At 64.0% G+C, this 115,343-nt stretch carries 86 protein-coding genes, 3 rRNA genes and 1 pseudogene (2 of these 90 running past the window's edge); 21 read left to right on the top strand and 69 right to left on the bottom strand.

Annotated elements, in window-relative coordinates; translation table 11 throughout:
- Window positions 1-1,798, bottom strand: the 5' portion of a protein-coding gene (locus tag E1956_RS29830; protein ID WP_134755994.1) for an ATP-binding protein. Its footprint begins 1,088 nt before the window's first position; the window shows 1,798 of its 2,886 coding nt (coding positions 1-1,798); the start codon lies at window positions 1,796-1,798; its stop codon lies beyond the left edge, outside the window.
- A 213-nt stretch (window positions 1,799-2,011) separates the two neighbouring features.
- On the opposite strand from E1956_RS29830, the gene E1956_RS29835 reads away from it, so the two are divergent.
- Window positions 2,012-2,914, top strand: coding sequence for a LysR family transcriptional regulator (locus tag E1956_RS29835; protein WP_134755996.1), 903 nt, complete (start codon window positions 2,012-2,014; stop codon window positions 2,912-2,914).
- A gap of 11 nt (window positions 2,915-2,925) precedes the next feature.
- Here E1956_RS29835 and E1956_RS29840 read toward each other — a convergent pair whose 3' ends face one another.
- From E1956_RS29840 to antA, 6 genes are all read right to left on the bottom strand, one after another.
- Window positions 2,926-3,342: a nuclear transport factor 2 family protein gene (locus E1956_RS29840; RefSeq protein WP_134755998.1), complete on the bottom strand. Its 417-nt coding sequence runs from the start codon at window positions 3,340-3,342 to the stop codon at window positions 2,926-2,928.
- A 783-nt stretch (window positions 3,343-4,125) separates the two neighbouring features.
- Complete coding sequence (locus E1956_RS29845) at window positions 4,126-4,914, bottom strand: alpha/beta fold hydrolase (protein WP_134756000.1); 789 nt, start codon at window positions 4,912-4,914, stop codon at window positions 4,126-4,128.
- A gap of 172 nt (window positions 4,915-5,086) precedes the next feature.
- A complete protein-coding gene (locus E1956_RS29850) occupies window positions 5,087-6,085 on the bottom strand; it encodes an AraC family transcriptional regulator (protein WP_134756002.1) in 999 nt (332 codons plus the stop codon).
- An 84-nt stretch (window positions 6,086-6,169) separates the two neighbouring features.
- The gene (gene antC / locus E1956_RS29855; protein WP_134756004.1) at window positions 6,170-7,210 is read right to left on the bottom strand and encodes an anthranilate 1,2-dioxygenase electron transfer component AntC; all 1,041 of its coding nucleotides are present in this window, start codon (window positions 7,208-7,210) and stop codon (window positions 6,170-6,172) included.
- Between the two features lie 16 nt (window positions 7,211-7,226).
- Window positions 7,227-7,718 carry an anthranilate 1,2-dioxygenase small subunit gene (gene antB, locus E1956_RS29860; protein ID WP_134756006.1) on the bottom strand — a complete coding sequence of 164 codons (492 nt, stop codon included), beginning with the start codon at window positions 7,716-7,718 and terminating at the stop codon, window positions 7,227-7,229.
- A gap of 3 nt (window positions 7,719-7,721) precedes the next feature.
- Entirely contained in the window at window positions 7,722-9,131 is a 1,410-nt protein-coding gene (antA, locus tag E1956_RS29865) for an anthranilate 1,2-dioxygenase large subunit (protein ID WP_418789323.1), read from the bottom strand.
- 337 nt (window positions 9,132-9,468) lie between these two features.
- Between antA and E1956_RS29870 the strand changes: the two genes are divergently transcribed.
- From E1956_RS29870 to catA, 3 genes are all read left to right on the top strand, one after another.
- Complete coding sequence (locus tag E1956_RS29870; RefSeq protein ID WP_134756010.1) at window positions 9,469-10,605, top strand: muconate/chloromuconate family cycloisomerase; 1,137 nt, start codon at window positions 9,469-9,471, stop codon at window positions 10,603-10,605.
- Between the two features lie 31 nt (window positions 10,606-10,636).
- Window positions 10,637-10,927: a muconolactone Delta-isomerase gene (gene catC, locus E1956_RS29875; protein WP_134756012.1), complete on the top strand. Its 291-nt coding sequence runs from the start codon at window positions 10,637-10,639 to the stop codon at window positions 10,925-10,927.
- Between the two features lie 79 nt (window positions 10,928-11,006).
- The gene (gene catA, locus E1956_RS29880; protein WP_134756014.1) at window positions 11,007-11,942 is read left to right on the top strand and encodes a catechol 1,2-dioxygenase; all 936 of its coding nucleotides are present in this window, start codon (window positions 11,007-11,009) and stop codon (window positions 11,940-11,942) included.
- A gap of 932 nt (window positions 11,943-12,874) precedes the next feature.
- Here catA and E1956_RS29890 read toward each other — a convergent pair.
- A complete protein-coding gene (locus E1956_RS29890; RefSeq protein WP_134756016.1) occupies window positions 12,875-13,966 on the bottom strand; it encodes a porin in 1,092 nt (363 codons plus the stop codon).
- A gap of 208 nt (window positions 13,967-14,174) precedes the next feature.
- Complete coding sequence (locus tag E1956_RS29895) at window positions 14,175-15,587, bottom strand: carboxylesterase/lipase family protein (RefSeq protein WP_134756018.1); 1,413 nt, start codon at window positions 15,585-15,587, stop codon at window positions 14,175-14,177.
- Window positions 15,588-15,875: 288 nt separating this feature from the next.
- Here E1956_RS29895 and E1956_RS29900 point away from each other — a divergent pair, with 288 nt between their 5' ends.
- Window positions 15,876-16,808 (top strand): LysR family transcriptional regulator, encoded by a 933-nt coding sequence (locus E1956_RS29900; protein ID WP_134756020.1) that lies wholly within the window; start codon window positions 15,876-15,878, stop codon window positions 16,806-16,808.
- A 143-nt stretch (window positions 16,809-16,951) separates the two neighbouring features.
- On the opposite strand, the gene rrf is transcribed toward E1956_RS29900, so the two are convergent.
- The 3 genes from rrf to E1956_RS29915 form a co-directional block, all read right to left on the bottom strand.
- Window positions 16,952-17,065: ribosomal RNA gene (gene rrf / locus E1956_RS29905) — 5S ribosomal RNA — on the bottom strand.
- A gap of 143 nt (window positions 17,066-17,208) precedes the next feature.
- Window positions 17,209-20,080: ribosomal RNA gene (locus E1956_RS29910) — 23S ribosomal RNA — on the bottom strand.
- Between the two features lie 289 nt (window positions 20,081-20,369).
- Window positions 20,370-21,896, bottom strand: a 16S ribosomal RNA gene (locus E1956_RS29915).
- The 16S, 23S and 5S rRNA genes sit together here, the layout of an rRNA operon.
- Window positions 21,897-22,378: 482 nt before the next feature.
- Between E1956_RS29915 and E1956_RS29925 the strand changes: the two genes are divergently transcribed.
- Complete coding sequence (locus tag E1956_RS29925; RefSeq protein ID WP_134756022.1) at window positions 22,379-22,705, top strand: DUF4148 domain-containing protein; 327 nt, start codon at window positions 22,379-22,381, stop codon at window positions 22,703-22,705.
- A 71-nt stretch (window positions 22,706-22,776) separates the two neighbouring features.
- Here E1956_RS29925 and E1956_RS29930 read toward each other — a convergent pair whose 3' ends face one another.
- The 15 genes from E1956_RS29930 to E1956_RS30000 form a co-directional block, all read right to left on the bottom strand.
- Window positions 22,777-24,366: an aldehyde dehydrogenase (NADP(+)) gene (locus E1956_RS29930; RefSeq protein WP_134756024.1), complete on the bottom strand. Its 1,590-nt coding sequence runs from the start codon at window positions 24,364-24,366 to the stop codon at window positions 22,777-22,779.
- Between the two features lie 63 nt (window positions 24,367-24,429).
- Window positions 24,430-25,308 (bottom strand): type 2 periplasmic-binding domain-containing protein, encoded by an 879-nt coding sequence (locus E1956_RS29935; RefSeq protein WP_134756026.1) that lies wholly within the window; start codon window positions 25,306-25,308, stop codon window positions 24,430-24,432.
- Between the two features lie 19 nt (window positions 25,309-25,327).
- Entirely contained in the window at window positions 25,328-26,878 is a 1,551-nt protein-coding gene (locus E1956_RS29940) for an acetolactate synthase large subunit (protein ID WP_134756028.1), read from the bottom strand.
- Window positions 26,878-27,735 carry an HpcH/HpaI aldolase family protein gene (locus E1956_RS29945; RefSeq protein ID WP_134756030.1) on the bottom strand — a complete coding sequence of 286 codons (858 nt, stop codon included), beginning with the start codon at window positions 27,733-27,735 and terminating at the stop codon, window positions 26,878-26,880. Before E1956_RS29945 ends, E1956_RS29940 begins: the two co-directional genes overlap by 1 nt.
- Before the next feature lie 69 nt (window positions 27,736-27,804).
- The gene (locus E1956_RS29950) at window positions 27,805-28,650 is read right to left on the bottom strand and encodes an amidohydrolase family protein (RefSeq protein ID WP_134756032.1); all 846 of its coding nucleotides are present in this window, start codon (window positions 28,648-28,650) and stop codon (window positions 27,805-27,807) included.
- A gap of 32 nt (window positions 28,651-28,682) precedes the next feature.
- Window positions 28,683-29,708 (bottom strand): amidohydrolase family protein, encoded by a 1,026-nt coding sequence (locus tag E1956_RS29955; RefSeq protein WP_134756034.1) that lies wholly within the window; start codon window positions 29,706-29,708, stop codon window positions 28,683-28,685.
- 22 nt (window positions 29,709-29,730) lie between these two features.
- Window positions 29,731-30,702, bottom strand: a complete 972-nt coding sequence (locus E1956_RS29960; RefSeq protein ID WP_134756036.1) for a PhnD/SsuA/transferrin family substrate-binding protein — start codon at window positions 30,700-30,702, stop codon at window positions 29,731-29,733.
- Between the two features lie 696 nt (window positions 30,703-31,398).
- Window positions 31,399-32,610, bottom strand: coding sequence for an MFS transporter (locus E1956_RS29965; protein WP_134756038.1), 1,212 nt, complete (start codon window positions 32,608-32,610; stop codon window positions 31,399-31,401).
- Between the two features lie 87 nt (window positions 32,611-32,697).
- Entirely contained in the window at window positions 32,698-33,966 is a 1,269-nt protein-coding gene (locus tag E1956_RS29970) for an MFS transporter (protein ID WP_134756040.1), read from the bottom strand.
- Window positions 33,966-34,496 carry a carboxymuconolactone decarboxylase gene (locus E1956_RS29975; protein WP_134756042.1) on the bottom strand — a complete coding sequence of 177 codons (531 nt, stop codon included), beginning with the start codon at window positions 34,494-34,496 and terminating at the stop codon, window positions 33,966-33,968. Before E1956_RS29975 ends, E1956_RS29970 begins: the two co-directional genes overlap by 1 nt.
- Window positions 34,497-34,567: 71 nt before the next feature.
- The gene (locus E1956_RS29980; protein ID WP_134756044.1) at window positions 34,568-36,607 is read right to left on the bottom strand and encodes a tripartite tricarboxylate transporter permease; all 2,040 of its coding nucleotides are present in this window, start codon (window positions 36,605-36,607) and stop codon (window positions 34,568-34,570) included.
- A gap of 62 nt (window positions 36,608-36,669) precedes the next feature.
- On the bottom strand, window positions 36,670-37,524 hold the full coding sequence (locus E1956_RS29985; RefSeq protein WP_134756046.1) for an amidohydrolase family protein: 855 nt from the start codon (window positions 37,522-37,524) through the stop codon (window positions 36,670-36,672).
- Between the two features lie 27 nt (window positions 37,525-37,551).
- Window positions 37,552-38,592, bottom strand: coding sequence for a Bug family tripartite tricarboxylate transporter substrate binding protein (locus tag E1956_RS29990; protein WP_134756048.1), 1,041 nt, complete (start codon window positions 38,590-38,592; stop codon window positions 37,552-37,554).
- A gap of 321 nt (window positions 38,593-38,913) precedes the next feature.
- Window positions 38,914-39,921 (bottom strand): LysR substrate-binding domain-containing protein, encoded by a 1,008-nt coding sequence (locus E1956_RS29995; RefSeq protein WP_134756050.1) that lies wholly within the window; start codon window positions 39,919-39,921, stop codon window positions 38,914-38,916.
- Window positions 39,922-40,926: 1,005 nt separating this feature from the next.
- Entirely contained in the window at window positions 40,927-41,940 is a 1,014-nt protein-coding gene (locus E1956_RS30000) for a LysR substrate-binding domain-containing protein (protein WP_134756052.1), read from the bottom strand.
- Between the two features lie 228 nt (window positions 41,941-42,168).
- Here E1956_RS30000 and E1956_RS30005 point away from each other — a divergent pair, with 228 nt between their 5' ends.
- Window positions 42,169-43,185 (top strand): ABC transporter substrate-binding protein, encoded by a 1,017-nt coding sequence (locus tag E1956_RS30005; protein ID WP_134756054.1) that lies wholly within the window; start codon window positions 42,169-42,171, stop codon window positions 43,183-43,185.
- A 105-nt stretch (window positions 43,186-43,290) separates the two neighbouring features.
- Here E1956_RS30005 and E1956_RS30010 read toward each other — a convergent pair whose 3' ends face one another.
- The 3 genes and pseudogenes from E1956_RS30010 to E1956_RS30020 form a co-directional block, all read right to left on the bottom strand.
- Window positions 43,291-44,565, bottom strand: a complete 1,275-nt coding sequence (locus E1956_RS30010) for a porin (protein ID WP_232072091.1) — start codon at window positions 44,563-44,565, stop codon at window positions 43,291-43,293.
- Between the two features lie 355 nt (window positions 44,566-44,920).
- A pseudogene (locus E1956_RS30015) lies at window positions 44,921-45,863 on the bottom strand (IS110 family RNA-guided transposase).
- A 778-nt stretch (window positions 45,864-46,641) separates the two neighbouring features.
- Window positions 46,642-47,544 (bottom strand): LysR substrate-binding domain-containing protein, encoded by a 903-nt coding sequence (locus E1956_RS30020; RefSeq protein ID WP_134756056.1) that lies wholly within the window; start codon window positions 47,542-47,544, stop codon window positions 46,642-46,644.
- A gap of 281 nt (window positions 47,545-47,825) precedes the next feature.
- Here E1956_RS30020 and E1956_RS30025 point away from each other — a divergent pair, with 281 nt between their 5' ends.
- The 4 genes from E1956_RS30025 to E1956_RS30040 all read left to right on the top strand — a co-directional run bounded on the left by E1956_RS30025 (window position 47,826) and on the right by E1956_RS30040 (window position 53,769).
- Entirely contained in the window at window positions 47,826-49,154 is a 1,329-nt protein-coding gene (locus E1956_RS30025) for an MFS transporter (protein ID WP_134756058.1), read from the top strand.
- A gap of 77 nt (window positions 49,155-49,231) precedes the next feature.
- Window positions 49,232-50,689: an amidase gene (locus E1956_RS30030; protein ID WP_134756060.1), complete on the top strand. Its 1,458-nt coding sequence runs from the start codon at window positions 49,232-49,234 to the stop codon at window positions 50,687-50,689.
- 149 nt (window positions 50,690-50,838) lie between these two features.
- A complete protein-coding gene (locus E1956_RS30035) occupies window positions 50,839-52,041 on the top strand; it encodes a porin (RefSeq protein WP_134756062.1) in 1,203 nt (400 codons plus the stop codon).
- Window positions 52,042-52,869: 828 nt separating this feature from the next.
- Complete coding sequence (locus E1956_RS30040) at window positions 52,870-53,769, top strand: hypothetical protein (RefSeq protein WP_134756064.1); 900 nt, start codon at window positions 52,870-52,872, stop codon at window positions 53,767-53,769.
- Between the two features lie 4 nt (window positions 53,770-53,773).
- On the opposite strand, the gene E1956_RS30045 is transcribed toward E1956_RS30040, so the two are convergent.
- The 25 genes from E1956_RS30045 to E1956_RS30165 all read right to left on the bottom strand — a co-directional run bounded on the left by E1956_RS30045 (window position 53,774) and on the right by E1956_RS30165 (window position 88,081).
- Window positions 53,774-55,603: a methyltransferase domain-containing protein gene (locus tag E1956_RS30045; RefSeq protein WP_134756066.1), complete on the bottom strand. Its 1,830-nt coding sequence runs from the start codon at window positions 55,601-55,603 to the stop codon at window positions 53,774-53,776.
- Between the two features lie 11 nt (window positions 55,604-55,614).
- Window positions 55,615-56,607, bottom strand: a complete 993-nt coding sequence (locus E1956_RS30050; protein WP_134756068.1) for a glycosyltransferase family 9 protein — start codon at window positions 56,605-56,607, stop codon at window positions 55,615-55,617.
- A 37-nt stretch (window positions 56,608-56,644) separates the two neighbouring features.
- Window positions 56,645-58,576, bottom strand: a complete 1,932-nt coding sequence (locus tag E1956_RS30055) for an eCIS core domain-containing protein (protein ID WP_134756070.1) — start codon at window positions 58,574-58,576, stop codon at window positions 56,645-56,647.
- Entirely contained in the window at window positions 58,546-62,391 is a 3,846-nt protein-coding gene (locus E1956_RS30060; protein ID WP_134756072.1) for a DUF6519 domain-containing protein, read from the bottom strand. Before E1956_RS30060 ends, E1956_RS30055 begins: the two co-directional genes overlap by 31 nt.
- 24 nt (window positions 62,392-62,415) lie before the next feature.
- Window positions 62,416-64,581 carry a hypothetical protein gene (locus E1956_RS30065; RefSeq protein WP_134756074.1) on the bottom strand — a complete coding sequence of 722 codons (2,166 nt, stop codon included), beginning with the start codon at window positions 64,579-64,581 and terminating at the stop codon, window positions 62,416-62,418.
- Window positions 64,578-67,505 (bottom strand): putative baseplate assembly protein, encoded by a 2,928-nt coding sequence (locus tag E1956_RS30070; RefSeq protein ID WP_134756076.1) that lies wholly within the window; start codon window positions 67,503-67,505, stop codon window positions 64,578-64,580. The genes E1956_RS30065 and E1956_RS30070 overlap by 4 nt, the downstream gene beginning before the upstream one ends.
- Entirely contained in the window at window positions 67,502-70,051 is a 2,550-nt protein-coding gene (locus tag E1956_RS30075; RefSeq protein WP_134756078.1) for a baseplate J/gp47 family protein, read from the bottom strand. The genes E1956_RS30070 and E1956_RS30075 overlap by 4 nt, the downstream gene beginning before the upstream one ends.
- Window positions 70,048-70,464 carry a GPW/gp25 family protein gene (locus E1956_RS30080; protein WP_134756080.1) on the bottom strand — a complete coding sequence of 139 codons (417 nt, stop codon included), beginning with the start codon at window positions 70,462-70,464 and terminating at the stop codon, window positions 70,048-70,050. Before E1956_RS30080 ends, E1956_RS30075 begins: the two co-directional genes overlap by 4 nt.
- Window positions 70,461-70,790 carry a hypothetical protein gene (locus E1956_RS30085; RefSeq protein WP_134756082.1) on the bottom strand — a complete coding sequence of 110 codons (330 nt, stop codon included), beginning with the start codon at window positions 70,788-70,790 and terminating at the stop codon, window positions 70,461-70,463. Before E1956_RS30085 ends, E1956_RS30080 begins: the two co-directional genes overlap by 4 nt.
- Before the next feature lie 42 nt (window positions 70,791-70,832).
- A complete protein-coding gene (locus E1956_RS30090) occupies window positions 70,833-71,405 on the bottom strand; it encodes a phage baseplate assembly protein V (RefSeq protein WP_232072096.1) in 573 nt (190 codons plus the stop codon).
- Window positions 71,402-72,529, bottom strand: coding sequence for a hypothetical protein (locus E1956_RS30095; protein ID WP_134756084.1), 1,128 nt, complete (start codon window positions 72,527-72,529; stop codon window positions 71,402-71,404). The genes E1956_RS30090 and E1956_RS30095 overlap by 4 nt, the downstream gene beginning before the upstream one ends.
- Before the next feature lie 76 nt (window positions 72,530-72,605).
- Window positions 72,606-73,013 (bottom strand): LysM peptidoglycan-binding domain-containing protein, encoded by a 408-nt coding sequence (locus tag E1956_RS46715; protein WP_197732963.1) that lies wholly within the window; start codon window positions 73,011-73,013, stop codon window positions 72,606-72,608.
- Complete coding sequence (locus tag E1956_RS30105; RefSeq protein WP_134756086.1) at window positions 73,010-73,645, bottom strand: hypothetical protein; 636 nt, start codon at window positions 73,643-73,645, stop codon at window positions 73,010-73,012. The genes E1956_RS46715 and E1956_RS30105 overlap by 4 nt, the downstream gene beginning before the upstream one ends.
- Window positions 73,642-74,016, bottom strand: a complete 375-nt coding sequence (locus E1956_RS30110; RefSeq protein WP_134756088.1) for a hypothetical protein — start codon at window positions 74,014-74,016, stop codon at window positions 73,642-73,644. Before E1956_RS30110 ends, E1956_RS30105 begins: the two co-directional genes overlap by 4 nt.
- Window positions 74,013-76,256, bottom strand: a complete 2,244-nt coding sequence (locus E1956_RS30115; protein WP_197732964.1) for an ATP-binding protein — start codon at window positions 76,254-76,256, stop codon at window positions 74,013-74,015. The genes E1956_RS30110 and E1956_RS30115 overlap by 4 nt, the downstream gene beginning before the upstream one ends.
- The gene (locus tag E1956_RS30120; RefSeq protein WP_134756090.1) at window positions 76,253-77,548 is read right to left on the bottom strand and encodes a Pvc16 family protein; all 1,296 of its coding nucleotides are present in this window, start codon (window positions 77,546-77,548) and stop codon (window positions 76,253-76,255) included. Before E1956_RS30120 ends, E1956_RS30115 begins: the two co-directional genes overlap by 4 nt.
- Window positions 77,545-78,258 (bottom strand): hypothetical protein, encoded by a 714-nt coding sequence (locus E1956_RS30125; RefSeq protein ID WP_134756092.1) that lies wholly within the window; start codon window positions 78,256-78,258, stop codon window positions 77,545-77,547. Before E1956_RS30125 ends, E1956_RS30120 begins: the two co-directional genes overlap by 4 nt.
- The gene (locus E1956_RS30130) at window positions 78,255-79,076 is read right to left on the bottom strand and encodes a T4 family baseplate hub assembly chaperone (protein ID WP_134756094.1); all 822 of its coding nucleotides are present in this window, start codon (window positions 79,074-79,076) and stop codon (window positions 78,255-78,257) included. Before E1956_RS30130 ends, E1956_RS30125 begins: the two co-directional genes overlap by 4 nt.
- Before the next feature lie 8 nt (window positions 79,077-79,084).
- Window positions 79,085-79,603, bottom strand: a complete 519-nt coding sequence (locus E1956_RS30135; RefSeq protein WP_134756096.1) for a phage tail protein — start codon at window positions 79,601-79,603, stop codon at window positions 79,085-79,087.
- Between the two features lie 11 nt (window positions 79,604-79,614).
- Complete coding sequence (locus tag E1956_RS30140; RefSeq protein WP_134756098.1) at window positions 79,615-81,360, bottom strand: phage tail sheath family protein; 1,746 nt, start codon at window positions 81,358-81,360, stop codon at window positions 79,615-79,617.
- Between the two features lie 77 nt (window positions 81,361-81,437).
- Window positions 81,438-81,680, bottom strand: coding sequence for a hypothetical protein (locus E1956_RS30145; RefSeq protein ID WP_134756100.1), 243 nt, complete (start codon window positions 81,678-81,680; stop codon window positions 81,438-81,440).
- Window positions 81,681-82,871: 1,191 nt separating this feature from the next.
- Window positions 82,872-83,852, bottom strand: a complete 981-nt coding sequence (locus E1956_RS30150; protein WP_134756102.1) for a sigma-54 interaction domain-containing protein — start codon at window positions 83,850-83,852, stop codon at window positions 82,872-82,874.
- 1,456 nt (window positions 83,853-85,308) lie between these two features.
- Window positions 85,309-86,184: a small-conductance mechanosensitive channel MscS gene (mscS, locus tag E1956_RS30155; RefSeq protein ID WP_134756104.1), complete on the bottom strand. Its 876-nt coding sequence runs from the start codon at window positions 86,182-86,184 to the stop codon at window positions 85,309-85,311.
- A gap of 216 nt (window positions 86,185-86,400) precedes the next feature.
- Complete coding sequence (locus tag E1956_RS30160; RefSeq protein ID WP_134756106.1) at window positions 86,401-87,282, bottom strand: hypothetical protein; 882 nt, start codon at window positions 87,280-87,282, stop codon at window positions 86,401-86,403.
- Between the two features lie 25 nt (window positions 87,283-87,307).
- On the bottom strand, window positions 87,308-88,081 hold the full coding sequence (locus tag E1956_RS30165; RefSeq protein WP_134756108.1) for a transporter: 774 nt from the start codon (window positions 88,079-88,081) through the stop codon (window positions 87,308-87,310).
- A 344-nt stretch (window positions 88,082-88,425) separates the two neighbouring features.
- Here E1956_RS30165 and E1956_RS30170 point away from each other — a divergent pair, with 344 nt between their 5' ends.
- Window positions 88,426-90,192, top strand: a complete 1,767-nt coding sequence (locus tag E1956_RS30170; RefSeq protein WP_232072098.1) for a sensor domain-containing diguanylate cyclase — start codon at window positions 88,426-88,428, stop codon at window positions 90,190-90,192.
- A gap of 39 nt (window positions 90,193-90,231) precedes the next feature.
- Here E1956_RS30170 and E1956_RS30175 read toward each other — a convergent pair whose 3' ends face one another.
- Complete coding sequence (locus E1956_RS30175) at window positions 90,232-91,137, bottom strand: hypothetical protein (protein WP_134756112.1); 906 nt, start codon at window positions 91,135-91,137, stop codon at window positions 90,232-90,234.
- 500 nt (window positions 91,138-91,637) lie between these two features.
- On the opposite strand from E1956_RS30175, the gene E1956_RS30180 reads away from it, so the two are divergent.
- The 3 genes from E1956_RS30180 (at window position 91,638) to E1956_RS30190 (ending at window position 94,831) form a co-directional block, all read left to right on the top strand.
- Complete coding sequence (locus E1956_RS30180) at window positions 91,638-92,048, top strand: hypothetical protein (protein ID WP_167760164.1); 411 nt, start codon at window positions 91,638-91,640, stop codon at window positions 92,046-92,048.
- Window positions 92,049-92,245: 197 nt separating this feature from the next.
- A complete protein-coding gene (locus E1956_RS30185; RefSeq protein WP_134756116.1) occupies window positions 92,246-94,300 on the top strand; it encodes an alkyl/aryl-sulfatase in 2,055 nt (684 codons plus the stop codon).
- 9 nt (window positions 94,301-94,309) lie between these two features.
- Window positions 94,310-94,831, top strand: coding sequence for a hypothetical protein (locus E1956_RS30190; protein ID WP_134756118.1), 522 nt, complete (start codon window positions 94,310-94,312; stop codon window positions 94,829-94,831).
- Window positions 94,832-94,916: 85 nt separating this feature from the next.
- Here the strand turns inward: E1956_RS30190 and E1956_RS30195 are convergent, their stop codons facing one another.
- From E1956_RS30195 to E1956_RS30210, 4 genes are all read right to left on the bottom strand, one after another.
- Window positions 94,917-96,059, bottom strand: coding sequence for a porin (locus tag E1956_RS30195; protein WP_134756120.1), 1,143 nt, complete (start codon window positions 96,057-96,059; stop codon window positions 94,917-94,919).
- Window positions 96,060-96,139: 80 nt separating this feature from the next.
- Window positions 96,140-97,426, bottom strand: coding sequence for an MFS transporter (locus E1956_RS30200; RefSeq protein ID WP_134756122.1), 1,287 nt, complete (start codon window positions 97,424-97,426; stop codon window positions 96,140-96,142).
- Between the two features lie 75 nt (window positions 97,427-97,501).
- The gene (locus E1956_RS30205) at window positions 97,502-98,944 is read right to left on the bottom strand and encodes a coniferyl aldehyde dehydrogenase (protein WP_134756124.1); all 1,443 of its coding nucleotides are present in this window, start codon (window positions 98,942-98,944) and stop codon (window positions 97,502-97,504) included.
- 35 nt (window positions 98,945-98,979) lie between these two features.
- Window positions 98,980-99,891 (bottom strand): TauD/TfdA dioxygenase family protein, encoded by a 912-nt coding sequence (locus E1956_RS30210; protein ID WP_134756126.1) that lies wholly within the window; start codon window positions 99,889-99,891, stop codon window positions 98,980-98,982.
- A gap of 106 nt (window positions 99,892-99,997) precedes the next feature.
- On the opposite strand from E1956_RS30210, the gene E1956_RS30215 reads away from it, so the two are divergent.
- Window positions 99,998-100,717: a TetR/AcrR family transcriptional regulator gene (locus E1956_RS30215; protein WP_167760165.1), complete on the top strand. Its 720-nt coding sequence runs from the start codon at window positions 99,998-100,000 to the stop codon at window positions 100,715-100,717.
- Window positions 100,718-100,800: 83 nt separating this feature from the next.
- On the opposite strand, the gene E1956_RS30220 is transcribed toward E1956_RS30215, so the two are convergent.
- Both E1956_RS30220 and E1956_RS30225 read right to left on the bottom strand, forming a co-directional pair.
- Window positions 100,801-102,810, bottom strand: coding sequence for a sensor histidine kinase (locus E1956_RS30220; RefSeq protein ID WP_167760166.1), 2,010 nt, complete (start codon window positions 102,808-102,810; stop codon window positions 100,801-100,803).
- Between the two features lie 525 nt (window positions 102,811-103,335).
- Complete coding sequence (locus E1956_RS30225; RefSeq protein ID WP_335930017.1) at window positions 103,336-104,007, bottom strand: response regulator transcription factor; 672 nt, start codon at window positions 104,005-104,007, stop codon at window positions 103,336-103,338.
- A gap of 431 nt (window positions 104,008-104,438) precedes the next feature.
- On the opposite strand from E1956_RS30225, the gene E1956_RS30230 reads away from it, so the two are divergent.
- Window positions 104,439-105,851: a DUF2252 domain-containing protein gene (locus tag E1956_RS30230; protein ID WP_134756140.1), complete on the top strand. Its 1,413-nt coding sequence runs from the start codon at window positions 104,439-104,441 to the stop codon at window positions 105,849-105,851.
- 92 nt (window positions 105,852-105,943) lie between these two features.
- On the opposite strand, the gene E1956_RS30235 is transcribed toward E1956_RS30230, so the two are convergent.
- The 4 genes from E1956_RS30235 to E1956_RS30250 form a co-directional block, all read right to left on the bottom strand.
- Window positions 105,944-107,230 carry an anaerobic sulfatase maturase gene (locus E1956_RS30235; RefSeq protein WP_134756142.1) on the bottom strand — a complete coding sequence of 429 codons (1,287 nt, stop codon included), beginning with the start codon at window positions 107,228-107,230 and terminating at the stop codon, window positions 105,944-105,946.
- A gap of 96 nt (window positions 107,231-107,326) precedes the next feature.
- The gene (locus E1956_RS30240; RefSeq protein WP_134757895.1) at window positions 107,327-108,412 is read right to left on the bottom strand and encodes an HAD family hydrolase; all 1,086 of its coding nucleotides are present in this window, start codon (window positions 108,410-108,412) and stop codon (window positions 107,327-107,329) included.
- A 114-nt stretch (window positions 108,413-108,526) separates the two neighbouring features.
- A complete protein-coding gene (locus tag E1956_RS30245) occupies window positions 108,527-110,212 on the bottom strand; it encodes an arylsulfatase (protein WP_134756144.1) in 1,686 nt (561 codons plus the stop codon).
- Window positions 110,213-110,284: 72 nt separating this feature from the next.
- Complete coding sequence (locus E1956_RS30250; protein WP_134756146.1) at window positions 110,285-110,656, bottom strand: response regulator; 372 nt, start codon at window positions 110,654-110,656, stop codon at window positions 110,285-110,287.
- A gap of 410 nt (window positions 110,657-111,066) precedes the next feature.
- Between E1956_RS30250 and E1956_RS30255 the strand changes: the two genes are divergently transcribed.
- The 3 genes from E1956_RS30255 (at window position 111,067) to E1956_RS30265 (ending at window position 112,961) form a co-directional block, all read left to right on the top strand.
- Window positions 111,067-111,840, top strand: coding sequence for a DUF2092 domain-containing protein (locus tag E1956_RS30255; RefSeq protein ID WP_134757896.1), 774 nt, complete (start codon window positions 111,067-111,069; stop codon window positions 111,838-111,840).
- Between the two features lie 4 nt (window positions 111,841-111,844).
- Window positions 111,845-112,333: a hypothetical protein gene (locus tag E1956_RS30260; RefSeq protein WP_134756148.1), complete on the top strand. Its 489-nt coding sequence runs from the start codon at window positions 111,845-111,847 to the stop codon at window positions 112,331-112,333.
- A gap of 109 nt (window positions 112,334-112,442) precedes the next feature.
- On the top strand, window positions 112,443-112,961 hold the full coding sequence (locus tag E1956_RS30265; RefSeq protein ID WP_134756150.1) for a hypothetical protein: 519 nt from the start codon (window positions 112,443-112,445) through the stop codon (window positions 112,959-112,961).
- Between the two features lie 382 nt (window positions 112,962-113,343).
- On the opposite strand, the gene E1956_RS30270 is transcribed toward E1956_RS30265, so the two are convergent.
- On the bottom strand, window positions 113,344-113,715 hold the full coding sequence (locus E1956_RS30270) for a hypothetical protein (RefSeq protein ID WP_134756152.1): 372 nt from the start codon (window positions 113,713-113,715) through the stop codon (window positions 113,344-113,346).
- Window positions 113,716-113,728: 13 nt separating this feature from the next.
- Complete coding sequence (locus tag E1956_RS30275) at window positions 113,729-114,067, bottom strand: hypothetical protein (protein ID WP_134756154.1); 339 nt, start codon at window positions 114,065-114,067, stop codon at window positions 113,729-113,731.
- A 181-nt stretch (window positions 114,068-114,248) separates the two neighbouring features.
- On the opposite strand from E1956_RS30275, the gene E1956_RS30280 reads away from it, so the two are divergent.
- Window positions 114,249-114,944 (top strand): response regulator transcription factor, encoded by a 696-nt coding sequence (locus tag E1956_RS30280; RefSeq protein WP_134756156.1) that lies wholly within the window; start codon window positions 114,249-114,251, stop codon window positions 114,942-114,944.
- A 32-nt stretch (window positions 114,945-114,976) separates the two neighbouring features.
- Here E1956_RS30280 and E1956_RS30285 read toward each other — a convergent pair whose 3' ends face one another.
- Window positions 114,977-115,343, bottom strand: partial view of an ATP-binding response regulator gene (locus E1956_RS30285; protein ID WP_167760167.1) — the final stretch only. 1,091 nt of this gene lie beyond the right edge of the window; the window shows 367 of its 1,458 coding nt (coding positions 1,092-1,458); the start codon falls outside the window, past its right edge — the gene reads right to left on this strand; its stop codon occupies window positions 114,977-114,979.

Here is a 115,343-nt window from a genome sequence, read left to right on the forward strand (position 1 = left end):
CGAGCTGTCCGGCCACTTCGATGCCGCGGCGATAAGCGGCCTCCGCATCGCTGCCGCCTCGCGAGAACATCAGCGACTGGCCTAGCGCGCCCTGTATCCGCATTTCATGGCGCGAGCCGACAAGCTCCTCGGGCAACTGTGCCAGCGCGGCTTCTGCCCAGCGAGAGCATTCGGTGACGTTCGACAATTGCAATAGCAAAGGACAGAGCGAAGCCACCAGCCGGAACGCCTCGGCATCCTTCCCGCCGTTGGCGAACAGCCACTCGACGGCCGTGCGCAGGTTGGGCAGTTCGAGCTTCACGGCCTCGAGTGCGTCCTTGTCGAGGACGTCGGCCGCAGAGTGCTGTACCCAGTCCGCGAAATAGCGGCAAAAGCGCTGCATGACAGCGGCCCGCTCCCCGGACTCGGACAGCTTCTTCGCGCAGTAAGCCCGAGTCGTATCCGACATGCCATAGCGCAGCGTCGCTTGCCCGGCATCGACGGTGACGAGCGACTTCGACACGAGGCACGCAATCAGCTCGATGGCGACGGATGGGTCGTGGTCGTTGCAGCAGGCCTCGATGGCCGCGTCAAGGGTAAAGCTCCCCGCGAAAACAGCAAGCCTGCCTATCAGACGTTGCTCGTCGTCGGACAGCAGATTGAAGCTCCAGTCGAGTGTGGCGCGCAGTGTCTGGTGGCGTGGCACGACCGTGCGCCTGCCGTGCCACATCAGCCTCACGCTGGCATCGAAGTGCGAGGTAATGGCCTTGAGGCCCAGCGCCTCGATACGGCCCGCCGCCAGCTCGATGGCCAGCGCGATGCCGTCCAGCTCGCGGCAGAGCTGGGACGCCAGCGGCGCGTCGCCATCGCTCAGTTCAAAGCCCGCGCAGCTCGCCGTTGCGCGATCCACAAACAGCCTGACTGCCGGGTACGCGAGCGCGGCGGCGGCGGTCGTTCCCTCGCCTTTGGGCGGAAACATCAACGGTTGCAGACGATAGACGCACTCCCCTTGCGCGCGCAGCGGCTCGCGGCTGGTGCAGAGAATATGGAGCCTCGGACACTGCTGAACCAGCAGCTCGGCAAGCTCTGCGACCGCCGCGATGACATGCTCGCAGCAGTCGAGCACGATCAGCGCGTGACGCTCACCCAGATGAGCCGCCAGCGCGGCCGGATCATCGAGCCTGTTCTGCAGTCCAACCGCGCTTGCCACCGACGAGCGCACGAGCCCCGCGTCCGCGATTGCCGCAAGGTCGATGAAGTGCACGTCTCCGTTGAATTGCCGGATGGCCGAATGTGTCGAAGCGATGGCAACCGTCGTCTTGCCGATGCCGCCCGGCCCGACGATGGAGACGAGCCGCTGCTGCAACATGTTCGCGAGGACCTGCTGGACGTCCTCGTCGCGCCCGACTACCGAAGAGGCGGGCGCCGGCAGCGCCCTTGCCGCGCGCAGCGGGGGCGCCTGGAGCGGCGCTTCGAGCTCATGGCGCTCGACCACGGCGACGAACGTGTAGCCCTTGTTGGCGGTATTGACGATATAGCGCCCGCCGGCATCGCCTTCCCCAAGCGCCTTGCGCACAGCGACGATGTGAAAGCGCAGGCTGCCTTCTTCGACCACCACATCGGGCCAGACACGCGCAATCAAATCCTTTTTGCTGACGATTTCCCCTGCAGAATCGACCAGCGCGACCAGCAGATCGAGCGCCCGCCCGCCGAGCCGTACGGGCAAGCCGTCGCGTTCGAGCAGGCGTTCCGATGGAGACAGCGTGAACGGCCCAAACGAGGCTCGCCACGTGGTGCTGTGCGTTGTTGTTCGATGCATTGCAGCAATCCCTTTAGCGCGAGGCGCCTTCCTGAAGCCGCCCTCGTTTGGAATCCCACCGTGCCGCGTGTTGCTGGCCTGCCGAGTGGAAATGATAGTGCGCCTTTTTCAAACCAGCTTCCACCCCGTCGGCACGTGCCGACAATTTAGCCAGCTTGCGGCCATATTCCCAGCAAATGTTTATGATGTGGATTATTTGCTTTATGGATAACCATGAAGCTCGATCTGAATTTATTGCGAGTGCTTGTCGCTATCCACGAGTCGGGCAGCGTGACGAAGGCGGCACAGCAGCTTGGGATGAGCCAGCCCGCGGTCAGCGCCGCGCTGGGCAGGCTGCGCGAGTCGCTGGCCGACCCCTTGTTCATTCGACAGGCCGACGGCATGTTGCCGACGCCGCGCGCGGACACGCTCGCCGGCAAGGCCAGGCAAGTCCTTGACGCCATTGATCACGACATCCTGAGGCCACCTGAATTCGATCCGCAAGCGGACGATGTCGAGTTCGTGTTTTGCCTGAGCGCTATTGGCGAGATCGTCTTTCTGCCCACCTTGTTGAGGCACATCCGCGAGCAAGCGCCTCGCGCGCTTGTGAAAAGCGTCAGCCTTGCACCCGAACAGCTCGAGGAGGCGCTAGGGTGCGGAGAAGTGGACCTGGCGCTGGGCTATTTTCCCGATCTCAAGAAGGCCGAATTTTTTCAGCGGCGGCTCTTTTCACATGACTTCGTCTGCATGGTGCGATCGGGCCATCGCATCAAGGGTCCACGCATGACCTTGAATCAGTTCGCCACTACGGAACAGGTTTTCGTCAAGGATGGCAGCCGCACACAGGAGAGGGTCGAGGCCGCACTGGCTCAGAAAGCGGTCAAGCGGAACGTCGTTCTGCAAACGTCACACTACCTCAGCATTCCAATCGTCATTGCGGAATCGGACCTCGTGGTGGTCTTGCCGAGGACTGTCGCCGATGTCTTTTCCGACTTGATGGACGTGCGTGTTGTTGAGCCGCCTGTTGAGATTCCGCGCTATGACCTGAAGGTTTACTGGCACCGCCGGTTTGGGCAGGATCCCAAGGTGAAGTGGCTGCGGGAGCGGGTTATCGGGATCTTTGCGGAACAGGCCTGAATTGTGAGTGCTCACTCAGTGCCGATCCTGATTTCCGGCTCCGCTTCGTCTGGACGGTTCAGCAGGATTAGCAGACGCGCGATCTTGTCGTCGAAGAACGTGAAGATAAAGCTCAGGATCAGCGGTGATGGTAATCCCATCTTTTCAAAATCGCCGCCTACTTCCGCCCTGAGCATGAGATCGCCAAAGTGTTGCCGCGCGTCGGTAACGTTCATGTAGAACCGCTCGGCGACGATCTCGTCGCGGATCCAACGCGCAATCGCTTCCTTGCCCCAAAAGTCGCGCAACTGGTCGTTCAGGTACGCATCTTCGATGAAGAGGTTTGCTAACCGGTTAGCGTCGCTGGCGTTGACGGCGTCAACGAAGGCGCTTGCTATTGGGCCGGCAATCAATCGCCAAGTTCTCGAACTCGGGTTCATGAGGAGCATGATTCACCTCTGCTGCTGCTTGCTTTTCATCCGCTAGGCTAGCAAAACCAGTGCGCTCAGTTGTTAGCTCTTGTTAGTGGGAGTTTTGGAATTGCTATTCCTCAGGTTTTTCTTGGCTCTCAGCCTTGTTGGCCTTAACTTGTTTTCGCGGCGGGCCGCGGGCGTTGCCCCTGTGCGGGGCGGCACCTACTTTTCTTTGCAGCCGCAAAGAAAAGTAGGCAAAAGAAAGCGGCTTAAACCGCCAGTGTGACGCTGTCCACCACTGCCCTGTCCATCGGAGCGGCTCCGGGGCATCCGTCATCTCGCACACTCCGCGTAAGTGACAAGGCGCTCATCCTTCCCGCCACGCGCTACGCGCGGGCGGAAGGGTCTGCAAGGAAAGCCGGGCGGGCTGCAAGCGAATGCGCAGAAGTTCTGCCGCTTAATATATTGGAGTCCTATGTATACAACATCCCACCAATACCGGTGTTTCCCGCGTACATGCATGCATCCCGCTGGTTTGGGATATGCCCCACGGCGCGCGCAGCGCCGCCGGATGGATGAGCCCTTAGTCACTCCGTTATACGCCGCGTGGTGACAGACGCTCCGGAGCCGCTCCGATATACAGGGTAGTGGTGGACTGCGTCACACTAGCGGTTTGAGCGGCTTTCTTTTGCCTACTTTTCTTTGCCGCGGCAAAGAAAAGTAGGTGCCGCCCCGCACAGGGGCAACGCCTGCGGCCCGCCGCGAATCCAAGTTAAGGCCAACGCCAGACAGCCCGCGCCAACAGCGTGCACGCCCTACCTAATTCTTCGCCTTGGCGGCCTCCTCAATAAGCGCCGCGACAGCCGCCGGTTGCGACTCATAAACAGCATGGCTGGCAGCCGTCTCAGCCACAGTCGCTTCGGCACGCTTAGCCATGGCCCGCTGGGCATCCGGCGGAATCATCCGGTCATGCGTGGTAACCAGATACCAGCTCGGCTTCGACCGCCAGGCAGGCACGCTCACCTCGCCACCCAACGCCTCCACCCCCCAGGGCACCTGGGCATTCGCAAGAAACGCAGCCCGCTGAGGATTCACATCACCCGCAAACGCCTCGGCAAACTTGGCCTTGTCGAGCATGAGAAAGCCGTTGACCGGCGGCAAGATAGGCGGAACCGGCGCACCAGCCGGCGGATTAGCAATGAGCTTCTGCACAGACTCGCCCTTGTCAGGCGCAAACGCCGCGATATAAACGAGCCGCGAGACTTTGGGATCGGTGCCGGCCTCGGTAATGACCACGCCCCCATACGAATGCCCGACGAGCACCACCGGGCCGTCCTGCGCATCCACGACGGCTTTCGTCGCGGCTACGTCGGCGGCCAGCGAGGTGGTCGGATTCTGCACGATGCTGACGTTGTAGCCCTGGGCTTTCAGGAGGTTGTACACCGCCTCCCAGCCTCCACCGTCAACGAAGCCGCCATGGACTAACACCACGTTCTTGATGGCCCCGGCGGCCGATGCAGTTGTCGGCTCGACCATTCCGAAAGCCAGCGTACTGAAGGCCAGTGCACTCATCAGGGTGCGCAGCGACGAGAAAGGATAGGCTCGCATTTGAAACCTCTTTGGCAAGGTGTGATGGGTGTGCGCGTCCCTCGGGAAGGACTGCATACCAGCTGAACGGCACACTGCCAGTCTGGTCGCAAAGCGACTCGCCTCCATCACCCAGATTACCTACCTCCTTTGGGAGAGCAATCCTGGGCCAGGCCTTGCTTATGGGCTTGCTTTAACGCCCCGCCGCCCGCTTGAGCGTTTGCGAAGGCGTCTCGCCAAAGAGTTGCTTGTAGTCGTTGGAAAAGCGGCCGAGGTGGGAAAAGCCCCAGTTCATCGCAATGGAAGACACATTGCGCTCCGAGCAATCGGTAAGCATTTCGCGCCGCACTGCTTCGAGCCGGTGCCGCTTCAGATAGGCCATCGGCGCATGGCCAAAGTGCTCGCGAAAGCCATCGAACAGCTTGTAACGCGATACGCCCGCCGCGCGCTCGATGTCCTCGAGCGCAATGTTTTCGCGGGCGTTGTCATGGATGAACTGCTTCGCGCGCAGCAGATAGTGCGGGCACGCGGGACGCATCGCCTCGGCAAGCGCCTGCGAGTAGTTGTGCGGCTGGGAAAGCAGTAGGCCCTTGAGGAGCGCCTGCTCGAGATCCCCCGCCATTTGCTGATGATTGAGCAACGGGCCGGCCGCGCCCATTTCGGCAAGCAGGAATTTGACCATGCGCCACCAGGCGGCCTGGTCGCCGTCCGCGGCATTCATTTGCGGCTCGAACGTCAACGCGGCGTCGAGCGGCTTTTGCAGCAGCCCCTCGAGCACCTGGCGCAGTGCGGGACGCGGAATGGAAACGATGATCTTGCGACAGTTGCCCGTGATCGCCAGATCCTGAGTCTCGTGCGGCGACAGCACGAGGCCCCGGTCCTGATCCGAGAGCCACAGGCGCCCGCGCGCGGCGAGCTCCTGCTGCCCGCTCAGCGGCAGGCTCACGCTATAGCAGTTCAGCGGCGCGTCGTTGTGCACGGAGACGGTGACGTCGGTGCCGTACTCGACATACCCCAACGTGCTCGCCATCGAGCGCATCACCGTGCCCGAATGATGGAATTGCAGCGCCCCCGGGCTGCGTACCTGCAGCCCATGCGGTCCGCAAATCGACTCCATCCAGTCGCGCGCGCCTTCGAGGTCGTGACGCAGTGCGTCAATACCGCGAGTATCGTTGACGGCGGGGGTTGGCATGGTGTGGCATTGAGAGATTGACGAATACTCAATGGTAAACCACGCCGTGCAGGGACAAAATACCGAAACACCCCAAATTCAAGCTTAAGTCGCCGCGTGCGCCGTGTTGCTGTCCCCAAATTTCTCGTAGAAGAGCCGGTGGCCGTCCAGACGCTCGTTCGCGAGCCACGTCTTGATGGCCTCCACCATCGGAGGCGGTCCGCACACGTACATGTCGAACGGATTCGCTTCGAGCATCGCGCGGTCGAAATGCTCGGGGATGAGCCCCGTCTTGCCCTGCCACGCTTCAGAGGGATTCATCACGACGATGTCGCTCGCGAAGTTGGCGATGCGCGCTTCGTAGGACTTCAAACGATCGAGCTCGCACAGATCGCGTGCGTTCGTCACGCCGTAGTAGAGATGCACCTGCTGGCCACAGCCGCCCTTGTGCGCGAGGTCGTCGAGCATGCCGAGAAAGGCGGACAAGCCCGTACCGCCCGCGACCATCACCAGCGGTCGTTCCACCTGGCGCAGATAGAACGTGCCGAGCGGCGCCTCGAACTCGATCGTCTGGCCCGGCTCGCAGCGCTCGCGCACATAGTTGCTCATCGCGCCGTCCGGCAGCAGCCGGATCAGGAACTGCAGCTGGTTGTTCTCGTCGGGGCGGTTGGCGAACGAATACGAACGCCACACGTCCGCGCCCGGCACCTTCAGGCGCGCGTATTGCCCTGGCAGGAAATCGAGCCGTCCCGGATGCGCGCTCGCGTCCAGATGCAGGATCGCCGTCGTTTCGGAAACCTGCGTCACCGCCGTGACTTTCCCCGCGAGCGCCGTCGTGCCGGCCGCGCTGCACAGGCTCGAATCGAAGTCGAAGTAGAACGACGCATCGGACTGCACGCGCGTCTGGCAAGACAGGATCTTGCGTGCGGCGAGATCGTCGGCGGAAAGCGTTTCCTCGTCGACATAGTCCTGCGTATAGCTGCCCGATTCGCAGCGGCCCTGGCAGGTTCCGCACACGCCCTCGCGGCAATCGAGCGGGATGTTCACGCTATTGCGCAGCGCAGCGTCGAGTAACAGCTCGCCCGCGCGGACATCGAAGAACACGGTCTTGCCATCGGCAAAACTGAACGCGACCTTGTGGCTCATGTCGTGGCACTCCCGCTTACAGATGGTAGAAATCGAGCACGGCGTTGATCTTGTCGTTCAGCAGCAGCACGTGCTTGCGCGCGATCTTCCAGCTGTCGCCGGCGGGGCGCAGGCGATACGTTGCATGCCCGAAGAAGTGCTCGCCCAGGCCCTGGCGCGCGTAGAACGTGGCCCAGTTGGCCTTCACGTCCAGCTCGCCGTCTTCGCGCCCGGCGATGCGCACGTTGGTGATCTGGTGCAGCGTGCGCGGCAGCGGTGTCGATGCCGCCGACTTGCCCGTGCGCAGACGGAACACGCGGTCTTCGAGACCCGTGCGGTTCGCGTAGTAGATCAGCGACATGCCGCGTTTCGGGTCGGTCGTGTAGACGTGCTCGGAGTCCCACTGGGGCACGTGAAATTCGCTGTTCTCGTCGAACAGGTCGAGGTACTCGTCCCAGCTCTGCGCGTCGCACAGCTCGGCCTTGCGATAGAGAAACTGTTCGACTGACTGTTGCAGGTTGGCGGTCATGGCTCAAGCCTCCTTCTTGCCGTTCGATTGCTGCGCAAGACCGTTCATGAGGAACGTCTGCCACGCACCGTGCTGGTTCACATACAGGCCCTCGTGGGTCAGCTCCGTGCCGCACAGCACGGGATCGATGCCGAGCAGACGCGTATTGGCCGTCTCGCCCGCCACCCACTTGTGATGCCCGCGCGAGATGTCGCTCCAGCGCTCGAGGCGCGCCTGGAAGCCGCGCTGCTGCTCGCGGAATTCCACGAGATCGTCGGGCGTGCCCATGCCCGAGACGTTGAAGAAGTCCTCGAACTGCCGGATGCGGCTCTCGCGGTCCTGATCCGATTCGCCCTTCACGCCGATGCACTGGCTGATGACCTCGGTCTTGTTCCAGGCGACCGGACGCACGATGCGCAGCTGCGAGCTGATCTGGTCCATGAAAAAGAGGCTCGGATAGATGTTCAGGTTGCGCAGGCGATGCATCATCCACTCCGCCTTCTCCTGACCATGCGACTCGACGAGGCGCGGCATGACGCTGGCATAGCCGGGGCGCACGCTGGGGTTCGGCATGTCGCTGAACAGCACGCTATGGCCGTTCTTGAACGCGAACCAGCCGTCGTCGGTCTCGGCGTCGCCGGCGCCAAGCTTGCTGTAGTCGAGCGTGCCGCTCGCGGCGCCACCGGCCTTCGCATTCGCTTCCTGGCGGCGCTGCACCGTGCTCACGTAGTTGTAGTGCACCGTGCTCACGTGATAGCCGTCGAGGCCGTTCTCGTTCTGCAGCTTCCAGTTGCCTTCGTAGGTGTAGGCGGACTTGCCCGGCAGCACTTCCAGCTCGCCCGTGGGCGACTGCGCCACCATCATGTCGAAGAAGATGCGCGCGTCGCCGAGGTAGTCCTCGAGCGTGTTGGTCCCCTCGACGTCGAGGCTGATGAACACGAAGCCCTTGTAGCTCGCGATGCGCGCTTTCTTCAGGCCGCGCGTGGACTTGTCGAAGTCTTCGCAGTACTCACCAGGCGCCTTGACCTTGACGAGGCGTCCATCGCTCTTGTAGCACCACGCGTGGAACGGGCACGTGAAGGTCGACTGATTGCCCTTGCTCATGCGTGTGAGCGTCGCGCCGCGATGCTGGCACGCGTTGATCATGGCGTTGAGCTGGCCGTTGCCGTCACGCGAGATGATCATCGGCTGACGCCCCGCACGCATCGTCATGAAGTCGTTCGCCTTGGGGATCTCGCTCTCGTGGCACGCGTAGATCCAGTTCTTCTCGAAGATGAACTCCATCTCGAGGTCGAAAAGCTCCGGCTCCGTGAACATCTCACGCGCAATGCGATAGACGCCCTCGGCCGGACGGAAGTCCAGACAACCGCCAATGAATTCTTGCCATTGCGGCGTGATTTTCTCGGTGCTCACGATGGGTTCTCCTCCTGCCATTGATGGGTCTTGCGACCCGGTCCTTGATGAGGTGGATTGAATACCCGATGCGGCCCCGGCGCTATCCGCCTGATCGGCATTTGCTATCCGCTTTTTTCGCCACAGTCCCATCCGGGCCCGGGCGACGCCGCGCCGCCGGCAGTCCGCGGGGGCGCGGCGCGGCCAAACCGAAAAAAACGGATAGCGAGCATCGACCAGGCGGATAGCGACCGCGCGGACGCGGGTATTTAATGCCATCAATACCTCATGAACGCCCACCGGGGCGACGAATACGGCGGTCTAGCGCTTGCGCTGGCGCCCTTCCGCCCGGTTCCACGGACATCACTTAGCTGCCGCCATGACTCAAGCGACGATTGAACGTATCGAAACCCGCCTCGTCGATCTGCCGACGATTCGCCCTCACAAGCTCTCGGTCGCCACGATGCACGGGCAAACCCTGATGCTCGTGAAGATCTATTGCAGCGACGGCGTTGTCGGTTTCGGCGAAGGCACGACGATTGCCGGCATGGCCTATGGCCCGGAAAGCCCGGAGGCGATGAAGCTGGGGATCGACGCCTACTTCGCCCCCGCGATGCTCGGCCGGGACGCCACGCAGGTTCAGGCGCTGATGGCGCACGTGGGCAAGCTCGTGAAGGTCAATCACTTCGCCAAATGCGCGCTGGAAACCGCACTGCTCGACGCCCACGGCAAGCGCCTTGGCGTGCCGCTCAGCGAGCTGCTGGGCGGCCGTCGACGCGAGCGCCTGCCGGTGGCCTGGACGCTGGCATCGGGCGACACCGCGAAGGACATCGCCGAGGCGGAGACGATGCTCGAGGTGCGCCGGCACAAGATCTTCAAGCTGAAGATCGGCGCGAAGGAGCTAAAGACCGATATCCGGCACGTGGCCGAGATCAAAAAGGCGCTCGGCGACCGGGCCGCGGTGCGTGTCGACGTCAACATGGCCTGGAGCGAAACGCAGGCGGCCTGGGCGATTCCGGCGCTGGCCGAAGCGGGCTGCGAGCTCGTCGAGCAGCCGGTCGCCTCCGCCGCCGCGCTCGCGCGCCTCGTGCGCCGTTTCCCGGTGGCCCTGATGGCCGACGAAATCCTGCAGGGTCCGGAAAGCGCATTCGAGATCGCGAAGCACGCGGGCGCCGATGTCTTCGCCATCAAGATCGAGCAAAGCGGCGGTCTGTTCGCCGCGCAGCGCGTGGCCGCGATTGCCGACGCGGCCGGGATCGAGCTCTACGGCGGCACGATGCTCGAGGGAGCGGTGAGCACGATCGCATCGGCGCATCTGTTCGCGAGCTTCGCCAACCTGCAATGGGGCACGGAGCTATTTGGCCCATTGCTGATCACCGAAGAGATCCTGAGCACGCCATTGGATTACAGCGACTTCGAGCTCACGGTGCCGAACGGCCCAGGTCTCGGCATCGAGCTGGACGAAGCGAAGATCAAGCGATTCACCCGCGACGGCTTGATGAAAGTAACGAAGTAATCCGGACAACGAATAGAAGAGGACGTAGACCATGCTTTTCCAGGTACGAATGGATGTGAACCTCCCCGCCGACATGCCCGCCGATGTCGCCAATGAGATCAAGGCGCGCGAGAAGGGGTATTCGCAGGACTTGCAGCGCAGCGGCAAGTGGCGCCATATCTGGCGTGTGGTTGGCGAGTATGCGAACTACAGCATCTTCGATGTGGAGAGCAACGCGGAGCTGCACGACATCCTGACCGCCTTGCCGCTGTTCCCGTACATGAAGATTTCGGTAACGCCGTTGTGCCGCCACCCGTCGTCCGTCCGTGACGGCGACGCGTGAAGCAAAACAGATTGATGTTGTGTAGAGGGCAAGCCCGCCCGAAGACCGTTCCCCCCAAAGCCAAGTGGAGACAGTAATCATGAGCGTGAAGGTATTCGAAACGAAGGACGTGCAGGACCTGTTGACGGCCGCATCCAACCTCGGTGGCCAAACAGGCAATGCCCGTTTCCAGCAGATCACCCATCGCCTGCTGAGCGACCTGTTCAAGGCCATCGACGATCTCGACATCACGCCTGACGAAGTGTGGGCGGGTGTCAACTACCTGAACAAGCTGGGCCAGGACGGGGAAGCGGCACTGCTGGCCGCAGGCATTGGTCTCGAGAAGTACCTGGACGTTCGCATGGACGCCGCCGACAAGGCGGTCGGCCTCGAAGGCGGCACGCCGCGCACGATCGAGGGCCCGCTCTATGTGGCCGGTGCACCGGTGCGCGAAGGCGTATCGCGGATCGACCTCAATCCGGATGCCGATGCCGGCCCGCTGGTGATCCGCGGCACAGTCACCGACCTGGACGGCAAGCCGATCGCCGGTGCCCTCGTCGAATGCTGGCATGCCAATTCGAAGGGCTTTTATTCGCATTTCGACCCGACCGGCGCGCAAACCGATTTCAACCTGCGCGGCGCGGTCAAGAGCGGCGCGGACGGCAAGTACGAATTCCGCACGCTGATGCCGGTGGGCTACGGCTGCCCGCCGCAAGGCGCCACGCAGCAGTTGCTGGACGGGCTCGGCCGACACGGCAATCGCCCGGCGCACGTGCACTTCTTCGTCAGCAGCGACAATCACCGCAAGCTGACCACGCAGTTCAACATTGAAGGCGATCCGCTGATCTGGGACGACTTCGCTTACGCCACGCGCGAGGAGCTGATTCCGCCGGTAGTGGAAAAGACGGGCGGCGGCGCGCTGGGCCTGAAGGCCGACACGTACAAGGACATCGAGTTCAACCTCACGCTGACGCCGCTGCTGCAGGGCAAGGACAACCAGATCGTCCACCGCCCCCGTGCTTCTGCCGAGGCATAAGTGCCCGATATGGCGGTGGCACTGCCGCCTGTCCGGAGTGCCCTGCTCGACACTTGAGAAAACCGCCGTTCGGAAGGACGGCGGTTGCGTATTTAGAACTGGGGTGGCGGCGTCACACGCCTGGCCATTTTGCTGGATCTTCGTGCCCCCGCCGGGTATTGCTTGGAGTGTGTTTGAGAATTGATTTGTCGTGGGTTGTGGGGGCATTGGCATTGGCATTGGCATTGGCATTGGCATTGGCATTGGCATTGGCATTGGCATTGGCCTTTCCTTGTCTTGCATAAGGTATGCAGGCGTTGCCCCTGTGCGGGGCGGCACCTACTTTTCTTTGCCGCGGCAAAGAAAAGTAGGCAAAAGAAAGCCGCCCACACCGCCAGTGTGACGCCGTCCACCACTGCCCTGTCCATCGGAGCGGCTCCGGAGCGTCTGTCACCACGCGGCGTATAGCGGAGTGACCAAGGGCTCATCCATCCGGCGGCGCTTCGCGCGCCGTGGGGCATAACTCAAACCAGTGGGATCCAGGCGTATACGCGGGAGTCACTGCTATTGGTGGGATGTGCGCCATCTGTAGGACTCCAATGTATTCAGCCGCTGCACTCCCGCGCATTCGCTGGCAGAACGCCCGGTTTTCCTTGCAGCCCCTTCCGCCCGCGCGTAGCGCGCGGCGGGAAGAATGAGTCCCTTGTCACTTACGCGGAGTGTGCGAGGCGACGGATGCCCCCGAGCCGCTCCGATATACAGGGCAGTGGGGGACGGCGTCACACTGGCGGTTTAAGCCGCTTTCTTTTGCCTGCTTTTCTTTGCGGCTGCAAAGAAAAGTAGGTGCCGCCCCGCACAGGGGCAACGCCCGCGGCCCGCCGCGAAAACAAGTTAAGGCCAACCCGGCTCAGAGCCAAGAAAAACCTCAGGAATCACAATTCCAAACCGCTCACTCAGAACTTCTGTTGCAATCCGACCATCACACCAAGCTGGTCCATGCCGGTCCCGACCGTGCCGCCGGCCGCGACAGCGTTTGCCGCCTGGGCGCTGTTGAACATGTAGCCGAGCGATGCGTACACCATGGTGCGCTTCGAGAAGAGATAATTCGCTCGGCCGATGAGCAGCGTCGAGCTTGCGTCCTTCTTGCCCTCCGAGCCACGCTGGAGGTAGCGCACTGCCTGGGCGTCGAAGAACAACGCTGGCGTGGCGTAGTAGGTCGCCCCCGCAAACAGAATATCCGTCTGCAAATGGGTCGCCGCCGCGAGGTTGTTTCTGATCCACCCGAAGCCGATCTTTGTGGAGCCGAAGGTCACGTACCCGTCGACGATATTGTGCGTATCGGTGTAGGCGCTGTTATTGAGCGGAGCGGTAGCGCCCGCCCCGCCGCGCAGCACGTCATAGGAAGCCGCCACGCCAAAGCTCGCGGAATCGTAGGCAAGCAGCGCGGTGTATTGGCGGCACGCCAGCATGTTGCCGGGAACTTGCCCTGGACAGTTGGTGGCGCCAGGACCGGCCGGGCCAGCCGCATCGCGGCCAAAGCTGTATGTCCCCCCTACCGTGACACCGTGGAATTTGCCCATATAGCCAATCGCGTTGTCGCTTCTCGCGTTCGGCAGATACGAATCGAATACGCTCAACGAATGAATCGATGGGCCGATCACGTCCGCGTTGATTAGCGCGTACATCGTCATGCCGAGCTGCCGCCCCAGCGTGATGGACCCGTAGTCGCTGCTGACGCCCACGTTTGCCTGATCTCCAAAGAGACGGCCACCGTAATTCAGCGAGCCATTGCCGGGCTGGAATCCGCTCTCCAGCACGAAGAACGTCTTGAAGCCACCGCCGAGGTCCTCTGTGCCTCGCAATCCCCATCGGGAAGGCACTCTGCCGGTCAAAGAGGCCATGCCAAGCATGCTCCCGCCAGTTGCGGTCGCGTGGTTGTAATATGAAATACCGGTGTCGACGATCCCGTAAAGCGAGACGCTACTTTGGCCGTACGCTAGCCCCGTCACAGCGGCTAGCAATGCGGCACTCCACTTCATCATCATGACGATTTTGTCTCCAATATATGGCTCGATGCCTGTTTACAGGAATTGATGCGGGGTTCCGAACGCCTGATTATTTAATTCGTTTTCCTACATATAATTGACGTTCAGCCCGGGAAATCAGGTATATCAAGCGTTCAGACGCGGTCGACCTGGGAGGCTCTACCAGACGAGATTGTTGAATGCGGGAAAATCGAGGATGACTGACGTGCTATTTCAAGTACATCAATTCATCGTCTGCGTCGTTGTATTTCACCCATGCCGGCAAATCTCGTCCGTTGGGATTTCCGGATTCGACGAAATTGAGAAAGTGGCTCTGGAATCGCGTTGACAGTGCGCCGGTCAACTGTTCGTCGAGTTGAGCGAGCATCGGCGCATCAGCCCAATTTTCAAAATTACCGAACAGGAACGGCAATTCGAAGCAATGGCAGGCACCTATATTCTGCTGACGAGACTGAAAATCGAACCGATACGCAAATACATCGCTTCCCGCCTTTGCCATCCGCGAGGCGAACTGGCGCGTGGGTTCATTGATCAACTTCTCCGAGCTCAGTTCGATCAGGGCAGCGTAAGGCTTGTGGTCGAATCGTCCGGAGGCAACGCTTGCATATCGGCTTGCCCCCTCGACACCCCATTCGAGCTTAAATTTCTCGAGCGCCTGTTCCTCGGTGGCTGCAAGAACGGGAGGGTGGCTTGCAAAGAAGCTGGCGGTCTCATCACGCGTCCAACCGATGAGAACCGGCTTGCCACCAAAGGACGCCTGCGCCGTCACGCCGGGATCGGCAGGCACGCTCTCGCTCGCGACGGGCATGAACACGATCGGCACCTCGGCAAATTTCGCCACGGTTCCGAGCATCCTGCCTTGCTCATGGAGTATGCGCTCGACCGGCAACGTGGCCAGTTCGTCGCCCGACGAAAGGCCAGCGCTTTCGCACAAGCGAACGGCACCTGCGTGCGCTTTCTCCGGTGCCATCGGTTGAAGACCCGGATAGCTGAGCATGGCGATCGCCTTCACATGCTCATGCGTGGCCGGCATCGCTGCGAGGAGCTGCGCGTACCATGCGCCAGCCGATTGACCTGCCACGACGATGGAATTCGGGTCTCCGCCGAAACCGGCGATGTTGTCCCTGACCCACTCGAGTGCCCGCTCGAGATCCGAGACGCTGAGGTTGCCCGGTGAAACGCCTTCCATATAGAGGTTGCCGAGCACCCCGAGACGATAGTTCATCGTCACCACCACCGCGCGGCCGAAACGCGCTAGCGCGTCGCCTGAGTAGCAAGGCAACGCGCCGCCGGTCATGAAGCCGCCGCCATGAATCCAGAATACGACCGGCAGGCTGCCATCCAGATCCGGTGTGAAGACGTTCAGCCGGAACGCGTCTTCCGCTTGCGGCACGCCCTTGCAGACCGGTCCCATGACGAAGTCCAGCCGCCCCGGCAACTGAGGGAAGACGGGGCCCGGCCGGGTCGCGTCCCGCTGCCCGCTCCAGCGCGCCGCCTCTCCAGCGGGCTTGAATCGACCGCTATCCGATGCATAGGGAATGTCGAAGAACGTGTGCACACCGGCGTTTGTCACGCCTTCGAGTACACCCTGTTCGCATCGGGTCAGTATGGTGTTTTTCATCCAGCCTCCTTGGTTTCGTGCGGGACGTCCGCTTTTTCCGCTGAAAACGGGTCCACCTCGGCCGAGCGCGCCAGGCACGCGTTCGCCCCGCCTCGCAATCCGGATACACTAGCGTCCCGACGTTTTCGCCAGTAAAGGGCTGACTGCCGCCCCAGCGCCGCGCATGACCGTGCCTTCCCGTTGCCGTCCATTCCGGAATCGACATTCACGAGATTACGGATTGCCAGCAGAAAGAAAACGGAATTGTTCGCCGCCCCCCTATGACGAAAGTTCAACCGGCTCTGGATCATGAATTCACTGCATCAACGCCTGAAGCTGCGTCACATCACGGTCGTTGTCGAGATCGACAGGCAAGGTAGCCTGCAGAAGGCGGCGGAGTCACTGAAAATCAGCCAGTCGGCCGTGTCGAAGGCGCTGGCCGAGATCGAGGCGATCGTCGGCGCTCAACTGTTTGAACGGCTGCCGAGCGGCATGCGTCCCACCGTCTACGGTGAAACCCTGGTACGGCATGGGCATCTGATCGCAAGCGACGTCCAGAGAGCGGAGGCCGAGCTCGAAGCGTTGCTCAGCGGAGACGTGGGCAACTTGTCGATCGGGATCTTTTCACCGCTCGCCTGGTGGCGGGCGCTGGCGGATTGCATTGGAGATTTTCGGGTTCACTGGCCGCGCGTGCGGCTCGCACTGCGCGAAGGGCCCATGGAGGACATGCTCGAGAATCTCGACCAGGATCTCGTGGATGTCGTGATCGGACGAACAGCGAGCGGATTTGGCAGCGAACTGTACAAGCTCGACGTGCTGCAACAGGACGCGCCCGTTTTTCTTGCGCGGCAAGGGCATCCGCTTACCATGGGGCCGAAGGCGCTGCAGGATCTTCTGGAATATCCGTGGGTACTGCCCGCTCAACCGAATATTGTCAGGCAGCAGCTCGAATTCGCGGTTCGCGATATGGGACTGCGCTTCCCTTCCGATGTTTTGTCGTCGCAGGTGTCGCCCGTGATGCTACGCCTGGCGAGTCAGAGCAACAGCCTCGTGTTGTCGTCTCAATGCATTGCTGCCGAACTCTGCGCCCAGTACCAATTGCAGACCGTCCAGTGTGCATTGCCCTTGCACATCGGCCCTTTGGTCGCCATTACGCGCAGCGACAAGCCGCCTACGCGTGCAGCGGCTGCCTTCCTGCGGAGCCTTGGCGCTTTTCTCGGCCATGACGGAACTCAGAATTGAGTCGAATCGGCGACGGGCGCCGTCATTCTGCGCGCTCTTACGAGCTTCGATTCAAGGATGCTTCTGGGGAATTCAGCCGCGTAAACGCCAGAACCCCGGTGCTCTTTCGGAGCCACCGGGGTTCTGGACGTACTGCATAAGGAGCCTGACGATTACCTACTTTCACACGGGCAATCCGCACTATCATCGGCGTAGAGTCGTTTCACGGTCCTGTTCGGGATGGGAAGGGGTGGGACCGACTCGCTATGGTCATCAGGCTTGACGGGTTGCTGCGTCGCGATGCGCGCGCCACAGCCAATCTGGAAGAAGCGTAAAGAGGTTTTGCTGATTGGGGTTGTGTTGTTTAGATCGGCACAACACGTGATCACTCAACCATGCGTGTATAAAACACACCTGTTATAGGATCAAGCCTTACGGGCAATTAGTATCAGTTAGCTTAACGCATTACTGCGCTTCCACACCTGACCTATCAACGTCCTGGTCTCGAACGACCCTTCAAGGGGATCAAAGTCCCCGGGGAAGTCTCATCTTGAGGCGAGTTTCCCGCTTAGATGCTTTCAGCGGTTATCTCTTCCGAACATAGCTACCCGGCGATGCGACTGGCGTCACAACCGGTACACCAGAGGTTCGTCCACTCCGGTCCTCTCGTACTAGGAGCAGGCCCCCTCAAACTTCCAGCGCCCACGGCAGATAGGGACCAAACTGTCTCACGACGTTTTAAACCCAGCTCACGTACCTCTTTAAATGGCGAACAGCCATACCCTTGGGACCGGCTACAGCCCCAGGATGAGATGAGCCGACATCGAGGTGCCAAACACCGCCGTCGATATGAACTCTTGGGCGGTATCAGCCTGTTATCCCCAGAGTACCTTTTATCCGTTGAGCGATGGCCCTTCCATACAGAACCACCGGATCACTATGACCTGCTTTCGCACCTGCTCGACTTGTCAGTCTCGCAGTCAAGCACGCTTATGCCATTGCACTATCAGCACGATTTCCGACCGTACCTAGCGTACCTTCGTACTCCTCCGTTACCCTTTGGGAGGAGACCGCCCCAGTCAAACTGCCTGCCATGCACTGTCCCCGATCCGGATAACGGACCAAGGTTAGAACCTCAAACAGATCAGGGTGGTATTTCAAGGACGGCTCCATGCAGACTAGCGTCCACACTTCATAGCCTCCCACCTATCCTACACAAACCGGTTCAAAGTCCAATGCAAAGCTGCAGTAAAGGTTCATGGGGTCTTTCCGTCTAGCCGCGGGGAGATTGCATCATCACAAACACTTCAACTTCGCTGAGTCTCGAGGAGACAGTGTGGCCATCGTTACGCCATTCGTGCAGGTCGGAACTTACCCGACAAGGAATTTCGCTACCTTAGGACCGTTATAGTTACGGCCGCCGTTTACCGGGACTTCAATCAAGAGCTTGCACCCCATCATTTAATCTTCCGGCACCGGGCAGGCGTCACACCCTATACGTCCACTTTCGTGTTTGCAGAGTGCTGTGTTTTATTAAACAGTCGCAGCCACCAGTTTATTGCAACCCCTTCACCCTTCTGGCGCGAGCCAGTCAAGCTACCGGGCGTACCTTATCCCGAAGTTACGGTACCAATTTGCCGAGTTCCTTCTCCCGAGTTCTCTCAAGCGCCTTAGAATACTCATCTCGCCCACCTGTGTCGGTTTGCGGTACGGTCACTGTTGAACTGAAGCTTAGAGGCTTTTCTTGGAACCACTTCCAGTTGCTTCTCCACCTAGGTGGATGGCCTCGCACCCTTGAATTCCGCGCCCGGATTTGCCAAAGCGCCTTCTCCAATGCAAGGACCGGGACTTCCAACACCCGGACAACCTTCCGCGATCCGTCCCCCCATCGCATTCAACAATGGTGCAGGAATATTGACCTGCTTCCCATCAGCTACGCATTTCTGCCTCGCCTTAGGCCGACTCACCCTACGCCGATGAACGTTGCGTAGGAAACCTTGCTTACGGCGAGGGGCCTTTCACCCCCTTTATCGCTACTCATGTCAGCATTCGCACTTCTGATACCTCCAGCACACCTTCCGATGCACCTTCGCAGGCTTACAGAACGCTCTCCTACCATGCGAGACTAGCTCGCATCCGCAGCTTCGGTATATGACTTAGCCCCGTTACATCTTCCGCGCAGGACGACTCGATCAGTGAGCTATTACGCTTTCTTTAAAGGGTGGCTGCTTCTAAGCCAACCTCCTGACTGTTTTAGCCTTCCCACTTCGTTTCCCACTTAGTCATATTTGGGGACCTTAGCTGGCGGTCTGGGTTGTTTCCTCTTGACACCGGACGTTAGCACCCGATGTCTGTCTCCCGTGATTGCACTCTTCGGTATTCGGAGTTTGCTATGGCGAAGTAATCCGCAATGGACCCTTCAACCATGACAGTGCTCTACCCCCGAAGGTGATACACGAGGCACTACCTAAATAGTTTTCGGAGAGAACCAGCTATTTCCAGGTTTGTTTAGCCTTTCACCCCTATCCACAGCTCATCCCCTAACTTTTCAACGTTAGTGGGTTCGGTCCTCCAGCACGTGTTACCGTGCCTTCAACCTGGCCATGGATAGATCACCTGGTTTCGGGTCTACACCCAGCGACTGAACGCCCTGTTCGGACTCGCTTTCGCTACGCCTGCCCTATTCGGTTAAGCTTGCCACTGAATGTAAGTCGCTGACCCATTATACAAAAGGTACGCCGTCACCCCTTGCGAGGCTCCGACTGTTTGTATGCATGCGGTTTCAGGATCTATTTCACTCCCCTCCCGGGGTTCTTTTCGCCTTTCCCTCACGGTACTGGTTCACTATCGGTCGATCACGAGTATTTAGCCTTGGAGGATGGTCCCCCCATCTTCAGACAGGATTTCACGTGTCCCGCCCTACTTGTCGTACACCCAGTTCTTCCATACTGCCTTCGCCTACGGGGCTATCACCCACTATGGCCGCACTTTCCAGAGCGTTCGGCTGACAATACAGATAAAGAGTACAGGCTGGTCCCATTTCGCTCGCCACTACTCTGGGAATCTCGGTTGATTTCTTTTCCTGCGGCTACTTAGATGTTTCAGTTCGCCGCGTTCGCTTCACATGACCTATGTATTCAGTCATGGATACTCCATACGGAGTGGGTTTCCCCATTCGGATATCGGTGGATCAAAGCTTGTTTGCCAGCTCCCCACCGCTTTTCGCAGGCTACCGCGTCCTTCATCGCCTGTGATCGCCAAGGCATCCACCACATGCACTTGTTCGCTTGACCCTATAACGGGTGTGTCTTGCGGCGATTGCTCGCGTCGGACCACTCATTACAGGTTGAGTTTTCGCGTTGTGCCGTATTCCAAAGCCCTCTTTCGAGGAACTTAAAAATACATCGATACAATCACAACCCTGATTCACTTACTCCACACCCATCTCTAAGTGTGTTTCAGATGAATCTCTTTACTACTTCTTCCTGATTGTTAAAGAACGACAGCCGATACGATTTCGTATCCGTCTTCGTACAGCCGAAAAGTGTGAGCGCTTTAACAAGCTTGAGCGATGAGCTCTGGAAAGGAGGTGATCCAGCCGCACCTTCCGATACGGCTACCTTGTTACGACTTCACCCCAGTCATGAATCCTGCCGTGGTGACCGTCCTCCTTGCGGTTAGACTAGCCACTTCTGGCAAAACCCACTCCCATGGTGTGACGGGCGGTGTGTACAAGACCCGGGAACGTATTCACCGCGGCATGCTGATCCGCGATTACTAGCGATTCCAGCTTCACGCAGTCGAGTTGCAGACTGCGATCCGGACTACGATCGGTTTTCTGGGATTGGCTCCACCTCGCGGCTTGGCAACCCTCTGTTCCGACCATTGTATGACGTGTGAAGCCCTACCCATAAGGGCCATGAGGACTTGACGTCATCCCCACCTTCCTCCGGTTTGTCACCGGCAGTCTCCCTGGAGTGCTCTTGCGTAGCAACTAGGGACAAGGGTTGCGCTCGTTGCGGGACTTAACCCAACATCTCACGACACGAGCTGACGACAGCCATGCAGCACCTGTGTTACGGCTCCCTTTCGGGCACTCCCACCTCTCAGCAGGATTCCGTACATGTCAAGGGTAGGTAAGGTTTTTCGCGTTGCATCGAATTAATCCACATCATCCACCGCTTGTGCGGGTCCCCGTCAATTCCTTTGAGTTTTAATCTTGCGACCGTACTCCCGTGCGGTCAACTTCACGCGTTAGCTACGTTACCAAGCCAATGAAGGCCCGACAACCAGTTGACATCGTTTAGGGCGTGGACTACCGTGGTATCTAATCCTGTTTGCTCCCCACGCTTTCGTGCATGAGCGTCAGTATTGGCCCGGGGCTGCCTTCGCCATCGGTATTCCTCCACATCTCTACGCATTTCACTGCTACACGTGGAATTCTACCCCCCTCTGCCATACTCCAGCGATGCAGTCACCAATGCAGTTCCCAGGTTAAGCCCGGGGATTTCACATCGGTCTTACATCACCGCCTGCGCACGCTTTACGCCCAGTAATTCCGATTAACGCTCGCACCCTACGTATTACCGCGGCTGCTGGCACGTAGTTAGCCGGTGCTTATTCTTCCGGTACCGTCATCCCCCTTCGGTATTATCGAAAGGATTTCTTTCCGGACAAAAGTGCTTTACAACCCGAAGGCCTTCTTCACACACGCGGCATTGCTGGATCAGGGTTGCCCCCATTGTCCAAAATTCCCCACTGCTGCCTCCCGTAGGAGTCTGGGCCGTGTCTCAGTCCCAGTGTGGCTGGTCGTCCTCTCAGACCAGCTACGGATCGTCGCCTTGGTAGGCCTTTACCCCACCAACTAGCTAATCCGCCATCGGCCGCCCCTATAGCGCGAGGTCCGAAGATCCCCCGCTTTCATCCGTAGATCGTATGCGGTATTAATCCGGCTTTCGCCGGGCTATCCCCCACTACAGGACACGTTCCGATGTATTACTCACCCGTTCGCCACTCGCCGCCAGGATTGCTCCCGCGCTGCCGTTCGACTTGCATGTGTAAGGCATGCCGCCAGCGTTCAATCTGAGCCAGGATCAAACTCTTCAGTTCAAACCTGTTACTGTTTTCGGTTCTTTCGAACCGGTCGCTCACTCAAAGCTGACAGGAATTTGAATAAATTCAAAAACCTGACTTACTTTAGTGTGAGACTCTTGATACTTTCGCTACTCCTGTCCGGCTCCGAAGAACCAGTCAGGCCGCTGAAACTCATCAAGCGCCCACACTTATCGGCTGTAAATTTTTAAAGAGCAATTCGTCTTAATCGCTTCGTTTTCGTTCGCAGCGATCAGCGAAGGAGGCGAATTATGAAGACCCGGGAACTCTTCGTCAAGCGATTTTGAAATATTTATTTCTGGGGTCGCTACAGCGGTTCTTCGCGACGAAAAAACCCCGGCCAGGCCGGGCAACTGGCTCGCGACGCAGGAACGCGCCAGGCGTGGAACCCAGATGAAATATCCTTAATCTGCGTGAATCGGTTTTGCTCTTTCGGTCGGCGTAGCCTTTGCAGCATCGATGCACTGGAATAGCCGATCATGAACACCCCCCGACGCACCGCACTCTTTGCCCTCTTGTCCCTCCTCGCTTCTCCCGCATTTGCGTCCGCGAAGCTCACCCCGCAGCAATGCCAGGACTACCCTTTCGTTCGTACCAAGCACCCGGTGACCCATCAGCAGTTGCAAAACGAACTCAAGGAGCTCGAGGCGGTGGGCTATTACCCGGAAGACGACGACGACTACCCCCAGGAACTGCAAGCGGCTGAACAGCGATTGCAGGCAAAATATCGGGCTGACTGCCTGCCGGGCGCGGGCAACACGCTTGCGGCTGCGCCTGATCACTCAAGCACAAGTGCGCAACAGTGAGATCTGCCTGAGAACGCCAGCCCATCCACCCAAAGCATGTTGCCGCCTGCACCGGGGCCAAGTCGTCGCGATCACCGGGTGCAAATGAGTTCCCCGTCAACAATGCGCGAGAGGCCGAGTGGATTGCCCTCCTTCACGACCTCCGGAAGGAGCGTATCCGGAAGGTCCTGATAACAGATCGGTCGCAGAAAGCGCTCGATCGCCGTGGCACCGACCGAAGTAAACATCGCGTTCGAGGTGGACGGGAACGGACCTCCGTGGACCATGGCATGGCACACCTCGACACCCGTCGGGAAACCGTTCGCCAGAATGCGTCCCGCCTTGCGCTCGAGTACGGGCAGCAGACGCCGTGCGTGTGGGTAATCGTCAGGCTCTATCTGGAGCGTGACGGTCAACTGCCCCTCCACATGCTCGGCAACCTCAACAAGCTCCTCGATATTTGTTGCTCGCACAACAATAGAAGCCGGCCCGAACATTTCCGACTCGAGTTCCGGCGCAGCTAGCAGGCGCTTCGCATCGGTGACGTAAAGGGAGGCTTCGGCGGCATTGGCGAGCGCCCCGGCCGCCTGCCCTTGTGCAACCTTCCTGACGCCCTGCACGCCCTCCACCGCCCGGGTGCCGGAACAGAACGCTTCAAAGATCCCCGGCGTCAGCATGGTCTGTGCAGACTTCGTGGAGAGCGCTTGCGCTGCCGAATCCACGAAGCGATCGAGATCCGGTCCATCGACCGCGAACACCAGGCCCGGATTCGTGCAAAACTGGCCCACCCCGAGCGTCAGCGAATCCGCGAAGCCCTTGCCGATGGCTTCAGCACGCCTTGCGAGTGCGCCTGGAAACAGGAACACGGGGTTAATGCTGCTCATCTCCGCGTAGACCGGAATCGGCTCGGGACGCGCATTGGCGATACGCATGAGCGCAAGGCCGCCCTGCCGCGATCCCGTGAAGCCCACCGCCTTGATCGTGGGGTGCGCCACGAGCGCCTCGCCGAGTTCCCGGCCAGCGCCAAAGAGCAGCGAAAACACGCCTTCCGGCAGCCCGCAATCCCGGACCGCTTTCTGGATCGCGCGCCCGACAAGTTCCGACGTGCCCAGATGCGCCCCGTGCGCCTTCACGATGACCGGCGCGCCGGCGGCAAACGCCGACGCGGTGTCGCCCCCGGCGACCGAGAAGGCAAGCGGAAAGTTACTCGCACCAAACACAGCAACGGGACCGAGCGGAACCTTCGCAAGGCGCAGATCGGCGCGCGGCAACGGCTGACGTTCGGGCTGGGCATGGTCCACCGTGGCACCGAGGAAGCGCCCGTCACGCACGACCCTGGCAAACAGGTGCAACTGCCCCACCGTCCGGCTGCGCTCGCCCTGAAGCCGCGCCACTGACAAACCGGTTTCCGCATGCGCACGCTCGATCAGCGCTTCGCCTGTATCGACAATGTTCTCGGCGATGGCCTCAAGGAAGCGCGCCCGCTCCTCGAGCGGCAGATTGCGAAAGGTATCGAATGCCCGCTCGGCGAGTCTCGCCGCGCGCTCGACTTCCGCCGCCCCGCCCATGCCGAACTCGGGCACCGCGATTTCGGCGTTGATCGCGGGATTGAACGCGCGCCGCACACCTTCGGTGCCGCGCACCGATGCGAAGCCAATCAGCATTTCGCCGTATAAATTCATTTCGACATCCTTATAAACAAGCAAGCACGGCAAAATTCGCGAACGACTTCATTCCTGAAGACGTCAACCGAGACTGCCCGTCACATCGTCGAAAAGTTCATCAACCGAAAGACGGCGCGCAATGATCTTCTGATCGAGCGCCCAATCGATGGCCGTCTGCAAGCCCTTGCGGTTTGCCTCCAGACCCAGCGGCGGGAACACCGCGGGCGTGCTGCCTTCGGCCAGTGCGCGGCTCTCGGCGATCATGCGGTAGATCTCGCGAACGGCCTCGGGGCGCTGCTTCGAAACCTGCTCGTGCACGACGAACATATGGTTGATCGGCACGAAGCCGGCGCGCTCGTACCAGGCCCTGGCGGCGTTGTGCGGGTCGGGCACCAGCGTGCGCACGCGCGGGTCCTTGGGCATGTCTTCGCCAAGCAGGGCCGCGTCGAGCTGGCCGTCGAGCATCATCTGCGCGCTGTTGGAGCCGGCCGGCAGACGCACGCAGTTTTCCGGGTCCTCGTACTCGGCCAGGTGGCCGTCGCCGAGCGTCATCCACGTGACCTTGTCGAGGTCCACGCCGTATTCGTGGCGCAGCACGCCGCGAATCCACAGGCCGGTGGTCTGCGCATAGGTCCGCACGCCAACCTTCTTGCCCTCGATATCCTTGGGATCGAGGTGGCCGAAGTCGATGTTGAACCCAGCGCAGTGGTGCTGGAAGCGGCCCGAGATCGGCGCCGGCAGCAGCACGTAAGGCTTGCCGAAGGCCTTGGCCTGCAGGTAGGTGACGATCGCGAGCTCGCCCGCATCGAACTGGTTCTCGCGCACCATCGCCTTGAAGCCGTTGTGCGCGGGCGTGGGGCCGCAGTAGTCGAGCGTGACGAGGTCGGACTGCACGCGGCCATCCTTCATCGCCTGGGTGACCGCATAGTCGGCCAGGTTGGTGCGCAGCGTCAGCGCCATAAAGATCTCCTTGTTAGGTTCAGAGCCTGACTTCGATCAGGCAGGGGCCCGGCTCGCGGGTCGAACGGGCCATGGCCTCGTAGAAGCTTTCCGCCGTCTCGACGGCAACGGCGGGTACGCCCATGCTTTTCGCCATGGCCAGCCAGTCGATACGCGGCTTGTCGATGTCGATCATGGACAGCGCGCGCTCACCGGGCGAGCCCGCGCCCATGTTCGCGTACTCGGCCTTCAGGATCGCGTAGCTGTTATTGGCGAAGATGATGGTCGTGACGTTCAGCCCCTCGCGCGCCTGGGTCCACAGCGACTGGATCGTGTACATCGCGCTGCCGTCGCCGACCATACAGAACACCCGGCGATCGGGGCACGCGAGCGCGGCACCTGTGGCCACGGGCGTGGCGTAGCCGATCGAGCCGCCCATGTTGTTGATGAGATCGTGCGGCCGCGCGCCCATGGTCAGGCCCATGGACTCGCGGCCCGTCGTCAGCGATTCGTCCACGACGATGCAGTGCTCGGGCAGCGCCGCGGCCAGCGCGTGCGCGATACTCGCGGGGTTGAGCGGGCCCGTTGGCACTGGCGTCTCGATGCGCGCCTGCACGAGCGGTGTCGTGGCGGATGCGCCAAGCGCCTGCAGCAGCATGTCGAACGCGAGTTGGCTGTCCTCGTCGGCCTCGACGAGCGTGTGCACCTGCGTGCCCTCGGCCTTGAGCAGGCTGGGCTTGTCCGGGTAGGCGAAGAACGCGACGGGCTCCTTCGTCTCGACCGTGACGATGTGCTTGAACTCCCTGAGGAAGGCCGTGGCCTGCGCGACCGCATAGGGAATGCGCGCGATCGGCACGCGGCCCGCGCCGCGCTCGATGCGTGCGGTGAAAAACTGCGAGGCGAGCCGCGCGCCCGTGGCCGCGGCCACGCGGCCGGCCTTCTCGAGTGCCGCGCCGCGCGTCGCCTTGTTGGCGAGGACGATCAGCGCCGGCTCGCCCGAACGCAACACGCGGGCGACATGCTCGATGCGTTCGGCGCGCGGCGTCTTGCGCGTGGCCGCAGCTGTGGGCGGCAGCACCGGCGCGGCCCCCGCCTGCTGCCAGGAGGTGTCGCCGGGCAGGATCAGCGTGGCGATCTGGCCCGGATGCTCACTGGCTTTCGCCACGGCCTGTGCAGTATCCCAGGCGACCGTGTCCGGCGATTCGGCGCGGCGCACCCAGTGGCTCAGCGGGCGCGCGAGCCCCTCGATGTCGGAGGTCAGCGGCGGGTCGTACTTCAAATGCGACACCGAATGCTCGCCGACCACATTGACCATCCCCGAAGCTGCGCGCTTCGCGTTGTGGATGTTCGCGAGGCCATTGGCCAGCCCCGGCCCGAGATGCAGCAGCGTCGAGGCCGGCTTGTCCTTCATCCGGTACCAGCCGTCGGCGGCGCCGGTGGCCACGCCTTCGAACAGGCACAGCACGCTGCGCATCTTCGGGTTCTCGCCCAGCGCCGCGAGGAAATGCATCTCCGAGGTGCCCGGGTTGGCGAAGCAGATGTCCACGCCCTGGTCGACCAGCGTCGAAACGAGAGTTTGCGCGCCGTTCATCAGTAGCCAGCCATTTCGCGTGCGAGCCCCACCACGCCATACGTGCGCTGTGGCGCCGACATCAGGAAGCGGTAGCCCTCTTCCTGCAAGCGCCGGTGGTTCCTGGCCGTGACGTGCGGATTGCCGACGACGACGTTGTGCTTGCGGCAAGTCTCGGCAATGCGGCGCATCGCGTCCTGCACTTCCGGGTGCTCGTATTGACGCGCGAGACCCAGCTCCTGGCTCAAGTCGCCTTCGCCGATCAAAATGAAGCCGATTCCGGGCACGTTGGCGAGCATGTCGTCGAGGTTCTCGATGGCCTGCGTGCTTTCGCACATCAGCCCGACGAGGAGCTCGCCCTGCGGCGCCAGCGGCCAGACATCCGCCTTTGCATAGTAGTCCTCCATAGAGAGGCCCCAGTAGCGCGCCGCATTGGCCGGGCCGTCGCCGCGCACGCCTTTGGGCTCGTACAGCGGCGCATGCTTCGGCCGCGCATAGCGGCACGACGCGACGGCGTTGCAGGCCTGCTCGACAGTCGCGATATGCGGCCAGATCACGCCGTAGACGCCGCGATCGAGCACCTGCTTGGCGAAGCTCTGGTTCATCTCGGCGCCATTGGCCGGAATGCGTGCGAGCGGCGTCACCTTCGGCGCCACCGACGCGGCCTCCGCGATCTGCTTGCGGCTCAACATGTACTGCAGCGCGTCGCCGAGCGCGCTCACGTCGTAAGGGTTGTGCTCCATCTCGAAGACGAGGCCGTCATAGGGCGAGTCGCTCATTTCGATGGCGGTCTGCTTGTCGAGTTTGGCGAAGGCTGCGTGCGCCGCCTTGCCTGATTCGAAGGCGCGGATGATGCCATTGAGGCGGGTGGTCGACATAAGAATCTCTCTTTCTTGCTGCGCGGCGTCGCTCTGGTTGGCGATGCGCGCGGTGGGTGGCTTCGGGCTTCAACCCAAGGCCGGGTAGAGCTTCTGCGCGGTCTTGCCGAAGATCCAGGCGCGGTCTTCTTCGCGCAGGCAGGCAAGCCCTTGCTCAGCGATCCTCAGGATCTCCGTGAGCGTGCCCGGCGAAGTCGGGAAGTTCGAGCCCCAGGCGAGCCGATCCGCGCCAAAGGCCGCGACCACGCGCGGGAAGAAAGTCTCCGCGCTCGCCTTCTCCTTTTTCACGTCGCCGAAGATGCGCGGCGTGAGCTTGAGGTAGAGGTTGGGCAGGTCTGCCAGTGCAAACAGGCTATCGGCGCTCGCATAGGGCGGCCCGTCGAGCACATCGGGGCGGCCGAGGTGGTCGAGGATGATGTTCACCGAGGGAAACTTCCCTGCCAGCATGCGCACCTGCGGCAGACCAATCGGGCCGGTCTGGATGCACATGGGCAGCTTCAGTTCGGTAAGCATCTCCCACGCCTTGAACGACTTGGGGTTGTCGAGCTCGCTCGGGTCGAAATCCTTGGTCGAGCCGCCGGTGAAGATGCGCAGCCCGGCAAGGCCCTTGTCGGCCCATGCCTTGATGACAGCCGGCACGTCGTCTGCCAGCATGTCCACGGAGCCCACCGCCACGAGCCGGTCCTTGTACTGGTTGCAGCCGTCGACGACGTAGCTGTTGTCGAAGCCATAAGTCGTCGAGGAGTGCACGACCGCGGCCTTCGCGACGCCGGCCTCGTCCATGGCCTTGATCAGCGCCTCGACGGTATTGGGACGCTCCTGCGACCAGTCCGAGCGCTTGCCGAACAGCGGCGCGGGCGGGTAACGCTTCTCGTCGTCCGAGATGATGTGCGGATGAATGTCGATGATGTTCATGGTGTCCGTCCAGCTAACGGCCTGTTTCAGGTTCACAGGCCTCGGGCCTTGAGGTGCTTGTCGAGGCGCGGATACACGCGGCGCGCGTTGCCTTCGAAGATCGCGTGGCGGTCGGCATCGGAGAGCGCCGTGCAGGCGTCGATGTAGCGCTTGGTGTCGTCGAAGTACTCGCCCGTGTTCGGGTCCCGGCCGCGCACGGCGCCGATCATCTCGGAGCCGAACAGCACGTTGCTCGTGGGCACGACCTTGGTCAGCAGCTCCACGCCCGGGTGGTGGTAGACGCAGGTATCGAAGAAGACATTGCTCAGCAGTCCTTCGAGTGGGCGCCTGGCCATCTCCAGCGACATGCCGCGGTAGCGGCCCCAGTGATAAGGCACCGCGCCGCCGCCGTGCGGGATCACGAAGCGCAGCGTCGGGAAGTCCTTGAACACGTCGCCTTGCAGCAGCTGCATGAAGACCGACGTATCGGCGTTCAGGTAATGCGCGCCGGTGCCGTGGTGGCACGGGTTGCACGACGCCGCCACGTGGATCATGGCCGGCACATCGAGGTCGCACAGCGCCTCGTAAAGCGGGTACCACTCGCGGTCCGTCATCGGCTTGCCGGTCCAGTAGCCGCCGCTCGGATCCGGATTCAGATTGCAGCCGACGAAGCCCATCTCCTCCACACAGCGGCGCAATTCGGCAACGGAGTTCTTCGGCGGCGCCAGCGGCGACTGCGGCAGCTGGCAAACCGGCACGAAATTCTCCGGATAGAGATCGCACACGCGGCGCACGAGGTTGTTCGACACTTCGGCCCACTCGAGGCTCGTGCGCTCGTTGCCGAGGTGGTGGCTCATCAGCCCGGCGATCGGCGAGAACAGCGTGAGGTCGCCGCCGCGCTCCTTCTGCAGGCGCAACTGGCCATTGCCCACGCCCTCGCGGATCTCGTCGTCGGAGACATGGGCGCCCGAGAGCGCCGGCGCGTTGGCCGGGTCGTTGGCGGAGTCGATCTGCTTCGCGCGCCAGTCGCGAAACGATGCCGGGACCGTCGTGAAGTGACCGTGGCAATCAATGATCATTTTCTTGGCTTCCGTTCTGAAATCAGGCGCGGGGATCGACGAACAGCTCGTCCATGGACATGCGGCGCGGCGTCAGGCCCTGCTTGAAGGCGGTGGCTTCGAGCGCCTCGATGGTCTTGCGGTTCTCCTCGATGCCGTAGGGCAGCGGGTCGTGGCCGACGATCTTGCGCAGCTTCAGATACTTCTTGTCGCCGGCGCTGGTGGCTTCACCGGCGTCCAGACGCGCCAGCCATTCCTTCTTGGCCTGCTCGAACGCGTCGTAGATCGACTTGGCCACCCAGGGATGCTCGGCCAGCACCGAGTCCTTCACGACGATGGTGCCGTGCATCGGATACACGCCGGTACGCGCATACGACTGCGCCTCCAGCTCGGCCGCATTCGGGAACAGATCGGGATAGTCGGCATCGACCTCCTTCCATCCGCCGGTCGGGTCGCCGGTGCGGCCTATGCCCGCGTTGCCGTGAAAGCCCGCGACGAGCTCGCCCTTGGCCATCATGTCTGCAAGCGACGTGCCCGCTGGAGCGTGAATCACATTCGGCGGCAGCTCCAGTTGCGTGACGTGCTCCTCGTCGTCGACCACCCAGGTCACCTTCGAGCTGTCGAGACCGAACTCGTCGATCAGGACCTGGCGCGTCCACACGCCGGTGGTCACCGAATACGCCCGTACGCCCACTTGCTTGCCTTCCAGATCCTTCGGTGTCTTGATGCCCGCCTTCGGGTTCACCAGCAACCCGCTATGGTGGAAACGGCGCGTGACGAAAATCGGCAGTCCGATGAATGGCGCGCCGTAAGCGCGGGCAATGATGTAGGTGGTGGGCGCGAGCTCGCACACGTCGAACTCCACGTCGCGCACCATGCGGCGGAACGCGCCGATCTGGGGCTTCACCGTGACGAACTCGGCGTCCACGCCTTCGATGGGAATGGTCCCGTCACGGATTGCGGCGGTATGCGGAAACTCGGCGATGGCGATCTTGAGGTGAACCTTTGCTGACATGCGTCTCTCCTGATGGGTTTGCGGTGTCGACCGATTGCTCACGCATCGGTAGAGCCGGCGTACGTTCTGTACGGCATCCTGGCCGCGACACTCATGGCTTGATTAGTGGGCGCATTGGAATCTTGCCAGCGCCGTTTCCCCCAGTCGATTGAGTAAAACAGCTTCAGGGTTAACCAAACGGTAAAACGGCTGAGGTGCGCACCGTGCCTGCGCTCAACGTATATTCAGGCGCGCAAAAGCGCCCGCAATTACGCAGCAAGGCGCAGCGAGTTCATTGAGGGCCGAAGCGCGGGAGGTGGATAGACACACCATGAGCCGTCGCCATGGCGAAAAAAGAGAATGGCCAACGTTCCAGACGAACGCAGCACCTCGACCCTGACCACTCGCCATGGCAGATCGCGTGCGCGCTCCGGCCGGCTTACCCGAAAATTCCAGCCGTCTCCAAACCAGTCGTTGACGAGCGCCCGAAGGGAATTGCACTGACTGCTCATAAGATGCTCCGTGCTGCGTGGATCGCGCTGGCCGTCAGGCGGATACAGCATGGATGACGAAAGGCCGGATTCCACGTCGAATGCGAAACCACCCGCCTTGATGCCCATACGGGAAGGTTAAGGCGGTATGGATATCTTCGAGCCGTTCGCGAATGCGGTCTATTGAAGTAATGGGAGGGGCGATTAACCGGAACGTTAACCTGCTCTACACATCAAGCCGGTGCAGGGTTTCGCGCGTCGCGAGCGGCTTGAACAGGCGGCTCCATGCAACGCTGATCAAGATCGTCGCGCATCCGCCGAACACGACGGAGCCGATGACGCCAAATGCCGTGGCCGTCACGCCGGATTCGAATTCGCCCAGTTGATTGCTCGCGCCAACGAACAGCGTGTTTACCGCGGCGACGCGTCCGCGCATGCGATCGGGCGTTTCCAGTTGAATGAGCGTCTGCCGCACGACGACGCTGATTGTGTCGGCCCCGCCCGAGATCGCCAGCAGCACGAGCGAAACGGGAAACGACCGGGACAGTCCGAAGCCGACAATGCTGATCCCGTAAACGGCAACCGCAAGCAGCAACTTCTTGCCGACACCGCTGCGGATGGTGCGGCGCGACAACATGAGGCCGACACAGAGCGCCCCCAGCGCCGGCGCCGAGCGCAGCAACCCTAGCCCTTGCGGCCCCACGTGGAGGATGTGCTTTGCGTAGACGGGCAGCAACGCCGTCGCACCGCCGAACAGGACAGCGAACAAGTCGAGCGAGATGCCGCCCAGCAGCAAGTGATGGCTCCAGACGAAGCGCAGGCCCGCGAGTATCGTCTCGACCGTGACGGGCTCGCGCGGCGGCGGGACGTAGTCGTAGCGAATGAGCGCATACATGGCGGCGCTCACGCAAAATAGCGTCGCGCAGGTCACGTAGACCGCGTTGACGCCGATCGCGAACAGCAAGCCGCCCACAGCCGGCCCGGCGATGACGGATACCTGCTGCCCCACCGTGCTCAACGCCATCGCTCGCGCGAGCAACGCCCGGGGAATGAGCATTGGCAGCAGCGCCTGCTGCCCCGCCATCTGGAACGGCCGGATGGCGCCGAGAACGAGCGAGAGCCCGAGCAGCACATCGCGCGTCACGAAGTGCATATAGGTCGACACCGCGAGCAGCACTGCCGTGGCGCCTTGCGCAGCGAGACAGACGGCGACGATGCGGCCGCGGTGCATGCGATCGGCGCAATGGCCTGCGAAGAGCGTTGTGGCCAGCCCTGGAATGAACTGGAAGAGCCCAACGAGGCCGAGATCCCAGGCGCTCGATGTCAGGTCATACATATGCCAGCTGATGGCCAGCATCAGCATCTGCTGAGCGGCGATGGATCCCACGCGAGCGCTCAGGAAGCGCGCAAACGGCGCGTGGCTAAACACGTTAGTCATGCGATTTAAAATGCGAATGCGTGAAGCTTACGGTTGGTGCGAAGGCATGTCTGGGGAGGTCGACGCATTGGGCGGCGGCACACCCCGTCAAGCAATCTCGTTGACTTTGGGTGCCCATTTCCATTGCAGCAACACCACCGTGCTCGTTGCACCCAGCACCAGGAACACGAAAATCGCCAGCATGGGTAGCGTGTAGCTGCCTCCCAGATGGAGCAGCCAGCCCGAGAGACTGGCGGACACGCCACCTGCCAGGCTGGTCGCCACTTGCTGCAAGCCGGTATTCAGGCCAACCGCCTGTTTCGGGATCAAGGTGAGCTTGACGAGGGCAAGATTGTTCGCCGTCACGAGACCGAGCAGCGAGAGGGAGACCACGTTCCACATCAGCGCCATCTCCGGCGAGGATGCGTACGCCCCCAGCAAGACCGTCGTGCCGCCGATAAAGCCGGCCACGATGAACGATTTGCGCACCGCCACGGCGTCGAGGCCGCGCGCGATCAGCCGGTCCGCTGCCCAGCCGGCCAGCATCCCCACCATCGCGATGCCTGCGAAGCTGAAGAAGGTATAGAGCCCCGATTGCTGCAGCGAGAGGCCGCGCTGCTCGACAAGATACGCCGGCATCCACGTCATGCAGTAGAACATGAAGTAGCTGTAGCAAAAGTTGGTGATCAAGCCGCCCCACACCACCGGGCTCGACAAAAGGTTGGCGAGCGGCACGGCGGCCGCCCGTTGCTTCGCCTGTGCCAGCCCGGCACTGGACGGGAAATCGTTGTCGAGCATCAGCAGCCACGGCACCAGCCAGAGCAGGCCGGCCAGGCCGGTGACGATGAACATGGCCTGCCACGAACTCGTGGCGATCAGCCAGGCCGCGATCGGTGCGCCGAGCGCCGGCCCCATCTTGCCGCCAACCGAGTAGATCCCGAGCGCCGTCCCTTTGCGCGTTTCATCGAAATTGTTGGCGAGATAGCGATAGGTCGCGGGCACAACCACGGCTTCGGCAGCGCCGATCATCACGCGCACGAGGATCAGCGCCGAAAGCGTGGTGACGATGCCGGTGGCCGCCGCCGCCACGCACCACAATGCAAAGCAGGTCGCGTAAGGCCATTTCACGCCGTAGCGATCGACCAGCCAGCCCATCGGCAGTTGCAGCAGTCCGTAGAACCAGAATACCGCGGAGCCCAGCCAGCCGCGTTCGACGTGTGTCAGCGCAAATCCTCGTACGAAATGGGCGTCCGCGAGCGCGGCGGACATGCTCGTGCGGTCCGTGAACGAGATCATCAGCCCGAGCGCAAGCAGCACGAGAATGCCCCAGCGATTCTCGCGCCGCCTGGTGTCGGGTCGCACGGTCACGTGGTCCATCAGCTCTTGGGCTCGAGCGCGTGCAGGCTCATGGCGAGCGAGATCGAGGTGAAATAGCCAATGGTGATGAGCAGCTCTGCGATCACCGCACGCCCGAGCCCAGCCGCGTAACGGGCAAAGCGCGCGTCTTCGATCATGCCGCCGGCGAGCATATCGCAGACCGCATCGCAGACCAGGCCGAGACGTCCCTCGGCCGCTTCGGGCCGCCGCTTCTCGAGGATGGCGGCGACCACCGCTTCCGGCACGCCGGCCTTCAGCGCATGGCGTCGATGGTTGGCAATGACATAAGGTGCGTTCCAGAAAACCGCCGTGGAAAGTATCGCCACCTCGCTCTCCGCCTCGCTCAGCACCGGCGAGCGGTCGACGTGCGTGCCGATGATCTCCATGCCTTCGGCCAGATGCGGATTGTGCAGCCAGATATTGAACGGCGTGGGAATGCGGCCCCGCCCCTCACCCAGCCGCGCGATGACTTTTTTCTGTTCGTCGGTGGCGGTTTCCGGGTCGATACGTGCGAGTCGATTGTCAGTCATGCTTTGGATTTCCTTCCAGTGAAAAGATTCGCTACGCCGCCGGCTCGCAAGCAAGCGGCGCAACCAGACCGTTACGCGCCCCCCAACGCCAGCGCGGGGAACCACTGACCCAGCAGACTGCTCGGCCAGGGGATATGGATGAGCTGGCCAAAGATGACGTAGAGGAGTGCCGTCACGCAGGCCGCCACGATCAGGCTCAGGCGCCACCGCTCACCGCCTTCGACGCGCATGAAGGCCACGATCATCAGCGGCACCGTCGGGATCATGCCGATCAAGCCCATGCAACCCAGAAAGGCGAGGAACCAGCCAAAGAACTTCGCGGCCCGCAGCAGGACCACCTTGTTCGGCATCTTTTCGCCATGGTCGCCCGAGATATCCATATGAACGCCGCCGACATTGGACTCGCCATGCTGTGCCGGAATGAAGAAAAGCTTGTATGCGAAGCTGCTCGTCCCGGCGATCACGAGAATGCTGGCGATGACCGTCGGCCCGATCCTGGCCATGAGGAGCCAGCTTTGCGCGCTCACCAGCATGTAGATCCCAATGCCGATAAAGAAAACATAGACAAGGTCCTCGGGCTTGAGCGCGATCTTGCCGCTCGGCCGCAGCCGCGCAATCCGGCCCCTGCGCATGAGCTTGAACAGCGGATTGAAGAACACCAGCGCCGCGAGGATCAGCAGCACCATGACACCCGGACGCGCCAGCCAGGACGTGCCATAGCGCATGAAGGAGATCGACATGTAGCGCTCCATCAGCACGCCGAGCACGAGGCCGAGAATCAGGGGCGGGCGCGCCCACTTCAGGCGTTTCATGGTCCAGCCGATCACGCCGGCAATCAGCAGAACAAACAGATCTCCCCAGCTGCGCGAGCCCTGGAACGCGCCGACATAGATGATCGGCATGATGACCGGCAGGATGAGTGTGTAACGCAGCGTCGAGATCTTGGCGAATTGCCCGCTGAGCAGGAAGCACAGGCCCGCGCCAAAGATGTTGGCGAGCGCAATGGACCAGACCATCGAGTAAGTCATCGCGAGGTGCCTGGTGAGCATATCGGGCCCCGGGATGAACCCGTGCACCATCATCGCGCCGAGCAGGATGGCCTGCGCCGCACCGCCTGGCACACCGAACGACAGCATCGGCACGAGGCTGCCGCCTTCGCGTGCATTATTGGCCGCTTCCGGCGCGATCACACCGCGCACATCGCCCGTGGTGAAGGTCTCCTTCGCGCCTTTCGCGGTTTGCAGCGCGTGACCGTACGCGATCCAGTCCGTCACCGCCCCGGTAATGCCTGGGACCGCCCCGAGCACCGCGCCCAGCCCGCCGCAGCGCAAAACGAGGAACCAGTTGCGCAGGCTGTCCGCAACGCCCTGCCGCATGCCCTGGCGCGAGCTGAATTGCACGTTGTCGGCGATCGCCGTGCGCCGGATCGCGAGCTCGCACAGCTCGGGCAGCGCGAATATGCCGAGAATGATCGGCACGAGCGGGATGCCGTCCTGCAGATAGAGCAGATCGCCGGTCCAGCGCATTTGCCCGGTCTCGACATTGGTGCCGATCATGCCCACCAGAATGCCGAAGCAGGCGGCCACGACACCCCTGAGCGGCGCGTTGCCCGACAGGGCCGACACCATCGAGACGCCGAATAGCGTCAACGCGAGCATCTCCGGCGTACCGATGGCGAGTACGAACGGCCGCACCAGCGGCAACGCGAAAGCGAGGATGACCGCCCCGATCAGCCCGCCGAGCAGCGAAGACGTATAGCACGCACTCAGCGCGCGCGACGCCTCACCGCGCTTCGTCATCGGCAAACCGTCCAGCACCGTCGCCTGCGAAGCGGCGTGGCCGGGCACGCCAAAGAGCACCGCCGGGATCACATCCGACGTCGTAATGACCGAGGCCATGCCGAGCAGCATCGCAAAGGCCGCGTAGGGATCCATCGTGTAGGTGAACGGCACCAGCAGCGCAAAGCCGGTCAACCCGCCGATGCCCGGCAACAATCCGATTGCGAGCCCGACCATGACGCCGAACACCAGAAAGATCAGACGGTTGAATTGCAGGATCGTCGATAGCGCGTGGCCAGCTGCCATCAGCGTTGCGTCGTTGAAGTAATGCATGAGTCATCCTGATGTGCGGGCGAGCGCGGCAGGCGCACCCGGTGTGCCTGCGAGGCCATGGTTCAATCGGCAAGCGAGGGATAGAGGACTTTCGCCGTGCGGCCCCAGACCCATGCGCGCTCCTCATCGCTCAGTGCTGCGAAACAGGTGTGCCCCTGATCGATCAGCTTCTTTAGCGGACCCGCCGAGGCCGGATAGTTCGAGCCGAAGGCCAGATGGTCCGCGCCGAATACCTCGACGAGGCGCGGGAAAAACGCATCGGCCCCGCCCGGCGCCGCCTGGGCGAGATCGAAGGTACGCGGCGTAATCTTCAGATAGACGTTCTCGTATTTCGCCAGATCGAACAGCTCCGCACAGGCGGCATACGGCGGGCCATCGTCCAGAACGGGTCGAGCGCAATGATCGAGAGCGATCTTGACGGTCGAGAAACGTTCGGCCAGCTCGGCCACCATCGGCAAACCGGACAGCGTCGTTTGAACCACCATGGTCATGCCGATATCCGCACAACGCTGCCAGATGGGAAAGGTCGCCGGGTCGACCAGCCAGCTCCCGTCACTCTGGTGGGTCGCGCCGCCGGTGAAGAGCCGGATGCCACCCATGCCATGCGCCAGCCAGTAATCGAAGGTCCTCAGCGCATCGGGCGCCAGCAAATCGAAGGAATAGACGCCGGTGAACCGCTTGGGCTGCTGCGCCACGCAGTCGGCCACGTACGCGTTATTGTGGCCGTATGTCGTCGATGAATGCACGATGGCGGCCTTCGCAACCCCTGCCTCGTCCATCTCCGCAATCATCTGTTCGAACGCGACTGCACGCGTGGCGGACCAGTTCGAACGGTGCCCGTGCTGCGGCGCGATCGGGTAGCGCTCGGTGTCCGTCGAAATGATATGGGGGTGAATGTCGATTATTTCGTACTTCATGTTGATTGAACCTCGTGGAGATGGCAGTCAGTCGGGACTGAAGATGAGCTTGCGCGCGCTCTCGATCTGCGGCGCGGGCGTGGCGTACAACTTGTTGACGATTTGCTCAACCGCGCCACCATCGACTGGATCGATCGGATACCCCGCGCTCTTCATTGCCGCGATGAAATCGGGATCGGCGATGGTCTTCGCGAAAGCCGCACGCAGTGCGTCGAGCCGGTCTTGCGGCACATTCTTCGGCACCGCGATGGGACGCCCCGCCTGAAACGGCAGCAGGAACAGGTTGAACAGCGCCTTGACGTTGGGGTCGGTGATATAGGTGCTCAGGTTAGGCACATTCGGAAACTCGGGCGGGCTTTGCCAGCCGAAGTCCAGCAGCACTTTGAGCTTGCCGTTGGCGAGCATCTGCACCGGCGGGCCCTCCTGGAGTCCGTCGACGGTCGAAGCCCAGCCATCGACTTCGCCGCGCTGCATGGCCAGATAGACTTCGCCGCGCCCCGTATAGCCGGGGACGACGCGCATTTTGGTGCCGAGATATTGATTGAGCAGCGCAGGCAGCGTGCGATCCTCGTTGGAGAATCCGGTCGCGCCAACATAGATCTTCTTTTTGGAGAGATCGCCGGCCGTCGTCACGCCAGTGCGCGTCATGGCGACAAGGCAATAGTCGACCTTGTTGAGACTGCCGAGCCAGCGCACCTGGCGCGGATCGAACCGGTTCTGTCTCGGATCGAGCAGCGGAATATAGAGGTTGTTGCGCTGCAGGAACCCAATCGCGGTGCCGTCATCGGGTTGTCTCGACTCAAGCGAGGCGGCGGCAACCATGCCCCCTGCCCCCACGACATTCATCACCACAGCGCGGGGCTGGCCAGGAATGTACTTGACGAAGAAACGCGCGAACTGACGCGCAATGATGTCGGTCGGCGTGCCTGCGTCGGCGCTCACGACAAGGGTCAATGTCTTGTCGTGATAGAAGTCCTCGACCGACTGACCCGACACCGGTCCGGCAACCGCTGTCGCGGCGATGCTGACGAGCGCCGCGACAGCGCACAGTGCGCTCCTGTAGTTCATAGCCGTCCATGTCTCCCTAATTGATCCGCGATCCGCCATCGTGGCGGGCCGAAGACACTCGCCGCCCCGATGCCGGGCCACGTCGTCTCCGTTTGTTTGCGCATTGAATGCAATGGATTGTGCCAGCGCGCTGCAGCACATCAATTGAGAAAAACGGCCGGGGGGTTGAGCAAATGGTTAAGTGGTTAAGCCTCGGACGGCACGGCTGCAATGGGCGCGAGCGAGACCGCGGGAATGGGCGCCAAGGCGCAACGATTGTGCCTGCCCTCGCGAGCGGCGCGCGCGGGCGCCGCGCACCCGCGTGCGCCCTCAATGCGAGGCTTATTGCACGGTCGTGGATGGGTGGCGCCGCTTCGCTTTGGCGGGCACGGACGCACCGCGCGATGGGGCGCCGGGCCCCGGCTGCAGACGCTCGGCGGCCTCTTCCAGGCACGCCACCATGAGTTGCGCACTGGGGCTCAAGCCACGATTGCGATTCCACAGCACGCCGGCCGGGCGCAGCAGCCGGGGCAGGCTCAACGGAAGCGTATGAAGCGGCTGCGCGGAGTCGCCGCCCGGCGTGCCTGCCATCACGGCGATGAAGTCGGAGACTTGCAATTGCGCACGCGCGACGTGAACCGAGAGCGTCTCGATGTAGTTGTTGGTCAGGGGGACCTCGTGCGCCTCGAGCGCTCGCTCGAGCGGATCGCGCAGTATCGAGCCGGGCGGCGGCAGTATCCAGGGATATGGACGCAGGTCCGACCACTCGAGGGTTTTCTTGCGGGCCAAAGGGTGATGATGGCCCGTCATCAACAACACTGGCTCTTCGAGTAGCTCCTTCTCCTCGAAGCTGCCGAGCGTATCCGGAGGCGGGAGGCGCCCCACCACCAGATCCAGGTGGCCCTGCCAGAGTTCGGGCAGCAGCAACGCCGTCGTTCCTTCGGTCACCATCACATTGGTGCCGGGTGAGCGCTGCTTCAGGAGGCTCAGCGCCTGGGGCAGCAGCACGGACGCCGAAGCGGGCAACATGCCGATGTGGACCTTGCCTTCGGTGCCCGATCTCAGGGCTTTCAGCTCGTCGCGGGCCTGGTGCAGGACGGTCAGCATCGTGCGTGCGTGGCGAATCAGGCAATCGCCATATGGTGTGGGCATCAGGCCCTGTGTGGTGCGTGAGAACAGCGTGAGCCCGAGCCCGCGTTCGAGTTCGGCGAGCGACTTCGATACGGCAGGGACCGTGACGTGGGTGACGTCGGCCACCTGGGTCAGATTGCGGTAGGTGTCGATGGTCACGAGCAGCCGCAGGTGCCGCGCCTTCAGGTTGATTTGCAGATACCAGTCGAGCTCTGACACGTTGTTACTCCGCCGGGTTTACCGTCTCGTTAAGCGTGAGGTCGTTTTACTCAATCGACTGCGAGGTTGCGCGCTGGCATGCTTCGGGTGTCGTAGGGGATGCACGATGCGCGATGTGCGTCGCTCGGTGAGCGATCTGAATTTTGCTGATGTGACGACGGCGGTCAATTGAGAAATTGGGTTGGGGGGATTGAGTGAATGGTTAAATCGCTTGGGGCGGCGTAGTTAGGCCCTCATCAGGGCCCGGTTGCGGAGTGTATTGCGCTGAGCGCTTGATTTGAGAGTTTTGTTGCGGTGCTCGCTTTGGCCTTAACTTGTATTCGCGGCGGGCCGCAGGCGTTGCCCCTGTGCGGGGCGGCACCTACTTTTCTTTGCAGCCGCAAAGAAAAGTAGGCAAAAGAAAGCGGCTCAAACCGCTAGTGTGACGCCGTCCACCACTGCCCTGTCATTCGGAGCGGCTCCGGGGCATCCGTCTCCTCGCTCACTCCGCGTTAGTGACAAGGGGCTCATTCTTCCCGCCACGCGCTACGCGCGGGCGGAAGGGTCTGCAGGGAAAACCGGGCGGGCTGCGTGGCGATTGCGCGAAGTTCTGCCGGGCAAATTGGCGATTGCGCAGGAATGGTTCCGGGCGAATATGCCGGAGTCCTACTAATACGCGAGAGTCCTTCCATATGAATACGCTGGAGTCCCACGAATACGCGTATATCCCAATGGTTTTTGCTATGCCCCACGGCGCGCGTAGCGCCGCCGGATGGATGAGCCCTTAGTCACTCCGTTTGACGGCGAGTGGTGACAGACGCCCCGGAGCCGCTCCGATATACAGGGCAGTGGGGGACGGCGTCACACTGGCGGTGTGAGCCGCTTTCTTTTGCCTACTTTTCTTTGCGGCTGCAAAGAAAAGTAGGTGCCGCCCCGCACAGGGGCAACGCCTGCGGCCCGCCGCGAATACAAGTTAAGGCCAACGCCCGAATACCCGCATATACCATGCGCCCGCCCTCGCATATACTATGCGCCCGCCGCTTGCCGCCGCCTGGCTTTGACCGGGGCCGAGGCCGGGGCCACCTCCTCCCGCGCCCCCCCGCGCGCCCCCTTCTTCAACCGCTCAGCGGTCTCCTCCAGACAAGCGAGCATAAGCTGCGCACTAGGCGTAAGCCCACGATTCCGATTCCACAGCACACCAGCCGGGCGCAGCAACCGAGGCAAACTCAACGGCAGCGTATGAAGCGGCTGCGCGGTGTCATTAGCGGCGGCACCAGCCATCACGGCAATAAAATCCGACACCTGCAAGTGTGCACGCGTAACATGAATCGAGAGCGTCTCGATGTAATTGGTAGTCAACGGCACATCATGCGCTTCAAGCGCCCGCTCAAGCGGATCACGCAATATCGAGCCAGGCGGCGGCAATATCCACGGATACGGCCGCAGGTCCGCCCACTCCACGGACTTCCTGCGAGCCAACGGATGCTGGCGTCCCGTCACCAGCGTGACCGGCTCCTCGAGCAGTTCCTTCTCCTCGAAGCTGCCAAGCGTATCCGGCGCCGGCAGGCGCCCCACGACGAGATCGAGGTGCCCTTGCCAAAGTTCGGGCAGCAGCAACGCCGTCGTCCCTTCGGTCACCATCACGTTGGTGCCCGGTGAGCGCTGCTTCAGGAGACTCAGCGCCCGAGGCAGCAGCACCGAGGCCGATGCCGGCAACATGCCAACGTGAACCTTGCCCTCGGTCCCCGAGCTCAACGCTTTCAACTCGTCGCGAGCCTGGTGCAGGATCGCCAGCATCGCGCGCGCGTGGCGTATGAGGCAATCCCCATACTGCGTGGGCATCAAGCCCTGCGCCGTGCGCGAAAACAGCGGCAGACCGAGCCCCTTTTCGAGTTCGGCGAGCGACTTCGACACGGCCGGCACCGTGACATGCGTGACGTCGGCCACCTGAGTCAGGTTGCGATACGTGTCGACCGCCACGAGCAGCCGCAAGTGCCGTGCCTTGAGGTTGATCTGCAGGAACCAATCGAGCTCTGACACGTCGCCTACTCCTGCGCATTTACCATCTGGTTAAGCATAAGGCAATTTTACTCAATCGACTCGCACGCCGCTCGCTGGCAAGATCCGCAACCGGGCGGCTTCTCACGCGCACAAATCATTCCGTTCCGCATTCACGCCTCGCGATGCGCTCCGCGGCTCATGCGATTGCGCGCCCAACTTTTCCACGTATGACAATTCGCCGGACAGGCCGGCGCACGGAGACTGCCGATGACCCAGACATGCACCCGCCGCCGCTTCTTGCGCAGCACCGGGTTGCTCGGGCTAAGCCTCGCTGCGGGCGGATTGGCAGCCCCGTACGTCGCGCGAGCCGCCGCTACCCAACTCACGATCGTCAGCAACCCGGGACTCGAGAACGCCACGCTCAATGCGCTAATGGAACAGCAAGGCTACTTCAGGCAATTCGGCGTCGAGGCGCGTATCGTCGAGGCGCCCGGATCCACGGGCCCCTTCAATGCCATCGTGGCCGGGTCGGCGGATGTCTGCATGGTGTCGGGGTACGACGGGGTGCTATCGCGAATCGAGCAAGGCGCCAGCGTCAAGATCGTCGGTGCAGGCATGAAGAAGTGCGCACTGACGGTCTTTGCACGACCCAACGGCATTCAGGCGCTTCCCGATCTCAAGGGCAAGACAGTCGCGGTCGGCCCGAAGCTGGGCCTGCTGCATATGCTGATGCTGCAACTCCTGAAAGAAAAAGATATCGACGCCAGGCAGATCAATTTCGTCAACAAGGGGAGCAACGAGCAGTGTTATGAGGCCGTCGTCAAGGGCGAGGCCGATGCCTGTTGCGCGAGCATTTCGCATCTGAACGACAAGGATGGGCTGGTGGTCGTCAGCGAGGGCAACGTGTGGCAGGCGCTGCCGAGATGCATTTTCCAGACGGCCTATGCGTCGGACTCCGCACTCCGTGACAAGCACGATGGCATGGTCGCGGTGATGGCCGCTTACGGGGCGCTATACGACTACCTGATGTCGCCGGCCGCCCATGACGCCTTCTTCGAAGCGCGCAAGCATGCGCAAAAGCCGTTCGACCGTGCCTCGGCTCAAGCGATCTGGGATTTCAACCAGGCGCAACGGCCCTACTCCAGAGATCTGTCGCTGAGCGCCGACGACATCGGCTATCTGCAGGACATGGATATCGGACTGGGGAGCCTGAAGCACAAGCAATCGTTCGCCGAGGTGGCCGACATGTCGGCAGCCGAAGCCGCGGCGAAGCTGTCGGGCTAAACCCGCCACGCGAAAAAACACCCCAGAACGCTGGATCGGTATCCGGCATTTTGGGGTGCGAGGAAAGCGGGGCATGCCGTATGCTGCGCAAGCCCCGCGCGGAATTTAGAACAGATGCCTGATGCCCGCAATGACCGAGAGTTGCGCACCGCCGGGCGGTGGGTCGGCGACGGGCGACATCGTGCTCGCCGAAAGCGCGAGCTTGCCGCCGTTCTTGATATGCTCGCCGGTTATGTAAAGCGACGTGCGCTTGGACAAGAAGTATTGGCCACGGAGAACGAACACCAGTGCCTTGTTGGGCGAGCTGTCGTACTTGAGATCGGCCACCATGCCGTCGACGTAGAGGAACGGGGTCACGGGCACGGTGCCCGATACCCAGATCAGGTTGCTCTTCGGCGTGGCAATGCCTTGATCGTCGCGCCGGATCCAGCCGAGGCCAAAGCGGGCACCTTTTACGTTCACGTAGCCGCCGAGGATGAGGCGGCTATCGTGGAGCTTCGGCGAAGTGAGACCTCCGTATGTCGCCGAGGTGCCGCCATAGTTGCGTTCATAGGCGCTGGTCAAGCCCCAGTAATGCGTTTCGTACTTGAGCATTGCCGAATATTCCCTGCATTCCGTAGACGGAGTGGTCTCGCCAGGGCAATTGCTGGCGGCATTGTTCGCCGGGTCCCCGTTCACGGCGTCACGGCCAAAGCTCCAGTTCACGCCGGCGGTGAGCCCGGCAAACTCATATCGATAGCTGATCGAGTTATCCGCGCGCGCATTGGCGATGCCGTTGTCCAGCGTGGTAATGCCTTGTGCGCCGGTACCGAACGGATTGATTGGCGAAGTCGCATAGAACCGCATGGTGTACTGGCGGCCGAGCGTGAGGCGGCCGTATTTTCCGTCGAGCCCCACGTAGGCTTGCCGTCCAAACAAACGCCCACCCTGGCTCGAGGTGCCCGCATTCGGTGAAAAACCGCCTTGCAGGTCGAATATGGTTCGGATCCCCCCGCCCAGATCCTCGGTGCCGCGAATACCGAAGTAGGAAGTCGCCGTGCCGGAGCCCACCTGAAAAACGTTGGAGGTGGTCTTACCCGTCGCTGCGTTGTTGAGAAACTGCACCCCTTGATCGATCAAGCCGTACAGCGTGACCGCGCTGCCGCCGCCCTGAATCTCAGCGGCGGCGGCCTCGTCTTCTGCGTGGGCACAAACCGGTGCAATGCTGATCAGTGCAGCGCAGGCGCATATTGCGCTTCTGTAGTACATAGCCGTACCTGTCTCCTGATTGTGATCGCGATCCACCCTGATCGCGAGCCGCAACAGCTCGCCGCCCCGATGCTGGATCACGTTGTCTCGTTTCATTTGTAATGCACTGAAATTTTGCCAGCGTGCCGCCACAGGTCCATTGAGAAAAACGGCCTCGTAGTTGAGTGAATGGTTAAGCTTTCCTCCGGCCTGCTTGCGGGCCTGCTTGTCGATGTGGTGCGCCTGTTATACCGTCGCTCGGCAGATCTAGCTGCGCTTGATCGAAAACGCCGATTCGTGTCGGTATATTAGTGTTGCCCCTGTGCGGGGCGGCACCTACTTTTCTTTGCCGCGGCAAAGAAAAGCAACCGTATTGGGAGTCAAGCGGTTGCTGGCTGGCAGAGGCTGGATTGCCGACACGTCTATCAGCAATGCATAGGCGAGCGCATACCGCACGATTGATGATCGCGCCCGGACTGCCCGCCAACGGGGCAATGCGTGATGAAACTCAGTTGAGCGGCGGACTCCAGTGCGTGGCGTTACGAACCATTGCATTAAGCGTGACGACGAGCTTGCGGATGCAGGCCGTGATAGCTACCTTGAACGGTTTGCCAGCCTTGCGTAGCCGGTCATAGAACGCCCGGATGGTAGGGTTAAAACGCAGCGCGGGCACGCAGGCCATATAGAGGGCGCGCCGCACGACAGCGCGCCCGCCCTGGATACGGCGCTTGCCGATGTGCTTGCCGCTGTCGCTATTGAAGGGGGCGACGCCGGTGAGCGCAGCGATCTCGCGGCGGTTCAGGGACCCGAGCTGGGGCATGAAGGCGATCAGCGTCGCGGCGGCGCCGGGACCGATGCCGGGCACAGAGCGTAGCAGGTCTTCCTTCTGGCGCCACGCGGGCGAGGAGCGCAGGAATGAATCGATGTCATTGTCGGCGATCTTGATCTGCAGCTTGAGCCATTTGATGTGCTCGTTCAGACTGTCCCGCGCAGCAGCATGGGCGCGTTCAAGACGAGCTTTCGGCCACAAGCATCTCGATGAGCTGGGCGCGGCGCAGCAGCAGGGCCTGTAACTGCTCCGTCTGCAGATCGTTGAGCGGGCGCACGTCGGGCTTGAGGACCGCGGCGAAATGAGCGATGGCGAAGGCATCGATGCGATCGGTTTTAGCGCGCGTGCCGGTTGCGCGGGCGAAGTCGCGAACCTGCCGGGGATTGACCGCGACAGCGGGCAGGCCGGCTTCGCACAGGGCCCTGAGCAGGGCGAGTTCAAGCTTGCCGGTGGCTTCCAGGACGATCAGCGTGGGGTTCAACGCGATCAGGCGTTGCACCAGCTGTTCAATGGCGCGGGGCTCATTGTCGACACGAAAATGTTCGGTGGTGTCATGAATGGCAACATCGAGCGCGGTGCCGCTGACGTCGATGCCGATATAAACGGAATGAGAGTGGTTCATCACGGTACCCATACTTGCAGAAAAATACGAGCTCGGGGCTCAGTCAACTGTTCGGGCTAGGAGGATGAAAAGGACAGTCGCTCAAGCTTTTCTGCGTGCTCGAGGCACGGTAGGCAGACGAGCTGACTGTCCCTGTGACGGCAACTGATCAGGTCGACGTCACAGAAGGGAATATACAAGTAGGCAAAAGAAAGCCGCTCACACCGCCAGTGTGACGCAGTTCACCACTCGACTTATATCGGAGCGGCTCCGGAGCGTCTGTCACCACTCGCCCCAAATCGGAGTGACTAAGGGCTCATCCATCCGGCGGCGCTGCGCGCGCCGTGGGGCATAACCCAAACCGGTTGGACGGCCGCGTTTTAGTAGGACTCCAGTGTATTTGCTCTGCAGCATTCCCGCGCATTCGCCGGGTAGCACGCCCGGTTTTCCTTGCATACCCTTCCGCCCGCGCGTAGCGCGCGGCGGGAAGAATGAGTCCCTTGTCACTAACGCGGAGTGTGCGAGGCGACGGATGCCCCGGAGCCGCTCCGATAATAAGGGCAGTGGGGGACTGCGTCACACTAGCGGTGTGAGCCGCTTTCTTTTGCCTACTTTTCTTTGCGGCTGCAAAGAAAAGTAGGTGCCGCCCCGCACAGGGGCAACGCCTGCGGCCCGCCGCGAATACAAGTTAAGGCCAACACCCCAAAAAAATCCCCCCAACCAATTCCCTCAATCACAAATTGAAAGCACCAAACAAGCGCCTGAAACCCACCGCGCCCAGCGACTCTCCCGCCAGTTTCTAGAAAGGCGGCACCGACGCAACAGCCTCATCAAAACAATCGATCAAATAATCGCACGCCGCGGTATTAAGCGCATCTCGCCGCGAGATAATACCAACCGCAACACGCGGCAAGCGCTCCTCCACTGGCAACGCGATAACCCGATCGTTGAACCATGCAGCTTCGAGAAAGCTCTTCGGACAACACGACAACAGATCGCTATTAAACGACAGCGAAAAGCTCGCACTAAAGGAACTGCATTCGACCGCCACACGCGGCGCCGCCGCCCCCACGCTCACGAAATAGTCCTGCAACACCCGCCCGAGGCTCTCCGGCGTGGTATTGAGCATCCACTCGGCACTGCCCAGATCGAAGATAGACCGCGCCTGCGCGAGCGGATGCCCCTTGCGCGCCGAGATGATCAGCTCCGCCTCGAGGAGCGGCCGGAACTGAAATTCGCCGGTGATCTTTTCTTCGTCGACAATCGCGATGGCGAAGTCCAGCGTCCCATCGCGCACGCCCGCCATGGCCTGGGTCAGGAACCCCTCCTGCACGGAAAGACGCGTCGTCGACATGCGCTGCCTGAAGGTGCGGATCGCGCGCGGGAGGTACTTCAGCGACATCAGCGGCGTGACCGCGCACGACACCACCCCGCCCTCCATGCCCGACAAGCGGTAGACATCCTCGCGCGCATGCTGCATCTCCGCGAGGATCAGCTTCGCACGCGCGTAGATGGCCCGGCCGAATGGCGTGAGTTGCGCGCCCCGCGCATTGCGCGCGACGAGCGGCACACCGAGATCCTGCTCGAACTCCCGTATCGCCTTCGTGAGCGCCGGTTGCGACAGGCACAGCGTCCTGGCGGCAGCCCGCAGGCTGCCGTGTTCGGCAATCGCAACGAGTGCGCGCAGCTGGTTGTGTTTCAAGGGCAGGCCCCCGCGTTGGTCTGGTGAGTGGCAGATGCCAGGCGATGCTACATCGGGTGAACCCGTATGGCCATGAGGCTTAGCCCGTAGCGGCGCGCGCCGGCGATGCCCTGCGATAACCCCGTGTTATCACAATAAGAAAAAGCAACTCGGTGGCTTTATTTTGTCTCCCTAGACTCTTCCTGTCGTGAAGCGCGCCTGCGCCATTCTCGCGACATCAGCGACATCAGCAATGCCGTGCCGTCCGAAAGAACGTTTCACTCAAGACAGGGATGCCGTTCATGAAGTCAACGTCAATCAGCACCGCAGCACCCGGCACGCTTGCCGCGCCACAAGCCATCTCGACGCGCGGCCTGATCGTCGCCACCACGATCGGCAACGCTTTCGAATTCTTCGATCTCACGGTCTATAGCTTCTTTGCCGTGCTGCTAGGCAAGCTGTTCTTCCCGCTCGCCTCGGCGCAGCAGCAATTGCTGCTCTCGGTTGGCACGTTCGGCGTGGGCTTTGTCGCGCGGCCATTGGGCGGCGTGATGTTCGGCCTGCTCGCGGACCGCTTCGGCCGTGTGGTCGCGATGAATCTGACGCTGCTCACGATGGCGCTCGGCACCGCACTGATCGGCCTTACGCCCACCTATGCGAGCATCGGCATCGCCGCGCCCATCCTCGTTCTGGTCGCCCGGCTGCTGCAGGGCTTTTCCGCGGGCGGCGAAGTAGGCGTCGCCACGACGCTGCTCGCGGAGCGCGCGAGCGCGAGCCGGCGCGGCTTCATCACGAGCTGGCAATTCGCGAGCCAGGGCGCCGCGGCACTGGCCGGCTCGTTCGTCGGCTTCCTGCTTTCGCACTTTCTCGACACGGCCTCGCTCGAAAGCTGGGGCTGGCGCCTGCCGTTTCTCGCGGGCGTGCTGATCGCGCCGCTCGGCCTCTATCTGCGCGCGCGCATCGGCCACGAGGAGTCCGGCACCAACGAACACGTGCACGGCGGGCATGCGGCCCGCAAGCAGCACGGCGTGCTGCGCACCGTGCTCACGCGCGACGCGATGCAGTTGCTCTTCGCGCTCATGCTCGTGATCGGCGGGACCTCCGCGCACTTTATCGTGCTCTATTACATGTCCACCTATGCGATCAAGATCCTGCATCTGCCGATGGACACCGCCATGTGGTGCGGCATTCTCTCGGGCGCCGTGATGCTGGTCGTGTCGCCCATCGGCGGCCTCATGTCGGACCGCTTCGGCCGCAAGCGCGTGACCGGCTACTCGCGCGCCGCGTTGACGCTGCTGATCCTGCCGGGTTTCCTCGCGATCAGTCACGCGGGCTCGGTGGCCACGCTCTATCTCGTGGTTTGCGCACTCGCAGCGCTGCACTCGATCAACGCGGGCGCCACGGGCCCACTGCTCCCCGAGCTGTTCCCGCGCAGCACGCGCGCCACGGGGCTCTCGCTTTCGTATGCAGCAGGCGTGTCGATCTTTGGCGGCTTCGCGCAATTCATCGTGACCTGGCTGATTGGCGCAACCGGCAACCCGAACGCACCCGCGTGGTACGTGATCGTGTGCGGGGTGATCTCGCTGGTCCCGCTCGCTTTCATCGTCGATCGCACCCGCGAGGAAATCTAGTTTCCTCAGCGATTCAATTGCGCTCGCTGATTCGTTTGCGTTCGCTCCCGTAAAACCTTCGATTCGAACTTTCCACCATGTACGACCCACTGCCGACTTCCTCCCCGCCGGTTTCATCTGATTCGTTATGCGAAGCTTCTGCGATGACGCTGCTGGACCTGCAGCGCAAGCGCGAAGTCAGTGCCACCGAGATACTCGACGCCCACCTCGCGCGCATCGAGACCGTCAATCCACACGTCAACGCACTCGTGACGATTCCGGACGCCGCGCGCCTGCGCGAGCGTGCACGCACTATCGATGCGCGCTGGGCGCAAGGCGAATGGCAAGGCCCGCTGCACGGGCTGCCCGTATCGCAGAAGGACCTGACGGCCACACGCGGCGTGCGCACGACGTTCGGCTCGAAAGCGTTCGAGCACCACGTGCCCGAGCACGACGCGCTGATCGTCCGGCGCTGCGACGCGGCGGGCGCGCTGATGATCGGCAAATCGAATACGCCCGAATTCGGCGCGGGCTCGCATACGTTCAACGAGGTATTCGGCACGACGCGCAACCCATGGGACCTGAGCAAGTCCGCGGGTGGCAGCAGCGGCGGCGCGGCCGCGTCCGTGGCGAGCGGCATGAGTCCGCTCGCCTGCGGCAGCGACATGGGCGGGTCGCTGCGCAATCCCGCGGCGTGGAATGGTGTCGTAGGCCTGCGCCCGTCGCCGGGACGCGTGCCGCGCGCGCCGGACCTCAACGCCTGGACCACGCTCGGCGTCGATGGCCCGATGGCGCGCAATGTCGAGGACACGGCATTGCTGCTGAGCGCGATTGCCGGGCCGAGCGGCGAAACGGCCACCGAGCTCGGCGAGCCGGGCGCGCTGTTCGCCCGCCCCTTGCAACGCGATTTCCGCGGCGTGCGCGTGGCGTTTTCCGCGGGTCTTGCGGGCGTGCGCGTGGACCCGGAGATCGAGCGCACCGTCCGCGCCCAGGCAAGCGTTTTCGAGTCGCTCGGCTGCGAGGTCGTGTTTGCCGACCCCGATCTCACCGACGCCGAAGACGTATTCCGAATCGAGCGCGCCTGGATGATCGGCACACTCGTGCAGCAGCTCGACGCCCGGAGCCAGGCGATGCTCAAGCCCGAGATCGAGGACGAATGCCGGCTGCACCGCTCGCTGAGCGCCGCCGACCTTGGCCAGATGTTCGTGCGCAAGACCGCGCTATTCCAGCGCATGCGCGAGTTCATGAACCAGCACCCGTTCTACGTGCTGCCCGCCACGCAAATGCTGCCATTCGACGCGAGTCTGCGCTGGCCCGAATCGTTCATGGGGCAAGCCCACACGTCCTATATCGACTGGATGCGCATTTGCTGGTACCTCTCCTCGACCGAATCGCCGGTGCTTGCTGTGCCCTGCGGATTCAGCGCCACGGGGCTGCCCATTGGCATGCAGATCGCCGGGCGCTATCGCGACGACTGGGGCGTGCTGCAACTCGGCCATGCCTATGAGCAGGCGGCGGCGCATCGCCATTCGCGCCCGAGCGTGATAGACGCCTGAGCCTGGCGCCCGGTGTCGCGCTTTCAGACGACATCGGCCTCTACCCGGTTTATCGCCGGCGGCCGTCACACGGCCGCCTGGCCCCTTGAGCGCCCGCGCTGTGCGGTGCGCCCTCGCTTCTCGCAACTCCAACCTGAGCGTCAGACCACATGAAAAAAACGCTACTTGCAGTTTGTGCCGCCATGGCCGCGCCCGCCTGCGTGCATGCACAAAGCTCTGTCACGCTGTACGGCATCATCGACGAGGGCATCAGCTACTTCAGCAACGCGGCCACGGCCAATCCTGGCGGCGGCGTATCCGGGCACAGCGCCGTGCGTCTCTTGAGCGGCGTGATGCAGCAAAGCCGCTGGGGGCTGCGCGGCTCCGAGGACCTGGGCGGCGGCTTCAAGACGATCTTCGTGCTCGAGAACGGCTTTGACGCGAGCACCGGCAAGCTGGGCCAGGGGGGCTTGCTGTTCGGCAAGAAGGCTTATGTGGGCATTGCATCGCCGTACGGGATAATTACGCTCGGCCGGCAGTACGACACCAATGTCGACATTATCGGCACGATGGAAGCCGGTGGCCAATGGGGCGGCTATATGGCCGCGCATCCGGGCGACCTCGATAACATCAACAACACCAACTCGACCAATAACGCCATCAAGTTCACGAGCAACACGTATGCGGGCTTCACCGTTGAGGGCATGTTCAGTCCCGGCGGTGTCGCGGGCGACTTCGCGCGCAACCGGATCTGGTCGGTGACGGGCGGATATGCGAACGGCTCGCTTGCGCTCGGGGCTGGGTATCTGGATGTCGAGAACCCGAATACCTCGTTCTTCGGTAGCGGCGGGAGTCCCGCGGCGGTCGTTAATGGCGTGCCCGGCAGCAATATGGTTTCGCCGGTTTATTCTGGGTATGCTTCCGCGAAGTCGATGGCGGTGATCGATGCGGCGGCGGCTTATACGATTAGTTCGGCGACAGTGGGGGTCGTTTATTCGAATACGCGGTTTCGGGATTTGGGGGACCTTTCGTCAGGGCCGAATCCGCGTGGGTTGAGCGGGACTGCGGTTTTCAATAATGTTGAGGTTAACTTCCGGTATCAGTTTACGCCGGCGTTGCTGTGGGGGGCGGCGTATGACTATACCCGCGGTGGTTCCGTGGGCGGGCAAGGCGGCGCTTCGTATAACCAGTTCGCTATGGGGGTCGATTATCTTCTTTCGAAGCGGACTGATGTGTATCTGATTGGGGTCTATCAGAAGGCTTCAGGGATCGATTCGACTGGGCATGATGCTGTGGCCGCAATTAATGGGCCTTCGGCTTCCGCTGATGATAAGCAGGCTGTTGTTCGTGTTGGGATCAGGCATAAGTTTTGATTTGGTGTTTTTTTAAGGTGTGGGGTGGATTTTTTTTTTGCAGTTCCTTGCAGGTTGGCCTTAACTTGGTTTCGCGGCGGGCCGCAAGCGTTGCCCCTGTGCGGGGCGGCACCTACTTTTCTTTGCAGCCGCAAAGAAAAGTAGGCAAAAGAAAGCGGCTCACACCGCCAGTGTGACGCCGTCCACCACTGCCCTGTACATCGGAGCGGCTCCGGGGCATCCGTCTCCCCGCACACTCCGCCTTAGTGACAAGGGACTCATTCTTCCCGCCACGCGCTACGCGCGAGCGGAAGGGTCTGCAAGGAAAACCGGAGGTATCCCAGGCGAATGCGCGAAGTTCTGCCGGGCAAATTGGCGATTGCGCAGAATTGGTTCTGGACGAATATGCTGGAGTCCTACTGATATGCGAGAGTTCTTTCATATAAATACGCGGAGTTCCACGGATACGTGTATATCTGAATGGTTTTTGTTATGCCCCACGGCGCGCGCAGCGCCGCCGGATGGATGAGCCCTTAGTCACTCCGCTATACGCCCCGTGGTGACAGATGCTCCGGAGCCGCTCCGATAAAAAGGGCAGTGGTGAACTGCGTCACACTGGCGGTTTGAGCGGCTTTCTTTTGCCTACTTTTCTTTGCCGCGGCAAAGAAAAGTAGGTGCCGCCCCGCACAGGGGCAACGCCTGCGGCCCGCCGCGAAAACAAGTTAAGGCCAACGCGCGAAAGCGCAAACGCGCAAACGCGCAAGCGCACCAACGCACCGAAGTGCGAGCCCGCAGGCGACCCTGCTATATTAGCGCCTAAGATCCCACCCCACCGGGGAGCGTACCCTCATGAGCGCACAACGCACCACGAGTCTCACGAAATGGCTCTCACTCATAGCGCTCGCGCTGGCAGCCCTCACGCTCACCGCACCAGCATGGCCCGACGACAATGCGGCCGCGCTCAAGGACAAGTACGACACACTAACCCCCGAACTCAATTCAAACGTATTCCAGCGCCCAATCCACCTTGATTCAGAAGAATCAGACAACACCCTAAAAGGCGACATCTACGCCGTCGTCAACTACCCCTTCGCAACAGTCAACACCGCATTCAACGACCCCAAACAAGGCCCCGCAAACTGGTGCGAAGTGCTGATCCTGCATCTGAACACGAAGTACTGCCGCGCCATAACAGGGAGCAACGGCGCAATCATCAGCATGAACGTCGGCAAGAAAACCGAACAGGAACTGCCCGACACATTCCGCGTGCAATTCAACTACCGCTCCGTAGCCACCACTCCAACCTACTTCCAGGTCGACCTGAGCGCCGCAAAAGGTCCGCTCAGCACAAAGGACTATCGCATCATGCTCGAAGCCGTCGATATCGGTAAAGGGCGCACCTTTCTGCACCTGACGTACTCGTATGGATTCGGCATGGCTGGACGCCTGGCGATGAAAACCTATCTCGCAACCATCGGCAGCGCGAAAGTGGGCTTTACGAAGGCGCCAGACGGCGATTACATCGGCGGTGTGCGCGGCCTCGTCGAGCGCAATACCATGCGCTACTACCTCGCCATCGACGCCTATCTGGGCTCGCTCGCCGTGCCCGCCGACAAACGCGTCGATCAACGCTTTGCGACCTGGTTCGATGCTACGGAGCAGTACCCACGGCAATTGCATGAGCTGGACCGCTCGGAATATCTGCAGATGAAGAAGAACGAGTACCAGCGCCAGCAAACGCCGCAATAGCGGGCTACACCGCCTCCTTGACGATGGCGATCCCTCCAACCGTCATACCATCCGGAATGCCGAGCACGCCGTCGCGGCGGATATCCCTGAGGCTGCGCTCGAGCGCAGCCTCGCCAAAGCCCGCACCGCTCAGTCTCAGCGCGGCCAGCGCATCGTTCAGGCGCTTCGCGTCGAAGATCTCGCGGCGCATGCCGTCCTCGAAGCGGCCCGGTCCGGCCGCGTAGTCGAAGGTGAGGATCAGGAGGCCACCCGGCTTGAGCACGCGCAGCGCCTCCCTCAGCGCGTATTGCTTGTAGACGATGTGCTCGACCACCGAAACGCTCAGCACCACGTCGAAGCTCGCGTCGTCGGCGGGCAGGTTGTAGAGCGACGCGAATTGCGCGCCAATCCGCTCGCGCGCCGCCCAAGCGAGAAACCGCCGCTCGACGCGCTCGTCGCCGCCGGCGTCCCACAGGTAGTCGATATCGTAAAGATGGACGCGATGCCCGCGCGCCGCGAGATACGGCGAGAGCGCGCCGCGCCCGCCGCCGATGTCGGCGATCGCGAGATCACAGCGGTTCGCGCCGAAGCGCTCCTCGATGCGCCGCTCGACGTAGAGATACTCCCACTGCTTGGACGCGTGAATGTAGAGGCCGACGTCCTCGCGCCGCGCGTGCGCGGTGATCGGCACCGGCGCGATGTCGAGCTGCGTGAAGAGCCGGTCGAGCACCGCGGCGCGCTGCATGCGCAGCGCGCTGTCGTAGAGCCGCGCGTCGACGAGCGTGTAGCGCGGCCGCTCGGCCCGGCGCGCCGTGAGCGCGGGCAACGCGCGGCGCTCCACGTACTCCGGCGCCACCGCCGCCATGCAGGCCGGTTGCGCGAGGCCGCGCGGGCATTGCGCGAGCCATTCGGGTGTCGACCACCAGCAGCCGCCGCACGATCCCGCCGACAAGTTGATGTTGCCCGGATAGCCGAAATAGGACCCGAGCGTCGGCCCGAACAGCGCGACGGACTGCGTGTGCAGCGCGCTCGCCATATGCACGAGGCCCGAATCGGTGTCGATGTGCAGTAGCGCATGCTTGATGACCCACGCCACTTCGTGCAGATCGGTGCGCTGCACGAGATCGACGTCGGTCCCCGGTATATGCCGGCTCTTGTTGCCGCCCACCTGAACGAGACGCAGGTCCGGCATGCTCGCCCGCAGGCAGCCGACGAGACGCGTCCAGTGTTCGAGCGGCCAGCATTTGGTGGCCTTGCCGGGCGCCGTGCCTTGCATGTTGTCGAAGCCGTCGTGCAAGGTCACATAGGGGGTGTCCGCAACCGCCAGCAACTTGTCGGCGAGCGCGATGCGGTTGGGGTCGGGCGCGAGGAACGTGGCCGTGGACGCGTCGATCGGCAAATTGCCGAGAAAGCCGAGGTTGGCGACGACATTGCGCCCGGCCTGCGCGGACAAGCGTCCCCAGAGGCCATCGAGTAGCGGGTGGCGGTCGAACAAGCCACGGTATTGCACGAGGCGCTTGTCCGCTTCGTCGGCGATTTTCAGCAGTGCGGGGCTCAGGCGTTCGACCTCGTCGCGCTTCAGGATTTCATAGCGCACGAACTGCGCGACGAAGATCACCGCGTGGTAGGCGTGGCGCGCGTCGCGCAGCGCGGAATCGGCGTAGACGCCCTTCACGAAGCGCGCTGCATTGAAGACGAAACGCGCCACGTCCGGCGTGTGGTAATACACGTCGATGCGCGGATACCCCGCCGCAATGAAGAGTTGCTGCACGAACCGGCCGGACACGATCACATCGCCCAATCCACCGCACAGGTAGATCGCCACGGAAAGCTCGCGCTCGTTTGCAGGGGCCATCACATCACTCCTCAGGATTGCCAGGCATATGCCGCTTCTGCGCGCTGCGGCAACGCCTCGATCGCTCCGCCGACGAAATACAGCTCGATCGCGCGGATCACGTCGTCGGTGCTGATCATGTCCATGCAGCGCGGCAGCGCGCCCACGGTGGCGACGCACAAATTCTCGACACGGTCTTGCGGCGAGCCATCGCCAAGCGCGTGCACGCGCGACTTCCAGCAGCCGCCGTCGTCGCAGCATCGCAGGGCGCCAGCGCGATGCAGGAACTGGTGATGCGGATACGCCTCCCAGTGCGGCGGCTCGCGCCCGCCCGCGACGACCACGCACGGCCGGTGCTTCGGCATGCCCGGCCGCACCTCCACGGCCGCCGCGAGATGCATCAGCAGCGTGACGGGACAGAGCACGCCCTGGGCGTGATGCACGAGTCGCACCAGTTGGCGCAAATCCGTCTTGCCGCGCAAGTCGATCACATTGCGCAGCAACGGATGCTCGTGGCCGCCCTCGCCCACCTGGACGAACGCGATCTTGCCGGCGAAGTGATCGACCACCGCCTGATAGCGCTCGTGCGCCCACCACTTGATCGTGAAGTCGCGCTTGCCGCCCGCCACGACGATCCAGAACGGCATGGGCCAATGCACGATTTCCTCCACCTGCGAGATCCACTGCTTTTCGCGCGGCGCCAGGTGAATGTCGCCGCAAAAGCACGTCGGGCGGATCGCAAGGCCAAGCCTCGCGTTGAGGTAGTCGATGAAGCCATGCAGAAAGTGATACGGCGCGTGGTTGCTCTGGTGGATCAGCGGATAGTGGCAGTCGAGCACCTCGACATCGCGCTCCTGCTCGCCAAGCGGCGTGATGTGCGGGTTGTGCTCCCAGAGCGCGGGGCATGGCGTACGCACGTCGGTGACGAATTCGCCCGAATAAGTGGCGTGCAGATCGCGCACGGCGGCCGTCAGCATCACGATGTCGCCCGGCGACTGGAAGTTGCGCAGGATGAGTTTTCGCATGAGAGGCCCCGTTCGTCGCCGTGGCGCAGCGCGCACGTCAGTTGTCGGTGTCGCCGTACCACGGCTTCCTGCCGGGGCTCGGATTGAACGGCTGGCCGCGCTTGCGGATGTCCTTGTGATGCAGCCGCCATTCGGTGCGTTCGACGTCGACCACGGTCCTCAGCGTCAATCCGATGCGCACGCGGCGCATCTTGTACGAGAACGCGTCCGGGCGCGGGGTCCGCTTGCGCGCTTCCGCAATCGCGTCGGCTTCAGTCGGCGGATTGTCCGCCAGCAGCTCGAATGGCGTACCCCTGGACTTGTTGATGGGCACGTATCCAAAGGCGGTCTTGTCGCCTTCGACGTGCGACTTGTCGAACTTGAAGTCCTTGGCCGGCATGTCGGGCTGCGTCTGTTTCAGGTACGCCATTTCCTGCCCGGGCGCCGGAATGATGTTGTCGACGATGATCTCGGTGACCTTGTCGTCGACACGCTCGAGCCCTGGCTCCATGCGCTTCCAGTCGGTCACGAAGCCGTACTCGGGCTTCGCCTCGATGCGCTTGAGCGCCTCCTTGTCGTGCAATTTGCTCTTGCCTGGCTCTTCGTAGAACGGATCGGCGAGCGACTCGACGCCGCCTCCATAGTGCTGGGCATGGGTTGGCGCAATCACGCGCACGTTGCCGCCCAGCGCCTTGCGCACTTCGCCGAGCATCTCCTCGCTCCGGCCGAGATTGCAGCCGCGTATCAGCACATTGGTCCAGGCGCCGACAAGCTCCTTGCCGGCTCTCGGGAGAGCGCCCTTGTCGCCAGGGTCCTTGGCGTTGGCGCCCTTGAGCTCCGAGTACGGCAGCAAGGGTCTGCTCCGATCCTTCGTCGCAATGCGTTCCCTCACCTCGTCTTCGGTCATCACGAACTGGAGTGTGCCGTCCGCATTCGCGTGCGACACGATAATCAGATTCGCGACCGGCTTGCCGACGGTGTTGACGTGATCGATGATCCCTTCGAAGCTGCGCACGTCGTCGAACATCGTGGCCTTGGGATACTCCTTCTTGAAGAATATTTTGGCTTCCTTATAGAACTGGTTCGATTGGTTGTCGTCCTCGCCCATGATGAACACGATGTCGATGCCGCCGCGCGCGGTGGCCACAAGGCCAATCTGCTTTTCCAGCTCGGCCGCGACTTGCTCGACCTTGCCTTGCGCGACTTGCTTGAGCGCATCGTCGCCCGCCACGAGCGTGCCGCTCGTATGCGTTCCCTTGCCCTCCAGTTGCACCGATACGCCCTTGATCGACTTGTCGTAGTGGCTGCCGCTCAGCTCGAAGTGCATGTCGAGATGGCGGCTATTCACGATTCTCCACATCACCTCGTGCACGCCGAACTCGGGCTTGCCCGATGCGAGCGCGCGCTTGGCCATCGCTGCCACGGCTGCGTCCTCCTGGCTGATTTCGGCCAGTTCCTCGGGGTCGGTCGGCTTGCGCTGCACGCGCGGCGAGCCCGCCTGCTGGGCGACGTGAACGAGCTCGTGGGCAAGCAACTGCCGCCCCTGCGCCGTATGCGGTGCGAACTGTCCCGCGCCGAACACGATGTTCGGGCCGAAGGTGTACGCCTGTGCGCTCAGGCTCTGCGCGCTACGTGCGGCGGCCGCGCCGTGGTGGATGCGCACGGCGGAGAAGTCGAAGCCGATGCGCCGCTCCATGTCCGCACGCACGCCGGCCGCGAGCGGCGTGCCGGTGCCGGCGAGCGCGGGGTCGAACGTGGCATCCGCTCTATCCGCCGCGTGGGAGATCTGCGATTCGCCGTCGCGCGGCCCCGCACGTAAAACGGGCTGCGCCGGCGCGCCCGCGTAGCCGGGCCCGGACATCGCGTGCGCCGCGATGCGCTCGGCTTGCGCCTCGAGCGCATCGTCGCGCTTCTCGCCGCGCGAGGCTCCGGCGGCATGCGCGGGGCGTCGTGCCTCGCTTACGCCTGGACGTTTCCGATCAGCAAACATGACGGCGCCTCGATGGGAACCTGGGTCGCCTCGAGCACGTTGTCGGCCACGAGCCACAGCGTCGGGCGTCGCACCGGCAACAGGTACGACTGCGGCTCCGGCCCCGCGACCGTGTTGTAGTGCGCCGGCGAGGCCACGACGGTGACGCGCACGCTGGTCTGAAAGCGCGTCAAATGATTCTCGCGGACGATGAGCCGCTTGCCCGCATAACCGAACACGCGGATGCCGTCGGCCACGATGTCCGACTGCGCGGCGATCGTATATGTCGCGCGATTGTTCTCGATCAGCAGCGAGGCCGCGTTGCCGACGAAGACCGCGTAGCGCGCGGCCGCGTGGCCGAGCACGGGATCGATCAGCACCTGGATCTCGTTGTCGCGGATCGTCACGACGCCGGCCGTATCGGCTGGCGTCGTCGGCTTGGCCTCGCGGTGGCTCAGGCCCACTGCGATGCCTTGCATGAACCCGTCGATCGTATTGCGGCTCACGTTCAAGTCGCTGCACGCCTGGCCGCCGACGACGATGCCCGCGCGCGCCGACGAGACCTGGGTGTTCTCGAAGTAGCGCAAGATATTCTGGAATCCGGAGAATTGGGCTTGTGCGGTGGTATTGGTGAGCAGCGTCGAGGCGGCCGCCTTGACGTACTTGAGCAGATCGCTGTTCGACGCGAACTCCTTGGGCGCGTTGGTATCGATGTAGGTCTGCCAGACGTTCTTCAACTGCGCAGGCGTGTTGAAGCTGATCGTCGTCTTGCCGACGCTCACCTGTGTGTTGGGCAGCCGCGCGATGGTGCGCACGGGCGGAGCGGCGGCGGACGAGGATGAGGCCGAAGACGAAGATGACGACGAGGATGAGGATGAGGACGCGGCGGCTGTCGTTGTAGAGGCCGCGACTGCGCCGGTCACAGCCGTTGTTGCGGCGCTGACTGGAACCGACACCTTGGAGGCGATTGATGCCGCGGCCGGGGTTGCCGATACGGGTACGGTTGGCGCGACGGGTGTAACGGGAGCGGAAGGTGCGGCCGGCGTCGCGGCGGCTGCAGCCGGCGTCACCGGGGTAGCGCCCGCCGCGAGACCCGGAAGGGACACATGCGGCGCGGCGACATCCGCAGCGAGGGGCGCCGCGGCCGGAGCGGGAGCAGGCGTGGTGGCCGGAGTGGCCGAGGTGGCCGAGGTGGCCGAGGTGGCCGGAGTGGCCGGAGTGGCCGGAGTGGCCGGAGTGGCCGGGGTGGCCGGGGTGGCCGAAGCCGCAGGGGCAGCGCCCGCCGCTAGCCCCGGAAGGGACACGTGCGGCGCTGCGACGTCTGCAGCGAGGGGGTGCGCTGCCGACGCAACGGGCGCGACGGGAGCAGCCGGAGCAGCCGGAGCGGCGGGTGCTGCGGCGGCAGCGGCAGCAGGCACAGCCGCAGCAGCAGGCGCAGGCGCGGCAGCAGGCACGGCCGCCGCAGCAGGCGCAGGCTCGACCGCAGGTCCAGCCGCCGCAGCAGCAGGCGCAACCGCCGGGCCAGCCGTAGCAGCAGGCGCAGCAGCGACCGCAGGCGTAGCGGCAACAGCAGGCGCAACACCGACTGCCGGCGTAGCCGCAGCAGCCCCCGGCGCACCCGCCACCGCCTTCACCGCGGCAGTCGCCGCACCGCCTATCAACACACGCTCCACAAGCTTGCGATACAAAGGATTCTGCAGCGCGACCTGGAACGTCGGCGGCTTCGTACCACTGCCGTTCAGCTCATTGCCCTCCACGAACGCCTTCTGCACGTGCACGAGCATGATCCCGTACTGCATCTGCCCGACCGTGAAGCGCGAGTTCATCACGCGCACGGTCCCCGCGCCCGTCGCGGCGTTGGCCGCCGTGATCGTGTTGCGCACCGTGAGGCACGCCGCGCCCGAGCTGAGCGCCCCCGCGCAGGCGAGCGTCACCATCTCGACGTTCACCTCGCCGCAGTCGTCGAATTCGAGCGCGCCGCCAATGTGCTTCGTCGTCGCATCGACGGGCGTGTCCGCGCGCGTGGCCGTGCAGCGCAGGTCGCGCACGCTCACGCTCGCGCAGTTCGCGAAGCGCAGCACCGCTTCGAGCTTCTGTCCGACGATCTTCGTGCCCGCTCCCGCGCCCGTCACCTTTACGTTGCCAGTCGTTGCGATCACAACCGTCTGCGAGGTATCGAACTCGCCGGCCGCGAAGCAGATTTCCGCATCGATGGCCGGCTGGTTCGCGAACAGCGCGGCGAGCTGCGCGGTCCAGTTCGGGTTGGGCTCCAGCGTGATCGTGCAGGGACACTGCGAGAGGTCGAGCCCGGTAAGCGGCGGGAAGAACAGCCGGCAGTCGACCACGGCGCTTGCGCCCTGCGGCGGCTGGAACAGATAGCCGTCGTACGCGACGATGCCGAGCTTGCAGTAGTGGTGAACGATGCCGCGCGGCGGCTGCGGCACGGGATTGCCGGACGCGTCCGCGGGCCATTCGATGGTGCCGAGCGCCTGCTGGGCCGTGGCCGTGCGCGCCGGCACGAGCCAGTAGTCGCCCACCGCGAATGCGCCGTTCGAGAACTGCACCTGCACGCCGTTTTCCAGATCGATGGGCGTGCCGTCGGCAATCGCGACGCCCGTCGCCCCCGCGTTCTGCGTCTGGTCCCAGCGCCGCAGCTTGGGATGCAGCGAGAGGTTCACCGGCTGCGAGGGCGCATTCTGCAGCGTGACCGTCATCTGCGCGTCGCTGGTGGTCGCGACCTGCAGCAGCTCGCCGTGGCCGTAGAGGAATTCCGTGCGGTCGTCGGTCAACTCGACCCAGTCGCCGGGCGCGAGGCCCAGCGACGCGTCGCGTCCGGTCGAACTCACGTAGAGGGTCTTGCCGCTCACGGTGCCCGTCGCGCTCTGGCCCGGCGCCGGCAGCACGCCGAACACCACCGAGCCGTTCTCGCGCGACCACTTGAACGTCGCCGTGCCATAGCCGCCGGCCGTTTCGATCTCGACGCGATAGAGCTGGTTTTCGAGGCTCCGGTAGCCGCTTTCGGGCGGCAGCGTGCACGGCGCCGGGGCCGTCGGCGGCGCGGCCGTTTGCGCGCTCAGCAGGCCCTGATTCGCGCGCTGCGGCCACGGCGGCGGGATCTCGGCGCACGCGGGCGACATGCCGTAGTGGCTCGTGTCGATCATGCCCAGCCGCACCTGCCAGACCACCTGCGTGCGCAGGCAGGTGTCCGGCCCGCCGAGCGCGATCTCCTGAATCGATGGATCGTCGATGGGCGTGATGACGCGCTCCCACACGTCGAGATACACGGCGTAGACGCCCGCGCCCGCGAGCCCGGTGGGGCCGGCGTCGCCCGCGAGCGGGAGGTACGGCTGCGTGAGCAGCGTCGTGTCCGCGTCGTTGACGACGAGGATGCCGTCGACATAGATGCGGCCGTGCGCGATCGTGAGGTCGTTGCCGGGCAGCGGCGCATAGCCGGACGCGCTGCTGCTCGACTGGCCGCTCGCCGACGACGTGCCGCTCGCCGACGAGACGCCGCCGCTCGAGCCGTGCAAGCTGCTCAAACTGCTCAAGCTATTGAAGCTGCTCACGCTGCTGAAACTGCTGAAGCTCCCGAGGCTGCTCGAGCTCGTCGAAGCGGCAATGCCTATCGCGAAGCCGCCGGTGTAGCCCGCGGCCAGCGAGGTTTCCGGCACGCCGGCGGGCCCGATCACATCGGACAGGGTTCGCTCGCTGGTGGCGAGATCGATGGAGACCTGCTCGTTCTCGTCGGCGTCCAGCACGACGCGGCCCTGCTGATGCAGGACGCGGCGGTAGTGCTTGCGCGGATCGAACGTGTCGCGACTCCGGTCGGCCTTCATGGCGCTCTCCTCGTCACTGTTGACCTAGCTTGCATGGATCACCCCGGCCTCGAGGCCAATCCGGAGATACTCGGTCAGGCGGAACCTCAGGTTCGCTTCGCGCCGCACGTTGTACATGCCGTGGAAGAGCCCCATTTCGTCGCCGCTTTCGGCCCCCTGGGCCAGCTCGGCGGGACCGCTGTCCGCGAGCTGCAGATAACCGCCCGCGCCAGCCTGGCGGCTCACGAAGACCGGCTCCACGCGCAGCGCCTCCTGGGCGGTAATCGCCTGCTCGGTCGCGCTGTCGAGCGGCGCCGCTGCGCTCGCCGCGGCAAGCGCGGCCGCGATCGCGAGATCGGGCTGGCAGCGAAAACGCTGCGGCGTGAGCGAGCCCGGCGGCACGTAGCTGTAGCGCACGCAGCCGCCCTGGGTCCGCTCGAAGGTCGCCACGCCCGTGACGATGCTGTTCTCGATCAGGCTCGTCTCGCGCGCGGCAATCGTGCCGAGCACCGTCGTCGCGGCAAGATCGACCTCGCCGCATGGGCTAGTGCCGTCCGCGCCGGCAATCGCGGGGGCGGTATCGGCGCCGCCATCGACTGCGCTGTCCGTCACCGAAATCGTCACGCGCTCGTCCACGTGCAGCGCGGCGCACAGCGCGTTCGCAATCGTGAGCGTGCCGCCGCCGTCGTAGGACCAGACCAGCGGGCCGCACAGCGTGCAGTGCTCCACGTTTAGCGTGAACGCGCTGTCGGTGGCGGCGAGCGCGCCGCTCGACGCACTAGACGCACTAGACATACTCGACGTGCTGGCCGAGCTCGACGAACTCGCCCCGCTCCCCGGAGCGTCGCGCACGACGATCCCACCGAGTGCGCCCAGCCCGCGCAGCGTCACGCTGCCGCCCGCAACGGCATCGATCAGAATGCGCCCGAGCACGACGGGCCGCGTGTCGACGCCTGCGCGCACGACGAGCGGCGTCGCATCCGGCGTCAACTCGAAATCGCCCGCGAATGCGCCGCTGTCGCCGATCTCGAACACCCCGTGCGGCATCGATGCCGCGACCGCCGACGCAAACGCGCTCACGACCTGCGCGGTGCCCTCGCCGGTATCGGGTGCCTGGTAGTACAGACCACCGCCATAAGGGCCACCGAACACATAGGCATAGGCGACGCGCACCGGTTGTGGCGGCGGGCCGTTGAACATCAGCCGCCCCAGCTCCGGATCGACCGAGACGCGAATCGCCGGATCAGTAGGCGCACTCCACTCCGCAAGATCGCAGCAGCAGATCGCCTTGGCGTCGACAGCCGTGCCGTTCGTATCGAGCACCGCCAGCACCGGTGGCACACCGAAGAACTGCGACTGATAGCCGGGCGTCGTGCGCAGCGCCTCCAGGTCGACATAGAGCGCATCGCGGCGCAGCGCATACGGCACATTCGCGCGCTGCGTGATAGTGAAGCTCTGCGCGAGCGGCTGGGGCGGATTCACGAGCGCGACGTCGCGGCCGAACGGATCGAACGTGTAGCGGTTCGGACCCACCTCGCGCGCCGTGCTGAACGCCTCCGCACCGAGCACACCCGAGGCGCCAGCGAACCCGGCCGTGCCCGTCGTACTCCCGCCCACGGCCAGCATCGCGCCGCCATACGCAAGCAGCCGCCAGACGAAAATCCCGACGTTCGGAATGTTGTAGCGCCCGCGTGCGCTCGCGATGCGGCGCACGTCGGCGCTGCGCGTCATCGTGTCGAATGCCGAGTCGAAGTCGGCGGCGCTCTGGAAGCCATGCACGTCGACGCACGCGTTGCCGGGCCGCACGTGATTGCGCACGTACTGCGACACCGCCAGCAGCTGGAAGAACTCCACCGCCACGCTCGGCCAGCCGGTCACGTCGAAGCCGAGCTGGTCGAGCACCGCGACGGTGCCCTTGCGCCGCCGGTAGCCGATCGTGTCGGCGACGTCGGCGCGCGCGGTCGCGTTCGCGGGCGGAATCGGCCGCAGCGCCCGATAGCCGATCAGCTCGCCGATATACGGGATCACCCACGGCGCGCAGGTCTGGATGAACAGGTTGTCGTAGAGCTGTTCGAGATCGGCGTCGAGGTACTGCGCCTGTTGCGTGAGCACCTCGATCAGCGCGCGCAGCGTGCAGCCCGCCGCCGCATCGCTGGTGCGCACCGTGACGGGCAGCAGCCCGTAGATCGAATCGACGTCGAGCGGATTCATGTGTGCACCACCGCAGGCAAGGGTCCGGTGTCGATCGTCAGCAGCTCGGCGCCCGCGAGCGCGCCGCCGCTCAACTGCGGCGGCTTCGCGATCAGCGCATCGCCCGCCGATGGTGAAGTCGCGCTCACGCTAGCGGAGCCTGGGGTGTCGAGCGCGTCGAGCGTCAGCGCAATCACGCCGGGCACGTTTTGCAGCACCGCGATCACTTCGCTCGCGTAGACCGGCTGCATGAAGCTGCGCGCGTCGAAGCCGAAGGCCGCGCGCAGCGCGCACTTCGCGGCGTCGACCACCGCGTCGGCGTCGAGCGAGGGATCGACGGTCAGCGTCGCGCCCACCGTGAACACGCGCGGCACGTAGGTGCACAGCGCGATGGGAATGGTGCCGTCCGAGGCGGCCAGCATCGCCGCCAGCAGGTTCGCGAACGGCGTGGAGGCGGGGTCGAGCGCCGCGCCCTGCGCGCCTGCCACCGTCACGCAGGCCACCTGGCGGCGGCCGTCCCAGGCCCACACGGCCTGCGCCTTCGCGATGGCAGCGCTCGCGCGCGCGAAGTCGCCCACGTCTTCGAGCGTCACGATGCGATCGAGCGCGCGCACCCGGATGGGCGCATTCAGGCGCGCCGAGTCGAGCGTTTCGGGATCGCCGCCACCCGTGGCAGCCACTGGATTGATCACGGATTGCAGGCCCGCAGGCCGCGTAAGCAGCGTGGAGATGCGCCCCGCCGCCACGTTGCCCTCGCTGCCGATCCCCTGGCGATAGGTTGCCGTCACGTTGTTCGTGCCGCTTGGCAGCCGGGCGCCGCCGTCGACGCCATCGCCAAACTCGACCACGGTATTGCCGGACGCGTCGATGAAAGTCGTGAACACCCGCGCGGATGGGCCCTGCTCGACGAGCCACGGCACCTCGCTCCACGCGGCGCCGTTCACGCGCACGGTGAGCGTGGAGGCGGTGCCCGAGGGCGTGGACGCGCTCACATAAGTCAGCGGCGGCTGCTTGAGCGTGAAGCGTTGCCACGTCGCCGCGCCGCTGCCGCTGCCGAGTATCTCGCTCTTCGTCGCCCCTTCGGTTGCGCTCGCAACGTTCGCGTTGATCGCGACCGTGGCGGGTGCGTACGAATGCGTGAGTTGAAGGTTGAGGCCGATCTGCGTGTAGCCATCCACGAGCGCGAGCGAGGCGATCGTGCGCACCTCGCTGACGATGCGCCCCGACTGGTCCGACGCCGCGCCCGTGAGCGCGATCTGCTGGCCCACCTGGAGGCCGAGCTGCGCGCAGGCGAGCGTGATCGTCGAGCCGGACAGGTTATCGGTGACCACTTCGGCTGCGATGTCGTAGCTATCAGTCGAGCCGAGCACGATGGCCGTGCGCAATGCGAGATTTCCATACGGCGATGCGGCCTGGCCCGATTGACCCAGTTGGATCGGCGAGACCTGCGAGATCTGCGAAGGCAGCACTTGGCTGATCTTCGAGCGCAGCGCGAAGCCCGCTGCCGCCGATACGGCGCTGCCGAATATCGACACGACCCCGCCGATCGTCGACGCTGCGCTGCTGCCGATCGATGCGTTGCTGCCAACCGTCGTAATCGCGTTGCCCAATTCGATCAGCGTGACTTTCGAGGCCAGCATGTAGCCGGTGCGCGAGCGCTGCGCCGTCGCGGAGATCGGCACCGCCACGGGCCCGCTCAGCTCCGGCGCCTGCAGCACCACCCAGCCGCCCACCACGAGCGCCGGATACACCTGATCGAGCGAGAGCCAGCCCGACGGGCCGTTCCACAGGCCCAGGTCGCTCTGGACCGTCGCGGCAGGCTTGTCCCAGTTCGGCAGCACGCTGGTCGCCCCGCCGCTGGTGGCGCCGATGGGCGTGAAGTTCGGCAGCGACGCATAGGCCGGCGCATTGTTGCCGAACAGCGCGGCGCGCACGCCCAGCCGGAAGACCTGAATGCCGGCCGCGGGATCGGTGGCCGCATTTAGCGCGTTGATGTTGTCCTCGAGCTGCTGGACCGGCCATTGGAGCTTGCGCGCCTGCGCCACCAGGTCCGCCTGGTCGCTCCACACGACGCCCTTCACCGCCGTCGAGAGCGCCGCGTCGCCGAGCGTGCCTGAGAGCGCCGGCGCCGCCGCGCTCGGGTCGGGCGCAAGCGCGGGCGCGGGGCCGCCGTTGTCGAACTGCACCACCGTCGTTTGCGTGGCCGTATCGAGGCTCACCTGCGAGACGCGGCTCACGCCGCCCGTCTGCTGGCCGCTTGAGTCGGTCACGACCACGAGCAGCCAGTCGCCCGCCTGCACCGCGCCCACGAGCCCCGCCAGCCGCAGATGCCCCGCGCCCGCGTTCGCCGCCGTGCTGGCGAGCGCGTTGCGCGTGCGCACCTTCAGCGCGTTCCAGCTCGCGCGCGCCTCGATGGGCGCGATCGTCTCGTAGGTGACGGGCTGCCCGCCGGCGACGGGCACGCTCTGCGCCTGCAGGCCGGTGGCGACCTGCACGCGCGGCGGCGTGAGCACGGCCTGCTGGCCCGAGGGCGCCGCGCCTGGCACCGCCGGCGGCGGCGTCTGCAGTGTCAGCGCGAGCGGCACGCTCGCGGCCACGCCGGGGGCGAGCTGGTAGCCCACCAGCTTCGCCAGCTCCTGCACGGAAACCGGATCGGTCGCGGTGCCCAGGTAGTGTTCGTTCGCGCTGCGCTCGCTATAGAACGTGAGGATGTCGCACACCACCGCGAACGCGTCGACGAGCGCGATCGTGAAGTCGTCGTCGCTGCGTGTCTTCAGCGTGACCAGGCGGCCGGTGCTCGAGAGCGCGTCGACCATGCTCGCGCGGAACTGCGCCCACGTGCCCACGCGGTAAGTGAGCGCCGGGAGCCCCGGCCGGTTGGCCACGCTGGCCGGCGTCTCGTCGCCGACACCCGTGCAGCAATTGCAGTCGCAGTTCGCGTTCATATCCCACCATCGACGCTCAATTCGAACTGGCCGCGATCCGGATAGTCGGGATCGTTCGCGAGCTCGAACAGTTCGGTCGCGCCCGGCTGCAGCACGCCGGTGGCGAGGCCCGTGGCATCCGGCGCCTGCGCGCGCTCGAAGCGCGTGACCGTGACCGATGCCACGCCCGCCAGCTGCTGCGCGGCGGTGATGAGCGGGCTCAGGTGGAACGGCTCGCCCATCAGGAAACGCTGCGCGTTGAAGAGCCCCGGCGTGCCGTCGGGTTGCAGGCCGCTCGTGAAGATCGCGAGCAGCAGTTGCGCGAGATCGGCGGCCACGTAGCCGGGCGCGACGCACACATGCATGGCCATGTTCAGCGGCACGCGCACGGCGTCCTCGACTTCGAGGTCGTGGCCCGCCATCCGGTAGGCCGCCAGATACGCTTCGAGGCTCGTCTTGAACGCGCTATCGACGGCCACGCCGCCGGTGCGCTCGACCGTGACGAACACCGTGGTCCAGGAGCCGGTCCAGCGCAGGCTCGCCGACGCGCGCAGCACGCCCGCGAACTGCATCGTGCGGTCCACGTAGTCCTGCGCGGTGACCGCGCGCTCTTGCTGGCGGAACGCCACGGGCGCGTTCTGCCGCGCGTGCTCGATCGTCTCCGGATCGCGGCCGCCGAACGCGGGCAGCGGATTCGTCACGCTCACGATGTAGCCGCCGCCGGGGAACGCGCGGTCGATCAGCGTGATCGAATCGGCGCCGACGTTGCCCGCCGCGCCGTTGCCCACGCGGTAGTTCGCGCTGAACGTCATGCCGGTCTCGACCGCAAGGCCGTTCACGCCATCGCCGAAACGCAGATACGTCGTGCCGTCGTTCTCGATCTCCGTTTCGAACGCGGGCGCGTCGCCGCCGATCCCCACGCCGAGCAGATCGCCCACCGCGTACCAGTCGGGCGGGTTCCCCGCGACGCCGGCGCCCTGCAGCGTGACCGCCGGCACGGTGTCGGCGGCGCTCCAGATCGCGGCCTGCGCGGCGCTCTGGATCGGCTGCGTGTCGTCGGCCGGCTGGTCGCCCACATAGGGGTTGGCCGCCGCGATCGTCACGCCCGGCTGCGCCAGCGCAGGCCGGTAGCGGCCATACGGCGGGACCGCCGCGAGCGGCTCGGGCATCGTTTCGAGCGGGTCGCCCAGCGTGCGCCCCTGGTCGGCGAGCACGACGCAGCCGTACGCCACGCTCACTTCGGGGAGCTGCTGGCTCTGGTGCGCCGCGTCCGCGATGCTCGCGAGACACAGCGGGAAGGCCAGCGCGTCCGCGTCGTGCCAGACGATGCGCGTGAGCGGCGTGAGCGTGAGCGGGTCGATGCTGTTCACGCCGTCGCGCACGAGGCGCACCGCGCAGCGCTTCGCTGGGTCGGCGTCCGCGGCGTTGCCGGTATTGGGCCCCATCGCCTCGGCGAGAATCAGGATGTCGCCGCGCGCGAGCTGGTAGGTGCCCGCCAGCGTCGCCGAGGTCGCGCCCACCGGCAGGCACAGCGTCTGCGCGCTCCACGCATAGAGCGGCATGGTGCTGTTGTTGGCGAGGAGCGCGCGCGGGTCCGGCTGCGGCTGCTCCGCGTTCGTGTAGCGGTCGGCCAGCACCTCGAAAAACACCGCGCCCGCCGCATTCGCCGCGTTGTACGTTTGCGAATCGCGCGGCAAGTCCGGTGTTGGCGCGCCGTCGAACATCGTGCAGCAGCGCGTGCCCGCCGGCACGCCGCCCGGCAGGTCGCCCCCGAGCTGCAGCGCGAGCCACGCGCGTGCGTTGCTGCCGTCGTCGAGCCGGTAGTCGACGAGCCGCACGTGGCGCCGCACCGAGGTGCGCAGCCGCGCCGTGCCCAGATACGCCTCCGTGTCGATCACGTCGTGCCGGTAGCTGAGCTGGTCGGCCACATAGGCGAGCGTCTCCACCACGGCCACGCCGAGATCCGCCGCGTTGCGCTCGCTCCAGCGCGGCGCGAGCAGCGACATGCGGTCGAGCATCACCTGCACGAAGGCCGGATAGTCGCGCGCCAGATAGTCGATGTCGGGCGGCGTCACCACGGCGGGCGCGCAGGTCATGGCGGTCTTGCAGTCGAACTGCTTCGCGCACTCGACATGGAACGTGAAGCTCGCGCTGCAGAGCACCGGGTCGAAGCCGGCCGGCGGCACGAGCGGATCGGGCGGCTCGGCCGCGGGCAGCGGCGCGGCGGGGCTGCCGAGCGCGAGCGTATAGGTCGAGAAGTCGCCCACTTCACTCGCGGTCACGACGAGCTGGTTGATCGCGCCGCGCTGCGCGGAGACCACCGCAATCGAGGTAATACGGTCGCCGCCCGTGATCCAGACGAGGCTCTTCGAGAGCGTCGCGCCAATTGCGCTCGCGAGCGGCGGATCGACATCGGTATTGATGTCGAAGATGAACTGCACGACGATGCGCGCCTCGCTGGACGGATCGATCTGGATGAAGTCGATGCCGTTGACGGCCGCAAGGTGCGGGTCCGTCGTCGAGCGCCGCACCAGTTCGCGCCGGACATCCTGTGCGGACAGGCTCACACGCTTCTCCCGAACACGGCCGTTGCGGTGGCGCCGCTTTGCCGGTCTGTGTAGGCGATGCGGATCGTCAGCGTGGCGTCGTCGCCCTGCACGTCCACCTCCGAGACGGCGATGAGCCCGCCCAGCCAGGTCTGCAGCGCGCCCATCACCATCACCTGGGTCATGGCCGCGAGCGCCGGGCCGTTGGGGTCGAACACGAGCCCGAGCACGCCGCTGCCGAAGGTCGGACGCATCACGCGCTCGCCGGGCGTCGTGAACAGCACCGCCTGGATCAGGTCGTTGAGGTGCCGCACCGCGTCGGCCTCGGCGGTGCGGCCGCGCCCGTCGATGCGGTAAGGCACCGCGATCGGCAAGGTGGGGCCGACGTTGGGCGGCGCATTGAACGCGGGCGTGCCCGTTGCGGGGGTGCTCATAGCGCGACCACCCGGGTCTGGGTCGAGACGATCATCGGCGGACCCTGCGGCACGCCGCTCGCGCTGATGGCGAGGCCCGTCGAAGCCTGCGTGATGGGCGGCGAGCCGTTCACGAGCACGCGCGTGGCAGGCGTGAGCCAGGTCACCTGCAGGCAGGGCTGCGGCGGCGGAATCGTGAACGCGCAGCCGGCAATGAGGTACTGGTCGGCGAGCGTCGCAACGGGCATGCCGCTCACGAGCACGCGCGGGCTGCCCGGCAGCACCGCGATCTGCCCGCCGTGCGGGCACATGCCCACGGCGCCGACGTGATAGAGAGGACCGGCCATATGCGTCTCCCTGATTGCGCCAATTCGCACTCCGATACGTTTCTAGATCACGGTGAGCGCGCCTTCGTTGACGGTCACGGTCGGACCGATCAGCGTGAGCGACGCGCCCTTGCCGTTCTGGATATAGATGCCCGTGTCGTTGACGATCAGCGTCGCGCCCGTGGTGCTCTTGAGCATGATGCCGCCCGTCGGGCCCGGCACGTCGCTGATCATCAGCGTGTTTTGCAGCGTCGTCTGCAGCACCACGGCGGCCACCTCGGGCGGCGCGGCGTGCAGCAGCGCCGGCACTTCGGCCGCCTCGCCCCAGTAGCAGCCGCTCCAGATCGGGTAGTCCGGGTCGCCCTGCTCGAACTCCACCCACACGCCCGCGCCCATCGGCGGCACCATCGCAAAGCCCATCTGGATGCCCGCCACCGGCATGCACGGCATCGCCCACGAAGTGGGCACGAAGGTGGACACGTCGGGCACGATCACCTGGATGCGGCAGATCTGCATCGGATCGACGTTGTTGATGACCGTCGCGCGATACTTGCCGAAGAACTGCTGCGACGCGTTCGAGCTTTCTTTCTCGAGCGAGGCGCCCGCTTCCGTGGATGACGCTTGATCGTCGCTCATGACGGGATGCTCCCCAAAGTCGAGACGAGCCCGTTGCGGCTCAGTTCGAAGTCCTGCTTATATTCGCCGCGCTTGATCTGGTGCGTGACGCCGTTCACGTAGTAGAGCCCATCGAAGGCGAGGCCCGCGCCGCGCAGGCCCACGAGCGAGCGCGGCTTGAGCACCTGGCCGTAGCGCAGCACGTTGAGCGTGCCGCTCGCGCTCACGGCTTCGGCGCTGGTCGAGGCGCGCGCCATCGCGATCAGCGCGGCGCGCATCGCGGACCACTTCGCCGCGCCCTGGGTAATGTCGATGCGCGTCGGGATCGGCTCGATCGCGCCCAGCGGCGGATTGAGCGGCGTGATGTCGCCCACCGCGATCGGGATAGGCGTCTTCGTGATGGGCTCCTGGATGGTCACGATCGGCAGCGCCTTGCGCGTGTTCTTGAACGTGAACTGGAGATGCTCGACGTTCGTGTAGGCGTCGGCGTCCAGCGCGAGCGCGGGCTGCACGGGGCCCACCTTGATCTGCGGCCCCCAGTACGCGATGCTCTGGCCCGGCTGCGGGCCCGGGTCCTGATAGAACACGTAGCCGACCTGGTCGGCGAGGCGCCGGATGTGCTTGAGGTCCGTGCCCTTCTGGCGCGGGATGCGGTCGATCGGCAGCGGCACGTCGATCAGCACGCTCGGGATCACCATCGGCGTCACGCCCAGCACCAGGTACTTCACGAGCAGCAGCGCGACCTGCGCCTCGGGCGGCATGGCCGGCAGCGGCAGCCCGCTCGTGTCGAACAGATCCATCACGCGCGTGAGGTCCTCGCCGATCACCGTGAGCGTGGTCCTGCCGTTCTGCACGTCGGTGCCGATGTGGTGGTCGGTCATCACGCCGTCGATCAGCACGTTCATCGAGCCGTTCACCGTCACGGCCACGACCACGCGCATCACGGGCGGAATCGCGCCGCCCGCGAGCAGAAAGATCGTCTGCAACGGCGAGTCCACGTCCACGAGGAAGTTCAGCTCGAAGCCGCTCGTGCCGACCGCGCGCGCCGTGACCTTCACCGACTGCAGCGCGTCGATCATCGTTTGCGTTGCCTTGATCGGGACGACCGGCCCGATCCATAGCGAGAGTTCGATGGCGTTGGTCATGGCAGGACTCGCCGGGCCGTCCCAAGCATGTTGATGCCCCCTTGGCGGGCAGCGACCCGAGGGAGCGTGGGGGCGCTCATGTCAGCGCCCCCGGTACGGTCGCGGGCAGCGGAATCTTGACCGTCACGATGCCGGCCGGCGGCGCGGGCAAGCCCGGGCCGGGCGGCACCGGCGGCGCGGCGGGCGCCAGCGCGTCGGCGGGATGCACCGCGAGGTTCGCATCGGCGATGCGCCAGTACAGGAGCGGATCGCCCAGAAAGCGCGCGGCAATCACGTCGATGCGGTCGCCCTGCTGCACCTGGTACGTCGTGAGCGTGGGAAAGCTTGCCGCCGCCGGGATGATGCGCCGCTTCACGTAGCGGATCACGGCGCCGCCCGCGGTGGTCATTTCGAGCACCGGCAGGCAGTAGTAGCGGCTCGACGTGTCGTAGCTGCTCGTGGGCAGCGCGCCCGCCGCGAGCAGCGCGGTCAGCATGTCGCTCATGGGATCCCCGTGATGCCGAGATTGGCCAGCGTCCCGCCTGCTGCGAGCTGCGCGAGACGTTCCTTTTGCTGCTGGTACGCGAGATAGATGCTGCCGCCGCTCGACGCGTACGGCAGGTCGTCGATGCTCAGCACGCGCAGGCCGAGCGAGACCTTCGCGCGTATCGGATTGAGCGCGCTGTCGAACATCTCCTCGGTGATGCTGAAGTCGGTGACGCGCACCGGCACGACGCGGTTACTGCTCCAGACGAACAGCGCGAGCGGCGCGTCCATGGGCGCGATCTCGAGCACGCCCTGGCGCGCGTTCGCGTCCGCGGCGGCGAGCTGCGCGGTGCTCGGGTAGATCATCGTCTCCAGCGCGGCAAGCTGCGGCGCGATGCCGTTGTTCACCGTGACCGCATTGTTGCCGGGGTCGGCGAGCGCATCCGTGGCGTCGATCTCGGCGTCGAACTTGAACGTCTCGATCGCCACGCCTTTCAGGCGCAGCTGGTCGACGTGCGGGCCGCTGTCGTTGCCCACGCCCTGCACCTGCAGCGTGCGCGAGAGCGTCTCGGGGTTGTACTGCAGCGCGATCACGCGCAGCACGGCGGCGTTCGCGGGATCGACGAGCACGATGCCGGCTTTGAGCATCATCGTCTCCCCGGGGTGGGATGCGGTGCGGCGGCCGGCGTTTGCCGTTGCGGCTGCGGCTGCGTTCGCGTTTGCGCTTGCGGTTGCAAATGCGGCTGCGAACGCCGCTGCGTTTGCTGCGTGCCGGTCACGCCGCGCCACACGCGCTCGGCGAGCATCGCGCCGAGCGACGCCGGCGTGCTGTGCGCGCTGCGCTGCACGTCGAGCGCCTGCCACGCGTCGAGCGACGCGCTGCGATAGCCGCGCGCGGCATCGTCGGCGAAGCGCTGCGTCAACGCCTGCGCCAGCGCGTCGGCGATCGTGCGCCGCTCGCGCGCGTCGAAGCCTTCGAGCGTGAGCGTGTCGATCGTCACGACGATGCGTGCCGGCTTCATGCCCAGCCTCCGATCTCGACCTCGCTGGGCCGGCGCTCGAGCTTCGCGCACTCGGCCAGCGCGGCGCGCCGCAGATGCCGCATCGACACGGCGGAGCCCGCATCGGCAGCCAGAAAGGCCGCGTAGATGACGATATTGCGGATGCTGCCGCCCGCCACGTTCAGCCGCGCGAGCTGCGCAAAGTCGATGTCCTGCACGGGCACGCCGTTCGCGAACAGGCGCTGCCAGATCTCCATGCGCTGCGCGTAGTCGGGGAACGGGAAGCTCACCACGAAGCGCAGCCGCCGCATGAACGCCGGATCGATCGCGTTGCGCAGGTTCGTGGTGAGGATCGAGATGCCGCGATACGACTCCATGCGTTGCAGCAGGTAGCTCACCTCGAGATTCGCGTAGCGGTCCTGGCCGCGCTCCACTTCGCCGCGCCGCCCGAAGATCGCGTCGCATTCGTCGAACAGCAGGATCGCGCCGCTCGCCTGCGCGGCATCGAACACGCGGCACAGGTTCTTCTCGGTCTCGCCGATGTACTTGCTGACGAGCTGGCTCAGGTCCACGCGGAACACGTCGAGGTCGAGCGCCGTGCCCAGCGCCTCGGCCGCCAGGGTCTTGCCCGTGCCGCTCGGCCCGTGGAACAGCGCCGCGAGCCCGAGCCCGCGCTCTTCGCCGCGCGCGATGCCCCAGTCGTCGTGCACGAGGCCGCGATGGCGCGCGTGCGCGAGCACGTCGCGCAGCGTGTCGAGCTGGTCGGCGGGCAGCACCAGCTCGGACCACGCGGTGCGCCGCGCGAGCCGCTGCGCGAGCACGGCCAGCTCGTTGCGCCCGCCCGCGCGCGCGGCGCGCCAGAGCCGTGTGCCGATGGGCGCGCCCGTCTCGGCGTGCGCGCGCCGCGCGATCGTCTCGATCGTCGCGGCATCGAAATCGAATTGCGCGGCCACGGGCTCGATTGCTGCATCGAGCCCGTCGTGCATGCCGCTGCTCGCGCCGCTGCTCGTGCTGCCGCTCATGTCATTGCTCGTGCCACCCCTCATAGCGCCGGTCACGCCATCGCTCGTGCCATTCCTCATGCCACCGTTCACGCCATCGCTCGTGCCATCCCTCGTGCCACCGTTCACGCCATCGCTCGTGCCATCGTTGTTGCGCTCGCGCGGGGCGAGCCCGCCGCCCAGCGCGGCGCGCCACAGCTCGCGCTGCTCGGCGCGCAGCGGGCGCTCGACGTCGAAGACGTGCAGCGCGCGCCGGCCGTAACGCGCCGGGTGCCGCGCGCCCACCGCGACCGGCGTCGCGAAGCGTTCGAGAAAGTGACCGAGGGCCAGGCGCGCTGCGGCGTCGGGTAGTTCATGCGCGTCGACGAAAAGCGCGGCGCCGCGCAGGCGCGCCTCGCGCTCCCAGCCGCGCGCGCGGGCTTCGAGCTCGTCGACCGGCGCGCCCAGCACGGCAGCATCGAATGCGAACGTGAGCAGCCCGAGCTGAGCGAATGCGCACGCGGCCACCTGCTGCTGCCCGCCGCGGTCGTCGCCGGTGAGGAGCACGAGCGGCTGCGTCGCGCGCGCGAGATCCGGCGCGAGCACCTCGGCGATCTCGCGCGCGACGGCGGCGTGCGTGGCCACGAGCGAGGCAGGCGGATCGATGGGGGTCACGCAGCCGTCGATGCGTGTGTCCAGCTCGCTCACGCCGGTCAACTCGTGCAGGAAGGCTTCGTCGATGCGCAGCGGCGCGAGCGTGAGCGGGCCGCCGCGCCGGATCTCCACGAGCCCCCAGCGGCGCAACGGGCCCGATGGGGCGAGCGCGCTCCAGTGGGCGTCGTCGAACGCGGCGAGCGCGAGGCCGAAGTTCGGGTAATCGCGCGCCGGGTCGCCTTGGGCGAACGCGCACAGCGCACCGAAGCCGGGCGCGAGTTCGATGCCCGCGCACATCACGACGATGCGGCGCTCGAACGTCGAGAGGCCGAGGCGCAAGCACGCGATGTCGAGCGCGCTGTTGCAGGCGGTGAACGGTGCGTCGGCTTGATCGGCTTGATCGGCTTGTGCGGCTTGTGCGGCTTGTGCGGCCAGATCCGGCGCTTCGGCCTGTTCCGGCCGCGCGCCTTGCGCCGATGCGCCCTCGCCCACCGCAACCCGCTCCACGCCCGTGCCCGCCGCCGCATGAGCATGCCGCTCCAGCAGCGCACGCACGCGCGCGATCTCCGCCGCGAGCGCGCACTGGTTGGCTTCGAGCCACGCGGACATGGCGTCGTCGAGCTTCAAAATTGCACCTGTGGGGTCACGAAGGCATGCGTATTCGGATCGACGTCGAGCGGGCTGTCGACGCCATCCACGCGCACACGCGCCAGATAGAGGCCGCTCGGCACGCCCTGCGTGTTGATCGTCACCGAATCGGGCAAGGCAATGCCGTTTGCCGCAGCGTCGAACATGTAGCTCTGCGGCGCGGTGCCGGCCGGCGGGTTGAGTGGGTTGAGCAGCAGCGAAACCTTCTGCGTGGCCGCGAGCGCCGGATCGAGCGTCACGGTCACCGGCACGATGGGCGGCGTGACCGAGTTGTCGGGCGCGCCAAGCGAGATCAGATAGTTGTTGGGCGGCGTGGCCGAGCGGCGCACGCGCGGCTGCAGCATGAAGGTCGCCACATTCGACTGGGCGAACGTGACGGCCGGCGTCGCGTCGAACTGGACCTGGCGCACGACCGTGAGCGTGTTCAGGCCCGCGTTGAGCGGCGGCAGCGTCACGCTCACCGCCGCGCCGGTGCCGATCACGGTGGGCGTCTGCGGCGCATCCGCGGCGCCGCCGAACACGACGACGGTGCTGCTCCCGGTGAGATTGGAGCCGGAAATGATGAGCGTTGCGTTTGGCGCATACGGCACGACCTGCGGGGCGATCGCATCGATGACCGGCTCGACGAACGGCTTCACCACGAGATTGCGGCTCAGCACCGGCAGCGGCGCGATCACGGGCTTGGTCGTTTCGATCAGCAGCACGGAGACCGCATAGGCCGCCGACACGCGGAACTTGCTCTGGAACGCGGTCCACAGCTTCGAAAGCTCGTCGGTGCCGATCTGCTGCGGGACGATCTTGACCATCTCGACCTGGTTGGCGAGGTCCGCGCTCGCGAGCGCCTTGTCCATGGGCGTAGCCGGCGCCTGGAACACCTTGGCGATCTTGTCGCGAAAGAGCACCGGCACTTCGCTGAGCGCCTGCATGCCGATGCCGAGCATGATCTGCGCCTCGTAGTCGCCGGCGCTATAGGCCGTCAGCAGGTAGTGCAGGTCGATCGCGAGCGGCGCGCGGCCGATCACCGAGCCGTCGCTCCCGCGCGTGGGCAGGCCCACTTCGCGCCAGCCCGGGTTATAGGTGACGTGGTACAGGAACAGGTTCAGGTTGGTCACTTCGCCATCGGCGCTGGTGACGAGATGATCGGGCGGCGCGGATGAGGTGGTCGCGCCGCCCAGCAGCGTCGAGAGCGTGAGCCGCGCCGCTGCGACCGCGTCGTCGATCACTGCTGCAATGACGCGGGACGTCGCGGCGATAGCGAGCGCCGTGCTCATTGCCGCTCCCGGTCGCGCGCGCGCAGGTAGGCGTCAAGCGAGGGACGGCGCGGCCCTTCGGCGCGCTCGCGTGTGATCGCGCCCGGCGCGGGCGCAGCGGCCGGGGACGCGACCGCGCGCACGTCGATATGGCCGATGTGCACCGTCACGGTGGGGGGCTCGTTCGAGCGCGCATCGCGGCGCGCCGCTTCGCGGCCGCGTGACTCGCGTGGCGCGCCGTCGAGATGCGTGTGCTCGATGCCGGCAAGCGGTGATTCATCGGGCGACCACGCGCGGTGCGATGGGGCCTCCGCAGGGTGCGCGCCGTCCATCTGCGCGCGATCGGCTGTGAACGGTGTGTCGCGTTCGATATCGCCGTTACCGTGCGTCGAGGTACGCAACGGCAAGAGACGCGGCGCGGCCTCCACTGTGAACGCGTCGCCGCGTAGCGCGTGCTGCGCTTCCGTGGCCGAGGCATCGAGCGTGTGCGCCCGTTGCCGTTCGTGCGCGCTCGGCTCGCGCTTTGGGCCGGCGAGTTGCGTGCTGTGCTGCTCGCGCGCGCCAGCCACTGCGTCCTCGCGGCTCGTCTCGTGCGTGATCAGTGCGGGCGCATCGGGCAGCCAGGTCGGCGCCCACGCAGGCGCGTCGCCGTAGCGGTAGCGCGGCCGGGGACGCAGACGCGGCCCCTGCCCCGTCGCGAGCGCTGCAATCCGTTCGAGATAGCGGCTCACCGTATCCGCTCCAAGTAGCGCCTGCGCCGTGCATCGGGAAGCGCGAGAATCGCCGCCTCGGACCAGCCGTACGCGCTCGCGAGCGCATCGACGTCGTCGATCAGGTGCTGGGCGCGCGCGCTCAATTCGTCCCACAGGAACTCGCCGATATCGACCGCGAAGCGCAGTGCGTGGCCGCAGTCCGGGCACGTCATCGCGAGCTCGATCGACGACGCGTCGCTCAGCCGCTCGATCGCGTCGCCAACGGCGTCGGTCACGGCATCGCTAACATCGTTGCTATCGTGGTCGGACACGGCATCGCTGACGTCGTCGGCCACGGCATCGCTGACATCGTCGCTGACGTCACCGGTCACGGAGCCGTCAAGCGCCGCATCGACCGCCCGTGCGCCGCTGTCCTCGATACAGCGCGCGATCAGCGTGCGCGCGGCCGCACGCGGCTCGGCGCAATAGGCAATCGACGCGAGGTCGTGGCTATCGGGCAAGCGAAAGGCGATCGTGCGTCCCGCGACTTCCACCGTCCCCCGATCGACTTCGCCATCCGCGGGGCTCGCGCTCGCACGCGCCGACAAATCGAGGCTCGTGTCGAGCTTGCACGCGCACGCCCCGCACACGGCCACGCCCTCGACGAGCGGCCCGAACGCGGCGACACGGCTCGCGATCAGCAACTCGTCGCGCCGCCGCAGCGCGAGCCACGCAAGCGCATCGCGCGGTTCGCCCGTGAACGCCTCGAGGATCGACAGCGCGCGATCGATCGGATGCTCGCGCTCCCCTCGCTCCCACAGGGCAAGCAGCGTCTGGCTATCCGGCAGGCTGCGCATCGCACGTCCTACGGGTTGAGGGTGGGCTCGGCCGGCTCGGTCACCGAGGTGTCGCGCTCCCACCCCTCGTTTTCGAGCTTGATATGCTGGATTGCCACGGCGTTCGCGTTCGCATCGAGATCGGGCTGTGCCTGGTACTCCGAAACCCAGCAGCGGAACACCTTGTAGGCGATCACCTTCTGCCCCGCCTCGTTGTAGAGCTCGATGATGATGTCCTTGCGAAAGTCGGCGAGCGACACCTCCGCGCCGAGCCCCGCGCCCAGATTCCAGACCTTGTTGACCCACGCTTCGAAGTCGAGGTCCTGCGTGACGCCGCGCTCGATCGTGACCGCGTCGAACTCGGTGCGGCCCGGCGACTTGCGCGTCGTGCTCGGGTCGCCGCCTTCGCGATGCTTGACGACCTCGGTCGTGCGCTTGAGCATGCTCACCTTGCTCACGCCCGCGACGTAGTGGCCGTCCCACTTCACCTTGAATTTGAAGTTCTTGTACGGATCGAAGCGTTTCGGATTGACACTGAATTGCGCCATGTTCGTGCACCTCACGAGGAGCCGGTCTGGCCGGCGAGCTGCTGGATCTGCAGCACGACGAACTCGGCGGGCCGCAGCGGCGCGAAGCCGACCAGAATATTCACCACGCCGATGCTCTGGTCATACGGCGTGGTCGTCTCGCTGTCGCACTTCACGAGGTAGGCATCCTTGGGCGTCGTTCCCGCGAAGGCCTGTTGCAGGAAGAGCGACTGCATGAACGCCTGCACGTTCAGGCGGATCTGCGACCACAGCGGCTCGTCGTTCGGCTCGAACACGACCCACTGCGTGCCTTCATACAGGCTCTCTTCGATGTAGAGCGCGAGCCGCCGCACGGGCAGGTACTTGTAGTCGTCGGTGAGCGCGTCGGCGCCGCGCATCGTGCGCGCGCCCCATACCACGTTGCCCGTGAACTGGAACGTGCGCAGGCAATTCACGCCGACCGGATTGAGCTGCCCGTTGTCCGCATTGGTCATCGGCACGCTGAGCCCCTGCACGCCGACCAGCGCCGCGGCCGTGCCCGCGGGCGCCTTCCACACGCCGCGCGTGGCGTCGGTTTGCGCGATCACGCCCGCCACCGCGCCCGAAGGCGCAAAGTTCGCGAGCTGGCCTGGCCGCAGCGGATCGGCCTCCACCAGCATCGGGAAATAGATCGCGCCATAATCGCCGCCCGCCGTGAGATTCAGGCCCGCGGGGCCGACCTGAGCCTGCGCCACCGTGGTCCAGTCGCTCGGCGGATCGACCAGCAGGACCGCGCGGCGCGACTTGCAGTAGACGAGCGCGAGCGGATACACCGTCGTGAAGAACGCACTCGTGGACGACCACACGCTCGTATCGGGCGGAATGCACAGGAGGTTGAAGATGTCGGTGTTCTCGAGCGCGTAGATGCCGGTCTTGCTGCCGTCGACGGGCGTATAGATCGTCGGGTCGGTGATAAACGCGCTGTCGACGCCGCCGCTCAGATTCGGCCAGGGGCCGAGCGTATTGGGCGGATTCGGCGGCGATGGCATCAACGGCGGCTCGGCCGTGGCCGGCGGCGCGACGAGCGGGTTCGGCAGCACCGGCGTGCCGTCGGGGTTCTGCTGCATCAGCACCAATTGGGATTCGATCGGCAGCACCTGATCGATGCGGCGCGTGCCGTCCACGACCGAGACGTTGCGTATCGTTTCGCTGAGGCCGCTGCCGGTATCCGTCACGAGCAGGTCGAACAGCACGCTGGAGTCGGCGTAGCCGAGACTCGCGGCGACCGTGGCGTCGAGATTGTTCGTCACGACGTGGACCTGCACCGCGTTGCCCCAGGTGCCGGGGCTTGACGCCTGCAGCGCAAGGCCGATCGAGTCTGGGCCGGTTGCGCCCATGCGCGCGACGCCATCGCTTTGCGACGGCAGCGAAAATGCCGAGCCGCTGCTTGAGGACGAACCATAGGCCGAAGAAGCCGACGAAGCGCTCGACATCGACGACGTGCTTGTGCTGCTGCTCGAAGGCGAGGACGCGGCCATCCAGACGCGCACGATGACGGCCTGCCCGCCGCCGTTGGCGAAGAAGTCGCGCACCGAATAGCCGAGCGGATAGCCGGCGACGATGCCGCCGAACTGGCGGGCGAAGTCGGAGAAGCTGTTGATCACCGTGGGCGAGTTGAGCGGACCGCGGGCCGCGCGGCCGACGAAGGCGGTGATCGAGGTCGGCACGCCCGTGATCGCATGCACGCCGCTCGGCAGCTCTTCGACGTAAACACCGGGGTAGTTCAGGGTAGCGGGCATGTGTCGACTTCCTCCAACGAGGCGCTTAACAATGATCGCAAACCGCATCGTGCGGCTTACGCCTGCCGGCCGTGCGACTAGCTGTGCGCGGCCCGATAGATCACGTGCCCATCGCGCAGCTCGGTGCGCTGCGCGACCCCACGGCTCACGAGAGCGGCCAGCGCGCGGCGCACGTGCTCATCGCTCGCGTTGGTGTGACCCGGATCGAGCCACCAGCAACGAATCCCTTCGATGCTGTCTGCGGCGTTCGGATGCGAAGTCAGATAGGCAGCGATCTCGAACTCCAGACGCCGAACCAGGTCGTCGTCGAATGTCGACATGTGCGATGGCCGAAACGTAGTGATGTGGGCTGCGCGTGGCACGGTTGCAAGTTCGATGCCAAGGGTTGGGGCGCGCGCATGGGCGCGCTGGCGCGGGGATGGGGTTGGCGTGCGGCCCGTGCATGCAGATGAATTGCCTCACTTGCGATGCGTGCCGGAAACGTTGCCGTCTATGCCGCTCAAGGCCCACGCATCCGGTGGGGGATTTTCCCTCCATGCGATGAATGTCCTTCAATTGACTTTGGCCGCGACGTTGACTATTTTGAAAGCGCCCGAGGTAGGGCCGGCGATGCCGTAGGGTTCGAATCCCTGTGTTGACGCTGTTCTGAAACAGCGAGACAGTTTTTTTGGGGTTATTGTCTCGCTTGTTTCTTTTTTTGAGCGCTGGCGCGCGCTCATTTGCGCTTGCTTCGGCTGAGTGCCTGCTGGGCGCAGGGCTTGGCGCTTTTTTACGGCGTTGGCCTTAACTTGTTTTCGCGGCGGGCCGCAGGCGTTGCCCCTGTGCGGGGCGGCACCTACTTTTCTTTGCAGCCGCAAAGAAAAGTAGGCAAAAGAAAGCGGCTCAAACCGCCAGTGTGACGCTGTCCCCCACTGCCCTGTATATCGGAGCGGCTCCGGAGCATCCGTCACCTCGCACACTCCGCCTCAGTGACAAGGGGCTCATCCTTCCCGCCGCGCGCTCCGCGCGGGCGGAAGGGTCTGCAAGGAAAACCGGGTGGGCTGGCTGGCGAATGCACTGGGGGTACCACCCGGTAAGTGCGCGAAGGTGCTGACCGGTAAATACGCTGACGTGCTGATTAGTAGATGCGCGGGAGTGCTGACTGGTGAATGCAGGGGCGTGCTGGCTGGCGAATGCGTGGGCGAGCCGCCAATCGAATACGCTGGAGTCCTACGAAAACGCGTGCGCATCCCACTGTTTTTGGTTATGCCCCACGGCGCGCGCAGCGCCGCCGGATGGATGAGTCCTTAGTCACTCCGGGTGACGGCGAGTGGTGACAGACGCTCCGGAGCCGCTCCGATATACGGGGCAGTGGTGAACTGCGTCACACTAGCGGTTTGAGCGGCTTTCTTTTGCCTACTTTTCTTTGCCGCGGCAAAGAAAAGTAGGTGCCGCCCCGCACAGGGGCAACGCCCGCGGCCCGCCGCGAAAACAAGTTAAGGCCAACATCAAAAAAATCAACCAAAAAAATTTCAATTAAAATCCCGCCTCTCAATCCCATGCTTGCGCAGCAACTTCCCAAGATCACTACGATCCTTCCCCGACATCCGCGAAGCGAGACTAAGATTCCCCCTTGACTTGGCAAGCAACGCTTGAATATAAGACCGTTCAAAATCAGCCACAGCCCGCGCCTTAGCGGCCTTAAAGTTCCCGAACGTCATCGCATCGCCCTGCGCCGCACGCGCCACGGCCCGCGGCCAATCAACGTTCGTAATCTTCACCATTGAATCGCTAGCGAGAATAAATTCCCGCGCCACAAGATTCTCGAGCTCACGCACATTCCCAGGCCACCCATAGCCGTGCATAAAATCAAGCGTATCCGGATGAAAAACCTTCGGCGGTTCCGCCGAGCGCCGGTTCAACCGCTCGAGAAACGTCTCGGCGAGCACCCCTACATCCCCATCGCGCTCGCGCAGCGGCGGCAAATGCAGCGCCAGCACATTCAACCGAAACAGCAAATCCGATCGAAACTGCCCGCTTCGAACCATCGCCTTCAAGTCGGCGTTGCTCGTGCCGATAATGCGCACATCGGCACACTGAACCGCCGACGCGCCAATCGGCCGGTACTCCTTGTCCTCCAGAAAGCGCAACAACGACACCTGCGCTCGCGCGTTCATTGCTTCGATTTCATCGAGGAACAGCGTGCCGCCATTGGCCTGCGCAACCAGACCGGGTCGCGCCTCCCGCGCATCAGTGAAAGCGCCACGCGCGTGACCAAACAGCTCGCATTCGACCAGCGTCTCCGGCAACGCACCACAATTGACCGAAATGAACGGGCCGTCGCGCCGCGCACTCAAGTAGTGAATCGCCCGCGTCACCAGTTCCTTGCCGGTCCCGGTTTCGCCGTACACGAGTACCGCCAGGTCGCTGGCAGCGAATTTTTCGACCGCCGCCATTGCGGCGAGAAAGGCGTGGGATGTGCCGATCAGGTTGAACCGTGCCAGGTCTCCCATTGGGTCTCTCCCGTAGCGCTGAACGAGGCTCGCCAGCATCCGGTGTGGCAAACGGATACCAACGAAATGGACGGCACTGGAATGACGTTATCGAACGGTGCGAGAAGTTGCACATCACGCGCTTTTCCCGGTTGGCGTGATGGCCGGCTCCTTATTTCTTTCATTTAGTTTAGCAACGCAAAGCGATCCGGCAAGCCGCTTTTTTCAGACCAGCGTGAGATTGGTGCGCAGCGTGTGGCGCGCACTGCACTGATTGAAGACGTGCTCCTGTTTCAATGGGTGAAACTGATTACTTCAAAAGTAGAAGATTGCAATTGTTATAAAAGGGCCGCCCACCCTTGCCCTTGAATGTGCGCGCGGTCCGGTGCAATGCGGGAGTTTCTTTGAGCTGGCGACAGTTGGCCTTAACTTGTTTTCGCGGCGGGCCGCAGGCGTTGCCCCTGTGCGGGGCGGCACCTACTTTTCTTTGCAGCCGCAAAGAAAAGTAGGCAAAAGAAAGCGGCTCACACCGCCAGTGTGACGCCGTCCCCCACTGCCCTTCTTATCGGAGCGGCTCCGGGGCATCCGTCTCCTCGCACACTCCGCGTTAGTGACAAAGGGCTCATGCTTCCCGCCACGCGCTACGCGCGGGCGGAAGGGTATGCAAGGAAAACCAGGCGGGCTGGCCGGCGAATGCGCTGGGGGTGCCACCCGGCAAGTGCGCGAAGGTGCGGACCGGTAAATGCGCCGGAGTGCTGATTGGTGAATGCACGGGCGTGCTGGTTGGCGAATGCGCTGGCAAGCCACCGATCAAATACGTTGGAGTCCTACGAAAAACGCTTGAATCCCACTGGTTTTGGTTATGCCCCACGGCGCGCGCAGCGCCGCCGGATGAATGAGCCCTTAGTCACTCCGGCATGTAGCAAGTGATGGCAGACGCCCCGGAGCCGCTCCGATGGACAGGGCAGTGGGGGACGGCGTCACACTGGCGGTTTGAGCGGCTTTCTTTTGCCTACTTTTCTTTGCCGCGGTGCCGCCCCGCACAGGGGCAACGCTTGCGGCCCGCCGCGAAAACAAGTTAAGGCCAAGAAAGGCCCAACACGCCACAAAAAAAAGCGCCCGCACACGGCGGGCAAATATTCGCTACGGGGGTCGTCTGCCGCAATCTGCGAGCTGACCCGCATATCTTATCGCGAACACTGCCATTCGCGCGTTGCCCCAAACCCTGAAACGTGCCATCCGGCACCGCCACTACACGGGCGGCACGCCTGCCCCCGCCCCGCACACAGGGTGCACCTGCCACCCTGTCCATTCTGATAGGTGCACACCATCACGCCGTGCGTTAAAGTTTCCCTTGAGGGCATACCCCGCGCCCTTATCAGGTCTCCTCAAGCTTGCTGCCCGCCTTGCGCGGGCGCTTTTTTTGCTGCGCGATGCAAGCCGCAACGATCTCCCCGATCACAATCCGGCACGGCCCTCATTCGCTATCCGCCGAAACGTCCCAGCGCGCCTGCGCACGAAGAACACGCACATCGTACTGCGGATAAGGCACGCCAATCCGATGCTCATCAAGCGCAGTCTTGATCGCCTCCACCAGATCGAAATAAACATCCCAGTAATCCGCATTGTTCACCCAGACGCGCACCACATAGTTGAGGGACGGAGCCGCCATCTCCATCAACCGGATCGTATTGCCCAGATCATGCAGAATGCGCGAGTCGGCTTCCACAACGGCCGACAAAACGCGCTTCACCTGCCCGACTTCGGTGTGATACGCCACACCTACCGGGATTTCGATGCGCCGGTACGGATGCCGGGTGTAATTGACGATGTTGCCGCTGATGATCTTGCCGTTGGGCACGACCACCACCTTGTTGTCGGGCATGCACATCGTCGTCGAGAAGATGTTGACTTCCTCGACTGTGCCCGCGGCGCCGCCCAGGTCCACATACTCGCCGGCCTTGAACGGCCGCAGCGCCACAAGCAGGATCCCGGCAGCGAAGTTCGAGAGCGAGCCCTGCAATGCCAGGCCAATGGCAAGCCCGGCGGCTCCAATGACTGCGATGATCGAGCTGGTTTGCACGCCCAGCCGGCCCAGCGCGGCAACCACCGCAAAGGCGATCAGGACGTAGCGCAGCAGATTGACCGAAAACTGAATGATGGTCTTGTCGACTTCCTTGCGGCGCAGGAGCCGCCCGACTCCAGCAGACGTCACGCGTGCAATCACCAGCCCCAGCAACAAGATCGCAATCGAGCCGACCACGGCGAGCACGCCGGTTGCGATCGCTTCCTCGTTGTTCGAGATCCAGTCAATCAGTTTTTCGGCCGCTGCGACAGCTTTGATTTGAACCATAGCTTCTCACTCCATAAACCACCTGAAGGTGGAGGATTCAGAGCAGCCGTACGACGATGCTGATGAACGCGAACGCGCCTTCGCTCACGCTCGATTCGTTGCACCTCCATGGCCTCGAGCTTCCCGTACGTCTGTCCAGCCAACTTTCGTCCGGACATGATGACTCGATACTACGCGGCGCGGTCCGCCCCGCGGCGTTGCAGCGTGGACGCTCACTCAGAACCTGAACGTAACATTGGCGCTTGGGCCGTTAAAGCGCAGCGTCTGTACAAGCTGATCGCCGGAGCCATAAAAGGCGAGATATCGATACGTCAAGCTGACGTCGCCCCACTTCGCCCCATAGCCAATGCCACTCATGGCCTGCCACGTGAACTTCGAACTACCGGTGCCGATGTCGAGATAGTACGGGACATACCAACGTCCGTCACCGCTCAGCAACAGGCGCCCACGCACACCGGCAAAGCCGTCGACTATGTTCTGGACTTCCGACACGTGAACCTCCGGATTCGCCGATGCGCCGCCTTCCGTGCTCGCGGAAAACGAGGCGTCCAGTGTCTCCTTCACGCCGAGATAGCGCATCCCGAGAATCGCGTCGACATTGCCCCACGGCCGCTGCACCACGGTGCGCCCGCCGCCCACTTCAACCAGCCCGCCGCTCAGGCTCGTTTCAACGCTGCGTTGCGTCTCGCCCGAACCGAGCGAGGTATTGAACGCGTTGACATTGCTCCCGTGTCGGCCAAAATTCAAATAGATCGCGTCGCCGAAAATACTCCAATCCCCTTTGCGCGCTTCGCCTTGCACCATGAGTGCGAAGCGCAGGTTCTGCAGATAGTTGTACGGCCCGGTGGACGCGTCGGCACCGCCGTTCGGAAGCGTAAAACGCGCCGTGCCGCTCACGCTCGGCAGCCACAGATATGGCGTGAGCGCGAATTGCCACCCCGCTCCTGTATCCACGGAATCCGGTCCTGCCGCAACAACGGGCGCGCAGGCACCGCCAATCAGACATCCGGCTATCCAGTTCGCAGTACGACTCATGATGCGGTCCGCCTTGTCATGTACAGCCAACCATTCAATTTCTTCCGTGCGCGCGATCCCCATCGCATTCGTCCTCGTTGCACGGCATTCAAAGCTGCGGCTTGCCCTCGGGGAACAGGAACGTGACGATGGCCCGCGCGCCCCAGCCGTGCGGTCCCGAGGCCGGGCTCGCGGCCCAGTACCGCGCGCCCGCGCCGAGGCTCACGGGTTGCCCACCGATCTTCAATAGCTTCGTGACGGTCGCGTTGATGGGCGTGGACCACTGATGATGCTCCCAGTCATAGCTCGATTCGGTATTCACGCCGAACGTCCAGGCATCGCGCGTCGTATAGGTCAGGAAGGGCTGGAGAAACGTCGCACTGACGCCCGGCCTGTTTCCATCGCCCGCGAACGACCAGATGTGGTTCGCCAACGCACCATACGTCCAGCCATTGCTTTGCCAAAGCAGCACCGCGGTCGGACCGGCGCCCCACTTGCCGCTTCCGAGCAGCGTATCCGTGGCCGTGGGCAGCAGCAGCGCGGGGCCGACGCCCCAGATCAAGCCGTTTGCCGTCGGCTGTTGCGGAGAGAAGAAGAAGCTTTGAACCGTGTCGCCGAGCCCCGTCTGCGACCCCGCGCCCGGCACGACATCATGTTGGGATTCGAGCGGGAGAATGGTGCGGGAGATGAGATTCCAGTCGGCGTTCAGATGGAACGGAACGACAGGTTGCAGATTGACGTAATACTTGTCTCCGCCACGGTCCGGGCCGATATTCGCATCGTAGTTGAACTGCAGCGGCACGCTGATCAGCGCAGCCACGGGGTTGCTCAGTTGTTTGGCGAGATCTTCATCGCTCTGCGCGAACGCCGGCGTACGAGCCATGAGCAGGCCGGCTCCCAACGCCGCAACTGCAAGGACTGCCGGTTTTGCGTTCATCGTCGCTTTCACGTTTGCATGCGTTTCGCTGGCTGCGAAGTCTCGTACAATATCTACGCCTCGACCATCGGGATTTTGGGCAAGACGGATTCCCCAAAGGGCAATCCGTTCCGGAATTCCGCTCTCTCGCCCCGGCCATTGTTCAATTGTGCAGCGCGATCGCGCTCCCGGTGCCTCTTTCGCCGGCCTCGAATCCACCACAGAATCGCATCGCGCCTACACCCATGCCCTCGCCGCCACCCCCCACGACTCAAAGCTGGACCTTGCATCCGGCCACGCGCAAATCGTGGATGCGCGAGATCCTGGCCTTGCTCACGGTGCTCGTCGCGGCCAATATCTTCGTCAACGCGTGGCAGTCGTGGCACGACTTCCGGGCCGCGGACCGCCAGGCCGCCGAACAGCTCACCGCGCAAACGTCGCTGGTCGCGCGGCTCATCGAGGACCGCCTGCGCGATCTGGACGCGATGATGTCGGCCACCCAGACCCTGATCGACGAAGGCAAGGCCAGCAACGAGGCGCTCGTCAACCTGACACAAACGCTGCAATTGTCGCTGGGCGACACCTTGATTGCGGTGTTCGATGCGAACGGGCGCATGCTGGCCGCCTCCCGCGCCAATGCCCGCGACGAGATTCCCGGCTTCGACGCGATCTTCGCGCAGGTGCGCGCGACGCCGGCCGCGCGGCTGTGGCTGCCGGTCGTGTGGGGCAACCGGGGCGCCATGGTGGTCGCCGCCAGGCACATCGGCCAGAACGGCCGGCTGGATGCGGTGACGATCCATCTCGTGCCGCTCGAACAACATCTGCTCGACAATGCGAAGCTGATTCCCGGCACGGCCCTGCTGCTGCGCGACAACGCGCAACGCATCGTCGCGCGGTATCCGGAAGTAGAGGGGCTAGCGGTCGGACAACGGCTCACCGACGACGTCAACGCGCGCGCCGGCCCGATCAAAGGCACGTTCTATGCGCTATGGCTCCGCGATCACACCGAGCGGCTCGTTGCACAGCAGCGCATCGGGCTCGGCTCGAATACGACGTACTGGACGCTGGATTTGGGCTATGCGATCGGCACGTTCCGTGACAGCCTCTGGACCAGCCTCTACCTCAACCTGGCCGGGGCGGCGTTGCTGCTCGCCATGCTGGCCGGCGGCTTTATCCTGATCGGCCGGCAAACGGAACTCAACGCCCGCGTACAAAGGTACGCGAGCACGGTGTCGACCATCGTCGGGAACATGCCGACGCCGGTCGCCGTGGTCGACATGAAATCGCAGCGCATTCTCCTTGGCAACGACGCACTGCTGGCCGTGTTCGGCGCACTGGCCGACAAAGGGCAGCCTTTTGCGCAGCTCTTTGTCGATGAAGCCCATTGGACGCGCATGCAGGCGGAGTCCGCCAACGAGCCCGCGCCGTTCCAGACGCGCTCCGGCATTCGCCATATGCTGGTTCACTGCACGAGGCTTCCAGGCCTCGCGGAGAAAAGCGATGGCGATCCCCTGCTCGTCGTGCTCACCGATATCACCCATCAGCATCTGTTGCTCAAGCAGCTGCAAACGGACGCGGACTTCGACCCGCTCACGGGGCTGGCCAATCGGCGCTACTTCGAAAAGGCCGCCGCGCAGGCGGTCGAACATGCGCGGCGGCATCATAGCCCGTTGTCGGTGCTGGCGCTCGACCTCGACTTCTTCAAGCGCGTGAACGATACCTGGGGCCATGCGGTGGGAGACCGGGTGCTCAAGGTGGCCTCGCACGTGTTCGAGGCCGCGCTGCGCGAAGACGATCTCGCTGCGCGAATCGGCGGCGAGGAATTCGCGGCGATTCTGCTGGATACCCCCGAAGCGCAGGCTCGCCGGGTTGCAGAGCGCATTCGGCAGGCGCTGCAGGACACGCCCATCCCGCTCGATACGGGCGAAACGCTGTCGCAAACCTGCAGCATCGGCATTGCCTGCTATGACGAAGCGGAAACCCGTCTCGACGCAACGCTCAAGCGCGCCGATGAGGCGCTCTACGCGGCCAAGCACGCCGGGCGCAACCGCGTCCAGCTTTGGGGCGAAGCGTCGTGACGGCTCGCGCTTCAGGCACGCGCGCTGGGCGCAAGGTCATCAGAAGCTGAGTGCAAGCCCGAGCGACGCGCCTGAAATGTCCTTGCCGAATGCGTAGCGCGCCACGATCCGGAATCGCGAAAACAGCTTCGTCACCGCACCCGTATCGATCTCCAGGCCGGCGCCCAGCGAGGTCAAATGATTGAAGCCGAGAATATCGGCCTGGCTGCCGATATAGGTCGAATGCGACAGCTCGAGCACATAGCGCAGCGGCCGGTGCAGCACCAGCAGGCCCGTCGGCGCGCGCCAGCGGGCATAGAGGTTCGTCGATTCCGCATTGGCCTCGCCGCGCACGCCGCTCGACGAGCCGAAGCTCTGCAGATAGATGTCCGTATAGCGCAGTTCGAGATCGAACTCGTAGGGCTCCTTGCGCGGATACCAGCCCAGCATCAGCGATCCGCCCAGGCCATAGGCATTGAGCGAGCCATCCTTGATGAACTGGACGTTCTTGTCGAAGTGGCGATTGACGAGGAACTGGGCCGCCGTGGCATCGCTCAGGACTTCGCCGAGCGAAAAATTGAAGATCGGCCGGATGACCAGGTTCTTGCTCTCGTTGAGCGGAAAGTCCCAGCCGATCCCGCCCGTGGCCGCCACGTTCGTCCACCGGGTCGGCAGCGCCCGCTGTTCCTGGCCGTCCGAGACGATGAACGTGGGGTCGTAGCGCGACCCGCCGATGGCGCCCTCCAGATACAGCGGGAAGCTCTGGCTCAGCGTGAAGCCGCCGCCCAGCTGGGTCATGTTCAGCGCCGGGTTGCCCGTGGCGCCGTTGCGAATGCCCAGCGAGCTCGCCGTGAGATCGGGCGTGACGGTGAAGCTCAGCAGCGCGAGCACGCCATTGGCGCGCTTTTGCACGTCAGGGCCGGTAAAGACCGGCTCCGCCGGCGCGGTTTGCGCGGCGGCCGGCATGGCGAAAAGCCACCAACCGCTCAGCAGAAGGCTGGCGCCCGCGACCCGGGCCGCATGCAAACGCCCGCGTCGGTAGCGGGCATGTCGAGAGCCGCGTCTCGACCTCACTGACATGATCGTGCTCTCCTCTGATCACCTCGGCAGGCATCGACATTTGCGGGGCCGCGAGGCGGACGTGCGCCGCCCCGCAACCCATTCGCGATTGAATGGCCAAATTGCTGCTAAGGCGGCGGCAAATCAGGCAACATGAGTGGTCGGGCCCACGGCTTGCTCGATGCAGCCGCAAGCGCCGCAAGGCGTCGCGCACGGACCCTTTATCGGGGAGTGTCGTATGCGCCGCCCAGCCTTGCCATAGGGGCACGGGGCAATCCGGATTGCCCCAAAGGGCAATGACACTTCCCCGGCTCCGAATGGCAAGCTTGCCTCAACACGAGGACAATCAGGATGGGGCCGCAAGGCCCCTCACCCGCAGCACGCTCGTTGAGTGACCGGGAACCGTGATGCACCACCACGACTCAGCCAGAAGTGCCCGACGCAGCATTCGCCTCGCCACACTGGGCGTGTTGCTGCTCGCGCTCGCTTCGCCGCCCGCGTGGCCGGCCTACGCCGGCTTCCTGAGCGGCACGCCCATGGGCCAGCTCGACCAGAAAGACATCGACGCGCTGAACAGCACCGTGCTGGTCGTGCTGAACACGAAGAACGACGGCGAAACGACCCCATGGATGCGCCCCGCCACGGTCGATCGCGCCGAAGTCAGCGCCACCCTCACGCCGGAGGGCACTTCGATCAAGCACCGCAGAGCCTGCCGGTTCGTCGCCGTCACCGTGCATACCGGGAATCAGACGGTCACGCTGCGTCCGCAATACTGCCAAAGTGCGAAAATGATCTGGGAGCTGCAAGGCGCGAAGTGAGGCAACACGCCAGAATTTTCGTGCCCCTTGCCGTGCCCGCCCCCGCAAACCCATAGCCCTCCGCAATCTCATTGCCCCCTGGGGCAAGCGCATTGCCCGAACTCCCTATAGCTTCCCATTGGCCACGGTGAGAAAACGACTGCTGTCGCAAGCTGACACTTTGAACGCGAGTCGTTATCAAACAACTGGAGGTGGTCGTGTCTCAACCCGAGGATCCGGCAAAGACCGGTGGACGTAGAACTTTCCTGAAGAACGTCGCTGTCGCCGGCGTGGCCACGGGCCTTTCGGGGGTTGTCGGCGAGACGCTTGCACAAACGGACAAGCCCATGAGCCCCACGACCCCGCATGCGAAGCCCGCCACGGGCGCCACTATCGCGCTGAACAAGAAATACGCCGACTTCCTGTCCTTCGCAGATGCTCAGGACTTCGAAGATGCCAGCCGCGGCCTCGTGGCCACGCTGCCGGAGCCGGTCGTCATCAAGGGACAAGGCGATATTCCCGCGTGGAATCTCGAGCAGTTCGCCTTCGTGAAAGGCGGCCCCGAAAACAATTCGCCGTCGACCGTCAATCCGAGCCTTTGGCGCAACGCCAAGCTCAACATGCACCACGGCCTCTTCAAGGTGGTCGACGGCATCTGGCAGGTGCGCGGCTACGACCTCTCGGTGATGAGCATCATCCAGGGCGACAAGGGCTACATCGTTGTCGACCCGTTCATCACGACCGAAGTCTCCTCGACGGTCTGGAAGCAACTCGTCATTCCGCACCTGGGCGACAAGCCGATCACGCACATCGTCTATACGCACAGCCACGTGGACCACTACGGCGGCGTGCGCGGCCTCGCCAGCGACGAAGACCTGGCCTCCGGCAAAGTGCAGGTCGTGGCGCCGGTCGGCTTCACCGAAGCCGCCGTGGGCGAGAATGTGATCGCCGGCAATGCCATGGGGCGCCGCGCCAGCTACATGTACGGGTCGCTGCTGCCGCGCAATGCTTCGGGCATCGTCGACGGCGGGCTCGGCAAGACCACGTCGGTCGGCACCATCACGTTGGCACTCCCCACGATGTACGCCGAGAAGACCGGGCAGAAGCTGACGCTCGACGGCGTGGAGATCGTGGTGCTGATGGCGCCGGAATCCGAGGCGCCTTCAGAGTTCATGTTCTACATTCCGAAGTACAAGGCCTTCTGCGCGGCAGAGGACGCCACGCACACGCTGCACAATCTCTACACGCTGCGCGGCGCCAAGATGCGCGACGGCCTGCTCTGGTCGAAATACCTCCAGACCTCGCTAGACATGTTCGGCGGCGACATGCAAGTGCTTTTTGCTTCGCACTACTGGCCGACCTGGGGCAACGACCGCATCAACGCGTTCCTGCGTGCGCAGCGCGACATGTACCGCTATCTGCATGACCAGACGATGCGAATGGCCAATCAGGGCCTCACGCCGCTCGAAATCGGCGAAGCCATGCGCCTGCCGGACAGCCTCGCGAAGCACTGGTATTGCCGCGGGTATTACGGCACGGTGTATCACGACGCCGTTGCCCAGTACAACCTGCGTCTGGGCTTTTTCGACGGCGTGCCCGCCAACCTGCACCGGCTGCCGCCGACCGAGGCCGGCAAGCGCTACGTCGAGTTCATGGGTGGATCGTCCGCAGTGTTGAAGAAGGCTCACGATTACTACGAGAAAGGCGACTATCGCTGGGTGGCGGAAGTCGTCAATCACGTCGTGTTCGCGGAGCCGCAAAACACCGCGGCCAAGCAGTTGCTGGCCGACACCTATGAGCAACTGGGCTATCAGTCCGAGTCCGCTTCGTGGCGCAACTTCTACTTGACGGGTGCAATGGAGTTGCGTGACGGTGTCAGGAAGCTGCCCACCCCGCAGCCCCAGAGCCCCGACACCATCCAGGCCATGCCGCTCGACATGTTCCTCGACTATCTCGGGATACGCCTGAATCCTGAACGCGCGGCCGGCAAGACGGTGAGCCTGAATCTCCAGCTGACCGATACGAAGGAGAACCGCGTGCTGGGCGTCGAGAACAGCGCATTGCACTACTCGAGCGACAAGACCTCGAGCACGGCGGATGCCACGGTCACCATGAAGCGATCGGACCTGAACGACATCATGATGGGTAAAACCAACATGCAGAAGCTCGTGATGGCCGGCAACGCCAAGATCGACGGCAACAGTCAGAAGCTCGGCGACTTTGTTTCATGGCTCGACAACTTCGACTTCTGGTTCAACATCGTCACGCCCTGAGGTGCGAATATGTGCGCGGTCTGCGAATTCAAGATTGATTTTGGCATCAGCCACCCGTCCGCGCTCGCCATGGCGGTGGCTGCGCGAAAGGCGATCGAGTCCGGGCTGATTGCGCCCATCGAGACCTCCGAAGGCGCGCTCTCCGCGGCGCGCATGCGCATGGCCTCGGTGGACGCGTTGAATCTCCTTCAAGCGCGCATCGAAGAAGCTCATAGCGAAGACGCGCTGCTGGAGCTGCCCGACTTCTACGTTCTCCTGATCGAGAACGATACGTGGGGTTTCTTCCACGCCACCACGGAGGGCTTCGACCCGGAAATCATTCCGGAGATACCCGATGTGGCAACGACCGATGAGGCGAAGCGCAGCAATGTCCTCATCATGTCCGAGGCCGCGTTGCACGGCTGGCTGGATGGGCGTTTCGACGCGGAAGCGGCGTTGCGCGACGGACTCTTCATGGTCGACGCACCCGAAGCTTCCACGGCAGCCCTGAAGCAGATGCTCACAGTAGCGGAAACCAGCGTAGCCGCCTGACTCCAGTTGAACGACGAATCGGGCACGGTGCTCACGCGCCGTGCCCGACAACCGCAGCATCACCCCGGCACCACGCCCCGGCGGCTCAGAACATGTGCCGCAACCCCACCATCATGCCGAGCTGCGTCGTTTGCGCAGCCGCGCTCAGACCCACGAAACCCTGCAACTGCGCGCCGACCAGGCCACCGCGATAGAGCGAGTAATCGCCCTCGAGATAAACGTCCGTGGCACGCGACAAGTTGTAGTCGGCCACCAGCTGAAACTGTGTCGCGTTGCCGTTGCCGCTCTCGGCCTTGCCGTCCTGCAAGGTGCGCCAGACATTGGCGGCCAGATGCGTCGAGTTGCCGAGCTGCTGCGAGACGCCGCCAAAGAACATCTCACGCTCCGAGAACGTATTGAACTTCAGCGCGGTCAGTTGCGGCGCCGTGAACGGCCCGTTCGGGAAGTTGCCCACGAAGCCCGGGTCCTCGCGGTTCATCGCCCAGCCGAAGTTGACCGTCGTGTCGCCGAACGTATAGGCCCCGCCGGCCGTCCAGGCCTTGAAGTGCGCCGAGCTGTTGACCGCGTCGCGCGCGTCCAGATAGCCGGCCGCGAGGCGCAGCGGCCATTGCGGAATGTACGTGACCGACGCCCCGATCTGGCTGCCCGCGCCAAACGCGCCCGCCTGGCCGCCGAACGCATACGAGAGCTCCAGCGTCACGTCCTTCCAGCGCGCCGCGTATTTGGCCATGTTGCTGGTCCACACGCCCTCGGCCATCGAGACCTCGGGGCGGAACTGGTACACCGTCGGCAGCCAGGACGAGGTCACGAAGGTCTTCAGCACGGCGTCGGCGAGCGGATTGGTCTGGCGGCCCAGCGTGAGACGTCCGAAGGTGGACGACACCAGCCCCACATAGGCGGTATTGAACATCGGATAGCCAGGGTCGCTCATGCCGGAGTTCGGAAAAAAGCGGTTCTCGAGCTGAAACACGACGCGATTGCCGCCGCCGAGATCTTCGGAGCCGAGCATGCCCCAGACGCTTTCGCTCAGGCCGCCGTTCGAGAGCTGGACCTTGTCGTCGCCCGCTGCGTTGGCGTGCGTGGTATAGCGCACCGCCGTGTCGACGAGGCCGTACAGCGTGACCGACGATTGCGCGTGCGCGGCGGCCGCCGCCCCGCCGAGCGCCATGGCAACGGCGACGCGCGCCGTCGCCCGGTATTTCTTATGGACTGCTTTTCTTTCCTGCATGTCTCCCCCGTCGAGATCTTGGGATTATTGGCCGGAGCCGGTTGAAATGGAATGGCGCAGCGGGCAACGCCGACAAGGCTTCACGCAGTCAGGCGGCGCGCCAGCCGCTCGAGCGAGCGCTCGGGATTCAGCACCTTGATGCCGCCCACGCCGAGCAGCACGAGCAAAACGCCCGTCAGCAACAGTCCTTGTTCGAAGCCGGCCGCCACATTGTTGTTGGCGGCGCGGATCATCCAGCCCACGGCCGGCGGCGCGACGATGCCGGCGATCCAGGCAACCGAATATTCGATCGCCAGCGCGGCACCGCGCTGCTCCGGCGGCGCGATCTGCGCGATCATGGCCGGGCCGAGCGAATAGATGATCGGCGTAGTGGAAATGGCCAGCGCGATCAGCACGACTTTCACGATGGGACCGAAGCCGCCTACGGCGGTCACCACGAGCAGCACACCGCCCACGGCAAGACAGACGCACACGAAAGCGCCGCGCGCAACGCGGGACGGCACGCCGCGCGTCATCAGCCGCTGCGACCATGCCGACAGCACGAGCCCCACCGGCGCGCTCGCGACCAGCACCGCGGCGAACAACTGCCCCGCGCGGCGCGGCGCGTAACCGAGGCCTTCGCTCAGATACGCGGGCAGCCAGGTGAGCACGAGCGCCAGCGTCAGGAACGCGGCGAAGTGCAAGGCGATGATGCAGACGACGGTGCGGTCGGTGAGCAGCGTCCGATAGCGGATGCGCGTGCCGCCGCCAGGCTCGCCCGGTTGCGCGGCAGCCTTCGTTGCGCGCACATCGAGCGGCCCTTCGCGGCCCACCACGAGCCACAAGAGCGCCCACGCCAGCCCGAGCCCGGCCAGCACGACGAAGTTGGTGCGCCAGCCCCACGTGGCGTCGATCCATGGCACCGCGATGCCGGCCACCACCATGCCGAGCACAGCGCCCTGCTGGAACACCGAAACGGGCAGATTGCGGCGCTCGTCCGGAAACCACTTGTAGCAGGCGTGAATGGCGATGGGCTGCGCGGGACCTTCGCCCGCGCCCAGCAGCACCCGGCACGCGATCAGCATGCCCAGCGACGAACCATAGGCGATGGGCAATTGCACGACGGCCCACAGCAAGGCCATCACCAGCAGCAGCCAGCGCGTGGGCAGGCGATTCGAGAGAAACCCGCCCGCCACGCCGGTCAGCGCGAACAGAAAGAAGAAGCTGCCGGCGAGGAGCCCGTACTGGGCCGGAGAAAGGCCCAGCTCCTTCATGAGCGGCGCGGCCACCAGGCCGAGCACGACCTTGTCGATGAAGTTGATGGCGATGAGCAGAAACAGCATGGCCGCCATGAACCAGGCGCGTGCCGGTTGATACGTGGGTTGCATGACAGAGATTTCCCGTGTCAGGACGCGGACACCGCCGAAGCGGTGTCGCGCATATCGGAGAAGCGGTTGCGCGGCTCAGGGCCGCGCGCCGAAGTACCAGCGCAGGACCGCGCGCTGCACGGCGCGGCCATAGGGCGGATGGAACAGCTCGACGGGAAACCAGCGGTGTTCGGAGAACACGGCCTTCGCGTGCGACAGCTCGCGGAAGCCCTCTTCGCCGTGATAGTTGCCCATGCCCGACATACCGACACCGCCGAACGGCAGCGCGTGATTCATCGCGTGCCAGCCCCAGTCGTTGAGCGTCACCCCGCCTGCATGCGTTTCGCGCAGCACGCGCTCGCGCTCGCCGCGGTCCGTGCCGAACCAGTACAGCGCGAGCGGCCGCTCGCCCGTGCGCACCCGGCTCAACGCGTCGTCGATCGTGTCGTATTCGATCACCGGCAGCAGCGGCCCGAAGATCTCCTCGCGTGCGATGCGCATCTCCGGACGCACGCCCGTGATGATGTGCAACGGCACCTGCCGCCCCATACCCGTGTCGAGTCCGTACGAGCCGCATACCGTGACTGTCGCGCCCAGCGCACGCGCGTCCTCGATCAGCGCGAGCATGCGGTCGCGGCCGCGCACGTCGATCATCGAGGTGTAGTGCGAGCCATCGCCGGCGAGCTGAGTGCAGGCGCGCGCGGCAGCCGTCACGAACGCCCCCACCTGCTCGCGCGGCACCAGCGCGTAGTCGGGCGCAACGCAGATCTGCCCCGCGTTCACGGTCTTGCCGTGCACGACGCGGCGGGCGGCGCGCGCAAGATCCGCCGAGCGCGAGACGATGGCCGGCGACTTGCCGCCCAGTTCGAGCGTGACGGGCGTGAGATTCTCGGCTGCGGCACGCATGACCTGCCGCCCCACGGCCGGCGAGCCCGTGAAGACGAGGTGATCGAAAGGCAAGGCGCTAAAGCGCTTCGCGCACTCGGCATCGCCCTCCACCACACAGACCAGATCCTCGCCCAGCGCCTCGGACAGCAGCGCACGCAACGCGCGCGAAGACTCGGGTGCAAATTCCGAGGTCTTGATCATGCAGCGATTGCCCGCCGCCAGCGCCGTCGCGAGCGGACCGAGCGCGAGATAGAACGGGAAGTTCCATGGCACCACGATCCCCACCACGCCCTTGGGCTGATACCGCACGGCCGCGCGATTCGTGGCGAACAGCAGCTCCGGCGCGCGGCGCGAAGGCCGCATCCAGCGCCGCAAATGCTTGAGCAGATGATCGATATGCAGCAGCGAAGGCAGCAGGTCCACCAGCATCGTTTCGTCGGTGGCGCGAACGCCGAAGTCCGCTGCTGCGGCCGCGGCGCAAGCGGGAGCATGCTTGCGCAACGCGGCGCGCAGCCGGCGCAATGCGCCGCGCCGCTCGGCATACGAGGGAAAAGGCGCTTCGGCGAATGCGGCGCGCATTGCCGAAAATCGACATGTGGTCTCGTCGTCGCCGCGTGTGATGCGCAGCCATTCTTGTTCGGTCAACTTCATGAGGTTTGCTCGATGCAGCGAAAAGTCGGATGCGCTCACACCGGCACGTCGCCGATGATGGTCGCGCGCAGCATGCGCCGGCGTGCCGGGAAGTAGTCCTGAATAGCGTAGTGCTGCGTCGAGCGGTTGTCCCAGAACGCAATCGTATTGGGCTGCCACTTCAGGCGCACCTGATACTCGGGCGCGGCGGCCTGGCGATAGAGGTATTGCAGCAGATCCATTTCGGCGAGGCGGAAGTCGAAGCCAAAACGCACTTCGTGCTTCTCCATGTAATTCACCAGATGCGTCGTGAATGCCTCGTTCACATAGAGCACGCGCTCGCCCGTTTCGGGATGCGTGCGAACGACCGGGTGAATGGCGGGCGGGAAAGCCGCCCGGCGCGCCTCGCGCTCTTCCGGCGTCATGCGCGTGCCGAATGCCGGCAGCAGATCGTGCACCGCGAACAAGCCCTCCAGCGTATCGCGCAACTCTTCGGGCAGCTTCGCATAGGCCGCGGCCATGTTCACCCAGAGCGTGTCCCCGCCAACCTTCGGGCATTCGATACAGCGCAGCATCGACCCCATCGAGGGACGCGCGCGCCAGCTCACGTCCGAGTGGTAGATGTTCTCGCGGCCCGGGATCTTGCCGTCGCCGCCCAGCACGACCAGTTCCGGATGATCGGGATGATGCGGAAACACCGGGTGCACTTCGAGCTCGCCGAAGCGCTGCGCCAGCGCGACCTGCTGTGCCGCGCTGATGTCCTGATCGCGGAACACCAGCAGCTTGTGCTCGAGCAGCGCGGCGCGCAGCGCGGCGTACTGGTCGTCGTCGAGCGGCACGGTGAGGTCGATATTGCCGATTTCAGCGCCGATCGAGGGCGCGATCGGCTCGACGCTGAATGATGTCTTGAGGACGCCTGAGCGCACGATCGAGGCGCTTGCGGCAAGGGTGGGCTCAGTGGCTTGCATGACTCTCTCCAGAATGATTCGAATCCCGACGACAAAAGATACCGACGGGTATCGTTTAAAAAGATGCTATCGGGTATCATTTAGCGGGTCAACCAAGGGTTTTCCCATGTCGAAACCAATCGATAAGCCACTCTCCGAGTCGCTCGAAAGCGGGGACGGATTTGTCGCGCCGCGCTACCGCAGCGGTCAGCGTTCCGCGGACGCCTTGCTGGAGGCCGGACGGGCGCTGCTCGTCGAGATCAGCTATGAGGCGCTGAGCATCAACGATCTCTGCGCCGAGGCCGACCTCACCAAGGGCGCGTTCTACCGCCGCTTCGAAAGCAAGGACGCGTTTTTTCTCGCCTTGCAGCGACTCGCGCTCGACGACGCGCAGCGCGTCCAGCAGGCGCTCGAGCAAGCGCTGGCGCGCACGGACGGCACGCCGGCGACGTTCGCCGAATGTGCCATTGAGGTGGTCGAAGCGGTACGGTTATGGCATTTGCGCCATCGTGGGGTGATACGCGCGTCGCTGCAGCGGCGCGATCACACGTCGGAAGGGTGGCAGCCGTTCAAGGCGTTCGCGCGCGGCTTTGTGGAAGACATGGCCACGCATTTGACGCGCTTGCCCGAGTTGCGCCGCAACAAGCGCGCAGCCGAGCGCTTGACGGTGGCGTTCCAGACCGTGATCGCCACCATGATCAATGCGGCGCTCAACGATCCGGGGCCGCTGAGCCTCGCCGACGCGGCGATGACCGAAGCGCTCGCCGAGATGCTGGTGCTCTATGTCACGAGCAGCGCGGCCGATGCGGTGAAACGGAGTCCAGCGGGCACGGCGCCGAAAAGCTGATCCTGCCCGCGGGCCGCGCCGGACCCATGCGCGAAACGCGATAAAGCATCCGGTGTGTCCGATGCGCCCGCAAGGCAGCAAGCTCAGGAGGAAAACCGCTCTCCCGCCTGGTTGGGCGCACGGCGGGCGTGCGCCTCGTCTCGCTGCGAGACCTCGCCTGCCGAAGCGGCGGCGGCAAGGTCCGCCGTAGCCCCCGAGCGATGCCGCCCCTGCACGAGCGGCAGCCAGACCACGATTTGAGCACCGCCGCCGCCGCGCAACGCGGCGTCCACGCGGCCGTGGTGCGCTTCGACGATGGAGCGCACGATCGACAAGCCCAGGCCCATGCCGTGCGGCTTGGTCGTGTAGAACGGCTCGAATAGCTGCTCGGCGCTGCCGACCAGAAAGCCGCTGCCGCGATCCGCAACCACGATCTCGACACCCTCGCCGTCCTGCCTCGTCACGAGGGTGAGCACGCGATGCTCGGGCGCCGTCTCGTGCATGGCATCCATCGCGTTCATCGCAAGATTGAGCAGCACCTGCTGGATCTGCACGTGGTCGCCCATGACCTCGAGATCGCCGGCGCCGAATTGCGTCTCGATGCGGATCGTGCGCCGCCTCGCTTCCGGCTCGAGCAGCGGCAACGAACCCCTGAGCGTGGCGTCGAGCGGAATCGGCGCGAACACAATGCTCTGCTTCTGCAGCAAGGCACGCAGGCGCTGCACGACATCGTTCGCCCGCAAGGCGTCGCGCTTGACGTCGGAGAGAATGTCCTGCAGCTCCTCGACATCCACGTGCGGCGAAGTCACGAGCAGCTCGGCCGCGTCCGCGTTGCTGAGGATCGCCCCCAGCGGCTGGCCGACCTCGTGCGCAATCGAAGCGCTCAGCTCGCCGGCCGTGGCAAAGCGGGCCGCGCGCGCGAGCTCGTTGCCGCGCGCGGCGGCCTCGGCTTCGGCGCTGCACCGCCTGCGCCGCTGCGTGATCAACGCGACGATCGTCACGGCCTGGGCGAGCAGCACGCCCAGCAGTGCCAGCATCGTGCCGCGATACTCGCGAAAGATCGAAGGGGGAAGATTGATGAGCTCGCAATCTTTTGGCAGATTCGACGCCGACAAGCCGAAGCGCTTGAGCTCGGTGGCGTTGGCCACGCAGCGCACGGGCATGGGCGGCAGCGCGACGCCCGTGAACTTCCCGCCGTTCTTCAGGATCGCGACAGCCGCGTTGCCGGTATTGACGCCGTTTTCGGCAAGGTCGTAGACGCCCCCAGCCGTGATGCCGCCGTCGAGGTAGGTGGAGTACCAGCCATAGATCGGCGCCCGGCTCGCCCGCACCATGGGTTGCAGGAGCTGATACGGAAAGTAGCGATGGCCGTCGCGGTCCCGGTAGATCGTGGCGTAAAGCACCGCGTCATCCTTCCCGAGTCCCGCCAGCCGCCGCTGCAGCTCGTCGACCCCGAGGCCCTCCCACCGCTCCACCGTGGTCCAGCGCCCTGGCTCGTTGCTCACCGTGTTGACGACACGGTCGACCATTTCCTTGTCGACGTCCGTCACTCCGCCCACGACAATGAGGCGCCGCGCCTGGGGCTGCAACGCCTGCGCTATCGAGATCGTCTGCCCGATATCGGTTGGAAACGGCAGCACCGCGATTCCCGGCGGCAAGCTGTGCTGCTGCACCCAGGTATCCGCCACGCTCGAGAACAACACGGGCGTGCCGGGCCAGATCATCGTGCGATAGGCCAGCGCAAAGTCCGCGGCATGCGTGCCCATCGCGATGACGAGGTCGATGTGCTGCCCTTTGTACTTCTTTTGCAGTAGCGCGAGGAATTCCTGCGCGAGATGCTCGTCACCGAAGCGAAATCCGTCAATGGAGTCAAGGTAGACCTCGGCATCCCCAGGCAACCCGGCGTCGAGCGCGCGGCGAATGCCGTGGATCTGCACGAACACCGCCGGCTGGCTGGGGTCGGCACCGATTAGCAGCAACACGCGCGCCGGCTCGGTGGCAAGGCAGGCTGCCGTGTTTCCCAGACAGAACAGGAACAGACCGAGCCGAATCGCGTGCGCCAATAGCCAGGAAATGCCGTGTGCGCGCGAGCGAACGCGCATCGTGCGATGCATGCCCTTCGCCAATGCCGGAAGCCGCCGGGAAGCGCGATGGGTGCGCACGAATCGCGCCTGAACGGTATATTCGAGAGCTATTTTCATACGGGAAGTCGTGGCTGCCCTTGCGCCATGCTTCGTGGCACACCCTGCCGGGACGCTGCGGGCATTGTGCTCGACATTCATCGCGCCGAAATGTCCGTTCGCGTCATGTTAAATGGATATTGGCGGTTGTCCAGCCCAATCCCAAGCTCAAACCGCGTAATTGAGTCAATATTCGACAATCGCTGCGGCCAGGAATATCGGGAATAAGCCGCTGGCAATCGTATGCATAGACACGCTCTTGCCGGAAATCGCGCGGCAATAATGCGATCCCGTTACCTGCATCCGAATCTTTAGCACAATTGCAGGGGTTTTTTGAATTAGTTATTCCGTGGCGTGCTAAACGCCCCACCCTCCGGACTTTCAGCGTTCCAGGGGCGGGACTTAATGAGCGCGGCCGGGCCTCCACAGTGGCCGCGCGCGGCGGCACGCGCGAGCGTGCTACTGCATCATCGGCACGCTCACCATCGACTCGGCCCGCCGCAGCAATTCGGCCAGCGACGTTGCCTCGAACTTATGCATCAGCCCGGCGCGGCAGCTCTTGATCGTGCGCTCGGAGAGCCCGAGCTGCGCGGCGATCTGCTTGTTGCGCAGCCCGGCAACGATGCCGCGCAACACGGCCTTCTCGCGATCGCCAAGATCGACGGGCGGCCCGTCGTCGCCGGCGGGCTCCGCCGTGGCCGGCGAACTCAGCGCCGCGTCGAGCGCGTCGAACAGCGCATGCCGGTCGAACGGCTTGAGCAGGAAATCGACGGCGCCCGCCTTCATGGCCTGGACCGTTCTGGGGACGTCGCTGTACGCGCTCATGAATACCACCGGCAACGCCCGCGGATGGCGCCGCAGCGCTTGCTGGAGCTCGAGCCCGCTCGGCCCGCCCAGCTCGAGATCGAGCAACAGGCAGCCCGAGCGCGTATCCGGTTCGCTGACCAGATATTCGCCGGCGGACGCATAATCGCGCACTTCATAACCGGCGCCATGAAGAAGACGCCTTAATGCAACTCGCATTGCCGAGTCATCGTCAACTACGTGAATCACCGTATTGGCATGGTCGATCACGGCACTCTCCAATGTCGTACGGCCGACCCGAAACACGCGGGATTCGGCCGTCATCATAGACGCCAGGCACGCAGGTTGTATGCAAACCTCATATGTACCCGGCATTCACCGCTGCACCGCACATTTATATCAGCAATTCAAAATCTTCCTTCCCAAACTGGCATTTCCCCATTTGTTCTTTTCCTTGCAGATAACCGTTCGCGCAAGTGTACACGCCGATTACGAAAAGATCGCAATCGTTTGCGAAAAAAACACAAATAATTCGAATAAGAAAGGAAAGCACCGTGCTATTTAAATGAGCGCAGGAACCACCGTATTGCCGAACGCTTGTCCGTGACGCGCGAGCACGCCCGCATCCCGCAGTACACCGAAAGAGTTCGATGCTAGACTCGCTAGCGTCGGTTCCGCCTGTCTCCGGACCGAACGTGCCGCGAGGCACGACCCCACCGCTCGCGCTTAAACGCTCTCGAAAACATAAAGGTGCGCTCATGGCAGAGATTCAAAGTTTGGAAACCAGGCAGGCAATCGGCCGCGCGGCGCGCGAACACGCGAAGCGCTCGCTGCACGCCGAGGTTGGCAATGTCGATCGGGATCCGGTCGAACTGCTCCGGCAAAACAGCGCGGGACGGGTGGAGGCACTCGTGCCGCTGCGCTACGGGCGCATGTCCGTTTCGCCGTTTACGTTCTTTCGCGGCAGCGCGATCCTGCAGGCCCACGATCTGGCCGATACCGCCAATATGGGCGTCGCCTTTCCCATTTGCGGCGACGCACACCTGATGAATTTCGGCGGCTTCGCCACGCCCGAGCGGCAACTCGTATTCGACCTCAATGACTTCGACGAAGTCGCAACCGGCCCCTGGGAGTGGGATCTGAAACGGCTCACGGCGAGCCTCGCCATCGCGGGCCAGCACATGGGCGTCGGCCGCGGGCCGACCGGCGAGTTCGTCGCCACCGCCGTGCACGAGTACTGCGATCGCATGCGCGAGTATGCCGGGTACAGCACGCTCGACCTATGGCACGAGATTGTCACATTCGAGCGGATGCTCGAAACCTCCGACAACGACGAAGGACGGCGCACGCTCCTCAAGGCGAAAGAGAAAGCCGCGGGGCGGACCAACGAAAGCATGCTGGCGAAAATGGCGTCGCAGCAGGATGGCCACTGGGTCCTTCAGGACTCGCCGCCGGCGCTGTTTCACCCGGGCGGGCCCAATACGCTGCTGGGCAAAGACGAGGCATGGTCGAATACGCAAGCGTGGGAAAACAAGCTGGCCGCCGCGTTCGACGCCTACCTCGACACCCTGGCGCCCGAGCGCCGCGCGCTGATCGGGCAATTCGCGCTACAGGACGTGGCGTTCAAGGTGGTTGGGGTCGGCAGCGTGGGGACGTTCTGTCTGGTCATGCTCTTCATCGACAGTCATGGCAGGCCGCTTTTCCTGCAGGTGAAGGAGGCGCGCGAGTCGGTGATCGCGCGCTACTTCACGGCCGACGGTCCCGCGCACCAGGGCCAGCGCGTCGTGGCCGGGCAGCGCCTGCTGCAGGCGGCCAGCGACGCGTTCCTCGGCTGGACCACCGGGCCCGCGAAGCGCAACTTCTATGTGCGCCAGTTGCGCGACATGAAGGTATCGGCCGAAGTGGAGCGCATGAGCAACACCGTCCTGCAGGGCTACGCGCGCATCTGCGGCTGGGCGCTCGCCCGCGCCCACGCGAAGGCGAGCGGCAAGGCGGTCGAAATCGCGGCCTATGTCGGCAACGGCGACCGCTTCGCCGAAGCGCTCACTGAATACGCATTCGCCTGCGCCACGCAAAACGAAAAAGACTACGAGACGTTCATACGCGCGTGCCGCTCGGGCAAGCTCGAAGCCCGCAGCGACGAAGACATGGCCGCAGATTTCCGCGTTTAGTGCGAGCGGAAACGGCTGCCCGGCTGCCGCTTCGCGACGGCCGGGCAGCCGGATTGCAATTTGTGCGCTGCGCGCTTGCCGATCAGGCCGAATCAGGCCGAACGCGCGGCAATCTGCCGAAGCGCAGGACCCGCGTGGTCGTGAAAGCGGCGGATACCGGCGCACAAATAATTGAGCCCCGGCTCCCCAGCGGGGCTGCGGATAAAGCGGTTCTTCGGGCACTCGCCCCAGCACAGCTTCAGGTGCTTGCAGTCGCGGCAATAGGCCGGCAACGCATCGCGCTTGGCGTAGCCGAACTTTTGCTGCCGCGCGGAAAACGCCATCTCGCCGAGATGCGTGTCGCGAATATTGCCAAGTGCGTAGTCGGGATAGACGTAGTGATCGCAGGAGTACACCTCGCCGTCGTGCTCGATGGCGAGCGCCTTGCCGCAAAACTCGGCGGTGATGCAGGTTTGCGCCGGCATGCCCATGGCCTGGACCACCGCCGTCTCGAACAGGTTGACGAGCACCCGCCCGACGTCCTTTTTGTACCACTCGTCGAAGGTTCGCGAGAGGAAGTAGCCCCAGTCGTCGGGATCGACTGACCAATCGGTCACCACCGAGTCGGCATTGCCGGGTTTCGCCGCACTGCTCCCCAGCACCGGCTGTCCGTGCTCGGGCCAGTGCTGCGGGGCCACGCTGCGAAAATCCCTGGGTTCGACGCACGGAATGAACTGGATATAGGTCGAACCGAGTTCGTTGCGCAAGAAACGATAGACGTCAACAGGCCGTTTCGCGTTGATCCGGTTCACCACCGTCAACGTGTTGAATTTCACGCCATGCTTGCGCAGCAAGCCCGCGCCACGCATCACGCTGTCGAACGTCGGACGGCCCTTGCGATCCACGCGCATGGCATCGTGCAGTTCGCGCGGCCCGTCGATGCTCAAGCCAACGAGAAAGTCGTTCTCCTTCAGGAAGGCGCACCATGCGTCGTCGAGCAGCGTGCCATTGGTCTGCAGGTCGTTCGAAATGCGCCGGCCGGGTGGCGTGTAGCGCTTCTGAATCTCGACGATGTCGCGAAAGAAGTCGAGGCCGAGCATGGTGGGCTCGCCACCCTGCCACGAGAAAATAATCTCGTCGCCGTTTTGCGCCTCGATATATTGCCGGATATAGCGTTCCAGCGTAGTGGGGCCCATGCGGCGCCCACGATGCTGCTCGAGCAAATGTTCCTTGTGCAGGTAGTAGCAATACGTGCAATCGATATTGCACGTGGAGCCGATTGGCTTGGCCATCGCGTGGAAGCGGCCCTTTTGCGTGGGCGCGACCGGTTCAGGGCCATCGGGACGCTCCGCGAAGAAGGTAATGGGTAGCTCAACCGTTGTTTCGCCGCTTTCGTGCATCTCATGTCCCCAGCTATTTCGTTACAGTGGCATGCTCCAAGGCCAACGCATTGTCCGCCTTGGGCATCCATCCTACCCTGAGTTGGCTGCCCGCGATTACTGCACATTCGCCTTTTGCACGGGATAAACGCTCTTCCAGTCCTGCTTCATGCTGACGATCACCCAGCCGCGTGCCTGCGCTTCGTCCCAGGCCTTGTCGAGCCGCGCCGACCCCGCGTTGCGGTCGTAGGCAAACTCTCGCGCCGCATCGTCGTGATGCAGCAGCAGCCCGAGTGAAGGCCCCGAACCTCCCGTCGTGTATTCGAGCATCTCGCGATCGCCGTCCGAGTTGCCGAAAGCGAGAATCGGCCGTCGCCCGATCGCGCGGAAAATACCCACGGGCTTGCCGGCCTTGTCGTCGACGAAATCGATACCCGGCTCGCGGATCAGCACCGGCTTGCCGTCGCGCATCTCGTACTTCAGTTTCTCTTCGGTGCCCACCATGTGCTCCGGCGCAACGCCGTAGGCTTCGGTCGCCCAGACGCGCATGAACTCCGCCGTCCCGCCGGACACGATCCAGATCGTGAAGCCGTTCGCTCTCAGCAGGTCAAGCAGTTCGAGTTGCGGCTGATAGACGAGATCCGTATAAGGCCGGCCGAGTGTGGGATGCTTCGCGCTCGCGAGCCATGAGCGGATCGACTGGTCGTACTCGTCGGTGCTCATGCCGCTGTTGGCCGTTTCGAGCAGTTGCAGCAGCGCTTTCTGATTTTTCGCGAGCGCGGCGTTGTCATGCGCCATCAATGCCTTGAAGGCCGGATTGCGCTGCCATTCCGGATGATGGGGCGCGGCCGCCTTGAGCTGGTCGATCATGAACAGCACCTGGAACGGCATCGGCTGCTCGCTCCAGAGCGTGCCGTCGTTGTCGAACACGGCAATGCGCGCTTCGGGCGGCACGTAGGTGGGCGCGCCCTCTTGCGTCACTTCGGCCACGAACTTGAGAATGGCGGCGCGGGCTGCGCCGTCCTGCCACGAAGGCAAGGCCGCCGCCACCGGCGTGCTGGCCGCGGCCGGCGGCGCGGCTTGCGTGGTAGCGGCCGGCTCGTGGCTCGCGCAGGCGCCAAGCGCCAGACAGGCGCTTGCCGCGATCGCTGCAAGGCGCAACCACGCGCCTCGCGAGCGTGCATGGGATTGACTGTCACGCATCATGAATCCGTTTATTCAGAACGACACAAAAGACAATGCGGACAACCGGCGTGCCGCCCGAGCGACACCGCCAGTCATCCGCACCAGTAACGCTATTCGCTACGGCGCAGTCCGTCAGTTCCCGCTCGGCATGGGAATGTTGAAGCCATTCTTGCTGAGCTGATCGCGAACGTACTGGAAGCGCTCATATTGCGAAAGCGTGATCGGTCCCGAGTACGCCTCGCTTTGCGCCTTGCGAGGCGGATACTGCACGTACGTCTTCATGAGAGCCTTGATCGCGCCCGCGAATGCCGGAATCGTCCAGGTGTGCTCCGTGAAGTTGTTCATGTAGATATCGTAGCGCTCCTGAGGATCCTGCCAGAGGTCGAAGACCTGAGGCACCGTCGCGACATAGCTCTCGGGCCCCTTCCAGCCCAGGTTCGTATCGACCGCGAGACCGCCAGTCGCCTCGCCGCCGTCGCCGCGCAGGTTGAATTCCGCCTTGAACCGGCCAATACGCACGGCGCCCGGAGAGAGCTCGTTCTCGGTGAAGTAGAACCACTCGTTGCGCTTGCTCTTGCCCGTGCCGAACAGAACCGGCGTCATGTCGTAGCTGTCGAAGATGATCGGCTTGCCCTCGCGATCGTTCTTGGGCAGATCGATGCCCGCGAGCTTCGCGAAGGTCGCCATGAAATCGAGCCCGCCCAGGATGTCGTAGTTTCTCTGGTGAGGCTTGATCTTGCCGGGCCACCACGCAATGCAGGGCACGCGTGCGCCGCCTTCACGGTCGGTGCCCTTGGTGCCGCGAAACGGCGTATAGCCTGAATCCGGATACACATCCTGCCACGCGCCGTTGTCGGTCGTGAAGATCACGAGCGTGTTCTTGTCGAGGCCCTTCTCGCGCAGCTTGTCGAGCACACGGCCTACGCGCGCGTCGAGTTCGACCATCGAATCCGCGAATTTGGTCTTCGCCATCGACTTGCCGATGTAATCCGGATCCGGCAAGTTGGGCTGGTGGACCTTCATGAAGTTGATGCTCACGAAGAACGGCCCGCCCTTCTTCGCGGCTTCGTCGATATCGTCGAGCGACGCCTTCTCGATGTAGCGGTCCAGATACGGAATGCCAACGACGCCCTTGTTCGGGGTATCCACGTACTCGCCACTGACCTTGAACTCCTCATGCGCCTTCTGTCCGGCCTTGCCCGAGAGCATGCCCTGCGTCACCTTGGCGAACATCGCCCGGGTCTGCGGATCCATGTCGGGGAACCATTTCGGATCGGAATATGTATAGGCGTTCAGGTGATAGAGGCCGACATATTTCATGTCGTCGTAGCCCTGGGCATTGGGAAGCGCATAGTCCGACTCGCCGAGGTGCCACTTGCCCGTGAAGTACGTGTTGTACTTCGCCTGCTTCAGAACGGACCCCAGCGTCCATTCGGCATGCGGCAACCCTCCACCCTGCCCCTGGAACGTCACCGTCGTCATGCCGCTGCGGTTCGGATTGCGACCCGTCTGCATCGCCGCGCGCCCCGGGGTGCAACTGGGCTGCCCGTAAAAGTCGAAGAAGGTGATCCCTTCGTCGGCCATGCGGTCGAGATTGGGCGTGGGAATGCCGCGCCCCTCACCGCCGCCATAAACGCCAAGATCGCCCCAGCCCACGTCGTCGGCCACGATCAGCACGATGTTCGGGTGCGCGTTCTGCTGCGTGTCTTTCTGCGCGTGCCCGTTCACCGCCAGAGCCAGCAGCCCGGCTGCGGCCAGTGCGTAAGGCGCCCGCTTGACGGGCTTGGCAAGCCGCCACCAGCGTGATTCATTTTTCATGTGTTTCCCCTTGTTATCGCTCGAATTAATGCCGGGTTGTTACCGTCTTGAATGCCTGCATGACACCGATGCTCAAGGCGGACCGCTCATTGCCTTCATCACTTCTTCGATCAGCGCGTCGCCAAGGAACGGTTTGGTCAGCAACGTGTGCCCCCCGGCGCTCTCGATGGCACGACGTGTACGCCCCCCTTCAAAGGCCGTCATGAATACGGCGGGGGGCCGTGGCGCATGCAAGGTTCCATAGAACGCCGGCCCCGAAAGCCCCGGCAGTTGCACGTCGATGACGAGGCAGCGCGCCGCCGATGCCCATTCGAAAACATGAGCGTCCTCGGCGCTGTGGAACGATCGCGTGCGAAAGCCCGACAGCCGGAGCAAGCGCTCGACTGCGCGCCGCAGGCTGTAGTCGTCCTCCACTATCACGATGAATTGCCGCTGCTCGTCCATGTGCCGCCCACGTAGCTATTTGCCGAGTGTCGAGCAGATGCATGTGCGGCACCATAGGGAAACGGGGAAACAGGCCTTCACCTTCGGGCAAAAAACAACGTGCGCGATCCAGTGCCAACGCGCTCCGGTGCGCCGCGCGAAATCATGGCCGTGAAACGCTGGCCGATCTGCTACGCATAGACGCCGAATGGCTCAATTGGCGTTAGCGTCGCGCAGAAACGTAAAGCTCTCCATAGGGGTTCGGGGCAACCTCATTTCCCCTTTGGGCAATATCGGGCAGAAGCCTTCCCTTTACCGATAGCGGCCATTACATTACGCACTGAAACTGCGCTGCCCAACACCGCCACGCGCGCGCCGCGACGGCGCTTTCGCGTTGTTGAAGCCACTCGTTCACACGCATGGAGAATATGATGAAGAGAAGGGTTTCATGCATGCTCATGCTGGCCGCGACATTTGTCACGCCGCATGTTTTCGCGCAGGCCTCGGCGCCGGTTGCGGCGAGCGCCGTCACCAATCCGGTCGATCCCGCCGCGGTCGCCGCGCTGCAGAAGATGGGCGCATACCTGCAGTCGCTGAAGCGTTTTAGCGTGTCGACCGAAGTCACTGGCGAGCGCGTGCTGGAAGACGGCCAGAAACTGCAGCACACCGCGACGGCCAAGCTCGACGTCGACCGCCCGTACAAGATTCGCACCGTCCTGTCGAGCTCGCGCAGCGAGCGCGAAATCATCTTCAACGGCAAGGAAGTCACGCTGTATACGCCGGCGCAAAAGTATTACTCGACGGTTGCGCTCGACGGCACGATCGCCACCTTGATCGACAAGCTGCACGATAACTACGGCATGGAATTCCCGCTGGCCGACCTGTTCGTCTGGGGCACGCCCAACGCGCCAACCGACCAGTTCGAATCGGCCATGTATGCCGGCCAGGACTATATCGGGTCGACGCTGTGCGATCACTATGCGTACCGCCAGAAGGATCTCGACTGGCAAATCTGGATCAGCACCGGCGCGAATCCGCTGCCGCACAAAATCGTGATCACGCGGCGCGATGACGACGCGCGGCCGCAGTCCGTGTCGATTCTCGACTGGTCGACGCATGCTGCGTTCAACGACTCCGAATTCACGTTCCGGCCGCCGGCGGGTGCGAAGAAGATCGAATTCGTTCCTGTCACGAACAAGGGGTAGGCCCATGAAGAACGCCATCAGGCACATTCCCACCCGTCTCATCGTCGCGGCTGTCGTGGCCTGCATGACCCTTGCCGTCCCGCCTCTTGCCAACGCGGGACGCGGCGGCGGCAATTTCCAGCGGGGCGGCGGCGGTGGCGGCGGCGGTGGCCGCGCGCAGATCAACAACTCGCGCGCCGATGCCCGCACGAACAATGTCCGGAGCACGAGCGTCAACAACGTCAACCGCAACACCAACATCAACACCAACCGCAACGTCAACGTGAACGTGGACAACCACGGCGGCTGGGACAACGACTATCACCCGGTTGCCACGGCCGCCGCCGTCACGGCCACGGTGGCCGTCACGTCCGCGGTGGTGGGTTCCATCGTCCGCTCGGTGCCGTCGAACTGCGTGCCGGTGAACTACCGCGGCATGATGTACCAGCAATGCGGCAGCACCTGGTATCAGCCACAGGGGTCGCAGTACATCGTGGTCAACGCGCCGTATTGATGTCCTCCCCCGTTGCCGCCCGCGTACAGGGCTGGTGAGCGCCGCTGCCGTGGGTCACTGCCCGCGGCAGCGGCGCGTTTGCGACTATCGCCGATCACTGGAGGGCACCATGAGCAAGTTCACGGAAAAAGTGAAGGAAGAATTCAAGAAGGTGCTGCCGCCGACGATCTTTTTCTTCGTCATCCTTCATATCGTCGCGTTGATCCGCACGCTGATGGTCAAGGAGACCGGTGTCGCCCTGCCCACCACGGCTTCGATCCTGCTCGCCTCGCTGATCCTTGGAAAGTCCGTGCTGCTTGCGGACATGCTGCCCTTCATCAATCGCTTTCCCGACAAGCCGCTGGTCTGGAACGTCTCCTGGAAGACGCTGATGTACACGCTGGTCGCGCTCGTCATCCACTATCTGGAAGAGCTCTACGACTACTGGAAGGAGGCGCACAGTCTGGCCGCCGCCAATCACGAACTGCTCACCCATATCAGCTGGCCGCGCTTCTGGGCCGTGCAAATCCTGCTGCTCACGTTGATCTTCAACTACTGCGTGATTGCCGAACTCGCACGGGCGCTTGGCAAAGGCCGCCTCAAGGCGATGTTCTTCGGCCCGTTGCCCTCGTCGTCAGAGCGTCCGTAGCATTCACGTTTAATCACGGCATCCTTCGGGTGACGGGCTTGACGGAATCTCCCTGTTCAAACGGATAGGTAGGCGAGATTGAGAGGCCCGCCCATAATCTTTCCAGAGGGTAGCTCAGCACTCCTCTTGTCTCCTCGAATCATTTGCCCGCCGTGTGCGGGCATTTTTTCTTCTACGACACCTTGCGACGCGTCCCCCTGATCGCGCTTGCCCTCGAAGTCAGCTTCCGCACACAACAACGTGGTCGAGCGCCACGCGTCGAGCCCGTTACATGTTTCAACTTGACGACATCCGTAACGCACTGCCCGAACGGCAGTGACTCCGCTTACCAACGACTCGCGATTCCCCGTCGCGTCCGTTGGTGAATGAGCGGCCCCTCGCACTAACCCGTAGTGGCAAATCGATCCAGCAAACACAACAACCGACGCTCCTGATCGCGCAAGATACCCGGTGTGGAACGGAGTTCGTGCACGCGTTGGTGCCAGTAACGCACACCGAAAATCGCCATCGCCTTGTCCGCGCCGATTGCCTTTTCGAGGTGAGCAATGGCGTCGTCCAAATTGTGGATGGTGTAGGGACTGTGCGGTCTCCGCCGCGTTTCGGTCCCCGTTTCGGACCCGGTTTCGGTCTCGGTCTCGGCCTTGGTCTCCGTCGCTGTCTTTGCAGTCGCACGAATCGTGTTCTCGCGCCCTTGCGCCTTGCCCCCCGGCGGGCTCGGGTTCTTGCGAGATGGATTTTCGGGTATCGAGCTCATGGCCGCTGATCGCTCACTCATTACCGTCACGCACTTTCCGGCGCTGCGCGACGGACTCCAGCAGCTTCAAGGTGCTGCAGAAGCTCCGGTCGACCTGCAGCGTCCAGCGGTTCTGTTCATAGGCGGCCCAGGCCTGGACGAGGATTTCGGAAATCTGCACGGGCAATCTCACGCCACTCGACTCGATGCGGCTCATGAGAACCCATGCCCAAAGGATGTCTTCCACGATGTGGGCTTGCAGCTCCGTCACCCGCTCCGGCTCCGGCTTGCGCCGGCGAAAGTGTGTCTCGTCTGCCGATGCACTACGGAAGATGTTCAGCAGGCTTTTCAAGTCGGGGTGTAGCGAGCGCATGGTGGCGTCCCTCGTCGTCCGATCTGCAACGACTCCATCGTGCGCGGCCCGGGGTTCGGCGAAAACCGGCCATAGCGGGGGAGAAACGCCTCCGGAAGACGGCCCCAAAAGCGTCCCCCGCTATGGGGGGATCGCACCCCGAGCGAATACGGGTACGATGGTCTCGACTGGAGAGGTGCTGATGGACAACCTGTATTTCCGCCACGTCCTGCTTGTGGAGGATGAAGGCCTGACGCGGATCGCGATGAAGAGCCTGATCTTGACGTCGGAGCCGACGCTAGATATCGACGAAGCCGGCTCGTACGCGGCCGCCGTCGAGCGTTTGCGCAATAAACCCTACGATCTGGTTTTTCTCGACTACCAGATCGGCGACGACCACACCGGGCTTGACCTGCTGCGCTGGCTGCAGGAAAACGAGCGCGCCGCGCATGTGGTCATGCTGTCCGCCCAGGACGATCGCGAGACCGTGCTGGAGTGCATCAAGCATGGCGCCGGCGGCTTCATCTCGAAGGCCAGCGAGGAAGGCGGCGCGGTGTTCCGGGAAGCCCTGCAGACGATCCTGAATGGCCGTGTCTACCTGCCCAACAGCGTGCTGGGCAAGGGTGGCCATACCCCGCAGCCGCCAGGCCCGAGCAAGGGCATTCCGATCGACTCGCTGAACCTGCCGCCGCGCCTCGCGCAAACCTTGCGTTTTCTGCTGCAGGGCATGTCGAACAAGGCCATCGCGCGAAAGATGAATATCACGGAGAACACCGCGAAGGAGTACATCAGCGACCTGCTGAGCCGCTTCAACGTCTCGCGGCGCACCTTCCTGATCGTCGAAATGGCGCGCCGCGGCATTGAGATTCCCACCGTGGCGCACGACACGGCGGCGTAGGTCGCAAGGCCTGTCGACGCCAATAACAGGCCCTACGCCTGGGCGGGCGCCTCCGTCAATTCGAGCATGCGCGCAATCAGCAGGTCGGGAGACAGCGGCTTGCTGAGCACGCAGCGCGCCGGCAACACGCCCTGCGTGCTGACCCCGGCCTCCCCCGTCACCACGAGGCACGGCACGGGCCGCGAAAAGTGCTCGCCCAGCAGACGCACGACGTCGCTTGCGGTCGATCGTTCCGGCAACCGGTAGTCGCTGATGACGAGGTCGGGCACGCGCTCGATCTCCGCCAGCAAATCGCCGAGCTCGGCCACCGAGCGAACCGAATCGAACAACACGCCCCAGCGCGCGAACAGCGCCTCCATCGACGCGCGCACGAGGCTGTCGTCCTCGACCAGCAGCACG

The sequence above is a fragment of the Paraburkholderia pallida genome, from assembly GCF_004524855.1.
GTDB classification, from domain to species: Bacteria; Pseudomonadota; Gammaproteobacteria; order Burkholderiales; family Burkholderiaceae; genus Paraburkholderia; species Paraburkholderia oxyphila.

Coding starts and splice junctions, on each gene's coding strand:
- E1956_RS30175 (WP_134756112.1), bottom strand. CDS start 91,137: ATGCCGGCCGCCGCGCAAACCGCGCCGGCGGAGCCGGTCTTTACCGGC.
- E1956_RS30240 (WP_134757895.1), bottom strand. CDS start 108,412: ATGCGTGACAGTCAATCCCATGCACGCTCGCGAGGCGCGTGGTTGCGC.
- E1956_RS30280 (WP_134756156.1), top strand. CDS start 114,249: ATGGACAACCTGTATTTCCGCCACGTCCTGCTTGTGGAGGATGAAGGC.
- E1956_RS30205 (WP_134756124.1), bottom strand. CDS start 98,944: ATGAAGTTGACCGAACAAGAATGGCTGCGCATCACACGCGGCGACGAC.
- E1956_RS30245 (WP_134756144.1), bottom strand. CDS start 110,212: ATGAAAAATGAATCACGCTGGTGGCGGCTTGCCAAGCCCGTCAAGCGG.
- E1956_RS30190 (WP_134756118.1), top strand. CDS start 94,310: ATGTGCGCGGTCTGCGAATTCAAGATTGATTTTGGCATCAGCCACCCG.
- E1956_RS30060 (WP_134756072.1), bottom strand. CDS start 62,391: ATGAAGGCCGACCGGAGTCGCGACACGTTCGATCCGCGCAAGCACTAC.
- E1956_RS30070 (WP_134756076.1), bottom strand. CDS start 67,505: ATGAACGCGAACTGCGACTGCAATTGCTGCACGGGTGTCGGCGACGAG.
- E1956_RS30160 (WP_134756106.1), bottom strand. CDS start 87,282: ATGGGGATCGCGCGCACGGAAGAAATTGAATGGTTGGCTGTACATGAC.
- E1956_RS29950 (WP_134756032.1), bottom strand. CDS start 28,650: ATGAACATCATCGACATTCATCCGCACATCATCTCGGACGACGAGAAG.
- E1956_RS29895 (WP_134756018.1), bottom strand. CDS start 15,587: ATGAAAAACACCATACTGACCCGATGCGAACAGGGTGTACTCGAAGGC.
- E1956_RS30030 (WP_134756060.1), top strand. CDS start 49,232: ATGTACGACCCACTGCCGACTTCCTCCCCGCCGGTTTCATCTGATTCG.
- E1956_RS30035 (WP_134756062.1), top strand. CDS start 50,839: ATGAAAAAAACGCTACTTGCAGTTTGTGCCGCCATGGCCGCGCCCGCC.
- E1956_RS29960 (WP_134756036.1), bottom strand. CDS start 30,702: ATGTCAGCAAAGGTTCACCTCAAGATCGCCATCGCCGAGTTTCCGCAT.
- E1956_RS30110 (WP_134756088.1), bottom strand. CDS start 74,016: ATGAAGCCGGCACGCATCGTCGTGACGATCGACACGCTCACGCTCGAA.
- E1956_RS30230 (WP_134756140.1), top strand. CDS start 104,439: ATGGCAGAGATTCAAAGTTTGGAAACCAGGCAGGCAATCGGCCGCGCG.
- E1956_RS30130 (WP_134756094.1), bottom strand. CDS start 79,076: ATGCGCAGCCTGCCGGATAGCCAGACGCTGCTTGCCCTGTGGGAGCGA.
- E1956_RS30150 (WP_134756102.1), bottom strand. CDS start 83,852: ATGGGAGACCTGGCACGGTTCAACCTGATCGGCACATCCCACGCCTTT.
- mscS (WP_134756104.1), bottom strand. CDS start 86,184: ATGGTTCAAATCAAAGCTGTCGCAGCGGCCGAAAAACTGATTGACTGG.
- E1956_RS29900 (WP_134756020.1), top strand. CDS start 15,876: ATGAATTCACTGCATCAACGCCTGAAGCTGCGTCACATCACGGTCGTT.
- E1956_RS30195 (WP_134756120.1), bottom strand. CDS start 96,059: ATGCAGGAAAGAAAAGCAGTCCATAAGAAATACCGGGCGACGGCGCGC.
- E1956_RS30080 (WP_134756080.1), bottom strand. CDS start 70,464: ATGAGCACCCCCGCAACGGGCACGCCCGCGTTCAATGCGCCGCCCAAC.
- E1956_RS29925 (WP_134756022.1), top strand. CDS start 22,379: ATGAACACCCCCCGACGCACCGCACTCTTTGCCCTCTTGTCCCTCCTC.
- E1956_RS30065 (WP_134756074.1), bottom strand. CDS start 64,581: ATGAATCCGCTCGACGTCGATTCGATCTACGGGCTGCTGCCCGTCACG.
- E1956_RS30090 (WP_232072096.1), bottom strand. CDS start 71,405: ATGAGCGACGATCAAGCGTCATCCACGGAAGCGGGCGCCTCGCTCGAG.
- E1956_RS30105 (WP_134756086.1), bottom strand. CDS start 73,645: ATGATGCTCAAAGCCGGCATCGTGCTCGTCGATCCCGCGAACGCCGCC.
- E1956_RS30050 (WP_134756068.1), bottom strand. CDS start 56,607: ATGCGAAAACTCATCCTGCGCAACTTCCAGTCGCCGGGCGACATCGTG.
- E1956_RS30055 (WP_134756070.1), bottom strand. CDS start 58,576: ATGTTTGCTGATCGGAAACGTCCAGGCGTAAGCGAGGCACGACGCCCC.
- E1956_RS29955 (WP_134756034.1), bottom strand. CDS start 29,708: ATGATCATTGATTGCCACGGTCACTTCACGACGGTCCCGGCATCGTTT.
- E1956_RS29850 (WP_134756002.1), bottom strand. CDS start 6,085: ATGCCAACCCCCGCCGTCAACGATACTCGCGGTATTGACGCACTGCGT.
- E1956_RS29845 (WP_134756000.1), bottom strand. CDS start 4,914: ATGCGAGCCTATCCTTTCTCGTCGCTGCGCACCCTGATGAGTGCACTG.
- E1956_RS30220 (WP_167760166.1), bottom strand. CDS start 102,810: ATGCATCGCACGATGCGCGTTCGCTCGCGCGCACACGGCATTTCCTGG.
- E1956_RS30120 (WP_134756090.1), bottom strand. CDS start 77,548: ATGAGCACGGCGCTCGCTATCGCCGCGACGTCCCGCGTCATTGCAGCA.
- E1956_RS29975 (WP_134756042.1), bottom strand. CDS start 34,496: ATGACTGACAATCGACTCGCACGTATCGACCCGGAAACCGCCACCGAC.
- E1956_RS46715 (WP_197732963.1), bottom strand. CDS start 73,013: ATGAGCGACATGCTGACCGCGCTGCTCGCGGCGGGCGCGCTGCCCACG.
- E1956_RS30200 (WP_134756122.1), bottom strand. CDS start 97,426: ATGCAACCCACGTATCAACCGGCACGCGCCTGGTTCATGGCGGCCATG.
- E1956_RS29980 (WP_134756044.1), bottom strand. CDS start 36,607: ATGCATTACTTCAACGACGCAACGCTGATGGCAGCTGGCCACGCGCTA.
- E1956_RS29835 (WP_134755996.1), top strand. CDS start 2,012: ATGAAGCTCGATCTGAATTTATTGCGAGTGCTTGTCGCTATCCACGAG.
- antA (WP_418789323.1), bottom strand. CDS start 9,131: ATGGCAGGAGGAGAACCCATCGTGAGCACCGAGAAAATCACGCCGCAA.
- E1956_RS30135 (WP_134756096.1), bottom strand. CDS start 79,603: ATGGCGCAATTCAGTGTCAATCCGAAACGCTTCGATCCGTACAAGAAC.
- E1956_RS30260 (WP_134756148.1), top strand. CDS start 111,845: ATGAAGAACGCCATCAGGCACATTCCCACCCGTCTCATCGTCGCGGCT.
- E1956_RS30025 (WP_134756058.1), top strand. CDS start 47,826: ATGAAGTCAACGTCAATCAGCACCGCAGCACCCGGCACGCTTGCCGCG.
- E1956_RS30225 (WP_335930017.1), bottom strand. CDS start 104,007: ATGATGACGGCCGAATCCCGCGTGTTTCGGGTCGGCCGTACGACATTG.
- E1956_RS29970 (WP_134756040.1), bottom strand. CDS start 33,966: ATGGACCACGTGACCGTGCGACCCGACACCAGGCGGCGCGAGAATCGC.
- E1956_RS29930 (WP_134756024.1), bottom strand. CDS start 24,366: ATGAATTTATACGGCGAAATGCTGATTGGCTTCGCATCGGTGCGCGGC.
- E1956_RS30270 (WP_134756152.1), bottom strand. CDS start 113,715: ATGAGCTCGATACCCGAAAATCCATCTCGCAAGAACCCGAGCCCGCCG.
- E1956_RS30040 (WP_134756064.1), top strand. CDS start 52,870: ATGAGCGCACAACGCACCACGAGTCTCACGAAATGGCTCTCACTCATA.
- E1956_RS29940 (WP_134756028.1), bottom strand. CDS start 26,878: ATGAACGGCGCGCAAACTCTCGTTTCGACGCTGGTCGACCAGGGCGTG.
- E1956_RS29990 (WP_134756048.1), bottom strand. CDS start 38,592: ATGAACTACAGGAGCGCACTGTGCGCTGTCGCGGCGCTCGTCAGCATC.
- E1956_RS30275 (WP_134756154.1), bottom strand. CDS start 114,067: ATGCGCTCGCTACACCCCGACTTGAAAAGCCTGCTGAACATCTTCCGT.
- E1956_RS30170 (WP_232072098.1), top strand. CDS start 88,426: ATGCGCGAGATCCTGGCCTTGCTCACGGTGCTCGTCGCGGCCAATATC.
- E1956_RS29945 (WP_134756030.1), bottom strand. CDS start 27,735: ATGTCGACCACCCGCCTCAATGGCATCATCCGCGCCTTCGAATCAGGC.
- E1956_RS29840 (WP_134755998.1), bottom strand. CDS start 3,342: ATGCTCCTCATGAACCCGAGTTCGAGAACTTGGCGATTGATTGCCGGC.
- antB (WP_134756006.1), bottom strand. CDS start 7,718: ATGACCGCCAACCTGCAACAGTCAGTCGAACAGTTTCTCTATCGCAAG.
- E1956_RS30215 (WP_167760165.1), top strand. CDS start 99,998: ATGTCGAAACCAATCGATAAGCCACTCTCCGAGTCGCTCGAAAGCGGG.
- E1956_RS29870 (WP_134756010.1), top strand. CDS start 9,469: ATGACTCAAGCGACGATTGAACGTATCGAAACCCGCCTCGTCGATCTG.
- E1956_RS30235 (WP_134756142.1), bottom strand. CDS start 107,230: ATGCACGAAAGCGGCGAAACAACGGTTGAGCTACCCATTACCTTCTTC.
- E1956_RS30250 (WP_134756146.1), bottom strand. CDS start 110,656: ATGGACGAGCAGCGGCAATTCATCGTGATAGTGGAGGACGACTACAGC.
- E1956_RS29965 (WP_134756038.1), bottom strand. CDS start 32,610: ATGACTAACGTGTTTAGCCACGCGCCGTTTGCGCGCTTCCTGAGCGCT.
- E1956_RS30045 (WP_134756066.1), bottom strand. CDS start 55,603: ATGGCCCCTGCAAACGAGCGCGAGCTTTCCGTGGCGATCTACCTGTGC.
- catA (WP_134756014.1), top strand. CDS start 11,007: ATGAGCGTGAAGGTATTCGAAACGAAGGACGTGCAGGACCTGTTGACG.
- E1956_RS29935 (WP_134756026.1), bottom strand. CDS start 25,308: ATGGCGCTGACGCTGCGCACCAACCTGGCCGACTATGCGGTCACCCAG.
- E1956_RS30140 (WP_134756098.1), bottom strand. CDS start 81,360: ATGCCCGCTACCCTGAACTACCCCGGTGTTTACGTCGAAGAGCTGCCG.
- E1956_RS29890 (WP_134756016.1), bottom strand. CDS start 13,966: ATGATGATGAAGTGGAGTGCCGCATTGCTAGCCGCTGTGACGGGGCTA.
- E1956_RS29985 (WP_134756046.1), bottom strand. CDS start 37,524: ATGAAGTACGAAATAATCGACATTCACCCCCATATCATTTCGACGGAC.
- E1956_RS30085 (WP_134756082.1), bottom strand. CDS start 70,790: ATGGCCGGTCCTCTCTATCACGTCGGCGCCGTGGGCATGTGCCCGCAC.
- E1956_RS30210 (WP_134756126.1), bottom strand. CDS start 99,891: ATGCAAGCCACTGAGCCCACCCTTGCCGCAAGCGCCTCGATCGTGCGC.
- E1956_RS30095 (WP_134756084.1), bottom strand. CDS start 72,529: ATGACCAACGCCATCGAACTCTCGCTATGGATCGGGCCGGTCGTCCCG.
- antC (WP_134756004.1), bottom strand. CDS start 7,210: ATGAGCCACAAGGTCGCGTTCAGTTTTGCCGATGGCAAGACCGTGTTC.
- catC (WP_134756012.1), top strand. CDS start 10,637: ATGCTTTTCCAGGTACGAATGGATGTGAACCTCCCCGCCGACATGCCC.
- E1956_RS30145 (WP_134756100.1), bottom strand. CDS start 81,680: ATGTCGACATTCGACGACGACCTGGTTCGGCGTCTGGAGTTCGAGATC.
- E1956_RS30005 (WP_134756054.1), top strand. CDS start 42,169: ATGACCCAGACATGCACCCGCCGCCGCTTCTTGCGCAGCACCGGGTTG.
- E1956_RS30265 (WP_134756150.1), top strand. CDS start 112,443: ATGAGCAAGTTCACGGAAAAAGTGAAGGAAGAATTCAAGAAGGTGCTG.
- E1956_RS30255 (WP_134757896.1), top strand. CDS start 111,067: ATGAAGAGAAGGGTTTCATGCATGCTCATGCTGGCCGCGACATTTGTC.
- E1956_RS30165 (WP_134756108.1), bottom strand. CDS start 88,081: ATGGCTCGTACGCCGGCGTTCGCGCAGAGCGATGAAGATCTCGCCAAA.
- E1956_RS30180 (WP_167760164.1), top strand. CDS start 91,638: ATGCACCACCACGACTCAGCCAGAAGTGCCCGACGCAGCATTCGCCTC.